This window comes from Lacrimispora amygdalina, assembly GCF_003432035.1.
In the GTDB taxonomy this organism is placed as follows: Bacteria; Bacillota; Clostridia; order Lachnospirales; family Lachnospiraceae; genus Lacrimispora; species Lacrimispora amygdalina.
This window is the reverse complement of record NZ_QOHO01000052.1, coordinates 1-84,061: the sequence shown is the minus strand read 5'-3', so window position 1 is coordinate 84,061 and position 84,061 is coordinate 1. Positions and strand designations below refer to the sequence as shown.

The 84,061-nt window shown below is 47.5% G+C and carries 76 protein-coding genes and 1 riboswitch; of the genes, 6 read left to right on the top strand and 70 right to left on the bottom strand.

Going from position 1 to position 84,061, the window contains the following annotated elements:
* A partial coding sequence (locus tag DS742_RS16590; protein ID WP_341457647.1) for a PspC-like choline-binding domain-containing protein occupies nt 1-1,437 on the top strand: 1,437 nt, incomplete at its 5' end.
* A gap of 76 nt (nt 1,438-1,513) precedes the next feature.
* Here the strand turns inward: DS742_RS16590 and DS742_RS16585 are convergent.
* Genes DS742_RS16585 through DS742_RS16575 form a run of 3 tightly spaced genes read right to left on the bottom strand, consistent with a single transcriptional unit; the run spans nt 1,514 to nt 5,036 of the window.
* Entirely contained in the window at nt 1,514-3,790 is a 2,277-nt protein-coding gene (locus DS742_RS16585) for a xanthine dehydrogenase family protein molybdopterin-binding subunit (protein WP_117418101.1), read from the bottom strand.
* A gap of 1 nt (nt 3,791) precedes the next feature.
* Nucleotides 3,792-4,259, bottom strand: coding sequence for a (2Fe-2S)-binding protein (locus DS742_RS16580; protein WP_117418091.1), 468 nt, complete (start codon nt 4,257-4,259; stop codon nt 3,792-3,794).
* Nucleotides 4,260-5,036: an FAD binding domain-containing protein gene (locus DS742_RS16575; RefSeq protein ID WP_117418090.1), complete on the bottom strand. Its 777-nt coding sequence runs from the start codon at nt 5,034-5,036 to the stop codon at nt 4,260-4,262.
* Between the two features lie 211 nt (nt 5,037-5,247).
* On the opposite strand from DS742_RS16575, the gene DS742_RS16570 reads away from it, so the two are divergent.
* Both DS742_RS16570 and DS742_RS16565 read left to right on the top strand, forming a co-directional pair.
* Nucleotides 5,248-6,186 (top strand): glycoside hydrolase family 43 protein, encoded by a 939-nt coding sequence (locus DS742_RS16570; RefSeq protein WP_117418089.1) that lies wholly within the window; start codon nt 5,248-5,250, stop codon nt 6,184-6,186.
* A gap of 76 nt (nt 6,187-6,262) precedes the next feature.
* The gene (locus tag DS742_RS16565; RefSeq protein ID WP_117418088.1) at nt 6,263-6,433 is read left to right on the top strand and encodes a DUF1540 domain-containing protein; all 171 of its coding nucleotides are present in this window, start codon (nt 6,263-6,265) and stop codon (nt 6,431-6,433) included.
* 97 nt (nt 6,434-6,530) lie between these two features.
* Here the strand turns inward: DS742_RS16565 and glyA are convergent, their stop codons facing one another.
* The 6 genes from glyA to DS742_RS16535 all read right to left on the bottom strand — a co-directional run bounded on the left by glyA (nt 6,531) and on the right by DS742_RS16535 (nt 13,261).
* Nucleotides 6,531-7,781, bottom strand: coding sequence for a serine hydroxymethyltransferase (gene glyA / locus DS742_RS16560; RefSeq protein ID WP_117418100.1), 1,251 nt, complete (start codon nt 7,779-7,781; stop codon nt 6,531-6,533).
* A 73-nt stretch (nt 7,782-7,854) separates the two neighbouring features.
* A complete protein-coding gene (locus DS742_RS16555) occupies nt 7,855-8,979 on the bottom strand; it encodes a Gfo/Idh/MocA family protein (RefSeq protein ID WP_117418087.1) in 1,125 nt (374 codons plus the stop codon).
* Between the two features lie 22 nt (nt 8,980-9,001).
* Nucleotides 9,002-10,714: a single-stranded-DNA-specific exonuclease RecJ gene (gene recJ / locus DS742_RS16550; protein ID WP_117418086.1), complete on the bottom strand. Its 1,713-nt coding sequence runs from the start codon at nt 10,712-10,714 to the stop codon at nt 9,002-9,004.
* Complete coding sequence (locus DS742_RS16545) at nt 10,674-11,795, bottom strand: MCP four helix bundle domain-containing protein (RefSeq protein ID WP_117418085.1); 1,122 nt, start codon at nt 11,793-11,795, stop codon at nt 10,674-10,676. The genes recJ and DS742_RS16545 overlap by 41 nt, the downstream gene beginning before the upstream one ends.
* Nucleotides 11,767-12,534 carry a M48 family metallopeptidase gene (locus DS742_RS16540; RefSeq protein ID WP_242996534.1) on the bottom strand — a complete coding sequence of 256 codons (768 nt, stop codon included), beginning with the start codon at nt 12,532-12,534 and terminating at the stop codon, nt 11,767-11,769. The genes DS742_RS16545 and DS742_RS16540 overlap by 29 nt, the downstream gene beginning before the upstream one ends.
* 103 nt (nt 12,535-12,637) lie before the next feature.
* Nucleotides 12,638-13,261 carry a cyclic nucleotide-binding domain-containing protein gene (locus DS742_RS16535; RefSeq protein ID WP_117418084.1) on the bottom strand — a complete coding sequence of 208 codons (624 nt, stop codon included), beginning with the start codon at nt 13,259-13,261 and terminating at the stop codon, nt 12,638-12,640.
* A gap of 77 nt (nt 13,262-13,338) precedes the next feature.
* Here DS742_RS16535 and DS742_RS16530 point away from each other — a divergent pair, with 77 nt between their 5' ends.
* Together DS742_RS16530 and DS742_RS16525 are read left to right on the top strand one after the other, a co-directional pair.
* Nucleotides 13,339-13,977 (top strand): YczE/YyaS/YitT family protein, encoded by a 639-nt coding sequence (locus tag DS742_RS16530; RefSeq protein ID WP_117418083.1) that lies wholly within the window; start codon nt 13,339-13,341, stop codon nt 13,975-13,977.
* A gap of 4 nt (nt 13,978-13,981) precedes the next feature.
* Nucleotides 13,982-14,653 (top strand): YjjG family noncanonical pyrimidine nucleotidase, encoded by a 672-nt coding sequence (locus tag DS742_RS16525; protein ID WP_117418082.1) that lies wholly within the window; start codon nt 13,982-13,984, stop codon nt 14,651-14,653.
* A gap of 4 nt (nt 14,654-14,657) precedes the next feature.
* On the opposite strand, the gene DS742_RS16520 is transcribed toward DS742_RS16525, so the two are convergent.
* The 24 genes from DS742_RS16520 to DS742_RS16405 form a co-directional block, all read right to left on the bottom strand.
* On the bottom strand, nt 14,658-15,503 hold the full coding sequence (locus DS742_RS16520; RefSeq protein WP_117418098.1) for a serine hydrolase: 846 nt from the start codon (nt 15,501-15,503) through the stop codon (nt 14,658-14,660).
* 21 nt (nt 15,504-15,524) lie between these two features.
* The gene (locus DS742_RS16515) at nt 15,525-16,415 is read right to left on the bottom strand and encodes a C40 family peptidase (protein ID WP_117418081.1); all 891 of its coding nucleotides are present in this window, start codon (nt 16,413-16,415) and stop codon (nt 15,525-15,527) included.
* Between the two features lie 79 nt (nt 16,416-16,494).
* Nucleotides 16,495-17,427, bottom strand: a complete 933-nt coding sequence (locus DS742_RS16510) for an ATP-binding cassette domain-containing protein (RefSeq protein ID WP_117418080.1) — start codon at nt 17,425-17,427, stop codon at nt 16,495-16,497.
* Nucleotides 17,427-18,479, bottom strand: coding sequence for an ABC transporter ATP-binding protein (locus DS742_RS16505; RefSeq protein WP_117418079.1), 1,053 nt, complete (start codon nt 18,477-18,479; stop codon nt 17,427-17,429). Before DS742_RS16505 ends, DS742_RS16510 begins: the two co-directional genes overlap by 1 nt.
* An 11-nt stretch (nt 18,480-18,490) precedes the next feature.
* Nucleotides 18,491-19,477, bottom strand: a complete 987-nt coding sequence (locus tag DS742_RS16500; protein ID WP_117418078.1) for an ABC transporter permease — start codon at nt 19,475-19,477, stop codon at nt 18,491-18,493.
* Nucleotides 19,474-20,415: an ABC transporter permease gene (locus DS742_RS16495; protein WP_117418077.1), complete on the bottom strand. Its 942-nt coding sequence runs from the start codon at nt 20,413-20,415 to the stop codon at nt 19,474-19,476. Before DS742_RS16495 ends, DS742_RS16500 begins: the two co-directional genes overlap by 4 nt.
* Nucleotides 20,416-20,551: 136 nt before the next feature.
* Complete coding sequence (locus tag DS742_RS16490; protein WP_117418076.1) at nt 20,552-22,486, bottom strand: peptide ABC transporter substrate-binding protein; 1,935 nt, start codon at nt 22,484-22,486, stop codon at nt 20,552-20,554.
* Between the two features lie 67 nt (nt 22,487-22,553).
* Nucleotides 22,554-23,639, bottom strand: a complete 1,086-nt coding sequence (locus DS742_RS16485; RefSeq protein WP_117418075.1) for a dipeptide epimerase — start codon at nt 23,637-23,639, stop codon at nt 22,554-22,556.
* Nucleotides 23,640-23,675: 36 nt separating this feature from the next.
* Entirely contained in the window at nt 23,676-24,464 is a 789-nt protein-coding gene (locus DS742_RS16480; protein WP_117418074.1) for a serine hydrolase, read from the bottom strand.
* Nucleotides 24,465-24,885: 421 nt separating this feature from the next.
* The gene (locus tag DS742_RS29795) at nt 24,886-26,055 is read right to left on the bottom strand and encodes a peptidase G2 autoproteolytic cleavage domain-containing protein (RefSeq protein ID WP_117418073.1); all 1,170 of its coding nucleotides are present in this window, start codon (nt 26,053-26,055) and stop codon (nt 24,886-24,888) included.
* A gap of 22 nt (nt 26,056-26,077) precedes the next feature.
* Nucleotides 26,078-26,479, bottom strand: coding sequence for a recombinase family protein (locus tag DS742_RS16470; RefSeq protein WP_117418072.1), 402 nt, complete (start codon nt 26,477-26,479; stop codon nt 26,078-26,080).
* Nucleotides 26,466-28,085: a recombinase family protein gene (locus tag DS742_RS16465; RefSeq protein ID WP_117418071.1), complete on the bottom strand. Its 1,620-nt coding sequence runs from the start codon at nt 28,083-28,085 to the stop codon at nt 26,466-26,468. The genes DS742_RS16470 and DS742_RS16465 overlap by 14 nt, the downstream gene beginning before the upstream one ends.
* The gene (locus tag DS742_RS16460) at nt 28,082-29,758 is read right to left on the bottom strand and encodes a recombinase family protein (protein WP_117418070.1); all 1,677 of its coding nucleotides are present in this window, start codon (nt 29,756-29,758) and stop codon (nt 28,082-28,084) included. Before DS742_RS16460 ends, DS742_RS16465 begins: the two co-directional genes overlap by 4 nt.
* A 1-nt stretch (nt 29,759) precedes the next feature.
* On the bottom strand, nt 29,760-31,427 hold the full coding sequence (locus tag DS742_RS16455; protein ID WP_117418069.1) for a recombinase family protein: 1,668 nt from the start codon (nt 31,425-31,427) through the stop codon (nt 29,760-29,762).
* Between the two features lie 172 nt (nt 31,428-31,599).
* Nucleotides 31,600-31,857 carry a DUF6870 family protein gene (locus tag DS742_RS16450; protein ID WP_242996532.1) on the bottom strand — a complete coding sequence of 86 codons (258 nt, stop codon included), beginning with the start codon at nt 31,855-31,857 and terminating at the stop codon, nt 31,600-31,602.
* Between the two features lie 152 nt (nt 31,858-32,009).
* Nucleotides 32,010-34,271, bottom strand: a complete 2,262-nt coding sequence (locus tag DS742_RS16445) for an ATP-dependent DNA helicase (RefSeq protein WP_242996531.1) — start codon at nt 34,269-34,271, stop codon at nt 32,010-32,012.
* Nucleotides 34,272-34,781: 510 nt separating this feature from the next.
* Nucleotides 34,782-35,273, bottom strand: coding sequence for an RNA polymerase sigma factor sigma-70 region 4 domain-containing protein (locus tag DS742_RS16440; RefSeq protein ID WP_117418068.1), 492 nt, complete (start codon nt 35,271-35,273; stop codon nt 34,782-34,784).
* 397 nt (nt 35,274-35,670) lie between these two features.
* Nucleotides 35,671-35,758, bottom strand: a riboswitch (cyclic di-GMP riboswitch).
* A 182-nt stretch (nt 35,759-35,940) separates the two neighbouring features.
* Nucleotides 35,941-36,795, bottom strand: a complete 855-nt coding sequence (locus DS742_RS16435) for a GGDEF domain-containing protein (RefSeq protein ID WP_170313493.1) — start codon at nt 36,793-36,795, stop codon at nt 35,941-35,943.
* A gap of 93 nt (nt 36,796-36,888) precedes the next feature.
* A complete protein-coding gene (locus tag DS742_RS16430) occupies nt 36,889-40,497 on the bottom strand; it encodes a diguanylate cyclase (protein WP_117418066.1) in 3,609 nt (1,202 codons plus the stop codon).
* Nucleotides 40,497-43,094 carry a PAS domain S-box protein gene (locus DS742_RS16425; RefSeq protein WP_117418065.1) on the bottom strand — a complete coding sequence of 866 codons (2,598 nt, stop codon included), beginning with the start codon at nt 43,092-43,094 and terminating at the stop codon, nt 40,497-40,499. Before DS742_RS16425 ends, DS742_RS16430 begins: the two co-directional genes overlap by 1 nt.
* Nucleotides 43,095-43,282: 188 nt before the next feature.
* On the bottom strand, nt 43,283-43,807 hold the full coding sequence (locus DS742_RS16420) for a chemotaxis protein CheW (protein WP_117418064.1): 525 nt from the start codon (nt 43,805-43,807) through the stop codon (nt 43,283-43,285).
* Between the two features lie 16 nt (nt 43,808-43,823).
* A complete protein-coding gene (locus DS742_RS16415) occupies nt 43,824-45,605 on the bottom strand; it encodes a HAMP domain-containing methyl-accepting chemotaxis protein (RefSeq protein WP_170313492.1) in 1,782 nt (593 codons plus the stop codon).
* A gap of 389 nt (nt 45,606-45,994) precedes the next feature.
* Complete coding sequence (locus DS742_RS16410; protein ID WP_117418062.1) at nt 45,995-46,612, bottom strand: recombinase family protein; 618 nt, start codon at nt 46,610-46,612, stop codon at nt 45,995-45,997.
* 142 nt (nt 46,613-46,754) lie between these two features.
* The gene (locus DS742_RS16405; RefSeq protein ID WP_117418061.1) at nt 46,755-47,222 is read right to left on the bottom strand and encodes an SLOG family protein; all 468 of its coding nucleotides are present in this window, start codon (nt 47,220-47,222) and stop codon (nt 46,755-46,757) included.
* 218 nt (nt 47,223-47,440) lie between these two features.
* On the opposite strand from DS742_RS16405, the gene DS742_RS16400 reads away from it, so the two are divergent.
* Nucleotides 47,441-47,638 (top strand): ribbon-helix-helix domain-containing protein, encoded by a 198-nt coding sequence (locus tag DS742_RS16400; RefSeq protein ID WP_117418060.1) that lies wholly within the window; start codon nt 47,441-47,443, stop codon nt 47,636-47,638.
* A 186-nt stretch (nt 47,639-47,824) separates the two neighbouring features.
* On the opposite strand, the gene DS742_RS16395 is transcribed toward DS742_RS16400, so the two are convergent.
* From DS742_RS16395 to DS742_RS16215, 37 genes are all read right to left on the bottom strand, one after another.
* On the bottom strand, nt 47,825-48,874 hold the full coding sequence (locus DS742_RS16395; RefSeq protein WP_117418059.1) for a hypothetical protein: 1,050 nt from the start codon (nt 48,872-48,874) through the stop codon (nt 47,825-47,827).
* A gap of 45 nt (nt 48,875-48,919) precedes the next feature.
* Entirely contained in the window at nt 48,920-51,304 is a 2,385-nt protein-coding gene (locus DS742_RS16390) for a hypothetical protein (RefSeq protein WP_117418058.1), read from the bottom strand.
* Between the two features lie 42 nt (nt 51,305-51,346).
* Nucleotides 51,347-51,802, bottom strand: coding sequence for a hypothetical protein (locus DS742_RS16385; protein ID WP_117418057.1), 456 nt, complete (start codon nt 51,800-51,802; stop codon nt 51,347-51,349).
* On the bottom strand, nt 51,786-53,420 hold the full coding sequence (locus DS742_RS29515; RefSeq protein WP_117418056.1) for an ADP-ribosylglycohydrolase family protein: 1,635 nt from the start codon (nt 53,418-53,420) through the stop codon (nt 51,786-51,788). The genes DS742_RS16385 and DS742_RS29515 overlap by 17 nt, the downstream gene beginning before the upstream one ends.
* Nucleotides 53,421-53,446: 26 nt before the next feature.
* Nucleotides 53,447-54,706, bottom strand: a complete 1,260-nt coding sequence (locus tag DS742_RS29900; protein WP_170313491.1) for a DUF429 domain-containing protein — start codon at nt 54,704-54,706, stop codon at nt 53,447-53,449.
* The gene (locus DS742_RS16370; RefSeq protein ID WP_117418055.1) at nt 54,703-57,675 is read right to left on the bottom strand and encodes a helicase C-terminal domain-containing protein; all 2,973 of its coding nucleotides are present in this window, start codon (nt 57,673-57,675) and stop codon (nt 54,703-54,705) included. The genes DS742_RS29900 and DS742_RS16370 overlap by 4 nt, the downstream gene beginning before the upstream one ends.
* A complete protein-coding gene (locus DS742_RS16365) occupies nt 57,672-59,408 on the bottom strand; it encodes a phospholipase D-like domain-containing protein (protein ID WP_117418054.1) in 1,737 nt (578 codons plus the stop codon). The genes DS742_RS16370 and DS742_RS16365 overlap by 4 nt, the downstream gene beginning before the upstream one ends.
* Before the next feature lie 2 nt (nt 59,409-59,410).
* Nucleotides 59,411-60,580, bottom strand: coding sequence for a DUF6361 family protein (locus DS742_RS16360; RefSeq protein WP_117418053.1), 1,170 nt, complete (start codon nt 60,578-60,580; stop codon nt 59,411-59,413).
* 19 nt (nt 60,581-60,599) lie between these two features.
* The gene (locus DS742_RS16355) at nt 60,600-61,643 is read right to left on the bottom strand and encodes a hypothetical protein (RefSeq protein ID WP_117418052.1); all 1,044 of its coding nucleotides are present in this window, start codon (nt 61,641-61,643) and stop codon (nt 60,600-60,602) included.
* An 85-nt stretch (nt 61,644-61,728) separates the two neighbouring features.
* The gene (locus DS742_RS16350; protein WP_117418051.1) at nt 61,729-62,718 is read right to left on the bottom strand and encodes a helix-turn-helix transcriptional regulator; all 990 of its coding nucleotides are present in this window, start codon (nt 62,716-62,718) and stop codon (nt 61,729-61,731) included.
* A gap of 191 nt (nt 62,719-62,909) precedes the next feature.
* Nucleotides 62,910-63,122 (bottom strand): type II toxin-antitoxin system prevent-host-death family antitoxin, encoded by a 213-nt coding sequence (locus tag DS742_RS16345; RefSeq protein WP_341457646.1) that lies wholly within the window; start codon nt 63,120-63,122, stop codon nt 62,910-62,912.
* 330 nt (nt 63,123-63,452) lie between these two features.
* Nucleotides 63,453-64,085: a helix-turn-helix domain-containing protein gene (locus tag DS742_RS29500; RefSeq protein ID WP_242996536.1), complete on the bottom strand. Its 633-nt coding sequence runs from the start codon at nt 64,083-64,085 to the stop codon at nt 63,453-63,455.
* Between the two features lie 24 nt (nt 64,086-64,109).
* Nucleotides 64,110-65,114, bottom strand: coding sequence for a hypothetical protein (locus DS742_RS16335; RefSeq protein ID WP_117418050.1), 1,005 nt, complete (start codon nt 65,112-65,114; stop codon nt 64,110-64,112).
* A gap of 14 nt (nt 65,115-65,128) precedes the next feature.
* Entirely contained in the window at nt 65,129-65,923 is a 795-nt protein-coding gene (locus tag DS742_RS16330; protein WP_341457645.1) for a C39 family peptidase, read from the bottom strand.
* Nucleotides 65,924-65,952: 29 nt separating this feature from the next.
* A complete protein-coding gene (locus DS742_RS16325; RefSeq protein WP_117418048.1) occupies nt 65,953-67,791 on the bottom strand; it encodes a VirB4 family type IV secretion system protein in 1,839 nt (612 codons plus the stop codon).
* Entirely contained in the window at nt 67,784-68,479 is a 696-nt protein-coding gene (locus DS742_RS16320) for a TraC-like domain-containing protein (RefSeq protein ID WP_117418047.1), read from the bottom strand. Before DS742_RS16320 ends, DS742_RS16325 begins: the two co-directional genes overlap by 8 nt.
* Nucleotides 68,480-69,115 carry a hypothetical protein gene (locus tag DS742_RS16315; protein WP_117418046.1) on the bottom strand — a complete coding sequence of 212 codons (636 nt, stop codon included), beginning with the start codon at nt 69,113-69,115 and terminating at the stop codon, nt 68,480-68,482. It lies immediately after the preceding gene.
* A gap of 9 nt (nt 69,116-69,124) precedes the next feature.
* Nucleotides 69,125-70,801, bottom strand: a complete 1,677-nt coding sequence (locus DS742_RS16310) for a DUF8193 domain-containing protein (RefSeq protein WP_117418045.1) — start codon at nt 70,799-70,801, stop codon at nt 69,125-69,127.
* Nucleotides 70,802-70,871: 70 nt separating this feature from the next.
* Nucleotides 70,872-71,387 carry a DUF6550 family protein gene (locus tag DS742_RS16305; protein ID WP_117418044.1) on the bottom strand — a complete coding sequence of 172 codons (516 nt, stop codon included), beginning with the start codon at nt 71,385-71,387 and terminating at the stop codon, nt 70,872-70,874.
* Nucleotides 71,388-71,516: 129 nt separating this feature from the next.
* Nucleotides 71,517-72,053 (bottom strand): hypothetical protein, encoded by a 537-nt coding sequence (locus tag DS742_RS16300; protein ID WP_117418043.1) that lies wholly within the window; start codon nt 72,051-72,053, stop codon nt 71,517-71,519.
* A gap of 14 nt (nt 72,054-72,067) precedes the next feature.
* Nucleotides 72,068-72,466, bottom strand: coding sequence for a DUF4320 family protein (locus tag DS742_RS16295; protein ID WP_117418042.1), 399 nt, complete (start codon nt 72,464-72,466; stop codon nt 72,068-72,070).
* Between the two features lie 11 nt (nt 72,467-72,477).
* Nucleotides 72,478-73,353: a type II secretion system F family protein gene (locus DS742_RS16290; protein ID WP_117418041.1), complete on the bottom strand. Its 876-nt coding sequence runs from the start codon at nt 73,351-73,353 to the stop codon at nt 72,478-72,480.
* A 14-nt stretch (nt 73,354-73,367) separates the two neighbouring features.
* The gene (locus DS742_RS16285) at nt 73,368-74,198 is read right to left on the bottom strand and encodes a type II secretion system F family protein (RefSeq protein ID WP_367575505.1); all 831 of its coding nucleotides are present in this window, start codon (nt 74,196-74,198) and stop codon (nt 73,368-73,370) included.
* A gap of 106 nt (nt 74,199-74,304) precedes the next feature.
* Nucleotides 74,305-75,174, bottom strand: a complete 870-nt coding sequence (locus tag DS742_RS16280; RefSeq protein ID WP_117418039.1) for a hypothetical protein — start codon at nt 75,172-75,174, stop codon at nt 74,305-74,307.
* Nucleotides 75,175-75,188: 14 nt separating this feature from the next.
* Nucleotides 75,189-76,544: an ATPase, T2SS/T4P/T4SS family gene (locus tag DS742_RS16275; RefSeq protein WP_117418038.1), complete on the bottom strand. Its 1,356-nt coding sequence runs from the start codon at nt 76,542-76,544 to the stop codon at nt 75,189-75,191.
* A 14-nt stretch (nt 76,545-76,558) separates the two neighbouring features.
* Nucleotides 76,559-77,005 (bottom strand): XF1762 family protein, encoded by a 447-nt coding sequence (locus tag DS742_RS16270; RefSeq protein ID WP_117418037.1) that lies wholly within the window; start codon nt 77,003-77,005, stop codon nt 76,559-76,561.
* Nucleotides 77,002-77,853 (bottom strand): ParA family protein, encoded by an 852-nt coding sequence (locus DS742_RS16265; RefSeq protein WP_117418036.1) that lies wholly within the window; start codon nt 77,851-77,853, stop codon nt 77,002-77,004. Before DS742_RS16265 ends, DS742_RS16270 begins: the two co-directional genes overlap by 4 nt.
* An 18-nt stretch (nt 77,854-77,871) precedes the next feature.
* Complete coding sequence (gene cpaB, locus DS742_RS16260) at nt 77,872-78,723, bottom strand: Flp pilus assembly protein CpaB (protein WP_117418035.1); 852 nt, start codon at nt 78,721-78,723, stop codon at nt 77,872-77,874.
* 24 nt (nt 78,724-78,747) lie between these two features.
* On the bottom strand, nt 78,748-79,314 hold the full coding sequence (locus tag DS742_RS16255; RefSeq protein ID WP_242996524.1) for a prepilin peptidase: 567 nt from the start codon (nt 79,312-79,314) through the stop codon (nt 78,748-78,750).
* Nucleotides 79,298-79,585: a hypothetical protein gene (locus DS742_RS16250; protein ID WP_117418034.1), complete on the bottom strand. Its 288-nt coding sequence runs from the start codon at nt 79,583-79,585 to the stop codon at nt 79,298-79,300. Before DS742_RS16250 ends, DS742_RS16255 begins: the two co-directional genes overlap by 17 nt.
* Nucleotides 79,586-79,598: 13 nt before the next feature.
* The gene (locus DS742_RS16245; RefSeq protein ID WP_437126178.1) at nt 79,599-80,159 is read right to left on the bottom strand and encodes an MT-A70 family methyltransferase; all 561 of its coding nucleotides are present in this window, start codon (nt 80,157-80,159) and stop codon (nt 79,599-79,601) included.
* Between the two features lies 1 nt (nt 80,160).
* Entirely contained in the window at nt 80,161-80,682 is a 522-nt protein-coding gene (locus tag DS742_RS16240; protein ID WP_117418033.1) for an adenine-specific DNA methylase, read from the bottom strand.
* On the bottom strand, nt 80,679-82,199 hold the full coding sequence (locus DS742_RS16235; protein ID WP_205692768.1) for a DNA cytosine methyltransferase: 1,521 nt from the start codon (nt 82,197-82,199) through the stop codon (nt 80,679-80,681). The genes DS742_RS16240 and DS742_RS16235 overlap by 4 nt, the downstream gene beginning before the upstream one ends.
* Nucleotides 82,200-82,211: 12 nt before the next feature.
* Complete coding sequence (locus DS742_RS16230; protein ID WP_242996522.1) at nt 82,212-82,451, bottom strand: hypothetical protein; 240 nt, start codon at nt 82,449-82,451, stop codon at nt 82,212-82,214.
* Between the two features lie 95 nt (nt 82,452-82,546).
* Complete coding sequence (locus DS742_RS16225; RefSeq protein WP_117418030.1) at nt 82,547-82,759, bottom strand: mercury transporter; 213 nt, start codon at nt 82,757-82,759, stop codon at nt 82,547-82,549.
* Between the two features lie 16 nt (nt 82,760-82,775).
* The gene (locus DS742_RS16220; protein WP_117418029.1) at nt 82,776-83,618 is read right to left on the bottom strand and encodes a conjugal transfer protein TrbL family protein; all 843 of its coding nucleotides are present in this window, start codon (nt 83,616-83,618) and stop codon (nt 82,776-82,778) included.
* A gap of 55 nt (nt 83,619-83,673) precedes the next feature.
* Complete coding sequence (locus DS742_RS16215; RefSeq protein WP_117418092.1) at nt 83,674-83,949, bottom strand: SpoVG family protein; 276 nt, start codon at nt 83,947-83,949, stop codon at nt 83,674-83,676.
* Between the last annotated feature and the right edge of the window lie 112 nt (nt 83,950-84,061).

Genomic DNA, 84,061 nt, shown 5'->3' with positions numbered 1-84,061 from the left:
GGAATGGAGATTATTATGAAGAAACGGAAACTGAAATGGCTGATTCCCTGCGCTGCAGCGCTTTTTACCATAGGTGCCTCCATGACATCCTTTGCAGCACAAGGTTGGGCCGAAGAAAACGGCAGCTGGGTGTACTATGATAACAATGGTGACATAACTACAGAAACCTGGAAAAAATCAGGAGATAACTGGTTTTACTTAGATTCTGACGGTCAGCTTGCCACCAGCCAGGTAATCGAATCGGATGACAATTATTACTACGTGAACTCCGTAGGTGCCATGGTTACCGACGAATGGAGAGAAGTTCCATCTGACAGTGACGAAGAAGACGCGGCAGATACCAACTGGTATTATTTTGGCAGCAACGGTAAGGCTTATAAAGCATCTTCTACCGGTAAAACCACTTTTAAATCAGTGAAAATTGCAAATGGGGAAACTCGCTCCTACGCATTTGATACAGAAGGCAAAATGCTGTATGGCTGGCTTGATGATGCATCAACCCGTATTACAGGCGATGATGCATGGAAAGAAGGAATCTATTACTGCGGCGCATCCTCAGACGGAGCCCGTGCAGACGGCTGGAAATCCATAGAAGTTGAAGACGAACCTGAGAAAGATGATAATTTTAATGGTTCCTACTGGTTCTACTTTGGCTCAAACGGTAAGAAGACCACTGATACAACAAAAACCATCAACGGCAAAAAATACCGTTTTAATGAATACGGTGCTGCAGAATATGACTGGTATGAGGTAACTCCTGCTTCCGCTTCCACCGCAAGCTCAGCAAACCAGTATTATAATCTTCCTGAAGAATGCTGGCAGGCAAAGGGCTGGTTTAAAGCAGTTCCCAGCGAGGAACTTGACGCAGAAGCATATGATGATGACACCCAGTACTGGTTCTACGCAAATACTGACGGCAATCTTGTAAAGAGCCAGATCAAATCCATTGACGGCATCAAATATGCTTTTAATGAAAAAGGCGAAATGCTTCATGGACTTTATAAGCTTACATTAACTGGCAGTACGATTGAATCATATGATGAAATCGAGACAGAAAACGAGCTTCCGGCAGTAGATGACACCGGTTTGGTTTACTACTTTGGAAATTCACCAAAGGAAGGCGCTATGGCCACAGGTAAAACCACCATTGAGTTGGACGGAGAAACCTATACCTTTAACTTCCGCAAATCCGGAAGCAACAAGGGTGCAGGATACAACGGCATCACTGATGACAGCATTTACATCCAGGGACGTCTCTTAAAGGCTGATAAAGATGAGAAATACAAAGTAGTTGAATTCAACGGCAAAGAATATTTAATCAGCACATCCGGTAAGCTTGCAAAGAGCAAAACAAATGTAAAAGACGGCGATGAGAAATACTATATCACAAACAGTGACGGTACCATCAAAGAGTCCGGCTACGATAAATTAAAATAATAACTGAAGTAAATAACAAAGGCGGCTGCAAAGATTGGATTCCCATCCTGCAGCCGCTTTCGTTATTTGTTATTTATTATTTATTATTTATACACCGATAGATCTTTTCTGCCGTAACCGGAAGCTCCCTGACTCTTGCCCCCACCGCATTGGCAATGGCATCTGCAATGGCTGGAGAAGGAGTATTAATAACAATTTCTCCAATGGATTTTGCGCCAAAAGGACCGGTAGGTTCATAACTGCTTTCAAACTCCACCCGGATCGTGCCTACGTCCAGTCTGGAAGGCAGCTTATACTGCATAAATGAGTTCTGCTGCATCTGGCCTTTTTCCGTATAGGTAATATCCTCATAAAGAGCCATGCCGATTCCCTGGGCAAGTCCCCCTTCCGTCTGGATTCTGGCCAGATTCGGATTGATGGTTGTCCCACAGTCCACAACTGCCACATAATCAATCAGCTCTGCCTCACCGGTTTCCTGATCTACCTCTACTTCTGCCATTCCTACCATAAATGGGGGCGGAGATACCGGAGAAGTATGGGAAGCACCCGCCGAGAGCATTTTTTCATTGAAGCACATAACCTTGTTTCCAATATCCTTTAAAGATAGTTCCAGTCCGCTTTCTGGCTGCCACACCCTGGTTCCGTCAAACTCCAGGGACTTTTTTTCACAGGATAAGTACTCCGCCCCTTTATCCAGAATTTTATCTCGCATCTCACCGCAGGCCTTAACAACTGCCATACCGGTTAAATACATGGTGCTGGAGGCATAGGATCCGGAATCGTAAGGGGATACATCCGTATCCGTTCCATGAACTACTATCTGATCCAGATCACATTCCAGACAATCTGCCGCAACCTGGGCCAGGGTGGTATCGCATCCTGTTCCCATATCAGAGGCCCCGATCATAAGAGTATAAAACCCGTCATCATTGAGACGCAGCTCCACAGAAGCTACATCCACTCCTGATATGGCAGAGCCCTGCATTGCCATGGCAACTCCCACTCCCCGGACCTTTCCATTTCCCATATCGATTCTCGGATATTTTTTATCCCAGTCCATCATTTTCTTAGCATGGGCCATACAGCGGTCAAGGGCACAGCTTTTTAAAGTTTCCCCATAGTAAGCAGGCATCACATCTCCTTCTCTCACCATGTTTAACTCTCTGATCTTCACTTTATCCATCCCTATTTTTTCCGCAAGCTCATTGATGGCGGATTCCACTGCAAAGATCCCCTGAGTGGCTCCGTATCCCCGGTAAGCGCCGGCTGACATACAGTTGGTATAAACCACATCATAAGCGAACCGGAATGCTCTGGGCGTTCTGTAAAGAGGTATGGACTTATGTCCCGACAATCCAACTGTTGTTGGCCCGTGTTCTCCATATGCTCCTGTATTAGATAATGTATAAACATCAATTGCCTGAAGAATTCCGTTCTTATCCGCCCCAACCCGGACCCGTACCTCCATCTCATGCCGGGGAGAGGAGGCGATCTGGGATTCGTATCTGCTGTAGATGATCTTGGCCGCTCTTCCGGTTTTCATGGTAACGATTGCGGGATAAACTTCTGCTACTACCGTCTGTTTGGCCCCGAATCCGCCTCCGATTCTGGGTTTTATGACCCGGATCCTTGATTTTGGAATATCCAGCGCATGAGCAAGGATTCTTCTCACGTGAAAGGTAACCTGGGTGGATGCCACCATATTCAGCCTTCCGTAAGCATCCAGATAGGAATAGGCACGGAAGGTTTCCATCATGGCCTGCTGATTGGCTTTTGTATGGTATACCTGTTCCACAACGTAATCACACTGATTTAATAACCCATCCACATCTCCATGCTCTTCTCCTCCGGAAGCACATAAATTACGGCGGTTATCCGCGCCTACCGGGCAAAGACTTTCCCAGTTATCCTCCGGATGAATGAGTACTGTATGATCCTTTGCCTTTTTAAAATCAAGAACCGGCTCCAGAACTTCGTAATCCACTTTAATCAGTCGGAGAGCGTGGTCTACCGCTTCTTCTGTTTCTCCTGCAACGATTGCAGCAGCATCTCCCACAAATCTCATTCGGTTATCCAGAATCAGCCTGTCATAGGGACTTGGTTCCGGATAAGTCTGACCAGCCATGGTAAACCGTTTTCCAGGTACATCCCGGTACGTAAGAATACAGGCAATTCCATCCACATTTTCAGCTTTTTCTGTATCAATCTGCCGGATTAAGGCATGGGCATGAGGACTTCTTAAAACCTTTACGATCAGGCAGTCACCTGGTGCCAGATCATCTGTAAAAACAGGTTTTCCAGTCACCAATGCTTTCGAATCCTTCTTTTTGACAGAAGTATTTACGGTGCGCATCTTAACATTCATTCCTGTTTACTCCTCTGCTTAAGTATTTTTTTACAGCACGCAGCTGACCCATATATCCGCTGCAGCGGCAAAGATTGCCTGCCAGATATTCTTTGACCTTCACTTCCTCAAAAGAATCCAGCTCTTTTTCCATGGCAAGAACATTCATAATCAGACCAGGGCTGCAAAAACCGCACTGCTCTGCTCCTTCCGCAGCCAGGTAAGAACCGAATTCCTCCGCCTCTTTTTGCACTCCTTCCAGAGTCACCACCTCACAGCCGTCTGCCCTGGCCGCAAGATAAGAACAGGAAAGCCTTGAAACTCCATTGACAAGGACTGTACACAGCCCGCAGTTTTCCGTTTCACAGCCGCATTTTACACTGTAACATCCTTTCCTGCGCAGCAGGTGAAACAGAGTTTCATCCTCTTTGGTCTCCTCATAAATGAGTCTCCCGTTTAATGTAAATTCAATCTGCATTTACTCTTCCTCCCGGTCCAGTGCCATAAAAAGCCGTTTGATATAAACTTCTGCCAGATGCTTCCTGTATTCCCCGCTGCCTCTCATGTTTGTACCGTAACAAAACCGGTCCGCTGCCAGCACAGCCAGTTCCTTTAAATCTTCTGCTTCTTTACGGTTTATAACAGCCAGCTCCGCCCGTGCTGGTCTGGCTCCCACTGACACGTAAAAAGTCTCATCTTTTACCGACACACAGCATGCAATGAGAGGAAAATCCGTTTTCGTCATTCGGGAAGCGGAATAAAATGCCCTTCTTCCATCCTTTTTGATCCGGATTCTAACTAGAATGTCCCGATTGAATTTCTGCCTGCAAAACTCCTCAAGGGGGATTAGTCCTCCCTTATAAAGCTCAACGTAAGTATCCAGTGCAAGCATACAGGTCAGAATGTCGGAAAAGCCGAACCTTCCGAAAATGCTGCCTCCAGCTGTTGCTCCGTTTCGAAACTGGACTCCTACGATAGAACGGGTGCATTCCTTAAATAAGCCTTTAAAATACCGGTCAAGCCCTTTATGGACTTCCAGCTGGCGCAGAGTGCACATGGCTCCAATGATAAACTCATCCTCAGTTTCCTCAATCCCATCAAGTCCAAGACCTGACAAATCCACGAGAGTCATCTTCACCCGGTTCTGAACCTTCAGCCACATCATTCCCGCACCGATTACACTGCTTTTTTTCTGGTTCAGACCATAAGCTTCTTCCAGACTTTCTGCCTTAACGTAATTCTTAAATCTGATCACTAAAATTTTCCTCCCTAATAGAACTGGATCTATCAGTAAACAACGTGCACATTAATAAGTTATGCTTATATTCGACAATATATTTATTAAAAACCTCAAAAAGTATATCATACTCTTCCCTGTTTTGACAATATTATTTTCCTGAATCAACAACTTGTACCGCCCCTCATCAAGTGTTAAGATGGAAAAAAAGCAGAAAGGATAATTTACGATGCAGGCATATTTATTTGTTCACTTTAAAGAGAAGACAGATCCGGATGGCGAGGCCGTTTATTTTTCAATCAGCGAAGATGGGTTTCACTGGAAGGAGGTGAATGGAGGCAGTCCCATTCTTACCAGTACCATAGGAGAGCGGGGAGTACGGGATTTTACAATATGCCGTACAAAAGAAGGGATTTATTACATACTTGCCACAGACTTAAGCCTTGCAAGAAATTTTAAGACAAAATATGAAGGCAGCTGGGATAATGTCAGCAGATACGGCAGCAGGAACCTGGTTCTCTGGCAATCCCCTGATTTGATTCACTGGTCCGCGCCCCGCCTGATTTCTCTGGGAGACGAACCCTTTGGCTGTGTATGGGCTCCTGATATCATCTTTGATGAAGAAGCGGGTGATTATCTCATTCACTGGTCCTCTTCCCACCCCTCCAACAATTACGGACACAAAAAAATTTATTACAGCCGGACCAGAGATTTCATACATTTTACCAGTCCAAACGTATTATACGAAAAGGAAGACAGTGATATCATTGACTCTGCTCTATATAAGGATAATAACAATTTTTATCTTTTTGTGAAAAGCAATCCCAATCCTGCTGCCATATTACTGCTTCAGTCAGAGGGGATTACCGGTCCATTTTCCATCATCCCGGAATTCAGTGAAGAAATGAAAAAACTGGAACAGGGGCAATACGAAGCCCCTACTGCATTCCGGACTGAGGATGGACGCTGGTGCCTGTTTCTGGATTATTATGGTACGAAGATAAAAGAAAAGCAGGGATACGTTCCATTTATAGCCGACACAATATCCTCCGGAAACTTTATCCGGTCAGATAAGTCCTTTTCTTTTCCTTACGGATTCAAACACGGGACAGTTTTGACAATCAACCAGGAGGAATATGACAGACTGAAATGCGCTGTTTTTATTTAAGAAAAATTTGGCATAATAAATCATCAAAAAACGCTTACAATAATAGATGCAACAACCACTAAAGGAGGGTTAATCTATGTTAGTAAACGGTAAAAACGAATGTATCCAATGTACTATTGACAATTGTGCCTATCATGCCAAAAGCTCTGACTACTGCACACTGGAAAGAATTAAAGTAGGTACTCATGAAGAGAATCCTACAAAAAAAGAGTGCACAGACTGCGAATCCTTTAAAAACCAGGCATAAGCCAGTTCTAATTTCCTCCTGACATGCAGAAAAAAATCATTTCTTTCTGCATATGAATAAAGCTGCTGCACCCTGAGTGCAGCAGCTTTCTATATGATCAGCTGTTATAAATCGGATATTTATCACAGATTTTTGTTACTTCGCCTCTGATGTAACCGGCCTTATTTTCAAAATCAGTTGCCGCAAGCCAGATACATTCCGCAACCTTTTCCATATCTTCTTCCTTCAACCCTCTTGAGGTAACTGCAGGCGTACCTACGCGGACACCGGAAGTAACAAAAGGGCTTCTTGGATCATTGGGTACCGCATTCTTATTCAGGGTAATAAATACCTCGTCACAGCGGTTCTGAAGTTCTTTTCCCGTAACCTCCATACCTCTTAAGTCAATCAGCATCAGATGATTGTCCGTGCCGCCTGTGAGAATATGAAATCCCTGCTTTACCAGTGCTGCAGCAAGAGCCTTGGCATTCTTAACCACCTGCTCCTGATATGTCTTAAACTCAGGCTTTAAAGCTTCACCAAAACATACTGCTTTTCCAGCAATTACATGCTCCAGAGGACCGCCCTGGGTTCCCGGGAAAATTGCTTTATTAAAGTTAAACTTATCAGCTGCCTCCTGGTTAGCCAGAATCATTCCGCCTCTTGGTCCTCTTAACGTTTTATGGGTAGTGGTTGTAACCACATCTGCATAAGGAATGGGACTCTCGTGAAGTCCTGCTGCAACCAGACCTGCAATGTGAGCCATGTCCACCATTAAATAAGCTCCCGCTTTATCTGCAACTTCTCTGAACCTCTTAAAGTCAATGGCTCTGCCATATGCACTTGCTCCTGCCACGATCAGCTTTGGTTTATGCTCCATAGCGAGGCGCTCCATCTCATCATAGTCAAGGAATCCATCATCATTAACTCCGTAAGGAACGATATTAAAATACAGACCGGAAAAGTTTACCGGGCTTCCATGGGTTAAATGGCCGCCATGATTTAAGTTCATTCCCATCACTGTATCGCCGGGATTTAACATGGCAAGAAATACCGCCATATTGGCCTGGGCTCCTGAATGAGGCTGAACATTGGCATAATCACAGCCGAACAGTTTTTTCGCGCGTTCGATGGCGATGCTTTCCACAACATCCACCTCTTCGCAGCCACCGTAATAACGCTTTCCAGGGTAACCTTCTGCATATTTATTTGTAAGCACAGTTCCCATCGCCATCATAACCGGTTCTGAAACAATGTTTTCGGATGCGATTAATTCCAGATTTCTTCTCTGCCGTGCGCACTCCTTTTCAATGGCTTCTCCTACTTCTTTGTCAAAGCCGGTGATAAACTTCATTACTTCATTTACCATGTCCATTCCCTCACTTTTCCTTTTGAATCGTTACTCTTTAGCATTTTGGTAGATTATATAGCAAACTTCCTTATCATGTCAAGGCTTTCTCATCCTCTGCGTGCTGTGCCAACAGCTTTTCATAAAGATCCTGGTCAAAAGGATAGGAGATTTTCTTCTCCAGCCAGGAAGACAGATACGCTCCATTTGCCATCATAAGTGTACAGATTCCGTCTTCACCCGGAGCCATAAGCGCTTCTCCAGACCGCAGATGATCTGAAAAATTCTGAAAAATCATGGAGTATTCCTGTCCTTCATGATTTTTTGCTGCAAGCGGCCTTCGGATATATTCCAGTTTTCCGAACGGATCTTTATTTGTCCTGTCAAATTCCTCTGTGGTAACTGCATTTTCATCAAAAATCAGTTCTGTTCCGTCTGAAATGGTCAGCCGTCCTTTCGATCCCCATACTTCAAGGCGGTTTGTTCCAGGATTTTCTCCAGTAGAACTGATTAAGGTACCCCGAAATCCATTTTTATAGAAAAACTGAAGATCAAAACTGTCATCTACTGCAATGGGATTATATTTTCCATAATCAATGGACGCATAAACCTCATCAGGCATTCCAAAGAGCCACTGCCAGATATCCAGATAATGCTGGCACTGGTTAATTAAAAGACCACCGTGTTCCCCGCTCCAGGTGCTTCTCCACGCAGCGCTGCTATGATAGACAGAAGTTCTATACCAGGTATTGCAGACCCACACAGCCCTGGTTATTTTTCCCAGCCCTCCGCCTTTTAAAAACTCTCCGGCAGAAAGGAAACCGCCTTTCATGCGGGTATTAAATATCATCCCAAGGCGAATGCCTGACTTCTTTGCTTCCGTCACCAGTACCTGCGCTTCTTTTGCCGAAATTCCCAAAGGCTTGTCCATAAGAATATGCTTTCCTGCCTGCACAGCCATCATTCCGATGGGAACGTGGGTATCATGTGGAGTTACTATCACCGCTGCATCAAATCCATCCCCGGATGCAAACACTGCATCTGCATCGTCATAGATCTTTACATCCGGATACAGATTCTTAATTTCCTCCTGCCCATTTGCATTCCGACAGCAGATTCCTGCCAGAACCATCCCGTTTACTTCTCCCGCTGCCAGCATCCGGGCATATTTTTTTCCCATTCCTCCATAGCCGATTATAACTGCTCTGACTGTGTTCATGCCATTCTCCTTGTTGTCTGCTCTAGCTTAAGATCCGGTAATTTTTTATTATAATCTGCAGGGATTTGCTGCCATTGTATTCATTCACCGCGGGATAATACACCACATCAAGCTGGCGGCTGTCTCCCAGTTCCTCCACAAACGAGTCACCATCTTCAAACAAAAGCCCATCCATAGGAGTCCCAGCCTTTGTAGCCAGTGAAAATTTAACCACATTGCGGTTTTTACCAAGAACACGGACACTGCGGATAGACAAATCCTTCTGAGCAAAAAGAGGCTTTTCATTCCCCTGTCCATATGGCTCCAGCAAATCCAGTTCCTCAATCAGAGGCTCACTTATGTATTCAAGAGGCATCGGTACATCAATCCATACCTTTTTTACGAAATCTTCTTCTGTAAGATCCGCGTGTTCATTTAATGCCTTTCGGAATTCATTCACATTCTCCTTTCGAAGAGAAAGCCCTGCTGCCATTGGGTGGCCTCCGAATTTTAATAAAAGTTCTTTAACCTCCATCAAAGCATCAAACATGTGATAGGACTCAATGGAACGCCCGGAGCCCTTAACATGCTCCTCACCATCTGTCAGGACGAATGCAGGTTTTTGAAACCGTTCTCTTAATCTGCCTGCTATAATTCCGGCAAGCGACTCATGGCAGCCCGGCAGATATACCACCAAAACCTTATCCTGGGAAAAATGCTCTTCTACCAGCTTTACAGCCTCATCTGTTCCCGCTTTTGTCATATCCTTGCGCTGATCATTGAGATCCTTTAATTCAACAGCCATTCGGTCTGCTTCTTCCTCTTCCTGACATAAAAGCAGAGAGAGTGCCAGCTTGGCAGTCACCAGACGACCGCCTGCATTGAGACACGGGCCGATTACAAACCCAATCTGATATGCAGTAATGTGATCCTTATCCAGGTTATTCTTTTCTATCAGCTTTAAAAGCCCCAGACTTTTTGTATTTCCAATACGTTTTAAGCCTTCTTTTACAATAATGCGGTTCTCATCCTGAAGCTTCATCACATCGCCGACTGTTGCTATGGCAGCAAATTCCACCATATCCAGCCATTTCTCTTTCGAAATACCAAAAGCCTCATACAAAGCCTGTACCAGCTTAAAAGCTACCATACCGCCGCAAATCTCGGGAAATGGATACATACAGGCATCCTGCTTGGGATTTACAATAGCATCTCCAGGAGGCAGAACTTCTTTCCCCTCCTCTTTTCTGATGTCATGATGATCCGTCACAATCACTGTCATTCCCAGATCTTTGGCAAGCTTTATCTGTTCAACTGCGGCAATTCCATTATCGCAGGTTACAATCGTGTCAATCCCGTCATCATAAGCCGCCCTGATTATGGATTCATTAATCCCATACCCATCCTTAATCCTGTCAGGAATTTCATAATCCACCACTGCACCAGTTTCCTTAAATGCCTGATACAATAGATAGGTAGAGCAGACTCCGTCAATATCATAATCTCCCACTATTCTGATTGGTTTTAACTGTTTTATCTTCTCTTTTAAAATCAGTACAGCGAGATCCATGTCTTTTAGCAGACAGGGGCTGTATAAATCATCCAGTCCACCTCTTAAGTACTTTTCCACTGCTTCCGGTCCTAATACTTCCCGGTTTCTTATAATTCTTGCTGTTACAGGCGATATATGATGAAGCTCTGCCATTTCATTAAAATCAGCTCGTTTGGTCTGAAGCATCCATATTTCTGCCGCCATTTTTTTTGATCTCCTTCACTACACACTCTTCTGCTGTCTTTCCTTTTGATACTTTCATCTCTTTTAATTTCCTGATCCTTGTAATTTCCCGAACTCCTTTCTTGCCACCGCCTTCGTTTTCCTGCATCCCTTCTTTTCGCTTTTTAGATGCAGACAGTCGGCTCATCAGGCTTGTAATGGAATAAAGAATGGGTGCAAAATCCCCCCGGTATGCCTTTTCACAAGTGGATTTAACATCAAAATTCTCACTTCCTATCTCCTGAAACAAAAATTTTTCATCATCGATGATATGTTTCAGCCGGTCTATCAGCTGATTGACTGAATTAGTGAGAATTCCGATCTCATCCCTGGAACGATAGGTTAAATATACGTCAAGATCTCCGTCTGCCACTCTCCTGGTCCCTTCAACAAGATCCTTTACCGGCTTGTCAATTGCTATTATAATGTAGATCACAAGGAGGGAAATTAAAAATCCCACAACACCCACACTGATGACTTTCATCTTCGCCAGACGCATGTATAAATGATCGCCTTCAATGCTGGCTGCCTCTGACCCTTTTCTGTTATAATCCACGACCTTTAAAAATCCGTTGCTTGCTTCATCAAACAGCTGTCTGGATTCTCCCATAATAATATGAAATGCCTCTTCGGAGTCGTTTTCCCGGCTGACCGAAAGAAGGCGGTCACTGCACTCCAGATAATTATTCCAATTGTCTTTCGCCTGTGCCATCAGCTGACGGTCCGACTCATCGGCAATATAAAGCTCGTACCGGGAAAATGACTGGTCTATTTCAGTTCTGATTGCCTCCATCTCCTGCTCCAGCCTGGTTTTGTCCGCCCCGCTTGTAGTAACCACATGGTTATATTCCTTAATACGGTAATCCGCCGTCCTGGTATTTAACTCTTCCGCAATGATGATGGCAGGCACCCATGACTGTGAAATCACCGTACTGGCCTCATTGATCTTACTTGCCGTTATAACAGATTCCGTACCAATAAATAAAAGTCCCAGGATACTGATCGCTCCCAGTAAAAGCAGCTTTGTTTTAATTTTAATATTTCTGATAGATGTCACTTTCATATTCCCTTAATCTCTTCCTCCTGGACCGGTAATCCGGTATTTCTTTTTCAACAATTGACCAGAATGCTTTCGAATGATTCATAAAAAACCGGTGAGCCAGTTCATGTACCACAACGTAATCTGCCAGATCTTCCGGCAGCAGCACAAGTCTCCAGTTAAAATTTAAATTGCCCTTTCCGCTGCAGCTCCCCCACCTGGTTGCCTGGTCCCGGATGGCAATCCTTCCGTAATCTGTATTCATGATCCGTGACCAGACAGCCGTTTTTTCCTCCAGATACTGCCTGGCCCGCTGCCTGTACCAGCTCTTAATAACTATTCTGACCGCATTCTCCCCTTCCCTTAAATCCTCAGGATTTATGGAACCAGTGAGCGTTAAGTCAGCTGGTGATTCCTTTATCAGAATTTTCTTTCTCTTAAAATCAGGTAAAATACGAAGTGTACGCTTTTCCCCAAAAAGCAGCAGAACACTCCCGTCTGTCCAGGAAAGCTGCTGCCGGGCCGCCTGGATCTTCACCTTCCGTACTGCCTCATACACCCAGCTGCTGTTTTTTAATACCAGCTCATGTCCGAAACGGTAAGGTGCAGACAAAGGAAGCCTTACTATGACTTCACCAGTTTTTGAAATCTGCAGAGCCATGGTTTTCCGGTTGGACTTCACAATCCGGTAACTGCAGAAATTTCCATCTTCAAAGGGCAGAATTCCAGTACTCCTTCTATCTTCAGTATGCTCCACTTTCATTATGCTCCACTTCCATATATGCAATTCCAATCTTTTTCTTCATTTGCGATGAAACCCGTACCCCTAATTATATCGAAAAACAGAAAAGGAAACAATAGATTTTTTATTCCGAGCGTTCCGAAATCTCCTTCAGTCTCCCGAAATCAGAAATAAAGTACCCATTCTCTTTCTTCATAATTCCTTCATCACAGAACTTTTTCATGACAAACAGCACATGACGGTAGCTGACATTCATATATTCTGAGACATCCGTATGGGAAATCCCATACACCCCCTCCTTGTGATGGGTAAGTATAAAAGAGGCAAGTCTTTTTTCCAGAGAATAATTCAAATATTCACTGAGCCGGAAACTTCTGGCCATCAGCTTGCCGGAGATATAGGATGCAAAATAAAAGGACACTCCGGCATCCTTTTTACACATATCCCTGATCTGACCTAAATCAAACTCCAGGCAGTAAATATCATCCACCACTCTGTTTTCTTTTGTAAAGTCCTCATTGCAGAAAATAGAAAGCTCCCCCAGCCAGTCCTCTCTTCCCGCAAAATCAAGAATGGAACGGCGGCCGTTTTCATGGTCAATATATATTTTCACCGTACCCTGGCGGATAAAATAGCATCGGGATATGGACTCCCCTACCTTAAATATATTGCTGCCTTTCAGAAAATGTCTCTCCTGCCCCATTTTTAATAAGCTGCCGGGTATCTCACTAGTTATAAATTGTTTCATTATTAATTCCTCTGATATGATATTTCTCATAGTAGGTGATCCAGAATCTATGGTATCATATTACAGAGGTGAAAACAATGACGAAGAAGAACTCAAAATTAATTGCTTATTCCATTTTATCCTTTGTATTCTTTGGATTTGGAATATCGCTGCAGTTAAAAGCAGCTATCGGCCAGAGTATCCTAAATGCACTGGCAGTTACACTTTCCTTCCTGATTCCGTGGAAGGTGGGTACCATATTAAACATGATCAATACATTTTTCTTTATCAGCTATTTACTTTTAAGGCATACCCGATTAAACTATAAGGACATCATTCAGATTATAGCTGTCATGGCAAATGGAATTATTATTAACTTTTTTCTCTACCAGGTTTTGTCCGGTTTTACAGCTGAAAGCTATCTGTTTCAATTATTGCTTTATATTACAGGTCTGATCATAGCTAACTTAAGCCTTGGCGCAGTCCTGGCAATTGGAATTATCCGTTTTCCGCTGGAGAGCCTCTGTCTGACCATCACGGAACTTTTTCACAGGAAATTTACAGCTGTACGCATGAGCTTTGACGTGATATTTCTGGCTGTTACGATTGCCCTTACCTTATGGGCGCGTACCCCTTTGCAGATCCGGGAAGGAACCGTAATCAGCGTTTTACTCCTTTCCCCGCTGTTAGGAATCTGCTATGACTTTTTTAAGAAACACTGGAATATGGAGGACTGAATATATGTACCAAACATACTTAATCGATATTGATAACACCATTCTGGATTTTGATGCTGCAGAAGAGCGGAGCTTTCAGAATGTAATAGAATCCTATTGCCTGCCTTTTGAACGCAGCATGCTGGATGAATATAAAAAGATAAATAATAACCTCTGGAATCTTCTGGAACAGGAGAAAATCAGCAGAGAAGAAGTATTTCACACCCGATTCTCCTTATACTTTCAAACCCTGAAAAAAGAGGTCGACGGAATAGAGGCAGAATCCCGCTACCGAAGCTTTCTTGGCAACAGTCCGGAGCTGATCCCCCATGCAGAAGATACACTGCTGCAACTAAAAAGCATGGGGAAAAAGCTTTACACCGCTTCCAACGGAGTCTACTCCACCCAGATCACGCGACTGAAGCAGGCTGGAATCTACGACCTGTTTGACGGCATGTTTATCTCCGAAAAGGTGGGAAATGAGAAACCATCTTACCATTTTTTCAGACACTGTTTTGACCATATTCCTGATTTTCGTCAGGAAGAAACCATCATGGTAGGAGACAGTTTGAGTTCCGATATCCAGGGCGCCGTGAACGCCGGTATCGATTCCTGTCTCTTCATCCGGACAGATTCCTCTGTGGAATCCGCTGCAACTCACACCATCCATGATCTGACGCAGCTTTTAAGCCTGTAGCTTTTTACAGGCAGAATCTTCCCTCAAGTGCCAGGAACTGATCCAGTACCAGCCGGCTTACCCTGGCTCCGAACACAGTAGCCGGATGAGCCGGATAATACATGGCATCAGAGAATTCCTTATGGAACATAACAATCACATAGGGTCCATATGGAGTAAATACGATGCCTCCGTCATTGCGGCAGGCGTCCATGCTCCCGCTTTTTGAAGCGACTGTAATCAGTATTTCATCCGTATTGTCACTGTCCATATAGACCGGAGGAAAATCCTTTGTGATCATGCTGTTGTAATGCTGCTTTTTTAATATTTCAATCATCGCTGCATCGGCCTGGGGACTGACCAGTTCTCCCTTTACCAGCCTTGTAAAAACACTGCCGTAATCTTTTGGCGTACTGGTTCCCAGTCTCCGGTACTGGTCAAAGTGAATGGGATTGTAAAGAACTGTATCTTTGCACCCCAGCTTCTCTATGCAGCGGTTAATGGTATCCAGCCCAAGATAATCAATAATCATATTAGTGGCAATGTTATCACTGACTATAATCATAAAAACAGCCGCATCCTTAATCCGCAGAACAGCCCCTGGTTCAAGAGATACCAGAACACCGCTCCCATCCACCACATGCTCTTTCTTATATTCTACAAAGTCCTCCAGGCTTTTGTTTCCTTTTTCCACTTCATCAAACAGACTGGCCAGAATAAAGGTTTTTATGGTACTGGCAGTCTCATATTTCTCTTCCTGCCCCAGAGCAAATTCATTCCCATGAAAATCATTTAAATAAATTCCCATCTTCCCGTCATAGCTCATAATTTCAGCCTGTATTCTTTTTTCTAATGTAAATCTGGAATCCATGTCATCCTCCATTTCATTCTCTTAGAATATACTGCCCGAAGCATACCAGCTCTTCGCCAGATCCTCCCGGTAATCTGCTGCCTCCGTATTTAAACTGTTAATAACCACTCCGCTGCTGCCAATCTTACCCGTAGAATGGATATACCTGCCATTTCCCATATACATTGCGATATGTCCGGGAAAATACATTAAGTCTCCGGGCAGCATTTCTTCCTTTGGAATTTCCAGGACCGGAAATCCCGGCTGGATCTTCGCATCCCGAAAGATAATGATCCCGCTCAGCAGATAACTCTCCGAAGTCAGCCCGGAGCAGTCAATCCCCAGTGGCGTTCTTCCTCCCCACCGGTACTGCGTCCCTAAATACTGCATTGCATTCTCCACAACTGCCTGGCGGAATTCCTTTTCATCCACAATTTCTTTCTGAGGAAGCTTTCCCGTCCACAGTCCACTCTGGGAATATTCTTTCGGGCGCAGATACTGATTTCTCACAAATCCTCTCTGTCCGTCAAATAACTCCACCAGTGCCCAGCCAGGTTCCATGGATTCAAACTCCAGGACCTTTATAAGCGCTCCCCTGGGAGCACTCATGATTCTCACACCCTGTACCTTAGGCAGCGACATGAGGTCCACAAATTCCCCATCTATAACCATAAGGCCTCCCTCTTCCCAGTTAACCAATGCAGAAAGACCGGTCAGTTCCACATCCTCTTTTCTTACATACCCCGGATAATGATAGGCTGTCACAACCGGGTAAAACCCCTGTTCTTCCTCCCCTCTGATCCGGAGTCCCATTCCATATATCCCTTCATCTGCAATAGAAGAAACTATTTTCTTTTCCCTGTTTTCTTTTGTTTCCTCGGGCCGGTCCCATATGGTAATTACCGGTTTTATAATCACTGCAAACTGTTCCATCGCTGCCTCCTTTCATTGCAAAGAACCGGACATGCAAGTCAAAAGCAGCGGATATTTCCGCTGCCTTTCATCCGTTTCGTCAACACTCATATAATTTCTTATATTCTTCTGCCTCTTTTTTATTCGCCAGCACAAAATGTTCCTTTCTGATTTCCTGCCAGAAAGGCTGGTCTGTGGTATAATCATGAATAGACGGATCATAAACCATCAGTTTCTTATCCCTCTCATGCTTTGGATCCGGCATGGGAATTGCAGAGAGCAGTGCTCTGGTGTAAGGGTGAATGGCATGGGTGATCAGTTCTTCCGTCTCAGCCATCTCCACGATCTCACCTTTGCGGATCACTGCAATCCGGTCTGTAATAAACCGCATGACCGATAAATCATGAGCAATGAACAAATAGGTGATCTGACGTTCCTTCTGCATTCTGGTAAGAAGATTAAGAACCTGTGCCCGTACCGACACATCAAGCGCAGAGATTGGTTCATCTGCAATAATAAACTCAGGTTTCATAATCAGAGATCTGGCGATTCCGATCCGCTGCCTCTGGCCTCCTGAAAATTCATGGGGGAAGCGGCTGGCAAACTCCGGGAGAAGTCCCACATCAAGAAGCGCCTGGTTTACCCGTTCCTTTCTCTCCTTTTCAGAAATCCCTTTTTCAATATTCATTAACCCTTCACTGACAATATAATCCACCTTGGCTCTTTCATTCAGTGATGCCTGTGGATCCTGAAAAATCATCTGAATTTCCTGAATTACCTTCCGGTCCAGTTCTCCGGATATATCTCCGTTTATCTTTTGACCCTTATAGAGAATTTCTCCTCCTGAGGTCTTAATAATTCTCATGACAGCTCTGCCAATGGTGGTCTTTCCAGAGCCGGATTCCCCCACCAGTCCAAAGGTCTCCCCTTTATAAATCTTAAAATTAACTCCTTTAACCGCCCGATATTTCTTTTTCCGTTCGCCGAAGGTCACTTCTAAATCCTTTACTTCCAATAATACTTCCCGCTCCATCAGAACAGACCTCCCTCTCTGATTATTTTTAGTACCTGTGGCGGATCCGTCTTCGGTGCCCTTTCATCAAGCAGCCAGGTTTTCGCCTTATGGGTAGGGGAAATGCTGAAATAAGGAGGACTCTTTACAAAATCAATTTTAAGCGCCTGAGGATTTCTCGGAGCAAATGCATCTCCTTTGATTTCTGCATAAAGATTAGGCGGCGTCCCGGCTATGGAGAATAAATCTTCTCCCTTTATCCCAACCTGGGGCAAAGAAGAAAGAAGCGCCCAGGTATAAGGGTGTCTTGCATCATAAAAGATATCTTCGCTGGTTCCAATCTCTACAATATCTCCTGCATACATCACAGCAACTCTGTCTGCCGTATTGGCCACCACACCCAGATCATGGGTAATCAGTATAACTGAAAGCTTGTATTTCAGCCGCAGTACCTTAATCAGCTCCAGAATCTGAGCCTGTATGGTCACATCAAGAGCCGTTGTGGGCTCATCACATATGAGAATCTGAGGATTGCAGGCAATGGCAATGGCGATTACCACACGCTGGCGCATTCCGCCCGAAAATTCATGGGGATACTGATAAAACCGCTTCTCCGGATCCTGAATCCCCACATCGGTCAGATATTGAAGTGTCCGTTTTTTAGCCTCAGCCCTGCTTCCTTTCTGATGAAGGAGAACCGCCTCCATAATCTGTGCTCCAATGGTTTTTAGCGGATTTAAGCTGGTCATGGGATCCTGCATAATCATGGCAATTTCATGCCCCCGCAGCTTTAACCAGTCTTTTTCTTTCTTAATGCCCGTTAATTCAACTGCCGTTTTATCATCAGAGCCGTAGTAAACGGCTTTTCCACCGCTGACACTGCCGTTTTTATCCAGAAGTCCCATAAATGATTTTGTAAAAACCGATTTTCCGCTTCCCGATTCCCCTACAATCGCCAGAATCTCCCCTTTATAAAGCTCCAGGGAGATTCCCCGGATGGCATGAAGCCGTTTTCCTCTCAGTTCAAAGGTAATATCTAAATCACTTACCTCTAATATCGTCTCACGTTCCATTGGCAGCCTCCTTATATGTGATTCTTAGGATCGGCGGCATCAGAAAACGCATTGCCGATAATGTAGAATGAAATAGTTACAAATGAAAGGATAATGGTAGGATAAACCAGCTGATAGCGCATAGCCGGACTGGTAATCAGTGCTCTTCCTTCATTGATTAAATTTCCAAGACTTGGAATATTAACCGGAAGCCCCAGACCGATATAAGTAATGAACACCTCATTGCCAATGGCTGCCGGAATGGTAAGTGCCATACGAAGCATAATGACAGAAACCAGATAAGGCAGAAGATTTTTCACAATAATTCTGACCGTCGGTGTTCCAAGGCATCGGCTGGCCACATTATAATCCCTGTCTCTGATAATCAGTATCTGGTTGCGGATAAATCTTGCCATCTGAATCCACCCCGTAAGACACATGGCAAATATAAGCGTCTTCACGCTGGGCTTTAATATGTAAGAGATCAAAATCAATATAATGGTATTTGGTATGTTATCAATGATATTATAAATTTCAGTCAGAATAAAGTCCGCTTTCCTGACATATCCCCAGACCACCCCTACCGTAATGCCGATCACAGCCTCCGCCAGTGCCACTGATAAACCAATAAACAGAGAAGTCCTTGTCCCGGACCAGATCCGCGCCCATAAGTCCTGACCGATGGAATTGGTCCCGAGAATAAACTGTTTTCCAGGCGGAATATTACGAAACTGCATTCCACCTGCATCATTGATGATCAGGTTCGGATCATACTGTCCCGGAAGATAAGGCTGTACAAACGTAAATACCAATAGCAGCATCAACAGTACTAACAGAGCAAATGCCATGCGGTTTTTAAAAAAGGCATGAAGAGTACTTTTCCAGTAAGAATAATTGCTGAACCCCGTTTTCTCCGTCTCAGCCTCATTGTATCCGCCAAACGTAAACAGCTCCGCTTCTTCCATATTTTCGATAAACTCCGCTTCCTTTGTATGGCGGTAAGAAAATTGCTTCATCATCTGTCACCTGCTTTCTTTCCAAGGCTGATTCTTGGATCCAGCATAACCATCATAAGATCCCCAAGAAGCAGTCCCAGTACGCCAACACAGGCATACAAAAGAACAATTCCCTGTACCATGGCATTGTCATGCTTTTTAATTACTGTCACCAGAAGACCTCCCATTCCGGGAATGCTGTACAGAGATTCTATATAGATTGACCCGATCACCGTATTTAAAAATGCAGTGGGGATATACTGAGCCAGAGGCACAAACGCATTGCGGAAAATATGCTTAAACATAACCTTACCTTCCGACAGTCCCTTTGCCTTGGCTAACCTCACGTAATCCTTATTGCTTTCATCAATCATATACCGTCTCAGCCACATCCCATAAAATGCAATATTTCCAAGAGACATGGAAATAACCGGCAGCACCCAGTATTTGGGATCATCAATCTCAAACAGCAGCCCTACATGAAAAATTTGAGTCCCATAAAGCTGGATATAAAGAAAATAGACTGCAGCCGGCACAGCCTGGATACAAACAATAAAAAATGTCCCGATCCGGTCAAACCAACGGTACTGATACCTTGCCATCAAAGCCCCCATGGGGAGTCCCACGAGAAGAGACACAATCATAGACCAGATTCCCAGCTTAATGGACACAGGAACCTTATCAGCCAGAATATCCGATACAGGGACATTGGAGCGGTAAATCCTTGAAATTCCAAGATCTCCATGAAGCAGGCTCTGAAAAAAATGAGCAATCTGAAGCGGCAGGGGATCCGATAATCCCATCTCCTTTAATCCCACTTCGATCTGCTGAGGCGTCATTTTATCAAAGTTCTGGAAATAACCTTCAATCGGCATGAGACGGAGAAGACAGAATACAGCGGTCAGAATGATGATTAGTGTAAGAAATGAACGTGCGATTCTTTTGCTTAAGTATAGTAACATCAGTTTTCAGACTCCTTTGTTTTGTTTGTAAAAATACTCTCTGAAGATGACGTAATACAGGCCCACCTCCCCTTCAGACGGTATTTTTCCGCCGGACCAAAAGCACAGCCTGTGATCCGGCGTTTTCCCTTACCGTTTATTTCTCATTTGCATCCTGGTTAGCCTTATACTCATCCATGGAAATGAAATGATCATTTAAATGCTGACCCTTATACCGGAGATTGGATACTCCAAAAGGTGCATACTGACCTTCAAATACATCCAGCTTGTTCGCAATATACTTGCTGACGGAAATACTGTAAGGAATCACAAATGCATGACCAACCAGACTTGCCTCTGCCTTGGCAAATGCCTCATACCTTGCATTAATATCCACTTTCAAGTCTTTTGCCTGATCGACCAGAGTAAAGTATTCCAGTGCCGCATCCGCAGAAGGAGTTCCTTCTTCGATTGCCTTAGCAATATTTCCATACTTATAGCCCAGTTCATATCCGCTTTCTCCCTTTTTCTGATAAAACGGATCTGTCCAGGTCTCAGGATCTGCATAATCTGCACCCCAGTTGCATTTCATAAATGCAAATTTGCCATTTCTGCGGACTTCCGTTAAAAATCCGTCTGCAGGACCTGCTTCCACAACGATATCAATAAAATCGCTGCCAAGAAGGCTTTCCATCTGCTGTTCCACTACCTGGCATTCTTTATCCCAGTTCACTTCAGACGGATTGTAAGGCATCAGCACCTTCACGGGGAAAGTCACTCCAGATGCTTGCAGCTCCTTCTTTGCCAGATCCCTGTATTCTTTTGCCTTTGTCTCATCAAATGTCTGGGTTAAGTTCGCCATATCCCCTACCTTTGTGTAATCCTTACCTTCGGCATTAAAGGTAAAGTTTGGAGGAGTAATGGAGTTAATAACAAAATCATCCGGAGTGGCTGATTCTAAAACAGACACTTCCTTGGACTTATTAAGTGCTGAGGATAAAGCCTTACGAAAGTTTTCATTATTTACTGCCTTTTTCCAGTTCTCCGGCTCATACTGGGCATCAAACTGGGGATTAAAGTTAAAGCAGTAAAAATAGGAGTAGCTGGTTTTCGGTCTCTCCCTGCTGATTAAATTCTTTGTATCTTCACTGCTCAGCCAGTCATCCAGAATATCAGAAGAGAGCTCCGCGTAATCCACCTCGCCCCGCTTTACCATCTCAGGTCCGATTGTATTGTATTCCGCATTGTAAATTTCCTGGATTTCATCAATATAAACCAGAGCTGCATCATAATTTAAAAGATTTTTCTTCATAATATGCTTTTCCTGAGGAGAAAACTCTTCCAGATAGTAAGCACCGTTATAATACATCTTATCTGCTGCTGTTGCAAAGTCTTTTCCAAGCTCCTCCAGCTGAGGGCCATACGCCGGCATATAAACCACGTAAGCCAGGGAAGAAAGGAAATAAGGAACCTCTTTTTCAAGAGTATAGGTAAGGGTGTGTTCATCCACCGCCTTAACACCAACCTCTGAAAACTCAACCGGCTGCCATACCTTGCCATCTTTATCTGCCCCGCCGTTATAAACCAGTCCATTGTAGTAATTTTCGGCATTGGCAATGATACCGAATAAATTCTGTACATTAGAACTTTCATATTCCGGAGTCAGTTCATACTTCATTGCATCCACAAAATCCTGAGCTGTCACAGCTCCTACCTCTTTGCCTGTATTGTCAACCCATTTTGCATCTCTGAGTTTAAACGTCCAGGTAAGAGTTGCATCATCATAAGTCCACTCTGTTGCCAGGCCCGGTTTAATCTGCCCCTTGTTGTCGTATTCCACCAGAGTATCAATCACATTTGCGCCGATTTTGTAATCAACTTCTGAGGATGAAGTGAGATAATTAAGGGTTGCTGCCTCTGCACCATAAAGCTTTTTATAAACTGCCGGCTCGTTGCTTCCTTCCGTCTTTGCTCCACCCTCAGCAGTTCCCGCATTGCTCTCAGAAGTTTTTTTTGTACTGCACCCGCTGAGCACAGTTGCTGCCGCAAGAGCTGCACAGAGAATACCAGCTGCCAATCTTTTTTTCTTCATAATTTTCCTCCATTTTTTCTTATTTCTAAACCCGTCAGGGATTAGTGTCCTCATTGGTCTGTTCCTATTACTCCCCAAACACAGGTACCTTAAAAATTCCAAGCCCAGGCTCCGTATTCATTATAATCCTGTGTCCAAGAAATGAGGGTCCTCCGGCATACGGATCTTCTCTGCATAAAGACGGTCCATCTAAATCTGCTCTGGTAATAATACCCTTTGCCGCCGCCAGATGGGCGGCTGCGCTGACCGCGATCTTGCTCTCCAGCATACATCCGATCATACACTCCACTTCATAACATTCTGCTATGGCACAGACTTTTAAAGCTTCGTAAATCCCCCCGGTTTTCATCAGCTTTATATTGATCAAATCTGCTGCACGTTCTTTAATAATATGTATGGCATCCATAGCTGAAAACACGCTCTCATCTGCCAGAATCGGAGTCTGCACCTGACTGGTAACAAGCTTCAGCCCCTCAAAATCGTGAGCATTTACCGGCTGTTCCACCAGATCCATATCAATACCCATGTCTTCCAGTTTTCGTATAATCCTCACTGCATCTTTCGCCGTCCACCCCTGGTTTGCATCAATCCTAAGCTTAATATCGGGTCCCACAGCCTGGCGAATGGCTTTGATCCGTTCCACGTCCTTTTGCCCCTCTTTGCCAACCTTAATCTTAAGTATTCGAAATCCCTGTTGGATCGCGCGGAGACTGTCTCTTACCATCTCTTCTGTCCCATTTACGCTGATGGTAAGATCCGTCTCTATCTCCCCTTTACAGCCTCCCAGTACCTTATAGAGGGGCTTCCCGCAGGATTTCGCGAACAAATCATAGACTGCCATATCCACAGACGCTTTAGCTGAAGTATTCTTAACCATGGATTTATGGAGTATTCTCATAATCCCATCCAGATTTTCAATCTCCATCCCAATTAATCCAGGTGCAATAAATTCCTCAATGGCGCAGCGGACTGACCCTTTCGTCTCTCCCGTAATCACAGCCGTAGGCGGCGCTTCGCCGTATCCGGTCTGCCCGTCATCTGCCGTAATTCTGACTACGATATCATTTACAGTCTCCACAGTCCTGAGGGCTGTTTTAAATGGAGTTACAAGAGGAATGTTTACTTCTGCCGTCTCAATTTTTGCAATTTTCATTTTTATTTCCTTCCTATAATCCGATCTGACTATGCTTTATTTCTGACCTGTCCCATTAACTTTTTTGTATAACTCCAGCGACAGTTCTCCCATAATCCGTTCAAATGCAGGGGTATCCGTTTCGTTTCCGCAAAAGCACACCAGAAATGGAACTTTTCCATATACTATCCCCACATCATGAGTAATTCCACGATCCTCACCTGTCTTATGGGCTATTTCAGGCTCCTCTTCCAAAGCCTGAAGATAAAATGGAATCTTACTGCAAAGCTGTTGATTCTTTAAAATCGAGATCATCTGACTGCTTGCAGCTTCGCTGACCAATTCACCCCGATGCATCATCGTAAGCAGCCTTCCCGTCTCAGATGCCGTTATGTAATTCTGAATCCCCTGTGCTGATTTCTCAACATCATACATCTTCCTGTTAAGACGGGTATTTTTAAATCCAAGAGATTCGATATACCGATTAATCTCCTCCATCCCCAGTAAATCAATCAGCACATTCGTTGCCGTATTATCACTAAATATAATCATAAGCGTAACCAGGTCCAATGCTGTAACACAGATTCCTTCGTGAAGATAGGTAAGCGCACCACAGGACGGTACACAATCCTTTTTGTATATGGGTAATGAAAAATCCTGTTTCAGCTTCCTTTTTTCAAACTGATCAAAAACAGATGCCATAACAAACAGTTTAATCACACTGGCAGCCATGAGCGGCTGATCTTCCCTGTATCCCACGCGCTCTCCTGTCTCCAGATTTTCATAAAGAAAACTGATTTTTCCAGGCAGCTTTTCAAATTTCCTGAGCATCTCATCTAGTGTCATTTAGTAAAACTCCCGTCAGTCATTATCAGCTGATATAAAAAAAGAGGCACTGCACCCATTGTTGACAGCTACCTCGTTGCACCTGATTCAGACTTTTTTATTAAATTTTCTTATGTCATTTACTATTTAGTATAATAAATTCTGGAAAAAAATCAAGCAATAATTGATAGTTCTAAACTAAATGTTTGGGTGAGTTTAAAAAGTACACTTCCAAGGCCTCCAAAACCTATTATCCTGACCAAAATTTTATGTTGCGGAGATGACCACTTATATATGTACCCTGATTTAGTAAAGCATACCTGGACTTATAAGATGTTTTTCTCGTGGAACCACAAAAACATACATCGGATCCTTTGACATCCAGCCGTAACTTTTTTACAAAATGGAGTGGGATTCATACGAATCCCACCCTTGTCTTATTTTAACTGCTCTTAGCGTACAGGATCAAAATCCGATTTTCACTTAAACGCTCCAAAACCCGGTATCCGCTCTCAGATGCCGATGCAATACCGTTATCGGAAGAACGGCAATATCCTCCGGGAATACAGGTTCCATCATCACGAACCCGAAGTTTTCCTAAAAGCCCCACTATTACCCATTCCGGCCGTTTTAAACGCGGTATATACGTTCTGGTATTATCCCATTGAGGATTTAAAATTGGTTGTATTTCCACATGCTCCGGCAACAGAACATTTCCTTTATCATCCTTTATGCCAGGCACCGTTACCTCATGGTATTGTATCCTTCCCCACTCGTCAGTCAGATATTTCCCCTTCCAACGCAGCTCTCCCGTATCTCCCACAATACCCGAAGTGCCGGTAACTACTCCCAGAACGTAACTGTCCGAGTCAGCAGTTTTTCTGATTTTCTGACCTGCGCCATCAAAAGTGACAAAATAACCTGGTTCTATGGTCTTGCCGTCAGCAGTCTCAAATAATTCCCCATAATCCGCCCCTCCAGCGTTCCAAGCTACATCGATATAAGCATTTCCATCGTATAGTATTTTTGCAGCCAGGCTTTTTGCATCTGGGTTTATTCCGTTGGCCAGAAACCAGGAATATATATTGTCAGCCTCCCCAAATAAGCCCATAATATGGGAACCTTCCCTCTGATTTGTAGAAGTATAAAATCCTTCTGCGTGGGATTCATCCCCGCTGGCTTCTGTATTAACTCCCTCTGCATGGGAACCGTGACCGCTGGCTTTTGTTTCATGTCCTTCTGCATGGGAACAGTACTGGTAAGTTTCTGATAAATAACCCTCCGCATGAGAATATCCTGCTCTGGCAGCTGTTTGCCAGCCTTCGGCAAATGCATAGCCCCCCATATCATAGTCATTTTTCGTACCTACTCCTCTGACTGCCCCAATCTGGTTTCCATCAACCAAATTCGTAAGCGCAGCAGGAGTTCCAGATGGTCCGGTATCCCCCGTAGGACCAATAAGTCCAATAGGGCCGGTAGGGCCAGCAGGGCCAATGGGGCCTGTGGGTCCAGCAGGGCCAATAGGGCCGGTAGGTCCAGCAGGGCCAATGGGACCTGTGGGTCCAGCAGGGCCAATGGGACCTGTGGGTCCAGCAGGGCCTGCTGGTGTCAAGTCAGGACTAAAAAATATTTGATTAGGATAATCCTTTTATGTAGTATCTTAAAATGGCATCTTCTAAGAAATCTATGTCAATTATGCCGTCTGTCGGGGAAAGAAATTCTGCACCCAGCGTATTTAGTTCTTTCATGTAAGCAGTGGTTTTCAATGTATCCCGTCCGATGCGGGATACATTGAAAACTAAAACAACATCTGCGTTCTTCGAGCAGACGGCCTGCTTAGTTTCAGATAAGCCTTTGCGTGAAAAGTCAAGACCGCTGCCAATATCCTGAGAAATCCCGGCGATATTGAACCCGCGCTCATTGGCAAAGCGGATAAGCCTGTCACGCTGCATCTCTATACTGTTATTCTCATTGCTGGCAACCCTGCAATATATCCAAGCATTCCTCGAAATGCTCTTTTTATTATCTGTTTTCATCTATGCGCACCCCTTTTTCGACACATTGGACAAGTCTCATATACTCATCCATATGGTTCCACACAATTTCAATCGCTTCACTTCCGTAGATATAGATACTGTCGATCAGCTCATCTGCCATTTCTCTTGAAAGCTCCGTAAAGCCTTCATATCGCTTAAAGCTCTCAATGATCGAAACCGGCTGTCCTTTTTCCTGATAACGGCTTTGCAATGCCGTTTCAAGTTCAGCGACTTGGGCATCTGTTTCCGCAATCTCCTTGCTAATATCCGCCTTTTGACTTGCGTAGCTGTCCCTATCCAAAGCCCCATCTTTGTATCTTTCGTATGCCTTAACTTTGGATGCCTTCAACTTGGTGAGGACGGCTTGGGTCTGCCTGATCTGCTCTGTCAGAGTGGTTATATCATTATGGCTTTGCGTTTTCACCCTGTCAAAAAGCTGTGCCATATCAAGCATGACCTCTATTTGCTTATGTATCACAGATAGGACGGTCTGTATCAAACTGACTTCGGAAATTCTATCCTTTGTGCAAGTGCTATCAGCCACATACTGATGGCTTTCACAATAATAATATGCCGTAGCCGAGGGGCTATTGCTTCTTCGCATAACGTGCCGACAAACTCCACATTTCACTTTACCCATCAGTGGTCTGATCTCGGCCGGTTCTGTCCTTATCCTCGCAGGGGCAGAGAAACGCTCCTGAACCGAAGCAAATAATTCTTCCGAAATAATAGGTTCATGGGTGTTCGCTACGACAATCCACTCACTTTTCGGGATGCGTTTACCGTGCTTACTCCCGACAAAGGGGCTGCGATTTTTCCCGTTAACCATTTTTCCTGTGTAGCGTTCGTCACGGATAATGGTCAGGACGGTTGTGTTCATCCAGTGGTTTGTATTCCCAACCACATTGTATTTGCGGTCACAGCCCATAAGCCGTTTATAGACATATGGTGTTGGAATGTTTTCTGCGTTTAGAACATTGGCAATTTGCACGGCGTTTTTACCCTCATCCGCCATCGCAAAGATACGCCTGACAACGGCGGCAGCCTTTTCGTCAATCACAAGTTTCTTGCGGTTTTCCGGCGACTTTGCATAGCCATAAGGGGCGTGGCTGCCGATAAATTCGCCTTTCTCCATGCGGGTTTTCTTTGCACTCCGTACCTTTTGTGACAGGTCTTTGCTGTAAAGGGAGTAAATCAGGTTTCTGAAACCCACATCAAGTCCGCCGGTCGTGCCGTCAAAATCATTGCTATCAAAACGGTCGTTTACGGAGATAAAGCGTACCCCTAAAAAGGGGAATATCTGCTCCAAATAATCTCCGATGTCAATGTAGTTCCTGCCGAAACGGGATAGGTCTTTCACGATGATACACTGTATGTTTCCAGCACGCACTTCATCCAGCAGGGCTTTCACGCCCGGACGGTCAAAATTCGTACCGCTGTAACCATCGTCGCAAAACTCAACCACTTCATACTGTGAGAGGTCAGGGGAGCTTTTCACAAAGGCGTTCAGAAGATCCCGCTGATTTATAATACTGTTGCTTTCACCCTCGTTCTCGTCCTCTTGGGATAAGCGGATATACTCGGCAAGGATTTTCTTGATACTCACGAAACCCTCACCTCACTCTCCGCCTCAATAAAGCCAAGCAAACTTTCAAACTCATCCCTATACCTGAAGCAGATGGACACGCTTTGATCGCTGAATATTTCCACTCGTTCTATCAGCTCGGAAATCATTTCTCCCGTTATGGCTTTATTCTTCTTAAATTTCTTCAAGGCTGTGATCCATGGGTTTTGAGGGGTCAGCATGGTATCAAGACGGTGCTTTTGCATGGACAACTCATCAAGTCGGCTGCGCAAAAGAGTGACATCTTTCTCATACTTTGCTTTTGTAAAGAGATATTCCGCTTCATCAAGGAGCTTTTCCTGATAGTCCTCATACAAAGAGCTTCTGAGCATGGACAGTCTGGACAGCTTCTTTTCAGTTTCGGTTATTTCTGCGTCAACCTCGCTTTGGTGCTGGCAAAATCCTTCCTTTGCATTGAGCTTAGACACCATTCGATCCATGTCAACAGCAAGGTCAATCTGCTTGCGGATAGCCGTATAGAGAATAGAGAGTAAATCCGGTTCGTCCATACGTTTTCTAACGCAGTCATTTTTGGCAATATCCTCGTAGGTGGCACAGCTAAAATAATAGAGTGCCGAACCGTTTGATTTTGGCATTTTTCGGCGTTTCATACTTCGCTTGCAATCACCACAGAACACAAGCCCTTTCAAGATATTTGACCGCCCCGGCTCCATTTCTTTTCTTTCGCTGGACTCCCGTTCCTGCTTGATTTGCCGTACAGCCAAAAAGGTTTCTTCATCCACCAGCGGTTCATGGGTATTTTTGATTTCCACCCACTGATCCTGCGGCAGCTCCACGCAGCCGCCCTTGCCCCATAGGTCAGATTTGGTTTTGCCCTGCACCATATGTCCGAGATAAACCGGGTTGATTAAAATCCTGCGGACGGCGCTTTTGTACCAATATCGCATATTGGCATAACGCTCGTTTTTCAAAATCCCCTTCATGTAGCGATAATGGCTTGGGGAGGGAATACTGAGCGCATTGAGTTTTTGAGCGATACACATATCACCCATGCCGTCCGCTGCCCATTTGAAAATATTCCTGACAACCGGTGCGGTTTCCTCGTCGATTACCAGCCTATTTCCATCTGTTTTTAGATAACCATAGGCTGCCACACAGCCGGTAAACTCTCCTTTGCTTCTCATAACCGCAAGCCCTGATTTCGTCTTTTGCGATATATCTCTGGCATATATATCATGGATCAGGTTCTTCAAAGGAACAGCATACCCTTCATCCTGACTGTTGGCGTTCAAACTGTCATATCCATCGTTCACGGAGATAAAGCGGACGTTAAAAAATGGCAGTATTTTTTCAAGATAGGTTCCGGTTTCGATGTAATTCCTGCCGAAACGGGACAGGTCTTTGACCACAATGCAGTTGATTTTCCCACCCTTGATGGCGTCCATCATTTCATTGAAGCCGGGGCGGTCGAAGTTCGTTCCTGTCTGATTGACATCCTTAAAAACAGAGGTGAGCTTCAGGTACGGTCTTTCAGCGATATAACGCTCCAACATGGAAATTTGATTGCCGATAGAATCGTTTTCTTTTTTTCGCTCATCTTCATCCGACAGCCGTCCATAAATACAGGTATCCCATATCGTTTCATGGGGGACATGGGCAATACTATCTATTTGTTTTCTGCTCGTTCTCGCCATCTCACACCACCCCCTTAATGGGAGCCGGTGAAGCTGTTGCAATCAGGTCTTTTGCGTTCTCGGCAAAGAACAAAGCTCTTTCATATTCATACTGATACCGGAACCGGATTTCCACTCGGCTGCCAGAATAGATATTGACCCACTCAATCAGGGAAACAACTACCTTTCGGGACAGCTCGGTGATGTTGCGATTCTTCTTAAATGCTTCAATCCAAACGCTGTTTGCTCCCTTACCCGCAAGGATCAGAGTAATATCCTGTTTCAGCCGTGCGGCGGCTTTCTCTGCTTCTTCACACTTCTTTCCATAGATTTCTTTGAATTCCCTGTACTCATCTGCATCAATGACACCGCTTTTCAAGTCCTCATAGATTGACACTTTGAGGTTTTTATACTTTTCGATTTCCTCCTGTTTCATCAGCAGTTGGGTATCAATTTTTCGGACTTCCTCCTGCTGCATAGGAAGGGTGTCGATAAACGAGAGAATCCGTTCAATGTCAAGAATAGAAGCGATATGATTTTGAAGGGCTTGCAGGACTGCCTTTTCCAGCACTTTTTCACTGATGCAGTGGGTAGTGCAGCCGTCCCCGGCCTTATTCTTTGAACAATAATAATAGGCATACTTTTTCCCGCCTGCGGGTACAATCTTTCGCACCATACCGCTTTTGCAGTCAGCACAAAAAAGCAAGCCAGAAAACGGATAGACAGCTTCTCCGTCTGGAGCGATACGGGTGTCCTGCGCCAGCACACGGTTTACTGTGTCAAAAATTTCTTGGGGGATAATAGGCTCATGGGTATTTTCCACCCGAACCCATTTATCCTCCGGTTTCATAATCCGCTGTTTAATCTTGTAGTTTGGCGTACTTTCCTTACCCTGCACAAGATGCCCTGCATAGATAGGGTTTTTCAAGATGCGGCCAACCGCCACAGCAGTCCACTTTGCCTTGGGGTTTACCTGAAAGCTGGTGGCAAAGTTAAGCCCTGAAAAGCGCTTGTATTCCATGGGGGACGGCTCGCTGATCTCATTCAGCCTGTCAGCTATCCCTTGCTGGCTGAGTCCATCCAGCTTCCATGCAAAAATATCCCGTACAATCTTTGCGGCATAGGGGTCTACCACCAGTTGGTTTTTGTTCTCTGTTGATTTCATGTAGCCGTAAACGGCAAAGGAACCGATAAACTCGCCGTTCTTGCGCTTTACATCAAGCTGGCTCCTGATTTTAACGGAGATGTCCCTGCAATACGCATCGTTGACGAGGTTCTTAAAAGGAATGATAATATCGTCTGACGGAGATTTTTCCTTTGCGCTGTCGTAACCGTCGTTGATGGCAATGAAACGCACACCTAAAAACGGAAAAATCCGTTCAATGTATCGCCCTGCTTCGATGTAGTTTCTGCCGAAACGGGACAGGTCTTTGACGATGATGCAGTTGATCCGTCCGGCTCTTACATCCTCCATCATCAAATTGAACGCAGGACGATTAAAGTCAACACCACTAAATCCGTCATCTATTCTTTCCGAACAGAGGCGGATTTCGGGCATTGACTTCACAAAATTGGTTATTAAATCTCTTTGATTGGCAATGCTGTCGCTTTCTACTTTATCGCCATCTTCTTTTGACAGGCGCAAATAGTCCACGGCATTGTATATGATTGTATCCTTATTTAATGGCATAACGAAACCTCCCGATTGAAAAAGTCAAGAAGCAAAACCTGACCTAATCAATGGGCGTCCGCTAATATTAGTCCATGTATAATTATAGCACCCCTTTCAGGATGCGTCCAGACAATATTGCCATATATCCGAACCCACACGGTCAGGCTCCGCCCGAAGCAAACCACCCATATCACATCATCCTCAAAAAACTTTCCATCCTATCCTCCAGCGTGGCGCCACTATCATTAAAGCTGATTTTGACTACTACTTTTCCACACTTGTAGCAGTATGGATTTTTAATCTGCTGGATAAAGTCCAGTATCCGTTCCTCTATGGGCAATTTCGCATTGACCTTTGTATCGTTAATGTCAACCAGAGTATCCGGGTTGACTGTTCGGATGTCTATATTTTTCATAGCTTCAAAGTCTATGTTTGGTAATGAGTCCACCCAATCACTCCTTTCGGGGCGCAGGGCGATAAGGCTCCCTGCCTTACCGCCCTGATACAGTGTATTCCGGGCCAGCTTGTCAGGTGACAGCCGAGGGAAAAAAGCAATGAATAGGCTCCGTCCTTTTTCTTGGAGAAAAGACGGGCACCCACTCATTCAAAGTAGGCGCCCGACTTCTTGGCCGCAATAAAGCGGTTCACATCAGAAAGCTGGTGCGTAACCGGCATATCAGGCAATGCCGCCAGTATATCGTTCCGGTAGCGTCTGCTTGCCCGACTGTCGAGGATAGAAAAAACACAGGTATCCGTTTCTCTGCGAATGCCCCGGCCAAACCACTGGCGCAGCTTGATGAGCATACCCGGCACGATGACCTCGTTCAGATAGCCGTAGAAGTCAGGATACAGGGTCTTTTCATATTCCAGCACCGGATCGGGAGCCGGAAACGGGAGCCTTACCACAATGAGGGATGATAAAATATCCCCGGCAAGATCAATGCCCTCTCCCGCGCTATCGCTGGCACAGAGGATGCCGTTTCCGCTTTTACGGAAAGCGTCGAGGGCGTCCAGACGGCCTTTGCCCATGCGGAACATGGGAAATGAAGTAATTCGTCCGCACAGCTCGTCATACGCCTGCTCCATCATGCGGTAGGACGTAAACAGAATGAGGGTATGCCCATGGGTCACTTCAATCAGTTCCACCAGCCGACTGACCACCGCCTGAAAATAACCGCTGTCTTTGTCTGAAGGCAATGGCATATCCTGCGGAAGATACAACAGGGCATGGTTCGGATAATCAAAGGGAGAAGCCTTGCTGGTTTCAAAGATACGGCGTTTCTCTGCCAGTATAATTCCGTTATTTCGCTTAAAATGCGAAAAGTCGCCCCCCACAGAGAGTGTACCGGAGGTAAGGATATACGGAATTTCTTCCTGCCAAATATCCTCCGACAATAGAAAATCAAGCTGCTTTGGCAGGGCGCAGACCCGGCAGGCCGTTGCCCCGGTCATTTCCAGCCAAAGAATAGAATTGGCATGATGAAACAGGATGGATAGCTTGGTTTCCTGCTGCTCCATGCGATTCACCAATCGGTCATACCGATCCCTTTTCTCACGGGCGGTCGTATAAAAAAGCACCGACAGCCTGCGCAGCACAGCCATCAGCGTTTTCAAAGCCCGTATGCAGTTTAAGTCAATCTGTACGGCATAGCAGTTTTTATCATAGCTTGTGCCTGCGGCATACCGCAGGGCTTCAAAGAGCAGGGCATTTTGTTCCTGCATGGTTTCACACAGTCTGACGATCTCGGCCTTATCGGGATTGCCTGAACCTATGGCATGGTAAATGCTTGCCACCAGCCGTTCCATCTCCACGTTTTCCATTGTCATACCGTACATCTGCCTTGCGGCGTCAAGGAGCTTGTGAGCCTCGTCAAAAATCACCACGCCACGGGGAGGGAACAAGGATCTTCTCCCATTCTTCCTGCCAAGGACATCCGCCAGCACAAGGTTGTGGTTGGCAATCTGAAAATCATATCCAAGGGACTGTGCCTTTCGGATAAAGTCACGGTATCGGCAGACCGAGGACAGCGGGCAGTTCAGATGGCAGTGCTCCACATTGATGCAGGATTTCACATAGTCCGTTAAAGGTAGCTTATCCAAATCAAGGGGGCAGGCTCCGGTGAAAAGTCCGGTCAGGACAGAAAGCAGTTCCTCGTCCTCATGGCGGTCATTGTGTGCGATAGAGGAACGATACCCCTTTACCCGGCTGTCGCAGGCATAATGGGATTTCCCCTTGCGAACCACAAAAGACAGGGGCTTGTCAATGATACGGTGTTCCATCAGAATATCGGAAATCTGAGGGATGTATTCCTCCGTCAATGCCTTTTGCAGCGCAATGGTGGAAGTAGAGATAATGGTCGGCAGCTTATTGTTGCTGAACAGGTTATGGACCGTTACGGCCAGGATGTAGGCATGGGTTTTTCCCGTACCCACCTCGGCCTCACAGAGCGCCAGCCGGTTTCCCTGCAAGGACTCCAGCATTTCCAGCGCAAGAGCCGCCTGATTTTCTCTCAAGTCCATGCCATGTTCCGGCAGAATGTTTGAAAAAATGTGTTCCAGCAGATTTCTTGCTCTCACGACAGGCTTGATGGAAAAGGTGCTTTCCGGTTCCGATACTGCCTGTGAAAGCATTTTGTCCATCGCTTTTTGATAGCCGCTTTCATTCAGCGGCGCCGCTTTGGAAAAAAGCCGCTTTGCCTTTAAGGTCGAAAGCTCCACCATGCGGTAGCTGTATGTTTTTCCGGTGTAGTATTCCAAAAGTACGCAGTTTTCGGCGGTCAGCACAATGCGTTCCTCTTGCCGGATCAAGCCTGCTTCATAAATCATATTTTGAATATCTGCCATATAGATAGGTTGTTCCATAATATTTTGCCTCCTTTGCTTGCCTAAAGGAGCGACACAAGAATGCGGCGGAATCAGGAACCGTTTTGAAAGTCTGCTGACTGAAAAGACCTGTTCCGCCGCATGGTTTCTATCGCTCCAATAGAACACGATAGATTTTTATAGAAAAGCAAAGGTGTGACAAGCGATCCGGCTGGTGTTGCCGGACTCCATAAAAGCCGCCCCTCATTCTATCTCAAACGAGGGTGATGCGTTTTCCCGGCCGTCTACCGGGCTGCTCAATGCGGTGAGGCGTTCAAAGCAGAAGTACCATGATAACCGGCAGGGATCGTCGCAATCCGTCCCACCACGGGGCGTAACTGCCGCAGACATAATCGCTCGGAGGGCATTGCCCCCGTCTTGGCGTGTCCCAGCGTGTCGCTCCCCCTGCCGGTGATGTACCCATCACACCCGTATTCTGTTTTCAATGTTCAGGCGAAAGGAAATTGGAATCCTTTCACCCAATGTCAAAAAAACAGGGGGGGTGACACATCATTCATCAAAAAATTTTTTTAACTTTTTTGCCGACCACTGCAAGCTCATCCAGACTGAATGTTGCTTAACAGACTCCAGCCTTGCAATTTGCCGGGTAGACAAACCTTGGAAGAAGTGCAGGATAAACCTACGTCGCTGGATTTCTGTCAATTTCCCACTGTCCAGCAACCGCCTTGCGGCTTCCTTGGCTTTTCTGGTATCGCTTTTATGTATCAAGTCCAAGTCAAGGGCTGGCACGGAAAGCTGCTCTGTTTCCTCCAGCCCATTGATGCTCACATCCAAACGGCTTGTCCGATTTTCATGTGTGACTTGCTCATGGTAGATTTCATCCGACAAGGCTTTCAGCTCCAAAAAGTCCTGTGCCGTCCTGCCGGGGTTCTCCGCAAGGTAGTCCTCCAGTGTGATTTCTATAATGCGGTCTGCGAAACGGTAAACAATGCCTTCGCTGAATTTATTCAGGGCATAATCACTGTCTTTATAATTTTTCATGTTCCTTTCCTCCGATCTGTTTTGCGAAAATGCGAAAACAGATCGGAGGGTGGGGAACGGCAACATGGTTTGCCAGAAAGGTTACACCAAAACCGATAGAATGGGATTATTTGTAAAACAAAAAGGAAATTTGTCGAAAAAAATAAGTCAGCACTTCGCCCTTGGCAAAATGCTAACTTTTTTAGGTTTACATGATTAAATTGTAGGTTTGAACTGGAGTATTTATAGGTTGTTCTGTCTCTATTTACACCCCGAAAAGGGATAACACCTGAATATCTTCATATGGATACCTCTCTCGCCATAGCCATAGCGAAAGCCGGTATCACGAAGTCCAAAACATCCGTTAAAAGCCGCAAAAGCCTACCTTCCAAAGTAAGAGGGCGGGCTTCGCTTGACTTTTAGCAGCCAGACTATCATAGCACATTAAGTGCCTTAGACCCTCGGCTTTGCGTCCCTGCCTTTAGACAGGTTTGCCCATAGCTTTATTGATTTGTTGTTTCTGCTTGTTTCTCTGGTACTTGGATTGCATCGTCCAAATAGCCGCAGTTTCAATATCGCTTTCGGAGGAATTTTATCCATAATCTCTCGAAATTGCAGTAATCTTGCAACTTCCCCGGCAATAATCCATAGCATGTAATCTCATTTTGCTAAACACCAGTGTTTACGGTTAGTTTATTTGGTTTTGAACGATTTGGTTGCGTCCTTTCTGTTTTGCTTGATACATATTCTCGTCTGCGCTATTAATCAAATCGTCCAAATCCTGCGTGGTTGTTGGAATGCCGGAAGAAATTCCGATACTTACGGATAAACGGAAATCAGGATGCATATCAAATTGTGCCTGCTGCACTTCGCTCATAATCCGATTCGCAGCAATTTGGGTAATGCTGCAATCGGTGTGGAACAGCAAAGCAATAAATTCATCCCCTCCGTATCTGCAGCTTAAATCACTGTTTCGAAGACAACGAGCGATTATTTCTGAAATCCGGGTTAAGACGCTGTCTCCGAATGCGTGCCCGTAAATATCGTTTACCTGCTTGAAATGATCCACATCAATAAAAAGTACGGATACAGGGTTTTGAAGGCGAGTATTGTTTTCAAATACAGCTTGCGCCGCTTCTAAAAAGGCTTGACGATTCGTGGCTCCCGTCAGCTTATCCGTTGTGGCGGCCAGAACCAGTGAATCGTTCAGGCGCAATAATTCGCCCATATTCTTTTTATCCCTCGCCTTCAGCTTTCCGATCAGCAATATCACCGTGAAGACGTTCAAAACAATCGTCGCCATTTTTACCATACCGGCCGGATCATGCGTTTCAACCAGAAAGAAATACGACGCGTAGATGGTTGCCGTTGTCCCGCTTAGTATGCCGCTTACATAGCCGTCGGAATAGGTATAGTAGACCACGGGGATCACCAGAATCATCATGGGGTTTGGTATGCGTAATATATTTACAATAAAGATAAATAACATCATTAAGGGAACACAGAGCAACCTGAAAATCAATTTTTGATTTGCTGAACTCATACAATCGCTCCATTCATCTGATCTTTCCATATGTCGCGGATGTTCGGAAGGGTTATATATTGTACCATCGGAAAACTTCACCTCCAATATCTTCTAACAATTCGGGTTGCCATCAGCTCCAACGCAATTTACGAACGCAGCAACGATATCCGGATCAAATTGCGCTCCCGCACAACGCTGGAGCTCCTGTATCGCTTCCGCGGAGCTTTTAATCCGGGGGCCGTCAGGTGTATGCACCATTCGATCATAGCTTTCCGCAACCGATATGATACGGACCAGCAGCGGGATACTTTCCTCTTTGAGCCCTTTGGGGTAGCCGGAGCCATCCCAATTCTCGTGATGTGAGAGAACCACTTCCGCCAATTTCAGCGTGTCATGAAAGGAATTGAGTATTCGGTAGCCTATGATCGGGTGTTGGTTCATCTCATGCCATTCTTCCGGATTCAGTTGATAACCTTTTTTCAACAGGGCGGGGTCCAGTACGATCTTTCCAATATCATGCAATCGCCCGGACTCCGTGACCATTTGAATATCAGATTCGGGCAAACGCAGTGCCCTGCCAAGCCTTTGACACAGGCTGCTCACCCGCGCGGCGTGCTCTTTTTCGTATTCGCTTTTTTCAAAAAGCGTGGAGATCAAGGTGTCCAGCTCCTGACTGAGCGTTTCGTCGCGTTCCAGCGCTTTGATTGTGTACATTTTGGCTTCTGCGCTGCTCAGCACCTGCGTGATGTCGTCGGAAGGATCAATTTTTGCATCGTGCCCAAGGGAAATACTGCCTTTCACTGCACGGATTTGTTGGGTGGAAACCTCTTGTTTGATCCGCTCAGCAATCCTCTCAGCTTCTTCAGGACTTGTTTTCGGCAGCAGCAGCACGAATTCGTCTCCGCCCCAGCGCGCAATGATATCATCCGCGCGGCAAACGCTCCGCATCACCTCGGCAATCCGTTCCAGCAGCATGTCGCCGAACGCGTGCCCAAAGATATCGTTTGTCAGCTTTAAGCTGTTGACGTCACCCATCAGGATCGAAATCGGAAGATTGCGCTCTGTGTCAATACGGCGCAGTTCATCCTCAAAAAACCGCCTGTTGTACAGCCCTGTCAGCGAGTCGTGGAAGCTGATATATTCAATTTTCTTTCGCTGCTCCTTTTTCTCGGTGACATCCCTAAAAACCAGCACAACACCGGCAAGGGTACCTTTGTTATCCATAATTGGAGCGGCGCTGTCCTCCAAATGGAATTGCATGCCGTTTTTAGAGGTCAGAATTGCATGGTTCCCCAGTTCCTGGGTTTCACCTGTTAAGAACACCTTCTCAATTGGGTCATCGACGGTAAAGCCTTCCTGCTCATAAGATAAAACAAAGACTTTCTTGTAATCGACGCCCGCGGCTTCCTCGGGCCGCCAGCCGGTCAGGTCACATGCCACTTCGTTGAGCATTTCAATATTTCTGTTCCTGTCAATCACAATAACGCCATCACCAATGGATAGAAGCGTCTGAAAGTATTTACCTCGCTCATAGGCAAGCGTCTCCAACGATTCCCGGCGTTGCACCGCGTTCCATACGCCGCTCATGAGCATGGTCATTTCATACACATCCGTATCGTTGTAATCCGTCTGCTTGTTACCGAAACCAACAACCGCAACGATCTGATCGTCAATAAAAACGGGAACTGACATGAACCTTTTCAGCGCCACATGCCCTTCGGGATATCCTTTCTTCAGCGGATTCGGCGTATTAAAATCATTGACGATAATGGGTTTGCGCTGTCTGACCACTTCGCCCCAAATGCCTGTATGCGCAAGCTGATATATCTTAGGCTCTCCCTGCACTGCGCATTCCGCCATAACGCCTTGTGTCCATGAATTCAGGGTAAATTCCTCTTTTTTCTCATCATAAAAATAGATGTAGCCGTACTGACTTTGCGACAGCTCTAAAAGCCCATGCAGCGCATAATCAAGCTGCTCCTGTGTGCTGCCAAAGCTGCGGCCAAGTACATCCAGCAGCAGTTCGTTTCCTTTGAGCATCCGTTCCCGGATTTGCTGATTTTTATATTCTTCCGTGATGTCGCTGATGTAGGCGCCCACACCAAAGACACCGTTCGGCATACGCACGGGAAACTTTGTGGTTCTGAAAAAGCGGTTGTTCCACGCGGTCGTGCTGATGATGAGCCTGCACTGCTCAAGCGCGTCACGATCCGACCCTGTGCATATTTCCGCAAACTCCCTCTCCACCAGTGCAAAATCGTCGTGGCCGATGATGGCGTCGTAGGGGAGCTGCATAAATTCCTTCATGGCCTTGTTGACAAATACGTATTTTAGATTCTCGTCCTTGAGGAATACATAGCTGGTGTCCGCGTCAAAAAAAGTTTCTCGCAACTCATTGAGCTGTCCCAATTCCTCGTTGCGTTCTTTCAGCTCCTGCGTCCGCGTTGCCACCTCATCCTCCAAATGGGTGACCATATTGGTCAACCGCAATCCCATGTCGTTAAAAGCCCGTGTCAGCGCGCCGATCTCATCCCTTCGGCCGCTATCGGGGATAGGAGTCAGATTTCCTCCGGCCAGTTCATCGGCGGCTTTGCTTAATGTAACAAGGGGCCGTGTCACCCGCCGGCCAATCCAGGACATCAGAAAAACAGAGATGAGCAGCGAAACCGCCAAGATGATTACGGTATGTACCACCGACTGCTTCACTCCGCCGAGAAAATCGTTTTCCGCCGAAACGACATAAATATTCCAGTTAACGCCACGCTCTTGAAAAGTTGAGCGTCCGACAAAATATTTCTCCCCGGCAACAGTGAACCCCGGCAGGCTTTTTTCATATTCTTCTTCCCGCAAATCCAATGCGGCCTGTATCAGCGTGCTGTCGCTGTCCTTGGCCGGAATTAGCTGGGAACCCCCCTCCGACATTCGATAGGCGGGGCCGTCAAAAGAGGTGGCGATGAGCATGCCCATATTGTCGGTCACAAACACCTGCCCGGAATCGCCGATGGGTAAGCTGCCCAAAGTCTCTCCAAGCCAGGACAAAAGGTAGTCGACGCCAAAAACGCCAATCAACCGACCATTTTGATCATAAACCGGATGACTGGCCGAAATGGTTGGCTCGCGGAAAACAAAATGGCTGTATACACTGCTGAAAACAGGCTTTCCCGTCTCCACGGCCTGGGTATACCAGGGGCGCGTGCGCGGGTCAAAGTTGGGGAACTCATCAGCCAGCGCCACGCCTTCCCCCGAGCTTGTGATCCGATAATACCGGGAAGCCCCCTGTGTTGTGCTGTCGTTGCGTACAACCTGTATTTCACCGTCCATAGTACGGCGCGCGCCATAAAATGACCCATCCGGCTGACCGATGAAGGTCATTGCCACATCCGGATAGGATTTGATGTGACTCGAAAAATACCGTTCACGCTGGACTGTGGATTCCAGATCCAGAAGCCCACATTGCATCAGATCGGCGTGCATCTGATTTAAGTGCATCGCCGTATGCATATGCCCGGAGAGCTGGTCGTTGACCTGCCGCATCATCTGCTGCTGTAATTCCTTCAAAATCAATTGGGAGCTATTCATACCCGCCTGGATCAGAAAGAATCCGATGAGGCCAATGGTGATCAGCAATTGAAGCACGGAGGGTATTGTAAAGCGTTTACGCATTGAGGTATCCCTTGGGGATTTTGCCGTTTTAGCAAGGGCGAAAAGCCTTTTTCGCATCAGTGATCCCTCCTTACCTCTTGCGCATCTTCAAGTTCTATATATGGGTCTGTTTCCTGTTCCGCATGCAAAATATCAATAAAGAGTGTCGTGATTTCGGGATCAAACTGTGATCCTGCGTTGTCAAGCAGCTCAGAAATGGCGTCTTCACGGCTTTTTGCCGCCCTATACGTCCTATCGTTTGTCATGGCGTCATACGCGTCTGTAACGGCCAGAATTCGGCAGGCGAGGGGGATTTCTTCCTCTTTTAGCCCATACGGATAGCCTGTCCCGTCCCACCGTTCATGGTGGGCCAAAATGAGGTCTGCTACGGAAGAAAGCTCAGGCGTCGCCTGGGCGATTCGGCAGCCGATTTCAGGGTGCCGTTTCATTTCCTCCCATTCCACGCTCGTAAGCGGTCCGGGCTTTCGTAGAATATCAAGGTGAATACCAACCTTTCCAATATCGTGCAGGAGCGCAAGCAAAGACAGCTCGGCCATTTCTTTCGACGAGAGCCGCAGCGCACGCCCGATGGAATGGCAATGTCTTTCCATTCTGTTGGAGTGCTCCTCGGTCTCATTGCTCTTTTCGTAAAGTGTCGCAAGCAGGGTATTGATGACGGCATTTCGATAGCTCTGGCCGTTCAGCAGCTTCTTATGGTACATGGATTCTTCCGCCTCGCGCATAACGTCCTCGATGCCGATATCCAGGCCCTCCTTACTGGCGCACCCAAGCGACATGCTCAGAAGCAAACCGCTCCCATTGATAGGGATACGGGTATCCATAATTTGATGCACCACTTCTTCCGCATCCTTCAGGCTTGTCCGCAGCATGAACACAACAAATTCATCACCACCCCAGCGAGCAATCAGATCGTCCGAATTGCAAGTTTCTTTGAGCAGACTCGTCACATTTTGTAGCAGGGTATCGCCGGCTCTTGGCCCAAAAACGTCGTTTGTGATCTTGAGGCCGTTCACATCGCCTATGATGACGGAGATCGGCAGATTTTCCGCAACATCCAGACCGTCCATGATTTTTTCTACGTAGCGTCTGTTAAAAAGCCCCGTTAAGGGATCGTGATCACTTAGAAACTCAATCTGTCTGCTATGTTCTTTTATAACGCTTACATCGCGGAAAACCATGACCACGCCGAATGTTTCTCCATTTTCTGTTTGAATGGGCGCAGCACTGTCCGCAATGGGGATGTACTGGCCGTGACGGTTTGCCAGCACCGTATGATTGGCAAGCCCCACGATACGGCCCGTATCCAGCACCTTCCGTATGGGGTTTTCCACGGGCGCGCCGGTTTCTTCGTTGAGCAGGCAGAAGACCTCCGTAAACAGCTTGCCTTTTGCCTCGTCATTGGTCCACCCCGTCATCTCCTGAGCAACATCGTTCAGACTGCCGATTACGCCGAAATTGTCCGTAGTCACCACGCCGTCGCCGATGGAGCGCAGCGTTGTGCGCAGCATCTCCTTTTCCGTATACAGTTCTTCCCGGTAAATCTCCCGATCCGTGACGTCAAAAATAATGGAATAGAGCAAGGTGTTCTCTCCATCGGAAATCGGGCAGGAGCAAATATCAACCAATCGGGTATCCCCGTTTTTCAAACGGTGCGGTAAGGTAAAGAACCGTCGCTTTCCCTCATATGTCATCATACGGTTCTTCTTTACTTCTTCCGGAGGCAGCGTGTTGATATCGTTGACCAACAGAGCCCCAAATTCCTCCTTGGAATACCCGTAAAATTCACAGGCGGCAGGATTGGCGTCAAGGATTTTACCACTGAATGGTTCTACAATCAGCATGATAGCGGTGTGCCGATCAAACATTGCGTTCAGACGCTGAGCCAGCACTTCCTTTTCGCCCTGAACCTTTTTAAGCTCCGACACATCCTTGCTGGAGCATAAAAGATAGCGTATGGTGCCACCGGAAAAGACCGGTGTGACCTCTGTCTGCCACACCCGATGTCCCGGCTCAAATTGGAAGCTCTGCTCATAGCTGACTGGACGGCTGGTACGCAGACACTGTTCGTAATACGTTTCAAGCTTTGCGCCCACCTCCTCGCCCGCCAGTTGGACGGGCGTCACGCCGTGAATGTTACTGACGCCAGTTAAGCGCTGATGTAAGGCATTGTTTCGGATAAAACGGAATCCGCCATTGTGGTATTCAACCAAACTAATTGCGTCATGGGTTTTATCAAAAAGAATGCTCATGTCCTCCGGAAGCGGGTCTTCGTAATCCTCTCGGCCGGGCTGCGTTGTTTCGTCGGAGGCTTCGCGAAGAATCAGTGTAAACGTCAATTCTTGATCCGGAATAACCGTAATCTTCAGGTATCGCTTGATATCCTCAATCCATTGGGTCGTTTCCTGCGCTTGTCCCGAGCGGATCGCGCATTCAAAATAGGTAAGCCAGTACGGCCCGAAGCTTACGATACCGGGGGTCTCAGAGTCTCTTTCCCCCAATATATTCGCACCCTGCCAGCCTGTCAGCGTTTCAAAGGCAGAATTGACGGCGAGGGGCACATAATCTACGGCTTCACCCTTGCTGCCTACAAGCAGCCTTAGATATCCGATGCCGTAGGGCAGGATATCCAGCGTATTCTGAATGTGATGGTTCATCGTGTTACCTCCCTTTCTATTTTGCTTCGCCACGCCTGACTTCGCAAAAACCGGTTCTATTAGAATCGGCTGTATTTTCAAGCGCAGTTGCAGAAAATACAGCCGAAACAATTGTGATTTACAGAATCCCCGGAGGAAAATCGGACGCCGCTTTTACAGTTTCTCGGATGCGTGATCTTGCCTTGCCATTATTCCGGCTGCACCGCCTGCGCTAAGGCCGAAAATTCACTCTCGTTCAGAAGCTTGGACAAATCCAAAATCAGAGCAACTCTTTCTTTTTTGCCTTCGCCTTTTTCCAGCCGGCCAATTCCAGACAGATAAGCGTTGGACACATTGTCGGAAAGCCGCGGCGGAGAAGATATCTGCTCCTGCGGAATATCCAGAACTTCATCCACCTCGTCCGCAATAAAACCGAACAGGGTATTCTGAATATTTGCAATAATGATGCAGGAACGCTCCGTATAGGGCGTTTCTGGATTTCCCATGCGAAGGCGCATATTAAGGATGGGCAGAACGTCCCCCCGCAGACTGATAATCCCTTTTACATAGGCTGGGAAGTCCGGGAGCGGAGTGATCTCCTGAATCCCCACGATTTGAACAATATCCGCTATGGGCGTGCCAAACAACTGATTGTTGGACCAAAAGGTAAGATACCGCTGTTCCATCCCGGCATCCTGCATATCCGAAAGATCAGGTAATGCTGAACTGTTCATCTTCAATTTCCTCCGATCAATATTTTCCCAGTGACATGCCGGCAGACAGTAAAATCTCCGAACTTTCCTTTTGATCGGGAAGCGCGGGAATGTAGCCTTTGCCGTAACCCTTGCCCTCGTTCAGCCTGAACCTGCCCACCTCCTGGCGCAGCGTTGCGGCCTGAGCGGACATTTCCTCACTGGTAGCGGAGTTTTCTTCTGCGGTGGCAGCATTGGTCTGCACCACGGCGGAGATTTGGGACAGACCGTCCTTGATCTGTTCGATTGCTATCGTCTGCTCCGCGATAGACTGCTCGATCTTTCCGAAGCTGACCGTTACTTCGCCTGCGCTCGTGCCCACATCCCGGAGAATCTGCGCTGTCTGGCCGCTGATCTCCATCCCCCTTGCTACCGTGGAAACGGAGGTCTGGATCAGCGCGCCCGTCTGCTTAGCGGCTTCCGCTGATTTTGCGGCAAGGCTGCGAACCTCGTCGGCTACAACGGCAAAGCCTTTTCCGGCATTTCCGGCACGGGCCGCTTCAATCGCAGCGTTCAGGGCAAGAATATTAGTCTGGAAGGCGATATCCTCAATTACCTTTGTAATGTTGGCAATCTGGTTGGAGGCGGAGCTGATGTCCGTCATGGCCTGCGAGAGCTGCTCCATATGCTCGTTTCCGGCGTTTACACCCGCGCCTGCCTGTTGCACGGACCTGGCCGCAGCCATGACCGCCGATGAATTTTCCTCCGCCTGCTCCGCGATTCTTTCCACGGAAGCGGCCAGCTCCTCCACAGAGGCCGCCTGCTCGGTGGAGCCTGACGCAAGCGCCTGCGCTCCGCTGGATACTTGATCGGAGCCCGTCGCCACCTGTTCGGCGGCCGTGTTGATGTTCAGCATCGTACCGTTAAGCGTGGAAACCGTGTCCTCAATCGTCTGCTTAAGGATCGCAAAATCTCCGGGGTATTCTAAATCCACCCGAAGCCTCAAATCTCCGTGAGATATCTTGGTAAACTTATCGATGACGTCCTCGACAATTTTATTTTGCATCGCATTGGTTTTCTGGATGAGTGTTACCATCTGTCCGAGCTCATCGCGACTTTCATATCTGATTTCAGTTTTCATATTGCCCTTGGCAATTTCGCCATAAGCATCCACAATTTCATTGACCGGGGTGAGGATGGACTTTCGGATAATCATCATCAATACCACGGAAAGAACAACCGCTGCGACGCCGCACAATGCGAGGATGATCCAGGCAAGCTGAACCGCAGCCTCTGCATCCTGCTCCTGTGCTGCGGCACGCGCATCCGCAGTTGTAGTAAAGTCGACTAAAATTTCTGAAGCTTGATCCATAAAAGGAACATAGGTACCCTCATACTTTTCTTTTGCAAGGAGCACATTGGCGTCCGTGGGAGATTGTAAGAGCTTTTCGATTTCCCGTCGTGCATCTCCCGCCTTGCCAAGCAGCTCCCGCAATGTCGCTATGTTTGCGTCGCGGCTTGTATCTCTTTGGTTGCCCGCGTATTGTTCGAGCTCGCTTAACAGCGCCGCAGAGTCCTGCTGGGCAGAGTCGAGCCATTTTCCAATTTTCTGCGTATCGGTCTCAGCCAGAGCGCTGACCAAATCTCGCTGTACAGATACCGTGTTGCGCCGAATCATCCAAATGTTCTCGGTGTTGGGCAATGTATACTGCGCGTAAGAATGAATTTGCTCGTTAATTCCGTTAATGCTATAAATGGACATTCCGATGGTGATCAGGAGCATGACTAAAATGGCGCCGAATCCAATGATAAGTTTTTTGCTAATCGATAGGTTTTTCATGTTGTTTTCCTCCAAATGTTTGATAACGGAGCTTCGCCACCCCATTGGTTCTGTTGCTTTCATAAATAATTGCTGTTCCGGTATAGCCTGTGGACTGCATGAATGGAGGCGTTGAGAGCCGGGATGTGGGTGCATATCTCTTATATCCGCGTATAGATTGGCACCCAAAGTAGGCTTTTCGCCCCATTCTTCTTGTGCTTCCAATTTTGGTATGGTAAAATAAAACTAAACTGAATTTATCAGGCTCTATGCATATTTTCCACAAATTCACGGAGGAAAAGAGAGGAGGTTCTCTCTTTCGTTGTATGAGGGCCGGTGTTCTCAGCGGGGCGAAAAGCCTGCTTTTTTCTATAATTTTGTCGAACGCTAACAACAAGTCAGGCCATGCATCACCCTTGTATCGTTTGTTTTGATGGACACTCCGAGGCCCATCTCGTAAAAGTTTTATGGGCAATCCCCAATTGTCTGGCTGCCTTTCGCGCGGATAACTTGCCGCATCTCCAATCCTTTAATATGCCATAGAATTCGGCGGGGCGCTCCTTGGGTGGACGCCCGAACTTGACGCCCTTTGCTTTTGCCGCTGCAATGCCCTCAGCTTGACGCTGCCGGTTAAACTCACGCTCTTTTTGAGCGACATAGCTGAGGATTTGGAGCACTAAATCGGCAATGAAGGTTCCTGTCAAATCCCGGTCTTTTTTCCGCGTGTCCAGTAGCGGCATATCAAGGACAACGATTCCGACTCCGCGCTCCTTTGAAATCACCCGCCAATGCTCGATAATTTCTTCATAATCCCTGCCCAGCCTGTCGATGCTTTTGATCACAAAGGTATCGCCGGGCCTTATTTTTTTCAAAAGCTTTTGATAAGCCGGCCGGTTAAAATCTTTCCCGGATTGCTTGTCGCGGAAAATATTCCGCTCCAGTACTCCAAACTCCCTCATGGCAATCAGTTGGCGATCTTCGTTTTGATCCTTGCTCGACACCCTAACGTATCCGTATGTACAATTCATGCTATTGCTCCTCCAAAAATCTCATGTTTGCACATATGATTTTAACTCAGAGACAATAGCTCCTTCAAAATAAATGAAATGCGCCTATGTTTCTTTTTTTCAAGGCCCGGCTTTGCCAGACCAATGCTGTCTGATAAAGGTGTTAGTGTGGTAGACTGATGTCTATGATCCGTATGTCCCTTTTCTCTGCCGAAGCTATGCGTATGGTCTGCGCAGTACCGCTTCTTTCGCGGCCGTCAAATACCGCAATCACCCGTTGGCTGTTCTGCACTAAATAGCGGTTTCTCGCAAAATAGCAATTGGGATTGTACTCTTTTGAAATAACCTTGATACCATTGCACTGGGCAAGCACTTGCCCAAACAGCGGGTTTTTACTTTTAAGCCTGTTCGCGTAGGGGATGGCGGCCTCCAAAAAGAGATGGGGATGCTCCATCTTTTCTTCAGCCACGATAGCGCCAAATTCCAAGTCGGCGCCATCAGCCATACCGCAAAGAAACAATGTGAATCCGTCCTCAATAGCCTGTCCGATCTCCCACCGAAGCTGTTCTCTCACATAGTCGATCTTCTCCTTGGGGATATTTCTGTGACCGGTAATACATACTCCTTTCATCTGACCACCTCTTCACTATATTTTGAAATTGTATAAAGCGCCTGTCGTCATTGGCAGTCCGCAGCTTATTATGGGTACAAGATTATGTCGCTGCCAATGATTGAGCCTGATGTATAGTTTACACAATACACGCATCTATTGCAATTAATTTCGTTTGCTATTTGTGTTCTTATGTTCGTTGGTTACAGCAAATATAATTGTAACCAGAGGTGAATGCGATGAATGAGAAGTTTGTAGTCACGCCCAAGACTGAACGGTCTGTGACGATGACCATTCGTATTGAAACACAATACAATCAAAAGCTGGAAGAAATGGCGTTAAAAAGCGGGCGCTCCCGCAACGAGCTGATCAATATGGCGATTAAGTTTGCTTTTGACCATATAGAGTTTATTGACAGCAGCTCACAAAAGAAATAAACCGCAGATACAAAAAGCGGTATAACCAATTTGTGCAACTGGTTATGCCGCTTTTCCCTGTGCTCAAATAGCCTTAATGATGCAATTCGGGCGTGGAGAAATACCTCATTGCCTCAGATTATCCTTGTCATAGCACATAAAGTTCCTTAGACCCTCGGCTTTGCGTCCCCGGTATTGCATTTCTCGTTATGATGAGGATGTATATGTACGAAGTGTTAGCCATTTCAGCAGATACGGCCTGTCATTATTGGCGGCAACCTCAAACCACTCGGAGCAAACAAAGTAACGGACCCCTCTTACTACCACCGGCGTAGAGTAATATCTTTTGGGGCTTTCGCCATTGGTATCATCCGCTTTTATAAGCAGAGGGTATTGAATATCAAAGGTTTCTTTGGAATATTCCCTTGTCTGCATAAGCTCAACTTCATCTGATGAAACAGCGCCATCTTCCAACATCTTGCGTAATACCGTCCGAACGATGACCCCGATTTTCATTTCTTTCAGCCCATCAAGCCCCTCGTAGTTTATGGCCTCAAGCTCTTTGCTAATTTTTTTCGGCTCGGCCTTTGAGCTTCCGACAACAGACTTCGGCTTTTTATCGGTAAAAAGGTTATACATCTGTAAGCTCCGCATGAACAATTCTGATGTATCGGCGACCTCGCCCATCGTGTTCAAAACAGGCTGCAAGATGCTCTCGCTAAAATCACTATTAGCGATAATTCGTGTGTTGTATGAAAGCCCAACCTTATTAAACACGGTGCTGATGTCGTTTATACTCTCTAAAATCGGCTCAGAAACGGCGGGATTGACTTTCGGCGAAGCAAAAATGATAGAGCCTTCTGTATAGCCAAAGTACCCATAAATACACATTGCCGCCCTAATACACTTCTTGACCACCCTTGAAATGGTTTCGTCTTTTGAACCGTAGTTAAGCCCCGCTTCGTGAAAGGCAACATCAACGGCATATATGGGTGTTTCCTCATCACCGAAAGACAAGCCAAGCACATCTATCTCAGCTTGTGCAAGTATCTGTTCTATGCCGCTGTTGCCCTTGTAAATGTCATAGCCGTATTTGCTCTTGAATAGTTCATCGGAACATTTCAAAAGATCGACAAGGACCTCTTTGTTTTTTAGCTCCCATCTGGCCGATGCCTTCCAGTTCGTCTGAACGATTTGGCATTCTTTAACATGGCGAAGCCACGACATAATAAGGGATTCTCCCATTTCAATTTTCATCAGACAAACCTCTCTTTCAATTTCACAAGGATTCAACAACTCAATTTATTCTTGTGACAATCCAATTTCAAATGAACTCATGAATTTTCTCAAGTTTTTCCTTGCGATTTTCATAGCCTCAGCGGACTCTTCAGCTTTCTTTATCCTACCCTTTAGGTCTTTCTTTTCTTTGCCACTTGCCACATCTGCTTGAAGTTTCAATTCGACTATACCTTTTTCGATATCCATGATGTTCTGCACATACTGCTCATATACGCTGTTTGAATACACGGTATCATGTTCGTCATTGAGGAATATTTCCCTGATTGAAATAAGGAGCTTTGCAGACTGTAAAATGGTGTTTTGCTTTCCAAGCAAGCCGACAGCACCGACAGCACCACCGATACCGGCACCGACACCGAATCCCAAAACTGCACCGCCACCGACAACAGCTATCGTACCGCCAGCCATTCCGCCACCACCGATCGCAATCGCACCGCCGCCAAGATAGGCAAGACAAGCGCTTGTTAAGGCGGCTCCGCTAAGTCCCGCAAAATTCGAACCGACCAACGCAACGGCAATCGCCGGAGCGAATGCCCCTGCTGTTGCAATAGCGGCAATCGCTATCACGGCCGTGATGGATAACGAAGTAATCACTGTTTTGAGAACCTCATTCAGTTCGCGCAGCACTTTGTCATAGCACTTCCGAAGCCTCTTGATGTAGCCTTTCGAATAATAGCTTCCAGAGAAAAACGAATCAAGGTAGTCGTCGCCGATGCCTTTTTTATAGCCGTTAATAATGTTCTGCAAATCTTTAAATTTTTTGCTCGGTATATCATTGCCTTTTTTGTCTTTTTCAAGCTCCAAAGGATAATAAGGCTCAAAAAGCATTGCTTCAAGAAGAACCAGTCTGAACCATGTGTTCTGCGGCTCATTTTCCTCGAATTTCCGGATCAGCTCTTGCTCCGTATACCAGTGAAGTTCAGCGTCCTCAATTTGCAAGAAGCTTGAAAAACCCTTTGAGATATATCCTTTCCACTCATCAAGCCAGTCCTGTTTCAGACGTTTTACACCTTCGTTGTTAACAAGTAATTTCGTGGACTGTATGTCGTTTAGGGTTTTGTAGTATTCGAGATTGTATAGAATCTCCGTTTGCTCAACGGTTAAGCCGAGCTTATCTATATTCATATCGGCACCCATTCTTTTATAAATGTTTTCATCGGATTGCGTGTACGTAAACCGTTTGATATCCTCATACATTTGCCTTATGTTCTTGATGTTTCTGGCTTTCAAACACCAAGTAACATCCTCGCCGATAGCAACGGCGAACCGTCCAATGCCAACGTAGTTGATAGACACCCAGTATTTTTGAGCGATAATTGCTTCGCCGACATCGACGGTAGTAAATACGCCTGTTGAAATCGTAAGCATTCTGCTTATGGTGGGATTATTCAGCGGCTTAACTTTGCTCCATTCAATCTGTTTTAAACCTGTGACAGAGCAAATATCGTTTTCGCGTATTTCCATTGCAAGGCGGCGAATGAAATAGAAACTTCTTACGATGCATTCATTTGCGACAACAGGAATCGCCTGCCGGCCAAGTTCGATTCCAACGCCGAGTTCGCCCCGCAAATCAAACTTCACCACGGTGTCTTTGATAATCCTGCCGGATTCGTCATGCCCTGCGAGCAAAGTGCCGTTAAAGAGTTTTGATAAAAAAACGGATAGTGAATTGTCGCCGACATTTATGTTCTTAAAAACAGGAAGCACGGACAGTTCCTTCGCCAAAGCAAGTAGGGGACCGGGTATTCCGGTGCCGCCGCTTTTGCCAACAGAACCGCTTGAACCGGCCACATCGCTTACAAGGTGAAAGAACCAAGTGATTGTTCCAAAGAGTATTTTCGATGGGACATCCTTGCCGATGAACTGTTTGCTCGCTTCTGTAACATCTGCAATTTTAAATACTCCGTTGACATCTGTGCCGTATGACCTATAAGTAAACTGCGTAAGGAACGAAAATACCAGTCCGACAATAGTCGGGTGATGTGCGAAGTCACGAAGATGATGCTGTAAGCCGCCTCCAAAGTCCGGCGTGTTGCCGTCGCTTGGTATCTGAAATTTCTTTTCAAGAAATCCTACGGCTGATTTTAAATCATCCTCTTTGCAACCCAATAGCTTCGCTGTTTTTGTGACAAGGCTATCTATTTCCTCGCTCGCAATGCCACGACCTCGCTCCAAACTAAAATCGCCAACCCAAAGAACGTCGAGCAAACCACACAGCACCCCGCTGCCGATAGCAACCAGGTAGTCAAGGTTATCCGCTTGGTTCGATAATAAAGCTATTTTGCTATCCAAATCAAAGAGTATCCTGTCCAAATCATACGCAACAGATTTTTCTAAGTTGTCATAGGACATGATTTCGATTTGAAGCTCGGTAGTAGTATCTATCATGGCTTTTCACCCCGTTCCTCAATAATTTTTATGTAATACGGCTTACCGCTGCGCCAAAAAGCCTTCATACTTTGGCTCGTACTTATAATGGAGAGCCGCCTCAATCAGCTCCAATGTAAAAACCCCTAAATCAGCATCTAACAGGATGTCGATTCTTCTGCAATTTCTTTTTATCCAATCGCCGGTGGTGGCTTCTGAAACATCAAGGTGCGTCATCGACTGATCCGACAGGATTGAGGCTGCTAACGTGCTTTGTGCAGACTTGGGGTTGTAATGCTGGCTCAAAAATCTTGCGTTGCTCTTAGGGCCAGCTTTGCCGATTTTCAAAGCAATTCCGTTATGCCAAAAGGTGTAAATTCCCATCTTGCCGAACGGCAACATTTTGGGCTCATGCGGCATACCTCTGTCGACAATCTCATATCGCTTTTTATCAACAGGCTTGCCCAGCAGCTTTGTTACTTCAAGGATTATCTCATCAAACTCAATCAGGGGATTCATTAGCGTCCTCGCTTTCTTCATGCTCAATTCCAAAAAAGTCAAGCAGTTTAAACCAGTTGGAAGGATATGCATTACTCCCGCCGTGTTCAAGGGTTTGCCTGTCCGAATACCGCACCGCCAAGCCCCATTGCTCCCCATCGCAAATATGAGGGACAACGTAATCGGCGTTCCAATACTCGGTGTGAATTGCGGAAAACTGTTCCGACAACAGGATAGCTTCGCTTTCTGAGTATTCCTCTGTATCGAAGATGTTATCTTCATCCCGTCTATCAGATTGGATCAGCTTTGCGCCGGAATCGGTAAAGGACAGGCGATAAACGGTATGCCCGCCAAAGGAGCCGCCGAGCTCAAAGACAATTTCTTCAATCCGCTTTGGACGCCTGTTCCAGTCAATGTCCTTCAGCCGTTTCAGCCATCGTGAGATCGAACCATCCTTGAAGAACGCAAGCAAAGCGCCGTCACAGAACCGTTCGGCCCGGATTGCGCCTGTAATAAGGGCGAGGACACACTGTGCGTCAAAACCCGAAACATCTGCTTCGTGCATTTCTCGGCTGCCCCAGCCCCAAGGAATATTGTGTTTTTCCAGTATTTCGCCGTAACGGGTATGCTCGTACTCAGGATGGTCTTCCGCAAACCGATAGAACTCGTTCTCAAAAGCTCTAACCAACCCACTGTATCCGACCCACGGCATTTGTATCGGATGTTCAGGTGTTCCGTCATTTTCACGGTCAATCATCCATTCGCCGAATGAATCGGCCACATCAAGCTTGCCGATATACTTTGTAAGCACCTTGAACTTCTCGTCGCCCGCAGGGACAAACGCCAGCCATTCATCATAAATCGCGTGAAGCTCCTCTTCCAAAAAGGCGAGGGCTTTTTCTTTTATGTCGGCGGGAACGCCGTAGTAAGCCTCGGCGATAGCCCCCGTGATAGCGGCAATGGTATCGCTGTCGCCGCCGAGGGATACAGCCGTACGAATGGCGTCTTCAAAGGAGTCGGATTCTAGAAAGCACTTGATCGCTTGCGGCACAGTTTCCTGACAAGTTTCGTTAAAGCGATAGGACTGACGAATATTGTCAATCCCAAAATTCAATGGGTAATAATCACGCTCAATGCGCTCGTGTATTTCGCTTTTCAATGCGCCTTGGCGAGCCAAATAAATCGCAATCGTCACTGCGTTTGCGCCTTTGATTCCCTCGTTGTGGTTGTGGGTTACGGCGGTTACTGTTTCCGAGAGAGCTTCCGCCTCCAGCTCCGTAGCGGCGGCAAACCCCGCGGGACTGACCCGCATGGCCGCGCCGTTGCCGAAACTGTGATACGGCTCCGGGTGGTGGCCGAATATCCAACGGGAAAACATCCCGCCGTAGCCACAGTTCGGGTACTTGCGGCCGATCTCCTGCATATACTTCACGGTTAGGCTGGATAGAAGGGCATGATAGTCGCTCTCGGAGGACACCTTAACCTTGGCTGCTTCCATAATGGCCTTGGCGACGGCAAGTGTCATAATGCTGTCATCGGTAGCGAAGCAGCTCTCACCGAACAGTTCAAAATCCTTGCTTCTGTGATTATTAAACTCAAACCGCGACCCTACGATGTCGCCGACAATTGCTCCAAGCATTTCTATCCCTCCATTCAAACCAATATCTACTCTACTTTTGAGCCAACAATCTGCATTTTCAAGCCCTTGCTGTCTGTTGGGGGCAGATCAGGCAATGTGCAGAATCCATGTGTTATCCCCAATTCTCCGATGACAGCAAGACAAAGCGCGTCAAGAATATCGTGGAGACGATTTTTAACGGCAGCATCACCGGATACTTTGGTGAGAAGGCCGTCAAGGTCGGCGATTTGCGGACGCAGCAAGGAGATTCGGGCGCTCACCCCAGCTTGTTCCTTTTTGCTTTCCAAAACAGGAGCGCCGACATTGAGGATGGCAAACCCATATTCAGGGTGGCTTTCTACAAGCCTGTTTTTCCAAGCAGGATTGCTTTGTAAAAACGCATCCACTTCCTCAATTTTTTCGCAAATCGCAAAAGATTGTTTGCTGAGGCCTTTTCCCATCACAGCCTTGTTTGTGGCGTTAGCGCCTTCGTAATCGGCAGCATATACAGCCTGTCTGCAAGGGGTATTAAAGACGCTGGATGCTTTACCTTTTAGATGGTTTCTCAACATATTGTCAGGACGAATATCCGTATCGCTTTCCGGCAACCCAATCGGAATGTCGATTAGAATACTATCGGCATCGGAATACTCCGCACACAGCTCATGGATTGTGCGATACAACTGAATGCTGACTGCATCAGCCTTTATACACGCCGCAATCCAACCGCCCTTTGTTCCATCAATCCCAACACATTTGTGCGTTTTGCCCTCTCTGGACAACGAGTTAAACAGCCAAAGAAACTGATTTTCCACATCCCGAAATGGACGTTCAGAAAAATCCGGCCTGCTATGTATGATAGGCTTTGGCTCGTAAACCCGTTCATCCATCAACACGAAAAACTCATGCCATAGCATCGTATCATCAATTTGCTTTACAACAGCGTGTTCCGCATCCGTCGGAGAACGTCCATACACCTGATGGATCGTGCCTTGCAGTTTGTTTTCAATTTCAAGGTATGACGGCAAGTGCTTTTTGACGGGGCGCGTTATGTCAGATAGATAGGCCTCGCTTGCATCATGTAAAAGACAAGCAAGCTGTACCTTTCTGTCACATCCCATTGCCTGCGCTTCAAGGGCGCAATTAATGGAGTGCTGGGCAACGGAATAAAACCACTTAAAATGGCCGTTTGCCCGTGTCATCAAAGACAGGGCATGGGCTATGTCGGCAATGCGTATGTCCTCCGGCTTTGGGTCAAGCGGCGAGAAGGATAGCTTTGTATAAGTGGTAATGTAATCACCCTTCATATCAGCGCCTCCACTTTCTTGCCGCAAGCCTGTCCGTTTCTGAAATACGGACTGAGATTTATGAACAGCTTGTCGAGGGCCTCGTCATCCAGCTCGGCGGCATGAATTGCGTCAAGGAGTTCCTCTTGGCGCGGCTGCCCCAATGTAAGACGGTAAAGCGTGAGTACCTTTACCAAGCGTTCGTATACAAGGCGATCCTTACTGAGCGGATACATCGGTACAATACGCTCAATCTTCACCGCGTTACTGCCATCGTCAGGCAGACACCAAAAGGGGACTAAGTCGGAAAGGTCTTGCTTTTCGGCTTCACTGGCCGCATGAAACATCTCGTCCCAGACGTCGGTGTGGAACGCTATGCTTCCATACTTCTGTGCGATGCTTTGGCGGATCGCAAGGCACAGATAGCGGTTGATGCGCCCCTCGCGCTGCTCCAGATCAACAGGATTTGAGGGCAAGTTCCAATGGCATATTTTCCGGCAGTACAGGTGAAAGTCTAAGCCCTCCTGCCCGATTGATGTAGTTGCAAGGACAAAGGGCCTGAACGGTGAATTGAAAGCCAAGCGTATGCTTTCCGTCCGCTGAACATTTTTATCATCCAACCGAGCGTTAAAATAGCCTACGGCAAAATGGTTTCTCATCCTCGGCTTTGCCGATTGGCCGGAAAACGATTCGTAGGTATCCACCTGAACCGATGCCGTGCCAAGAAACGAGCCCTGCATGGATTCTAATAGGTCATCACCCTTCTCACCCAAGACATATGCCCACTCATCAAGGACAGCCTGCAAATTCCCCTCCGCACAGTAACGAAGGACAGCCTCATAATAAAAGTCATCGCTCTTTCCGTAGAGAACATCCAAAATGTCCATTGACTCGGTTTTGTTAAAAAGCGATACAAAGTTCTCCGCTAAGGTATCCGCCTGCTCATCGTTTTTAAACAGCCGATAGGCGCATACCGCAGGCGAAGCAATAGCTATGTTGGTAAAAACAGCCTCCGCGTTATGGGGGATGACGGACGGCATTTCTCCCTCAAAGCCGTCAAACAGGTGGTACATAACGTTGAAATAGTCTTTTGCGCTGCCGCGCCCCTCAGAAAGTCCATACTTAATTTTGATCTGCCCAAGCAGTGCGCGTACTTTTTTAGCGACATCTTTTTGAACAGAATCAAGGCCGCGCCCAAGATATTCAAGGGGATCGTAAAGCTCGCCCAGCTTCTTGCAGGGATACGATACAACCTTTTCCGCGTAGTCCCTTAGACGCACAACCACAATGCGGCGCTTGCGCTTGCTATCAGCTTCAAGGCTGTCGGCGGCGAAGTAACGTTTGGGTTTATTTTCTTTGTTCTCATTGATTTTTACACAGTTCAGCCGTTCCGCCTCATAAGACAGCATACTGGCAATCATACGGGGAACCATCTCCCAGCTTGAAAAAACAAGCACCTTTGAGAGAGGACTGCCGACCCGAAACACTCTGGCGGTTTTGTAATACGGCTTGCTCGGCGGCAGCCACAGCAATTTCTCCATGCACGACCTTCCACCGTCGAATACGGTGTCCATTAGGTATTGGAGCCTCGCATTGCCGGAGTCCACCTTCTTATAGGTATTCAAGTCGATTTTACGCAGCAGCATGGTCTTGTAATGCTTTAATAGCTGAGCGTTAGGCCTTGCCTTGTACTGCTTCACGATGTTTTCTTTCAGCTTATAGCTCTCCATGAATGACAAAAGGTAAGGCGCGGATTTCACATAGTCAACCGGCACATTGCCGATATTATATTCATTCAAAAACCTCTGCATCTCGGCAAAGGAGAGGATATCGTTCCGGCCAATCTCAATCTCTGCGGCTTTTGAAGCGTCGATCATCCCCGCCCTGAACCGCTCTGTGCGGCAAATACTGCCGTATAAGGCGTTTTCCGCATTGGACTTGTTGGCATAGAGGACGGTGAGCCTTTCGGTGTTTAGCTCCGAGAGGGAATGCGAAAAGTCTCGCCAAACGCTTTTGAACTCGGCGTTTTTTCGAGCGTCATACAGAAGGAAGTCCATCACCTGCATAAACTCCCGGTAGTGGTCAAAGGATTCATTCTGGCCGATTTCCTCAAGCGTCGAGTACGGCTTGTAAGGGGTTGCCGACAGAAGCAGAACCTTTGTGGCGCTGTCCTGCAAGAACTTCTTGGAGAGCATACCCGTTTCATCGTCGGCCGGGGCGATTAAATCTCGAAAACGCTGAAACTCATCCATGATAACAAGATCCGGCTCTAACTTATCAAGGCTGATCTGCGCAAAGATGCGGCGAAGCGAATTGATCATGTCGCGGCTGCGCCATCTGTCCTCCGGGGCGGCTTTATGGCAGACAGCCTGTATTTCACGGATCATCCCGTTTGGGATTGCCTGATTCAGAGCCGCCATCATGATGGAAATGTACCCGCTTCCATTTTCATCACAGGACACAACCTGTCCTTCATACAGGTTGACAAAGTAATCCCAATTTTTTAGCTCATAATAACGCATGAAGTCCGAAAACCCGGATAGCTCCCGAAATGCCGGAAGGCGGCGCAACAGGACGAACATTAGCGCACGTTCCTCTTGGTTTCCACAGCCCCCTGTCATCGAAAAGGAGGTTGCGGGGGTAAGGGGAATGAGCTGCTGAAAGCTGTGGTCTCGGCCTTGATTTTGATATATCTTCAAATGCTGCATGGACAAACGGCTCTCCGATACTCTCAAACAGTCCTCGTCACGAATGCCCAGCTTTTTTGAGTTTTGGTTGGCAATGTTAATGTTGGAGCAAATATATACGACCTTAAAATGCTTGTCGCCCATCTTCCTGTGCCAATCCGACACCTTACCAACAACTGCGCGCGCAACAATGGTCTTGCCAAGACCGACCTCATCGGCGAGCAAAACCCGATTCTGCTTCTCTTTTTCAAATATTTCGACGATCCGTCGTGCCGTCGCTTCTTGAAAATCCTTCGGTCTCATCTTATCATCCTCTTTGCGATTTCCTTAAACGGCTGGTACATCGCCACAAAATCGCCTACAATATCGTCACCCAGCTTGCTCATCAGGTGATCAAGGTCGAGCAAGCGGGAGGGGTTATTTACGGTGCAGCTTAACATTCTCTCATAGAGTGCGGCGGGAATGACAGCCTGCGGCGTGTCGGCGTCGTCCAAAAGCTGTTTTGCCAGTTCATATTGCTCAAAGCAGCTCTCGGAGTAGTTATCCGAAAGCATGAACGAAACATAGGCCAAAAACCCGTTTTTATCTTGGATGATGCTTTTATAAATTGCCTGATCGCGGCCTTCGGGAATGCCGACCAAAGTGACTTTTGTTACAATCTGCTTATCCTCAATTTTTATGATAAAAAACTCGCTCAGTTCTTTTAGCAGCATATCCGTAAAAACAAGTCCATCTGTCAACGGGGCAAAGCTACCCGCCCGAAACAATGGAGCAATATATACCGCCTTTTCTAAGGGCTTTCCATTTGTCCGCAGAGTAATAGAGAAGCGTTCGCCATCGGCGGTGACGGTTGCGTTTTTTATACTGCGCAGCGCCTCACGGAAGGACTTGTCCAAAAGGCTCGTATCTTCCGCCTGTTCTTCCGTTTCAATGTCCGCAATGCGCTCAAACGGGCAGCCGTCCTCCGGCAATAGTTCTTTGAGCAAGGCATCATAGCTTGCCATATACGGCTTGTATTTCAGCTTCAGCAAGAATTCAACATTGTTATAAAAGGCTTTATCGGAGGCGTTGGCTGACCCGACATACAGGAAGTTTCCATTGCCGCCGCGCGTAAAATATAGTTTGGCATGAATATCGCACCCTTTTGGCTCAGCCTCGCCCTCGGACATGATTTCATTGTCCATTACAATGTCCTTCGTAATATAGACATCATCATACAGACCAATGATCTTTCGGTTCAAAGAACTCTTGCGGGTAAAGAGGGTTTTCCTGTACCTCGCATTGTTCGCCAAGTTCCCGACCATATTGGAGCTTAAAAATGGCGAGAAAACAATGAGATCATTGCAGCTCTCAAAAAGCCCTGTGCTTTCTGCCGCGCCGGGTGTGATACCGAGCGGAAGAAAATCATAGTCCTCAAATCGGTCGTCCAATTCAAACCGTTTCACGCGCATAATATCCTCAGCCAAAGCGAGTAGCTTCTTTCTCTTCTGAGCTCCGGCATATTTGGCGGTGAACTGGAGCATATCCGAAAGCGGCTTGTTTTTACTCAGCTTTCGATTCCCAATTTTGCCTGTCATCTCCACGGCATAGTCAAAGCTGCGGTCAAAGGTGAGGTTCCGACTGAGAACAATCAGCTTTATGTAGGAATCGCCCGCATCATTGGTGTATTTGATAAACCACATTTTCGGGTGAAAGCTGTTCATCCCGCTGAGATCGACTTCAAAAACGCTGTTTTCCAACAGAGCGAACACACTGCGGATATTGCGAGGGAGGGCGATGCTTCCGGCATTGCAGAAGATGGCGATCTTATCGCTGCTTTTTCTGATGGCTTCCAATAGGAAAAAGGGATTGTCGATTAGTCCTGTATCCATATCATCATCCAGCAGCCCCAGAGACACGGGAACACCCAATAAGGCTTCCAAGTCGAGGGAATAGGTAAATGCGACAGCAAAATCGACATCGTAGCCGATGTCCGGCGTCAGCAAACCGCCGTAGTCAAGGCGATTCTCTTCATAGTCAAACAGAGTTCTGGCCATACCTATCCCTCCAATCCTCTCAAAATATCGTTTACAATCGTGTACGCTGTACCATAGCGATAATTTAGCAAATAATCGTGTACCGGCTTGTCATACCGATACTCTTGCGGCTTGCCCAGCTTCGCCCGCTCCCGCTTAATGGATTTCTCGCGCTGGATAATCAGCCTGTCAACGGCCTGGTCATTTCCTGCCTTAGAGACCTCATAAAATTCCTTCAAAAACGCATTGGTAAGCAGGTTCCCATTTATCCTCGAAAGAACGTCCGATAAATGAAAGCCGTCAAAATCAAAGGTTCCCTGCCATTCGCGGTATCTCTCGGTTTGGTCTGCATCCTCGCCGTTTGAAAAAATCACATTGTAGCGGGTGTGCGCGCCCGAAATAAAATGAGCGAAGGCCTTCGCAAGCTCAACGGAACGCCGCAGATCATCCGGCAGGATTTCCTCATTGATGTCTTGGAAACTCGGAAACAGACACTTCTCTCTTAACATGAAAGCAAGCAAGGAAGCGCGAGACCCGACAGCCGTGGTCATCTTCTGATACAGATACTCGGCCTCCGTTTTGGTCAGTTCTATCGCCGCCTCGGTCATGATTGCATAGTCTGGCGTGATGCTCGAAAACAACGGCATATTTTCGTTACCCGCTGTTTCATCGTCAAACCCTTCGGTGCCGCCTGATTTTGCTTCGGTCTTAATTTCAACCGAATTTCTGCGCAGCTGTTTACCATAAATGATATTGCAAACATTGGATATGGACAGATGCTCGTCCCTTAAAATCTCAAAGGTTCGCATCCCGTTCCAATAAATACTTGAGGATTTCACCTTCACCGATTTTCCTTGCTTATGCGCCCGAAGGCCGATCACGCCGGTGGTATCCTCGCTGTTTTTAATAAGCGTGGGAACAAGCAAATCCTCCTGCCTGTGCATCCACGGCAATATCTCGCTGCTGCGCTTAAAGCTTTGCCGCTCCGCCATTGCGAACAAATATGGGAGAAGCACAAAGTATTTGGCTCTCGTTTGAAGCGTTGAAATGCCCGGAAAGAGAATATCGGCATACCCGTCACGGACCACACCAATCCCAAGCTCGTCCAGCGCGGTGGATTCCTCAAGCATTTTTAGAGTCTGTATGATCTTGTTGCGTTCACTGCGCGAAAAATCTATCCATCCAAGCTGCATGGCTTACCCTTCTTTCGTGTTATTTGAATGCCAAGGCACCGCCGTTTTGCGGGATTCCCTCAATGTCGATGCCGTTGACCCTGCTAAAGTGAGCTAAGAACTCCCCGGCGAGGGCTTCCTGCGCCGTCCCCTTTTTGATTGCGGTAATGTCCCTGAGAATCTGAGCCGCTTGTTCATCAGACAAGTATCTGTGAAGTCCCGACCCGAACTTAACCACATCGGGGGCATTGGGGCAGGAGTAGTAGTTCCAAAATCTTAGCTTTTGCGCCTCGTTCGGCATCATTTCGATTTTATAGCGAGAAGTAGTCGATACATACCCTTCCTCCCGCGCATCGCCCTCATATGTATCATCCACCAAGAAAACAGCAAAGATGAATCTATTTTCCTCCGGCTCATTCGGCAATCTTGTGGTCAGCACGGCCAGGCTGTTGATCTGAACCTGTTTTAGCTTCATGGGCCGCCCTTTATTTTCACCTGTATGAGTAATACCCGCAAAGGCGCTCCAATCACGCAGCATGGCACTTTCATAGCAAACAGACCCGTCCCGGTTAAAAACATCTTCAAGCTCAGAGTAGGACGAGATCATTCCGTCATAATACTGGCGGCAGGGCGAATCCGGCGATGAGCACCAAACATGATTCTTTTCTTTTATGTTATAGCGGATGACCGCCTCGGAGCATACGCCATGAAAGCCGATCCGCTCCGATGACTTGCCGCCATTGCAATAATTACATTTGAAAGCGATATTGGCGCGTGGGTAAACCCTTTCTTTTGGCTTTGTTGGTACAAAGCGTTTTTCAGCCACTTTTTCTCTTTCAAGCAATGCGACACTATCTTTTTCATGTTGTAGCAGTTGTTTTTGGGCCTGCGCTTCTGCCAGTTCATTTTGGATAGCGGTGTGAAGCGTTTCGTCTTTCGCCCGCAAAAACACCTGAAATGAGTCGGGATATATGAATCGCTTCTCACTCTCGCCAAACAGAACGGAAAGATAGCCTCCTGTATGGTCTATCACCTTTCCCTCGCCGAATGTCTTATGAATGACAAGCTGACCTGCCAGATTCATAAAATCCCTCCTTCCGGAGAGGTTCAGATACCTCCCCTTATAATCATTATACCAAAAATAGTGTCCAATGGTACGGACAGTAATTTCATTCTGCGGAGTATCTCCGTATGCTTTTTTCCGCAAGCTCTCTCATAGCCACAATCAAGCTGTCAGGTTCCTTTATCTCGGCGCAATCGCCAAACTGGAACACCCATGCCAGAAATACCGGGCTGATCGACACATGAACCGAGATTTCAAACCAGCCGTCCGTGGAAGGGAGCATGAGGACATCCTTGCCAAAATGGTCGAGCACTACATTGACAAGGCTCTTATCAAATGCCAACCTTGCCCGCACAAGCTCTCCGTCGTACATACCGAAGGCGCGCTTTGCGTGCTCGGCAATATTAAACTTGTCCATATCAAACGAGTCGCCATCCTCATCCAACACCTCAACGCCGCTCATTCGGTCAACCCGGTAATGTGTAAAATCATCATATTTTGCGCTGTAAGCGATCAGATAGTAATTGTCGTTGTTCCAACAAAGGCTGACAGGGGTAGTGAGGTATAATTCTCCCCGCCTCCGGAAAACCCGTTTCTTCTTAACATCATAGTCAAAATACTGGAAGGCGATTTTTTTGCCTTCGCCGATGGCATGATGGATCTGATCGATGCTGTAATAGACTGTTTCATTGATAGTCTTTGCACGATCTGCCACAAAAACCTGACGGCGAAGCTGTTTGGCCTGCTGGCTGCTTGTGAGCGAGGAGAGCTTTTTTATCAGTTCTTCGCTTTTCCTCTTGGTAATAAAGCGACAGCTTTGCACGGCGTCAACCAGTAGCTTCAATTCCGGCAATTCAAACTGCCGTTCGGCAATGTAATACCCGACCGTCTTGCCGCGCTGCATTTCAATATCAACACCGAACTGCCGTAAGAGCTCCATGTCGCTATAAAGGGATTTGCGCTCTGCCTTGATATCATATCCGGCAAGCGACTCTACGATTTCAGCAATCGTCATGGGTACTTGTACATCAGTCCGTTCAAATAATATCTTCATCAGATACAGGAGCTTCAACTTTTGGTTTGATGAGCTTGCCATACTGCGGCCTCCTTGAGCATCTTATTTTGTACTGCAATGTTTTCTCAAACTCCAACACCTTATCCTTCGTGGTGCAAGAACGCTATCTAAACTTGAGCGAAGCGTGAACGGCAATATCACATTACCATTACTTGCTTTGCTGGTGGAGCAGATCGGCGATTTTCCATATAAAATCGTATTTTTCAGACATATTAAAAATCATTTATATCGATTCCTTTTTCAAGTAAGCGCTTATAACGTTCGTAGGACAGAACTACTGCTATCGTCTTTCCGTGTTTTAGTATTTCGGCCACCTTGTCCTCTTCGACCAAGCTTCGTATCAGCTTCGAGGATTGACCGCGATTGAACTCGGCTATGTTAAGTTGCTCCATCGGTACTTTGAATTTCACTTTTTTATCAGCCAATAGCTCCACCGCCTTTCACACTTATGCAGAATCAATTATATCATATAGTAAGTATAATTCCAATAAAAAAATAGATACTATATATTAATGTTAATATATTTTGTAATAGTAATTACTTTTATAGATATTATTTTAGAAATTGATAGTTGTAATGGCAATAACAGGGAGTGCGCATATACACCTCCATTAAAATCCCTCAGTCTTTCCGATGTTTCCAAAGTGTATTTTTCAATCATACCCCTTTATGCCACCAAAACAAGTGGTTCTCATCTGAATATACCGCCTACATAAACTTCTTTTCCACTTTTTATATCAGTTCACCTGAGTAGTTCAAGGGGGCTGCAAAATGGACTCCACCCCCGTCCACTGAAAAGATAGGGCAGAACAGGGCAGAAATTGACCTACAACTTCTCTTATCTGTTTTGATAAATTGTGGATGGGCATCTTTTCAAATACTGCAAAATGAATGGGGGCGCTCGCCTTTTTCTGTGTTGAAAGTGCGGCTGAGACGGGTTCGCTTTTTACCTCTGCTCCTATTTGTTTTTCCTGCTTTTCATTTTTCAAATAGTCAAAGGTGATATGAACCACTTCGGTATTATGCTTGCCTGTCTCTGATTTTGGAGTAACAGGCTCTATGTAATCCTCATGAGCAAGGACATTATCATCGTCAGGCGTAGGCATCTGCCCCACGAAAAGCAAGGTATACAGATTGGAACTTTGCCCACGGTTTTTTTCACGGAAACGTGCTTCCTTTTGAATGTAGCCTGCGTCAGCCAGTTCCTTCAGGGCACGCTTCACCGTCGAAACAGATATATGAAGCTGCTCGGCCATTGTAGGAATCGCCGGAAAACAGGTTAGGTCTTTATTCGACCGGTCGATCAGGTAAATTAGTATAGAAAGGGCACGGCTTTTCAGATTACTGGCATATGCTTGTTGTTTCAATTCCGCTTGCTTGGTCATCATCAAAATCCTCCTTACGCCGGGGCGTTATGCCCCGGCGATATATTTTGTCATCATCGTTTTGTACTGCTTGGAATTACTCATGCTGTCCGTAGGTTCGGGCTGATAGTCCAAAAACAGCACCTTATGAAAATCGTTATGCAGAATGCCAGCATAGTCGCTTTTAACCGCCTCATGGGTAAAGGGGCAGAGTACATAGGCATCTATGGTATCCAACCGTTTCAAAAGCCGCATGGAGTTGGGCAGCTCATAGGGCTTTGTGCCGCATACGAGCAGCAGCAGACCCGCATCCTTCGCCTTTTCATTTGGATTTGGCTGATAGCCAAAGTCATGGATGATAAAATTCACCGGTTCTGCCGCTGGCACAGTACCGTACCGGACACCATCCAGCCGCCAGCCCCCGCCAGCCGGTTCCATTTCATAGGCGGCCGCCATGGTGGTTAAGATACCGCTTTCATTCTCCTCCACATAGCAGACAGAAGCCCCCACCGCCGCCAGCCATGCACAAAGACCGATTGCTGTTGTGGTTGCTCCCATTCTCGGCTGTGAGGAAAGCACGGCGACATGGATATTCTCGCAGTCAAAGCGATAGGTTTTCCTGCCGCCTGCTTTTTTCGTGCGTTCCTTGGCAGCATAACGAGCCATGCCCTGTTCGCTCAGGCACTCTAAAATCTCACGCTGGATTTCTGCAATATCAGTAGAGCAGACGATATTGCCCACACCGCTTTCCAGCAGAGAACGGAACAAAGAGCTGTCCTGTAAAAGCCCCTCGCAGATTACGCTGATACGGGGATTATACATGGTCAGAAATTCTTCTATGGCCTGGGCAAATTCTTCGTCGCTGTCCCCAAAGGCAATGCGATCCAGAACCACCTCGCTCACATGAGAGAAGTTTCGCATATCGTAGACGATAAATTGCTTCAGAACAAAATTGCCCACCATTTTCTTGATGGGCATTTCGCTTTCAGAATTGTACCAACCGGCAAAGTCCAGCAGATTGGTGTGCTGTGTAGATGAAAGGTATAAAATCATATTTAGCCTCCTTGTCAGTTTCCAATCGCCCAAAATGGGCCGCCTGCTGCGGCGCCTTTCCGGGCTTCGTTCATAATCAGCGACAGATCCCACTCCTGATTGCTGCGCCTATGGCTGGCGGGATCTGCCACAAGGATTTTGCCCTCGGCGGTCACTCCCCTTAAAACAATAAAATGTCCCCCTGTGGTAAAATGCCCCTTGCTCATTATGGCGACCACCAGCTTGCCGCCGGATAGAGCGTCCACAATGTCCTGTGCGGACAAATCTCCCTCGCAGGATAGTCCGTACCCTTTGGCGGCGCCGGGTATCAGGCTGTGGTAGGAACCGTTGCCCTCGCAGCGGTGTCCGTTTTTTACAGACCAATTTGACAATTCAACCGGGTCATGCGCCGTTCCGGTCAAGGTGGAAATCACAATAGACATGGAGGTAGGGCCGCACCCAGCCTCGCCAATGGTGCTTGACTGGCCGTACAGAACATTCGCCCAGCGTTCATCAAGCTGGTTGTAATAAACCACCTCCATGCCGCCGTCTGTAAACACAACCCCCTCGTAGGACTGTCCAATGCCCTCCATATAATCCTGCTCGTGAATACCCAAGGTCTGATTGTAGCCATACTCCTTTTGAAAATCCTCCACCACTGACAATTCATCACCAATCAGCCACTGCGCCAGTACAGAAAAGGGACTGGTAATCAGGTAGAGGATTAAGGCGATGAGCATTAAAAAAGCAACTGCCGGGCCTAAGATGAGAATGAGCAGGCGCTTCCGCGCCTGCTCATCCGTTACGGCCTGTGCCGCTATCTGCGCCAAAATCTTGGCGGTCAATGGGTCTACTGCCATCAGCGACCACCCGCCTTACCCATATACATCATCTTGTAGTCAGGAATCTCAAAGTTGATGTGCAGGCGTTTCGCCCCTACCATAAAGAGGGCGTGTCCACGCTTCCGAGCCAGCAAAAGTTCCTGTTCGGCTTCGGTGAGGTCGTAGAGCTTGGCTGTTTCCTTTAGATTGGGGCCGTCTGTTCCCATCAGGAGCTTATAGCACGGGATGTCAAGAAGTGCCTGCCCATACTGCTTGATGCTCTCAGATAAGAAGTCGATAACGCTATGGGAGATAATGACCAAGGCAGACTCGTATTTCCTTGCACGTTTCATGGCATTTCTCAGATAAACAAGGGATTGCGGCACTTTTTGGTCGATCATCAAATACGCCTCGTCGCAAATCAAAAGCACCCGTTCATCCCGGTTTCGGCTCATCTGCTCCCAGCAGTATGTCAAGAGGTTAAAATACTGTGTTCTCTTGATATTATCGCTGGTTCCTTGGAGGGCATTGGTGTCCAGACAAACGAACCGGCTTTCGCTTTTAATGGTAGTGTGGCCGTTCCAAATAAAGCTGTCTGAGCCTTCGGCAATGTCATAAAGCAGCAGAGAAAGGTCGGCATAAGCCTGCCTGTCCTGTTCGGTATCCGCTTTTTCTTTTACCAACTTATACAGATCGGAAAAGATGGGAAAGTCCTCCGGCGAAAGTGCCGCCACGTCGGTGTCCCATGTGATGTTGAAATTCCGGTACAGCTCCACAAGGCTCTTTTTAAGGACCGCCTTTTGCATATCGGTCAGCGACGGAATATAAAGGCTGAAAAAGATTTCAAGGTTCTTCATGTGCAGGGCAAGATCGTTCATGCCGTAGCCTTCATCACGGTACAGCCGGTCGGCTTCATTTTCCTGCTCATCATCACGGGGGGACGGGCGGACCTGGAGAGGATTGAACCGGCCACCGGCGCCGCCCACAGCGTTGACCCAATCGCCGCCGCAGCCGAGATTATAGCAGAGGTCTTTATATTCACTTTCCGGGTCGATTACAATAATTTTTGTGCCTTTCATGTACTCGGACATGATGATATGTTTGATGGCGGTGCTTTTGCCTACGCCGGAATTGCCCATAATGACAAAATTACTGTTTGTCCTATCGCTGCCGCGCCGCCAGATGTCCACAATAACAAGGCTGCCGCTGGCGTCCAGTGCAAGGTAGTAACCCTCTCCGTCATTGAAACCGGAGCTGGCAAAAGGAAAGCCGCCCACAAAGGTGGACAGCGGCACGATTTTTTGCAGGATGCTTTCAATCTTTCCGTTGGTGGGAAAAGACGGGGAAAGGTGCTGAAAGCACTCCTTTTGCAGATTGGGGATGACACGCATTTTACATTTGAGAACGCTGATGATACTCTCCGCACGGCGGCATACCTTTTTGAACGTGCGCTCGTCCTTGGCAATCGGCATGACGGACACGCTCATCAGCCCCACCGTTTCCCCTTCACGGTCGATCTGCATGATAATTTTTTCGCCGTCCTCGGCAGCTTTTTCCGCACGCTGACGAGATAGAGGGTCTTTGGCGCCCTCTGCCAGTCCTCTTTGCTGCACCACACTTCGGGAGATGGCATTGATGAGGGTAGCATTGTCCACCGGCTTAAAGCCAATGGATGCAATGGTTGAGGGGATATTGGTTATTTTAGAAAGCCACTCCGTTTCCACCTTTTGCGGATAACGGATCAGCCCGTAAATCTTACCGAGGTTTTCCCCCACGGAAAGGCTGTTCTTGGTAAACTCCAGCCCCACAGGGGTAATCACATTGAGCAGGGCGGCATTTATAATATCCCGTTCCTGTATTGCTTGTTTTTTAGGCATAAATGTCCTCCTTTAGCATGGGAATACCGGCCTCAAAATCCGTATCCTCCAAGTGGGTATAGGAGGGGTTGTTGACAAGGTTCAAAAGCCGCACGATTTCCTTTTCCGTCAATATGTCACAGCCGACTCCATTGGTGGTAAACTTCTCCGCCAGCAGGGATGCCCGTTTGAGCAAATCCTTTTCCACGCCGTCCTCATAGCGATCCCAAAGGGAAATATAAAACTGGCGCTCGACAATTTCGCCGGACAGGGCAAAGCTGCTCATCTGTAAAATCTCCTGCCGCAAAAGCTCTTTCCGCTTATCATCAGCGGTCTTTAACATTCCCTGCATATCAGAAATCAAGGGCGAAATATCCACAGGGCGGCTTACCGCCATAAACTTGAACGGATACTGAATGTCCGAAAGCTCGGCGGTGATTTGCTTGATCAGGTTGTTTTTTTCGGCTTTGCTGTATAAGTCAATGCTGATTGCATGGACACGCAGATAGGTCAAAACCAAACCATCCTTGGTGTATAGGTACTTGTCTTTCACATCCCGCACATTGATAAACTGCTGTGCAGTCTGTACGGAGATTGCCGTTTCGTCTGATACCGGCCGTTTCTTCGCCGTTTTCAGGAACAAAAGCAAAAGACCGCCACCCACAAGGGTGACGGTCAGCATAATAATCGGGAATAAAAGTCCCTCCATTTATCGTTCCTCCATTTCTTCCTCGTCCGGCTCTGCCTGACGGTCTATCAACTCACGGTAACGGCGGCGATCTTCCTCTGCCTGCGGTGAGTCCAGATATTCCTCAAAGCGCATATAGCCACGGGCAGACTCCAGCTTATCCGCAAGGCCGGTGCTGTTCTCATAAATAGTAAGCAGCCTGCCAAAATCCTTTATATTCCGTTCCTCGGCATGGGCAAGCAGCTTTTTAACATTGTCAATCCCTACATCAAGATCGATGGTGAAACTGCCCATGGTGCGATACCATGGGCAGTTGGGGTTGTAGGTCATCTGAAAATCGTTGCGGTCAAGGTCGATGATAAACCGCATTTCAAAATTGCTCCGATTCTGAAAATCCTTCAGGCATACTTTCATTTCCGGTAAAGAGATCGCCTGAAAAAACATATCTGAATCCTGCAAACGCTCCGGCTGATACTTGCCATCATAGTCCAGATGCTCAAAGATATGTGCAATGGACTGTGGCTGCGGGAGCTGCTCCTGCAACTGTTTTGCCTGTGTCAGACGGAGCAGGGGCGATAAGGCATTTGCCCCGTGATGGGCGGTAAAATAATAGCTTTCGCCTTGTTCGTGCAAGAGAAAAACAGCTCTGTTTCCCATAAGTTCCTCCTATCGCACAGGGCGAATGTGCCAGTCGCTGAAAAGTGAATCCCGGATGGTCAAATCGTCCGTCAGGTTGATTTGCAGCATTCCGGCCGGTGTCCATGCGTCTAAACACTCGGCATAGGTCGTATATCGTCCGTCAGGGAACCAAACCGGCGAAAAGTGACAGGGACGGCCATAGGTGCTGTACTTGTTTTTCTGAAATTCAAAGGTGCTGGAATATCCTGTATTTAGCCGTTTCAGCAGCCGCCAATAAGCCGTGTAGTTAAATTCAGGGAAGTACGCCACCACATTCTGCGCACCGGTGATGTGGCTGCTGGGTGCGGAGGAACGGACCTGTGCCGACACATTGGCGTTTAGTCCATATCCGCTTTTCATTGTCTTGCCGGAAGCCGTAGGCGATTTTGCATCCGGCTTAGTCTGCATCTCGGCGGTCAGGGTAGCCGAATAAGAGAGCCAGGCATATTCCCACCAGCCCTCATCTACCCACCAACCGCCGCCTTCGCCGTCACTGTACCACACCCAATACTCATGCCACCAGCAGTCCCATTCTCCCCATGTGAGGGAGGTCACGTTCGGCTTGCTGGGCTTGGCTGGGATGGAAAATCCATCATTGCGGTCATTGGCCTGCGGATCGGGCGGCGGGTTTTTATCAAGGTCTACAATCTGTGCCACAATCTCGCTGCTGCTCACAGAGCAGTTGCTGGAAACAGTAATGGTGATATATCCCGGTTCCTTGGGGGTACGCCATTTCACCCACGCAAGCTGCGAACCGCCGTCAGGGATATAGATGCTGTTATGTGAATAGGTTCTGCCGTCGATGGCGAACCTTGCGTATGCGGGATTATCCGGCGTTTTTTGTGAGCCGGTCGAAAGCGTAACGGCCGTGATTACTTCAGTATCACAACGGTAGGTCACATTACTCTCCCTTGGCGGTTCAGGGTCAGGAGCAGAAAAGCGAATAATTCCCAACCCCAAGTTTGCAATAATGGTTTCATCATTCTGCGCCTGTGTGGTAGAGCCGCCCCATGCAGGAAACCCTAAATCCGGGGTTTCAAGGAACATGGACAGCGGCAGATTTTTGTGAGATAGGGATACCATCTTGCTCCGCAGACCGTTTCCCACCTGTTTGTTGTAAAGGGCGGCTTCGGTGGCAGTCATGGCAAACATGACCCCGGTGTACTTAAAATACGCTACCGGCTCCAAAAGAATTTTGTAATCCCCACCGATCAGGGTGTCATAGTCAAAGCCTGCGGCATTGGCTATGTCCCGAATAGTTCCTTCACGGCAGAAGTAGTTTCGGATAGCCGTAATATTGCTGGAACCATTTGAGCTGATAATGCGGGGCATGGCATTTGCTGGCTTAAAAGATGTATAGCCGTTTTGCTTTGGTGACAGTGTAGAACCATTTTTATAGCCAATTTTGTTTTGATATTGAAAGTGAATGGCTATATCGCCATTTGCGCCATTCGACAAATCAATCGGCGTTGATACAGGTGTGTTGTCGCTGTCACGAACAATCGTAATGCGTACACCATCACGCCCCGGCGTCCATGAGTTCTGTCCGGTTCCCTGTCCCATACCGCCACCGCCGCCGTCAATGTTGGGGTCAGCGGCAAAGGCAGGGACGGATAAAGAAAAAAGCATTGCCAGTAAAAGCAATGCACAAATCAATCGTTTCAAGTTTCCACCTCCAAAAAAAGAGGGATACAGCCAATCAATAGCTGTATCCCTCTGAATAGGTTATTCCGTTTTACATATCGCCAACCGGTTCGCCGGTTCCGGCGTTGGGGGCAGTTTTTGTTTCGTTTTCTTCGCCGCTATCTTCAATCCAACCAAAGCCCGGAACGTAGATTGCGCCATCTGAACGCTTTTCTCCACCCTGCGGCTGCTCCTGCTTAGGTTCGGTCTTAGGAGAATTGGCTGGCGGAGGACTGGAGGGAGGAACGGCCTCTGACGGTGACTTTGGTTTTCCATCAGACGGCTTGCTTACCTGTCCCTGCGTTTCAGTGCTGGCAGGCTGTTCCGGTGTTTCTGACGGCGTGACCTCAGATGTGTTACTGTCCTGCTTGACCTCCGGCGTTGTTTGCGGCTTAATTTCTGGCACAAAAACCTCAACCTCGGCAGGGGGCGTACTCCCCACAGGGGTTTCCGGCGGCTGACCGCCCATATTGCTGATATAATAGAAAAGTCCTCCTGCAAGGCAGACTGCCACAAGGGACAATGCGGTGATAACCGCTTTTTTCTTGGCTGTATAATTCTTTTTCATATGATGGCCTCACTTTCATATTGTTATGAATGGTTCAGCCCTATTTACCCGTATCGCTGTTTTTACCCAACTTCATTATATCCTGAATCTTCCTGCGCGTCCAGACATTTCAGCGGGCAGCAATCGTCTTTAGAATTTGGGCATATAGGCTGACCGTGTACGCAATTCCATTTGAAGCGGCGGGAGATTGCCCCAGCCAAAGGATAAAGGGATTTCAATGGTAATACGGGCGTCCGCTTCCAGATTGTTGTCGGCGTTCCCCGGTGTCAGGGGTGCGTTGGACAATTCCACAGAAAGCCCCGACAGGCGGTATTCGTAACCCTCCGCCTGCCGCTTGATGTGGTAGCCGTCCTGCTCATCCGTGCCAAGCAGATTGTCAAGGCGGTAATACACATCATCATAGTCAAGGTTCTCCTGCCAGCTATCGCCGGACAGGATATAACCACCGGAGTACCCCTCACGCAGTCCGTTATAGGCTTCGTCATAATTGGTGGTGACTACGGTGATGACCGCCTGCTGGAGTCCGTCACGGACACCCTGCACGATGATCCCCAGCCTGAAAAACTCCGAAACGGCGCAAATCAGAAGCAGCAGCCCTAAAATCAGGGCAACCGTCAGAGGTGTAGAGCCGCCCTTTCTGTCTTTTATTATTTTTTTCAGTCGCATAAGCTCCGCCCCCTTTACTTGTAATAGACTTCGGATTTCCCGGTTGCTTTGGCGTGAAGCTCAATGGGGAACGGACCAAAGATGAAAAAGCCGATGTCCACCGTATCGGTCAGAACCACCTCAATATCTCCGTTAAGCTGTACCTTTCGTCCGCTGTAATAGTCACAATCCCAACGGATATCCGGGTCAAGGCCGGTCTGCTCCTGCATATCCAAAATACGGGACTCCACGCTGGTGCTTCCCTTGATTTCCGCTTCACGCACAATCTCTGCGGCGAAAATATCAAGCTGCTGTTTTGTGGTAAAAACCGGAAACAGGGAAACGGCGAAAGATACCACCAGCAGCAGGCAGAGAATGCCCACAGCCACATCCAAATAACCCTCGCCTCGTTTTGATTTCAATGTTTTCAGCATAGCCGCACCCCCTAAAACATTCCCGACATGGCGCCGAGAATCTGATACCCCATGACACCCATATACAGGAGCAGCATACAGCCAAGGAGCAGGAAGGAAAACTTGCGAATTTTGGGCGGGCGTTCCATTGCCAGCCGCTTTAGCCTTTGCAATTCCAGTTGCTTGAGGTCATGAGATAGCATTTGGAAAAATACCACGCCATCATCACCACGGAGTACACCAATCAATCCCCGCACAATATCCGACAGCATGGCACTGGACACTCTTGCCTCGAACCGGGTCAATGCTCCCTCATAATTGCCGGTGCGCATATCGGAGGTGGTGATGGCAAGTTCGTTTTTCATGGCTTTTCCTGCGTTCTTCTGATAATGCTCCAAAATGGAAAGCACATCACGGCTTGCTTTCAGCTCCTGTACCAGCGTAGACACAAAACGGGGCAACTCGTATTCAATGTCCTGCTTCCTTGCTGTAATGAGCTTTTCCGCCTTGGTGCTTTCCGTGAAGTACACGGCAATCCCAATAATCACGAACACCGGCGACAGAATCGGCAAAAACAGCAGGCATGGAATGACACCTGAAAAAATCAGTCCTGCCTTTACGATTGCCTGTGCCGCATAGACCTCAGCAGTCATGGGGATTTCAGCGGATTTCAGAATGGCGGTTAGCTTGCGCTTTTTGTATTCGTCCATAGGCAGGATTTTTGACAGCTTAACCGCCAGCTCCATGATAAAGGCGTCGGAATCCCGCGCCTGCTTTCTCGTCTTTTTGCCCATGCCGAGAATCACCTTAGTCGCCTTGTAGGTCGGAACACTGAGAAGCTCCGCCAAGATGAGATAAAGCCCTGCGGTCAGAAACAGGGCAAAGAGAATTAAAATCATATTCTGCATTTTTATCGCGCCTCCTATCGCTTATATTCAATGGGGCGCGTGTGCTTGGCAACGGCGCCCACCGATACAAAAATCATTCCGGCGCAGATGGCAAGCAGTATCTTCCCAAAGTCGGTAAACATCAGGGTGTGATACCAGTCCTTATTCAGAAAGTACATCAATGGGATGCTGCCCAAAAGGAGCACCACCATCGTGATATACTCTTTGACCGGCTCAAACAAAAGCAAGTCCAATTCAGCCGATACCACACGCATATCCGACAGCTTGGCGACAATGGGCGGCAGAATGTTTTTCAAGTTGTAATCATCCTGACACGCTATCACCGCGTCCACCCATTCATGGAAAACGCTGTTGTCAATTCCGGCTTTCAAGCCTTCCAAGGCTTCCTTGGTATTGGAATTGATGAGCTTTGCCTGCAACAAGAAGCCCCGGAACACCTCGGCCACCGGGGGATTTAGGTACGGCTGGTTTTCCTCAATGGCACGGATAATCGTATTTTTCCCCCGAAGGTAGCTGGTGGTGATGATGGACAGGGCCGTTTCCAGTTCGGTGTTGATCTGCTTCTTATGCCTGCCTGCGGTCAGCTTCACATAATAGAACGGCAAAAGCGCAAATCCTGCCGCCAGCACCGGCACAAGAAAGTTGTTTTTCATGGTGAGGGCAATCATAGCCCCCACCACAAACAGAAACATGGACAGGATGCAGAGTACCGTAAATTGCCCGCTTTTGCCGGTGATGCGTAAAATCTCCTTGGTTTCAAGGAAAAGCAGCTTCAGTCCTTTGGGCTGCTTGTTCTTTCGGCTTCTACTGATCCTGCTTTTGAGTGTGGTGTTTCGGGGCCTCACATAATCCGCAAGTCCCTCCAAAAAAGAAAAGGGCGATAACGAAAGCAGGATAAAACTGCCCGTTACCGCCAATAAAAACGCAATCGTTATGAGTATTGTCACTGTGTCAAACCTCCATTTCCTCTAAATCTTCCATCAAGTCCTCATAGCCTTTATACCTCGTCACGGTATCGGATACCTCCTGCAAATCATCTACCATGTCCTGATGGGTTTCCGGCAGGCTTTGGGACGCAATCTCTTTCGCCATATCTGAAAAGCTCCCTAAAAAGCCCCAGCAGCTATCGGTTTCCTCGCCGTTTTCATAAAGCCGGAAGCCATAGCATTGCCCGGAGAGGTAGTAGTCGTAGCACTCCACCTCGGATTTCAAAAGCGCCTTTGCTTTGTCATAGCTCTCCGGTGTCAGGTTGCCGTACTCCTTTTCGATGTCCTCCGCTGTGGCATAAATCCAGCCCACCTGACCGGAATCCCACTGCGCGTGCTGCGCCCTGCCAAGAAAAGAGCTGACCGACATACTGAGCATGGAGTGGTCATATAGGTTCAGGGGCAGGATGATATTTTTCTCCGCCGCCAGCATATAAAGTTCGGAAACTACAAATTCATCTAATAGGCCCTCAAAAACCTCCTGTTTATGTTCTTCAAGGCTACCGAAAAACGAGATTTCAAGACACCATTTATTCGAGCGACTGTCATAGGTGCTAATGTCCCAACTGCTCTCAGATGGGTCATACTCTAATTTGATCCCCTCCAGCTTACCGGATTTAACATAATCAATCACTATATCAGCAGAAAAGCTGTTGCTCACAAGCTCCCTAAGAAAATCGTTGGTGTCCTCGAAATTATGCTGATCCCCAAGGTTATACCGGCTGTGCCAGCAAATCATATGCCCGAAATTGTCGTAGTCGGTGCGGGGGTTCAGCGGTTCATCATCCATCATAATTTGCAGAAGATAGGGCGCTTTATAGGCTACCATGCTCATTACATACACCTCCCTTACGCACTTAAAAGCCGCTGCTGTAATTTCAGCGGCATACCGTTCTCCCGGAGCCGCTTGCACAGGCTCTCGGACGGTTCGTGGACCTTTTCATAGTGGCCGATGATTTTGGGTTTTCCATTTTCCGTGAGGGTGTCGGTGATATTGAAGCGGTACAGGGTACGCATGACAGGCACCCCCGCCTTTACACCCACGCACTCGGCAATCTCCATCAGGCGGCGGCTGTTGTCCTCCAGCTTCTTTGCAAAGGCCACGACAGGAAAGCCCCTTGTGGCAAGCCCCATCAAGGTGGCGTCATCCATAGAGCTGCTTTCCTTGCACAGCGCCGCCATGCGGTAATAGGTATCTTCACAGCCGTTGGCGTGAATGGTGGTCAGGGAGGTATGGCCGGTGTTTGCCGCTTTGATGGCTTGCAGGCTTTCCTCACTTTTCATTTCCGCCACCACAAGGAAGTCCGGGTGCATGGTAAGTGCAAGCTCCAAGAGCTTTACCATGGACACCACCTGTTTGGGATCGTCGGACTCCTTGGTAATGAAGTGAATGACATTGTTCAGAACCCTGCCCAATTCATCACGCTTCACGCTGTCAAACTCACGGCAGCCCTTTTCAATGGTAATCAGCCGCTTATCGTTGGGTATCTGATCGAGTATCCAGCTCATCAGCGTCGTTTTGCCGGAGGAAGTCGCCCCGGTCATGCACATGGAAACACCATAATTAAAAAACACCGAAAGCATATCCAGCATTTCGGCGGTGGCAGTCCCATAGCCGACAAATTCCTCTTTTTTGAGCTTGCGGGGGTTGACGATACGAATGGACACGGACAGCCCCTTATCCTCGTCCACAATGCCGGGGGATGTGGCGGTAATACGGATTTTATTGGAAAGATGCCCGATGACATAGGGCTTGGCATTGTCCAGTATCATGCCGGACTTGTGCAGCATACGCTTGATGACATCAAGGGCGTGCTGGGGTGAGGTAAAGGACTCCTTGGTGGGGAGTACCTCGCCGCTTGCATAGATGACCTTCACATCGTCCCACTGGTTGATGTTGACTTCCTCTACATCATCACGATAGAGGTACTTGGAGAGAAAGGAAAAGCCGGTCATTTCTCCATACAGGAGTTCGGCAAGCTCATCCGGTTCCATGCCGTCCACGCCGAGCTGCTTTTCTTCAAGATATTTGCGGATGTAGCTGCCGATCAGCGTCCGGCTCTGCTCCGGGTCATCTTTTAACTGGTCGGCATAGTTCTTGGTGATGTACTCCTGCACATCCTTCAAGACCTCGGCAAAGGGGCGCAGGCGGATTTCCCCGCCCATCAACCCCACATTGTTATGAATATTTAAGACATTTTGCAATTTACGCCCTCCCTTCAATTCAGGATGATTTCATATAAATGTTTCGGACAGACCGGAGCCTTGTCGGTTCTCGGCCTGCCCGGTTGGTTCCAGCTCCCGCCTTTACTGGTGTAGCAGTAGGAAAAGCCGCTTGCCAAAAGGCTTTTTCCGTTTTCTCTGTCCAAAATGTAAGTGATGAGCCTGCTATAACCCAATGCCCTCGCCGCACGGCGGCAGGCTCCGTACAGCTTGGAGCAGGCATTGCGTGTTCCGTCCGTACAAAGCCGCAGAACCTCCACAGTCATGTGCTGGTCAATACGGCGTGATCGGGGTCTGCCAACGATGGCAACACCGCAGAGCCTGCCATTTTCATAGCAGGCAAGAGAAAAGCGGTGTCCCCTTACGGCTTTATGGTGACGATGATGCTCCGTCACATAGGCATTGGCGTCCTTTAGCTCTATGTGTCCGGTGGAGAGCGTCAAAACTCCCCCCGACCTTTGGCGAAAGGCAGCCGAAACGCCGTCTTGCCCTTTGCCTTTTTTGGGGACTTCGGTGCCGGGGCAGCTTCAGATGTGACCTTGGCCTTGGATTTCACCGGCTGTATCCCTAAAATTCGGTTGATTGCTGCCGAGTACCCGGCACTTTCCGGCTGTGTCAGCGGAACCAGCAGGGCAAGTTCGTCAAACTGCTGTTCCAGTTCAGGTGCATAGGGCAGCACAAGATCAGCGCCGCCAAGCTGCTGTGCCGCAGCCTCCCAATCCTGTCCTGTCTTGAGATTTCCGATGACGGTGCTGTGGGTATCCTTACGGAACCGGCTGTCCGCCAGCATGGGATTGTGGGTCAGGTAATAAGAAACGCCTTTCAGATTGGCGGTTCCCAGCTTTAGCACCCTGTCCGCCAGTTCAATGGCGACGATGGATGCCGGGTCTGCTTCAAAGGTAGAGGTACAGTCAACGATGATGTAATCCGCCAGATAGCGGAGCAGGACAAAAAACTCCACCGCTTTTTCCCTTGTAATCTGCGGGTAGTGCATCAGGCTTTCCCCTGCGCAATATCCCAACAGACTGATATAATCGCTTTTTTCCGTAGGCACACAGGCGTTTAGGATAGTGGTCTGTGCAAGCGCAGGAGCCGTTAAAAGACTGCCCAGCGAGGTGTCATGCGTGATATGGGCGGGAAGTACGGCAGGGATCACCGGCGTAAAAGGGTCGCAAAATACCACAATCACATTCTTCTTCGCCGCCGAAAGCGCAAGGGCAAGTTTCAGGGCAGCGGTGGTTTTACCGCTGCCCTGACTGCCCATGACGGCAATTACTTTGCTTTCTTCCATGGTTTTGGCCTCCTTTTCTTAGTCCTGCACATCTGGAATATCGCCGTTTGCAGGCACACCCCCAGCCACACTGTCGGGAGCCGATGCCTGTGTGCTGTCATTATTTTCGGTTTCATAGGTTAAGCCCTCGCTTTTCACAGGATACAAAGCCTCCAGCAGCTTGGCTTGCTCGTCCAAAAACTTCTGTGCGTTCTCTGTACCGCCACGGTAGACCAGGGCGGCATGGAGTTTTCCCGTCTGCTCAAGCTCCGCAAGAAGCCTTGCCTGCTGCGGTGTTGCAAGGACGGTGATAGTGCTGGCAAGCTCGGTATCCTCATTATTCTTGGGCTGCTCCTGAATATTGCTGTCTTTGCCACTACTGTCGGTGGTGGCGATAATCTCTACATATTGCAGTTCATCAGGTATAAGGGTTTTTCGGGCCTCGCCCACATCACTGGCAATCAAGGAAACAATGTCCCCGCGCTCCAGTTTGCCGGACAAACCGGACGCAAAGCTCTTAATGGTAACGGAAATGGCTCTGTTCGTGCCGTCCAGCCCGCTGAGATATTCGTTTTTTAGTTGGGGAGTATCCGAGAGTTTGCTTTTCAGAATATAATCGCCTTTGTAGAGGTCGGCATTGGCGAATTTGCCGATGACATCCTCTTTTTGATAGATCACATCAGAGGGCAGATTGTAGCCGCCGGTTTCCACTGTGGTAATCATGCCTGCCGTAATTTCATCGCCCTTTTTGATTTCAGTGGTGACGCGCACCAGCTCCACCTTGGATTTAAGGGCGTCATTGAACATGGGCGTCAATCCAAAGCAAATGATGAGGGCTGTGATAATGCACAGCAGCCCCACCACAATTCTGTTTTTGAGTAAATCTTTCATATTGGTTTATCCTCCATATCGTTATTAAGTTGGGAAAAGGGTCAGAAACACCCCGAAAGCAAGAAAGGGTGCAAGGGGCAGGCTTTTTTGCTCCCTGTAAAATGCACGGTTCCAAAGCAGGGCGATTGCAAGCCCCCATATCATCATCCAGATACCGCCTGTTACGCCGAGGGCAAAGCCGCTGGCCGCCATGAGCTTTACATCACCGCCGCCGATTTTCGCCGTTTTCAGTGCGGCAATCAGGAATGGCAAAGGGACAATCAGAAACCCGAAAAGCGCAGGCAGGGGCTGAAAGTGGATCAGCCCCGCCATTGCAATCATCAAATGCAGGCAGTCGGGGATTTCATAGGTCATAAGGTCAAAGACCCCGGCCACCATCAGGACCTGGCACAGCAGGACACAGCGCAGAGCTGTTGGGGTAAATCCGTACACACAGAGAAACACCGCCGTCACAGTCATACTGAGGACGGCGGTGTTAGGTGTAGATTGCTTTAATATTCTGCTGATAGCCATATCGCACAGACTGCCCACAAACAAAGCAAGGAGTAGGCAGGTAAGGAAATGGCTCCAGCCATCAGCGTTCCAGTTCATCTTGTAGCTCTCCCGAACCATTGCACCTTCCAATTTCATCACAAAGCCTTGTTGTTTGTTCCTTCATTCCTAAACGGATTTCTCTAAGTTCTGTTGCGTACTCATCCTTTTTCTCGGCGTAAATTTCAAAAAAGAAATCTCCAAAACCTTCGCCCGTTGCTCTGTCAGGACACTCATCTATAAAGTCGCACCATTGCCTGCACGCTTCTTCAAGCAATATTTTGATAAGCTGTTCTTGCTCATCACCCTTACACATTTCATTGGCGTTCATATTGAAACTCCTCCTATTGTAATTTTTTAACTCTTTCAATCGCCTCCCGTATATCAAGGCCGTCGATTTCATCGCCAAGGCTCACCCAGCCGTCATACCGCTGCCTTGCAAACATCTCCGCACGGGGAACATCCCCCATGAGCTGCTCAATGCGGCGACGAACCTCATCCGGTTTTTTGCTGTGATATTCCACCGGCGTATCGACAATGCAGTGAACCGCTTTGGATAGGCGTTTCGGTCTGCCCTTTGATGCGATCAGGCACAGTTCGGGGTTGGAACGTGTCCAAAAGCCAAGCCCCCAAAACCATTTTTCCTGCTGCTTTTTACATCGCTTGACCCAGCAAAAGCCGAGGGTCTTATAGGTAAATCCCCAACGCTCAATGGCTTCCAGCCCCGCCAACAGGCAGGGAAAGGTCACCCACAGAAACAGCACACAGTCCTTATCTGCAATTCCTGCCACATCGAGATTGAAAATATCCTCGGCGCTCATGGTGTGGTAATGGTTTTCAGCGCTGCGCCCCTGTCCTTTTTTTGAATAAACCTTGTAAGACCACGGAGGGTCTATATACAGCACCTTAAATTGCAGGGTAATCACCCCGCTTTCTCTCCACTACAATAATCGTATCATAGTGGTTACCCCCATGCGGGATTAAGCGGATATGCTCTTTTTCAAAGCCATACTTCATGCCCATGCCGCCGCTGTTCCAGCCACAGGTTACAACGACACCTCCCGGACGTACAATACGGCTGATTTGCTCCTTTTGCTTCCTCCAATAGCTACTTTGCGTTTTTTCCATATTGACGGTATAGCCTAACCGTTTATAGCATTCACTCACCTGACGAGAAGAATATGGCGGATCATACAGCACCAGCGAAACACTGTTGTCCGCAAACTGCCTGAGAAAATCTTCTGCATCCATGTGATAGTCGCTGTCACAGTCGGGGTCTAAATCATTTGTTATATCCGCAAACCGTGAAGAATTTGCAAAAGGGTCAATGCTAAGTCCCTGCGGACGGTATCGCTCAATCAACTCTGCTATGGGCTTGATGGAAAAGGTATATCGGTTGGGCATTGCCCAAAAGCGGTCAATTATCATACATCCACCGCACTTTCCCAAAGCTGAACCCCAATCTCATAAACAATATTTACCGTGACAGCATTTCCAGCTTGCCGATAAAGCTGAGCGTCGCTGATGCCCGCCGCTTTTGCCCTGTCAAACAGAAAGTCCTCAAAGGCTTGCAGCCTGAAGCACTCTCTCGGTGTCAGCCTGCGGATACGGCAGCATAGGAGAACCCCCATGCTCCCACCTGTCATCAGGGTTTGGGAACACTGGCGGCCGACACGCCCCCTGCTCCGGTGGCTGTTGGGATAGGACAGATTGATGCCATCGCCGGGATACGCCATCGTGCAGCCGTCTTTTTTGTCCTCCCTGATAGGCAGACCATCTTTCCAGCTCTCGCAGCAGCACAGCAGAATGCCGTGCTGATCCTGCGTTGTCAGCGTAAAGCTGGGTTCTCCCGGCTCCTTAAAGCGCCTGCCGTTCTGCCGCTTTTCCATGCGGTCGGGAGTAATGGCAGCCATCACGCAGTCCGGGTGTCCATGGCATAAAAATACACCGGAAGTTTCCCCCCGGTGATTGCCGATGCCTGAATGCTGCCTTGCCCGAATACACCGGGCAGTTTCCGTGATTTTCGGCTCTACGCTTAAATCAATGAATGCTGCACAAGGAGCGATTTCTGATAATACCGCATTTTGATCCTGATTGCGGTTTAAGCCACGGGTATCACTGGCGTTCAAGGTATGGGCCTGATTGATAGCCCCGGTGATACCCTCCCTGCGGTTGACCGATACGGCGTAAAGCCCCGTTCGTCCGGCAAAATCGCCGCCCTCCGCTGTCAGGGTGACGGAAACACCGCTTATGTCGTAGACCCGTTTTCCTTGATTTCCTCCGATAAGCTGCTTAACAGGCGCCGTGTTTGATCCGCCGATAGGAAATACCTTTCGTCCACGGATTCCTCCAAAATGTCCAACAAGGTACACTCGTTCCCTGTGCTGGGGAACGCCGAAGTGCTTTGAATTGACGGCTTGCCATTCGCAGTCATACCCAGCTTCCCATAGTTCAGCGAGAACGGTGGTAAATGCCCCACCATTCTCGCTTGACAGCAGATGCTTAACATTCTCAACGATAAGCTGCTGGGGTCGATTTTCGGGACTCGTGCTTTTGAGCAGGCCAACGACTGTAAAAAACAGTCCGCTTCGGCTTCCTCTAAGACCTTCCATGCGTCCTGCGATGGAAATGTCAGTGCAAGGAAATCCAAAAGTCCAGATTTCAGCTTTTGGAATTTCTCCTGCTCGGATTTGTTTAATATCCTTGGCGTACCATTCGCCTTTGCAGTTTTTTCCATCACAGTTTTTTCTCACCTCCGGTTTACACATCATAGAAAAATTAGAGCCTGCGTCCTCCCGGTAAGGGCAAGGTGCAAGCTCGTACATTGCCATATAGCTTTTATTTGCGTATTTATCAATTTCGACATGACCTACACAGGTATGTCCGCTTCTTTCGAGACCTCTACGGAATCCGCCGACTCCCGCAAAAAGGTCGAGAAACGTCAAAATTCTACCTCCTTATCTCATACCCCATTCATCCTGCATACGGTAGGGGTAAATCTGCTGGCTGCGCCGAAACCGGAGCATATCTCCGACTTGGTCAACCACACTTTGGTTATTTTGGTCTTTGGTACACATCATCACCGAGCCGAAAATGCCGGACAGGACCGCCACTACGGTCAGCGCCACATTCCCTGCAATCAGCCAAAGGAGTGCCGAAACTGCGCCGCCGAACAGGGAACCGACAACGCTTTGCATAAGCTCCCGCCTGCCAAAACCGTTGAACAGCTCATTTTCGGCCTTTACTCCGGTGGGGATGTAAAGGTTAATTTCATTGTTCACGTCATTCCTCCTTACCCTCCATAGTAGTAAAATACAATCTCCTTGATTTGCCAGATACACTCGGCAATCACATAGAAAACTACGGTGTTTTTTGCCCGCTTCTTAAACCGTGCCTGTTCTTCCTCTGCCGATTGCAGGCAGACCATACAGTAAATAAAGCGGAACACCGCACCCAAGCGGATGAGGGAAATGACTGCTATGGAAATATCGTCGAGGGTTATCATTTCATCATCACCGCCTTTATTTGACCATACCCTTTGCCATGCCTACCAGCCGGACGGAATGATACATATTGTTGATGACACCCGCACCGCCGCCACCTGTGGGAACCATAAATTCACTGAGGAAACGGGGGGTCTTGATGGCAAGCACGATGCAGGCAATGCCCCAAAAGATATTCATGATGCTTACATTCATCATCATGCCGACACCCAGCTTGCAAAGGCATATCTGCACCACCACCGCAAAGGTGGTCTGAAAGAATTTGTTGATATAGGTCTTGAAAACACCCTTATCACTGTCTAACAAGCCGACACAGGCAAGGGGCAGACCGATACGCAAAATCATGATTTCCAGTCCTCTCATCAGGAATTGGAAATACAGCACAAAGTAGCATATCACGAAAATCAACCCGAAAATGGCTGTCACCAGTCCAAGGGAGCTGATCCCGTTGACCCAAGCATTCCAGTCATAGCTTGTGCTTGCACTGATGGCTGCCATCAGTTCATCGGTCAGGCTTTGGGTAATCTCGGCAAGCCAGCCATACATGACCGGAAAGCAGACTGCCACGGCTATGGCCTGAATAAAGCGAATGACCAAATAGGCCGGTTCTGCGTCTGGGTCGCCGTCCGTCCACATGACATAGCACTCAAACCCTTTTTTCAAAAACTTGAGAATAATTAGGGACACGCCAAATCCCAGCAGAATATCAAACAGCACGCTTACCATACTGCCGCCGCCTGCCGCCGTCATATACTGGTCGGCGTTTAATGTCATGGGGACAAGACCGGAGAGCATTTCATCAATAAATGCCACCGCACCATTTAGAACGGCAACAATCAGCAGTACAAGAATTATTTCCAATCAAAATCACCTCCTTGCCCTGCGGATCTCCCGCAGGGCATAAGTTTCACACGGCTCACTCTGCCGGGGTCGTTTCTTCCCCTTGACTGTGATAAACCTCCAGCACGGTGTCTTTGATTTGACCATGCAGCTCCGGCGTAATGGGAAAGCAAATGTCCCGGTATTCCCCGGCATTGGTTTTCCTGCTGGGCATGAATACGCAGGGGCCTTTTTCGCATTCGACAATGCGCACCCCGGTAATCAAAAACTCATTGTTTAAGCAGACCGTGGCAATAGCCTTGAGTCTGCCTTCGTCACTTAAATTCGCAACGATTTTAGCGGTTACTTTCATGGCAATTTCTCCTTTACCTTTATAAATCATGACCACCGGCTTAGCCGGTGGTTTGCTCTGCCCCTATAAGGGGCTTTTCCCTGCCTGCGCCCGGAAGGCGCCTGAAGGATTT

Coding starts and splice junctions, on each gene's coding strand:
- cpaB (WP_117418035.1), bottom strand. CDS start 78,723: ATGAAAGATTTACTCAAAAACAGAATTGTGGTGGGGCTGCTGTGCATT.
- DS742_RS16495 (WP_117418077.1), bottom strand. CDS start 20,415: ATGTTACTATACTTAAGCAAAAGAATCGCACGTTCATTTCTTACACTA.
- DS742_RS16335 (WP_117418050.1), bottom strand. CDS start 65,114: ATGATTTTATACCTTTCATCTACACAGCACACCAATCTGCTGGACTTT.
- DS742_RS16510 (WP_117418080.1), bottom strand. CDS start 17,427: ATGGAGCGGGAAGTATTATTGGAAGTAAAGGATTTAGAAGTGACCTTC.
- DS742_RS16490 (WP_117418076.1), bottom strand. CDS start 22,486: ATGAAGAAAAAAAGATTGGCAGCTGGTATTCTCTGTGCAGCTCTTGCG.
- DS742_RS16395 (WP_117418059.1), bottom strand. CDS start 48,874: ATGAAAATTGAAATGGGAGAATCCCTTATTATGTCGTGGCTTCGCCAT.
- DS742_RS16350 (WP_117418051.1), bottom strand. CDS start 62,718: ATGGCAAGCTCATCAAACCAAAAGTTGAAGCTCCTGTATCTGATGAAG.
- DS742_RS16530 (WP_117418083.1), top strand. CDS start 13,339: ATGACGAAGAAGAACTCAAAATTAATTGCTTATTCCATTTTATCCTTT.
- DS742_RS16430 (WP_117418066.1), bottom strand. CDS start 40,497: ATGCGAAAAAGGCTTTTCGCCCTTGCTAAAACGGCAAAATCCCCAAGG.
- DS742_RS16555 (WP_117418087.1), bottom strand. CDS start 8,979: ATGAACACAGTCAGAGCAGTTATAATCGGCTATGGAGGAATGGGAAAA.
- DS742_RS16325 (WP_117418048.1), bottom strand. CDS start 67,791: ATGCCTAAAAAACAAGCAATACAGGAACGGGATATTATAAATGCCGCC.
- DS742_RS16420 (WP_117418064.1), bottom strand. CDS start 43,807: ATGAACAGTTCAGCATTACCTGATCTTTCGGATATGCAGGATGCCGGG.
- DS742_RS16525 (WP_117418082.1), top strand. CDS start 13,982: ATGTACCAAACATACTTAATCGATATTGATAACACCATTCTGGATTTT.
- DS742_RS16360 (WP_117418053.1), bottom strand. CDS start 60,580: ATGCAGCTTGGATGGATAGATTTTTCGCGCAGTGAACGCAACAAGATC.
- DS742_RS16470 (WP_117418072.1), bottom strand. CDS start 26,479: ATGAAAACAGATAATAAAAAGAGCATTTCGAGGAATGCTTGGATATAT.
- DS742_RS16440 (WP_117418068.1), bottom strand. CDS start 35,273: ATGAAAAATTATAAAGACAGTGATTATGCCCTGAATAAATTCAGCGAA.
- DS742_RS16485 (WP_117418075.1), bottom strand. CDS start 23,639: ATGAAAATTGCAAAAATTGAGACGGCAGAAGTAAACATTCCTCTTGTA.
- DS742_RS16315 (WP_117418046.1), bottom strand. CDS start 69,115: ATGGGAAACAGAGCTGTTTTTCTCTTGCACGAACAAGGCGAAAGCTAT.
- DS742_RS16255 (WP_242996524.1), bottom strand. CDS start 79,314: ATGAACTGGAACGCTGATGGCTGGAGCCATTTCCTTACCTGCCTACTC.
- DS742_RS16400 (WP_117418060.1), top strand. CDS start 47,441: ATGAATGAGAAGTTTGTAGTCACGCCCAAGACTGAACGGTCTGTGACG.
- DS742_RS16240 (WP_117418033.1), bottom strand. CDS start 80,682: ATGATAATTGACCGCTTTTGGGCAATGCCCAACCGATATACCTTTTCC.
- DS742_RS29900 (WP_170313491.1), bottom strand. CDS start 54,706: ATGAAGGGTGATTACATTACCACTTATACAAAGCTATCCTTCTCGCCG.
- DS742_RS16265 (WP_117418036.1), bottom strand. CDS start 77,853: ATGGAAGAAAGCAAAGTAATTGCCGTCATGGGCAGTCAGGGCAGCGGT.
- DS742_RS16445 (WP_242996531.1), bottom strand. CDS start 34,271: ATGGAACAACCTATCTATATGGCAGATATTCAAAATATGATTTATGAA.
- DS742_RS16540 (WP_242996534.1), bottom strand. CDS start 12,534: ATGAAAGTGGAGCATACTGAAGATAGAAGGAGTACTGGAATTCTGCCC.
- DS742_RS16455 (WP_117418069.1), bottom strand. CDS start 31,427: ATGCCATTAAATAAGGATACAATCATATACAATGCCGTGGACTATTTG.
- DS742_RS16230 (WP_242996522.1), bottom strand. CDS start 82,451: ATGCAAAGCGTTGTCGGTTCCCTGTTCGGCGGCGCAGTTTCGGCACTC.
- DS742_RS16480 (WP_117418074.1), bottom strand. CDS start 24,464: ATGACACTAGATGAGATGCTCAGGAAATTTGAAAAGCTGCCTGGAAAA.
- DS742_RS16215 (WP_117418092.1), bottom strand. CDS start 83,949: ATGAAAGTAACCGCTAAAATCGTTGCGAATTTAAGTGACGAAGGCAGA.
- DS742_RS16365 (WP_117418054.1), bottom strand. CDS start 59,408: ATGGCCAGAACTCTGTTTGACTATGAAGAGAATCGCCTTGACTACGGC.
- DS742_RS16500 (WP_117418078.1), bottom strand. CDS start 19,477: ATGATGAAGCAATTTTCTTACCGCCATACAAAGGAAGCGGAGTTTATC.
- DS742_RS16370 (WP_117418055.1), bottom strand. CDS start 57,675: ATGAGACCGAAGGATTTTCAAGAAGCGACGGCACGACGGATCGTCGAA.
- DS742_RS16585 (WP_117418101.1), bottom strand. CDS start 3,790: ATGCGCACCGTAAATACTTCTGTCAAAAAGAAGGATTCGAAAGCATTG.
- DS742_RS16320 (WP_117418047.1), bottom strand. CDS start 68,479: ATGGAGGGACTTTTATTCCCGATTATTATGCTGACCGTCACCCTTGTG.
- recJ (WP_117418086.1), bottom strand. CDS start 10,714: ATGGCGGCAGAAATATGGATGCTTCAGACCAAACGAGCTGATTTTAAT.
- DS742_RS16535 (WP_117418084.1), bottom strand. CDS start 13,261: ATGAAACAATTTATAACTAGTGAGATACCCGGCAGCTTATTAAAAATG.
- DS742_RS16385 (WP_117418057.1), bottom strand. CDS start 51,802: ATGAATCCCCTGATTGAGTTTGATGAGATAATCCTTGAAGTAACAAAG.
- DS742_RS16515 (WP_117418081.1), bottom strand. CDS start 16,415: ATGGAACAGTTTGCAGTGATTATAAAACCGGTAATTACCATATGGGAC.
- DS742_RS16520 (WP_117418098.1), bottom strand. CDS start 15,503: ATGGATTCCAGATTTACATTAGAAAAAAGAATACAGGCTGAAATTATG.
- DS742_RS16570 (WP_117418089.1), top strand. CDS start 5,248: ATGCAGGCATATTTATTTGTTCACTTTAAAGAGAAGACAGATCCGGAT.
- glyA (WP_117418100.1), bottom strand. CDS start 7,781: ATGGTAAATGAAGTAATGAAGTTTATCACCGGCTTTGACAAAGAAGTA.
- DS742_RS29515 (WP_117418056.1), bottom strand. CDS start 53,420: ATGCTTGGAGCAATTGTCGGCGACATCGTAGGGTCGCGGTTTGAGTTT.
- DS742_RS16305 (WP_117418044.1), bottom strand. CDS start 71,387: ATGAAAAAGAATTATACAGCCAAGAAAAAAGCGGTTATCACCGCATTG.
- DS742_RS16565 (WP_117418088.1), top strand. CDS start 6,263: ATGTTAGTAAACGGTAAAAACGAATGTATCCAATGTACTATTGACAAT.
- DS742_RS16300 (WP_117418043.1), bottom strand. CDS start 72,053: ATGCGACTGAAAAAAATAATAAAAGACAGAAAGGGCGGCTCTACACCT.
- DS742_RS16250 (WP_117418034.1), bottom strand. CDS start 79,585: ATGAACGCCAATGAAATGTGTAAGGGTGATGAGCAAGAACAGCTTATC.
- DS742_RS16435 (WP_170313493.1), bottom strand. CDS start 36,795: ATGAGTTCAGCAAATCAAAAATTGATTTTCAGGTTGCTCTGTGTTCCC.
- DS742_RS16410 (WP_117418062.1), bottom strand. CDS start 46,612: ATGAATTGTACATACGGATACGTTAGGGTGTCGAGCAAGGATCAAAAC.
- DS742_RS16225 (WP_117418030.1), bottom strand. CDS start 82,759: ATGATAACCCTCGACGATATTTCCATAGCAGTCATTTCCCTCATCCGC.
- DS742_RS16280 (WP_117418039.1), bottom strand. CDS start 75,174: ATGAGCATGGTAGCCTATAAAGCGCCCTATCTTCTGCAAATTATGATG.
- DS742_RS29500 (WP_242996536.1), bottom strand. CDS start 64,085: ATGATGACCAAGCAAGCGGAATTGAAACAACAAGCATATGCCAGTAAT.
- DS742_RS16545 (WP_117418085.1), bottom strand. CDS start 11,795: ATGAAAGTGACATCTATCAGAAATATTAAAATTAAAACAAAGCTGCTT.
- DS742_RS16415 (WP_170313492.1), bottom strand. CDS start 45,605: ATGAAAAACCTATCGATTAGCAAAAAACTTATCATTGGATTCGGCGCC.
- DS742_RS16355 (WP_117418052.1), bottom strand. CDS start 61,643: ATGAATCTGGCAGGTCAGCTTGTCATTCATAAGACATTCGGCGAGGGA.
- DS742_RS16290 (WP_117418041.1), bottom strand. CDS start 73,353: ATGCAGAATATGATTTTAATTCTCTTTGCCCTGTTTCTGACCGCAGGG.
- DS742_RS16295 (WP_117418042.1), bottom strand. CDS start 72,466: ATGCTGAAAACATTGAAATCAAAACGAGGCGAGGGTTATTTGGATGTG.
- DS742_RS16580 (WP_117418091.1), bottom strand. CDS start 4,259: ATGCAGATTGAATTTACATTAAACGGGAGACTCATTTATGAGGAGACC.
- DS742_RS16505 (WP_117418079.1), bottom strand. CDS start 18,479: ATGGAACGTGAGACGATATTAGAGGTAAGTGATTTAGATATTACCTTT.
- DS742_RS16405 (WP_117418061.1), bottom strand. CDS start 47,222: ATGAAAGGAGTATGTATTACCGGTCACAGAAATATCCCCAAGGAGAAG.
- DS742_RS16425 (WP_117418065.1), bottom strand. CDS start 43,094: ATGAACCATCACATTCAGAATACGCTGGATATCCTGCCCTACGGCATC.
- DS742_RS16460 (WP_117418070.1), bottom strand. CDS start 29,758: ATGGCGAGAACGAGCAGAAAACAAATAGATAGTATTGCCCATGTCCCC.
- DS742_RS16390 (WP_117418058.1), bottom strand. CDS start 51,304: ATGATAGATACTACTACCGAGCTTCAAATCGAAATCATGTCCTATGAC.